The sequence below is a fragment of the Ligilactobacillus murinus genome, from assembly GCF_003288115.1.
Classification (GTDB): Bacteria; Bacillota; Bacilli; order Lactobacillales; family Lactobacillaceae; genus Ligilactobacillus; species Ligilactobacillus murinus.
The window spans coordinates 464,363-579,705 of the sequence record NZ_CP023565.1 but is presented as its reverse complement, the minus strand read 5'-3'; the positions used below and the strand labels follow the sequence as shown (position 1 = coordinate 579,705).

The following is a 115,343-nucleotide window of genomic DNA, read 5'->3' as shown; positions in this document are numbered from 1 at the left end:
TAAAGCTGTATCACTCGCTTCTGCACCAAAATTTGCTACAGAAATTGCCAAAAGTGCTGATTCGTTCGGTAAATTTATCCATTAAAGAGCCATTTGGCTCTTTTTTAGTTCAAGCCTGGCTTAGAGCTACCATATCGATTGATTATCTAAATTTATCTTTTGCTAGTTGGCACAGACCATCAACTACGATCAATATTGCTAGCAACATCATCAGTTTGATCACTCTCACCTCCTTGGCAACTTTGCATCCCAATTGATTAGATGTCGATTCTCTTGCATCCATTTACAGGCTTCAACTGCATAGATCCCATACGGGCTTCCTTTGCCTTTTGAAGGCTTCAACCATCCGCCTGGCTTACCTAGCACGATCTCATCTTTGAATCGAGAAAAGATGAACAACTTCACCCATTCACGATCTTTTCCAAAGCAACATTTCTTACGAAATTCATCGAGCGTCCAAGTTTCACCAAGGACTTGAGTATTCTGGTCACTTCTGGACTTTGATAACTCATCTTTCACGACTTTCTTGATATACTCATCAAGAAAAGCTTGCACGCTCATCTTAGCTGTTTGCATTTCTTTCATCTCCTTCAAAACTAAGCAATATCCTTCAAAAATTTGTTGATAAAATACTGCTGTCCCTTACCAGTCACTTTTGTCGTCTTGCTGATTGTCGTATGTCCATCTGAGTGCGTGATCGTCGTTTCTTTGATATTAAACAACCCCAACTCCATCGATCGTTGCGTTGGCATGTTCCAATCAGTGCCTTTTCTACTGATCAAATATCCGTTTTCTCTCATCCAAGCAAACAAGCGATTAGCACCGATATCTACACCGTTTTGTCTCAATATCTTTGCAAGTTCACTAACAAGAATCGTTGTCTTGCTGACTGATACTGCATCGGCAAATAACGCTTTGGGCTTCATTTGATCATTTTCTAGCTTGAGCTGTGTATTCTCATTCTGTAAGATTGCATATCCACGTTTAACGACCTCTCGCGGATCATTCCACTTACGTTCTAGATCAATGAAATACTTGCGGTATTTTCGACCTAAGTCTGTGTGACTCATCATGCAAAGTTGTTTTGCCATGTCTAGAGTCAAAGCGTAGTCATCTACTTTTCTGGTTGCTCCATTACCGATTTGGACATATGCACTTTGAGGTGCACATGTATAATCCTCGTTTTCATAGAAATCTTTGAAGTTTTGTTTTACCCAATCGCCAAAATGCTTTTTGAGTTTCAAACCCTTGTGTAGCTCTCTTGCACTTACTAATTGCTGATCATTTTTTACTGTTACTTTGATTAACTCATCCATTCTGCTTGACCTCTCTTTTCTTTTAAAAATTCAAATACTTCTCTCGCAATCACTGCTTGCGCATCTGACATCTCAGACAAACGGCTGATACCTAACGAGAACTTGATTGCTGAATAAATAAAACTCTGAAGCGTTGCAAAACTTCTGTTGGTTTGCTGATACTTTGTCAAGTGACAATAGTCAGCGATGTCTTTTCTTAGCTCTAACCAGCCTTTGCAATAAACTGGTTGATTAGCTCGTTGAAGTCGCTCATCAACTCGTTCATCTATCATACGTTGCAAATCTTTTTCGTTGATCGTGATAATCATCGGTTACACCTCCATCCCTGCATATGCAGCGAATTTTTTGCGCCATTCATTTGATTTAGGTCCTTTTTGACTTTCTGCAATTACAGAATATGTGTACATTCTGCTCAACCCAAAACGTCGAGCTATATCTGCTTGATTGGCCGGCTTTAATCCAGCTCTCTTGTTTCTCATTAGCTGAATCGTCATCTTCTCTTTGTAAGTTAAGTCTGACAAAATATCCACCTACCTTTTAGGTTAATTTAAGTTGACACTTTCTATCTTAATTGGTAGACTAAGAGCATAAATAAATAAGCTTACAAAATAAACTTGTTTATTTTAATAAAAGCTTGTCATCTACCGATTAAATTTTTGCTGTTCTTACTTGCATCATCAACTTACAAGAATAGTATATTGCCTTTTTTGGTAGATGTCAATAACAAAATTGCCTTTTTTGGCAAAAAAGATGAGAGGCTATTATGGAAACAGTTTTTGATAGAATTAAAAATCTTGCAGACTCTAGGGGTAAAAGCATTGTAGACGTTGAAGCAGATCTTGGACTCAGCAAAAATTATCTATATAAGTGGAAAAAATCTGCCCCTAATTCAACCAAATTAATAGAAGTGGCCGATTATTTCAATGTATCTACCGATTACTTGTTGGGCAGAAAGGAAAATCAAGATAACAAAGGCTTTGAAAAAAAATCAGATGTAGATGATAGACCCAAATTACAAAAAATTGCAAGGAAGGCAACTAAGCTCGATGACAAGCAACTTGATCAGTTAAATGATGTTATGGATGCTGTTTTTAAAGATATATTTGGCGGAGAGTCTTCTAAATAAATGGATGTTCGTTGGAAATTTGTAAAAGATAAAGCTATACAAACCCTTGAAAAATATGGAGTACAATTTTTTCCTTTTGATTTAATAAAATTTGTTTCCGGATTTCAGAATGTGAAATTATTGTCGTATGCTGACATGTCAGCTTTGCTTAATAGCAAAGGAATGAAGACGAACAGTGAATGGGTAAAAGATAATCTTGCTGATGGTTCAAATGATGCCGCCTTAATAAAAATGAGTAATAATGATGGACGTATTATTATTTACAATGATGATAATACACAAAATATAAATAGGCGTATACGATTCTCCATAGCTCACGAAATTGGACATATTATTTTAGAACCTCCCTTTGTCACATGTATTGCACGTAATGGATACGTAGAAAAACGAAATTATGGATCTTACGAAGTTGAGGCCAATACATTCGCACAATGCTTTCTACTCCCTACCCCAATGATAACTATTAACGATACTATAGAATCACTGTCTCAAAAATTCGATGTATCTAAAGAAGTGGCAAAAATCTCTCTCAGCATTTTTAAAAACCAACGTTATTGGGGGTGGCCTACAAAGAAAAAGCTAAATTTTTCTCTACTACCTAGGAAATATCAAACTTTAAAAAATAATTATGTTCCGCTATGGTTTAATGGATTTTTGGCTTACTGTAAAAAATGCTATGCTTTGTCTTTAATTAGAACAGATGGAAATTATTGCTCTCATTGCGATTCTCAAAATATTGATATTTTTCCAATAAATGAAGATTTTGTCTTAAATGAAAGGTTTGGGCGTAATATTATGATTTATGAAAACTATGAACCTGATCAAAACGGAAAACTACTTAAGTGTATCAGATGTAATAATGAACAACTTGACAACGATCAAAATTTTTGCAGTATTTGCGGAGCACCAATAAGAAATACTTGCAGTGGAATTTTATCCGAAAATGTTGTATATCCTCTCGCTCCTCCAGAATCACCTTGTGAGACTGTATTGTCTCCAAACGCTCGTTTTTGCCACATATGTGGATCTAAATCCATATTTTACTGTGCAAAAATTTTGGAAAATAAAATTGATTTGCCTGTTGATGAGGACGACTTGCCTTTCTAAAATTTACTTAACTAAACAACAGGCAACTATATTCCTTAAATAAACATAGATAATAAAACTTTTTGTCCAAACACTGACGACGTTAAAGGGGATGGTATTATTTCAGAAAAAGATTACTTAAAAGGACGATTAGATGCGCAAATTAGTTGGTACGACGAAAAAAGCGCAGCACATAAAAAATGGTTTTATGGACTTAGGGTTTTGCAACTACTGCTCACTGCCTCCATTCCTTTTCTTACTGGATTGGTTTTAACATATCCAAGTATTTTAAAATTAATATCTTTTTTTGGATTTTTATTAACAGTTTTAGAAGGAATCTTATCTCTCACAAAAGTTCATGAAAAATGGATTCAATACAGAGAGATTTGCGAACTTCTAAAAAAGGAAAAGTATATGTACTTAACAAAAACAGGAGTATATAACACTCCGGGCACAGACTGTTTTAAAACACTAGTTGAACGTTGCGAGAGTATTATTTCAAACGAAAACTTAAATTGGACCAATTTAACAAATGCAAGAAAGAAGGATGCTTAGTTATGTCTCATAAATGTTTTATCTCTTTCAAAACTGAAGATATCGCATACAAAAATTATATCCAACAAATTGATCAACTAGATGTAATAGATAAATCCTTGAACGAACCTATCAATTCAAACAATGAAGAATACATTATGCGCAAAATTAGAGAAGATCATTTAAACGATTCTACCGTTACATTAGTTCTAATTGGAACTAACAGTGCTGAAAATAATGTTTATGAAAATCAAACATTTATCAAAAGAGAACTGCAGGCTTCCCTATATGATAAACCTAATGGAATATTGGGTATAGTATTACCTAATATGTACAACTCTATTTACAAAGGTGAGCACCTCTGTAGTGCTTGTGGCAAGTATCATGAATTCGTTAATATAAATAATGATACTACTATACGGGAATTCAATTATAACTATTATATTCCTAATTCAAAGTGTTCTTGGGGTGAAAAAGATCGATATTGTGTACTAGTAAGATGGGACGACTTTATCACTAATCCAAACTTCTATATTGATTTTGCATACTCAAAAAGGAAAGATCCTATTGCAAATAAAATAAGGGTCTTTCCTACTAATCAATGATTCTATAAGTCAATTCAAAAATATCTTTCCTGACTGGCCAGCGCTCTCCCTTAGGGCCTGTTAAAATCCAATCCCCTGGATTTGCATGCATTATACCCTCTAAGGTTTTTATATCAACATGCTTTGTTGTCTGATAAGCTGTAACTGGTATATTTTTCTTTACTACTCTAATTTTTTTACACACTCCATGTTCACTCCCTCCTCGCACATGATTATATAATAAACATGAATAAATTAACAATACTTTCTTCTATTACAAGTTGAATTGTCCAAACACTGATGACGGTAAAAGCTGAAATATATTGGTTAGGAGATTATTGATTATGACAGAGGAAAAATATTTACGTGAATATATCTATATTGACACAACAGAAGTCAACTCTTTGCTAGCACAATTTCATGAAGGTCTTGAAACTGCTATCAAAAAAACTGATAACTTTAGTTCTACAGCAACCACAGGTCATAGTTTTTCCGCAGATCATAAACTCGGCGGGGGCTTTAGTGGTTTAGGCATTGCAAAAGCTGAATCTTCAGCTGGTCAGACTTCTAAAGAAAGTACTTCTAGCTCAAATACTAATAATCTTGGAACCACTACAGAATCCATTTATAGTGATTATGCAGTAGAAGTTTTAGAAAGTGAATTAGCAAACTCTGACCTACTGCAAAAAGATCTTGATTCAGCAGAACTTGGAGAGGTCATTAAGTCTACCATAAAATTAGACATATTAGATTTTGAGCACTTATCTGCAATAATAGACCCTGACTTTTTAAATCAATTTTTTCCATATACAGATGAATCTCAAAGAATTAATGAGTTAGAACAGAAAGTTAGATACTTAAAAAAGCAAAGTAAGAAAGCCAATAGTACTATTATTAGAAACCAAATAAATGAAGCTCAAGCAGAGATAAAAGAACTAAAGAAAATCAATTCTAGTTCAGAAGAAGGAATTAATTCACTGCACGCCTTATCGTCATTTGGCTCCACCGTTTTTAAAGATACTTTACTATTAAAAGGACCTACAGTTGCTGCATATGCTAAGAGTTCAAACTTTAGGATGAATAAATCGCAACTAAGCATGCTAACTAACACCAACCGTAAAGCAACTATCATTGGAATTGCAGAAAACAGGTTTAAGAGAGAAAATCCAGAAGAACTCTTCAGCACTTTCAATCCAACCGATGTTGGTAAATTAAGCTATGCTATGTCAAACATGATATTGACTAGCTTTGATTTAATAAATGATAATGCATTACTTATTAAACCCTTGGCGATTTATTTCGAATAATTTTTTTCTTAACTTTTGGCTGAGTAGCATCTAAGTACTTTGCATGTAGTTCATTATAAATTTGTTTGTCTCTACCCGTCCCTCGAGAGACTTCTTCTGATAATTTAGTATAATTTTCTAACAAATCTTTATATTTGATTTTCATAGCTTCAAGTCCCTCCTTCAACTGCATTGTACTATATGGGCATATTAGCTTGCAAATAAATCTACGTTCCAGTATACATCCCTAAAGAAAACCTTTTTAGGCTTAGTCCTGGCAACAATAGCAAAAAGGTTCTGTCACCTCCACGTACGCGAATTTTACCACGTAAAACGTGGTGTTTCGCTCCCGAGGAGGTGACAGAACCATGAACTATATCGTATTGATTTTAATTTTACTCTATTTACTTAAAGAAGGCAAGGACTAAGCCTAAAGGGGGCGCCGTCCCCCTCCGTGGCACGGCGCCCCCTTATTAAATTCAGAAAGGAGTTACAAATATGTCTACCCTACCTACGAAGTTCCTAGTATATAAAACAGATGATAGCAATGTAACTATTGACGTTATTGTAGATCAAGAAACTATTTGGGCAAGTCAAAAGTCCATCGCACAACTATTTGGAAAAAGTGTTTCCACGATCAATGAACACCTAAAACAAATCTATTCCACTGAGGAGCTTTCTCCGGAATCAACTATTCGGAAATTCCGAATAGTTCAAAATGAAGGTGGTCATGATGTAACTCGCAATATCAATTATTACAACCTTGATGTGATAATTTCTGTCGGCTATCGTGTTAACTCGATCCAAGCAACTCATTTTCGTCAATGGGCTACCCAAACGCTTAAGGAATACATGATCAAGGGATTTGTACTTGATGATGAACGACTAAAGCAAGGTGAAACGCTGTTAGGTAAAGACTATTTTGATGAACTTCTTGAACGTGTTAGATCCATCAGAGCTAGTGAGCGACGAATTTGGCAAAAGATCACTGACATTTTTGCTGAAATCAGTGTTGATTACGATAAAAATAGTCCTATCACACATAGATTCTATGCCAATGTTCAAAATAAGTTCCACTATGCTATTACTGGTCAGACCGCAGCCGAGATAATCTATCACACCGCTGATCATAATAAAGAACACATGGGACTTACGACTTGGAAAAATGCTCCAGATGGCAGGATCCTTAAATCTGACACTAAGATCGCTAAAAACTATTTAGACGAAAAGCAGATCAAACAGTTAGAAAGAAACGTTACTGGCTACTTTGATTACGTGGAAGATCTTATTGAGCGACGTAACACGTTCACAATGGAACAATTTGCTACTAGCATTGACCGTTTTTTAGAATTTAGAGAATACAGGATCCTTGAAGGACATGGCTCTATTTCTATGAAAGACGCTCAACAAAAAGCTTCAGATGAATATGATATCTTCAATAAGACACAAAAAATCACTTCTGATTTTGATAAGCAGATTAAACATATGCTAGACGATCCTAAATAGCGTGTAGTCCAAATACTGATGACTCTAAAAGCTGGAATACACACATAAAAAAGGGGATAAAATTTTGGCTACTTATAACCGCACTTTTACACACGAGGAAAAAGAGAATAAACTGAAAAAATTTAATTCAGTCTACTATAACGGAGACGCTAAAAATTGGAAAATTTCTAGATTACCTAATTGGATGGAATTTTACGGAAATTCTTTAAAAAAAGAATTAGATAACAAACTCCCTAAATATTACAGAAAGTTCAAACAAGGAACCATCGTTATGGTTGACTATGGTGTCACTGTCGGAAACGAAATGGCAGGTATGCACTTGGCTGTTGTTCTATCTTCTAATGATAACAAATATCATAAAAATATTATTACAGTTCCACTATCGTCAAAATATCACAAGGGTTATGTTGATTTAGGATACGAACCTTTACTGGGTGCCCAAAAATTATTTAAAGATAAAATATCCAATTTAAAAAAGGAGCAGAATAATATTCTAATCAATTTAACTAATTGTATTAAAAAGTATATTTCTGAAAAAACATTCCCACTATCTTCAGAAACTATTGAGTTTTTGGAGGAAAATCATATTGATTATTCTCCTGTCATTAAACACAAAAAGAATAACTACTTTAATTCTAAAGAGGTGGCAGTAATTATTCAAAAAGATAAAAATTTTATAGCTGCTATCAAAAAAATAAATTCTTGGATGACTTTTCCAGATTTATTTAAGCTCGTCTCCTACACAGACACGCTTATAGAAATTGCAGATTCATTAATAAATCTTGAAGTCGAAATCAAAAATGCTGAAAAATTACGTGATGAAATCTATAAATATAGCAATCATTCTTATGTCAACGTAAGTGAGATTCGCTCCCTAAGCAAACTCAGAGTTTCAAAATTTTCTTATCTTTCTGGAAATATTTCCATATCAAAAGATAGTTTGGCGTTAATAAAATCTAAGCTATTGGATACAATTTAATGATTGACACCTATATTATTATATGAGATGATGTAAATGAAAGTAGGAATGCCTACTGACCTATTAGGTCTTTTATATATTGCTCCGAGTGGGGAGCGAGAGCACTAACATCATCATATTGGTGTTAGTGCTCTCTTTTTATGTCCTGAAAAATTAAAGTATTCCCGTCCGAGTGGCGGGTTTTAAAAACACAATAAAAGAACATATATTCGAGAAAGGAATGATATAAATGGCAAGTATCGTCAAACGTGGTAAGAGCTATCATGTTCGAGTTTCTTGGCGTGATAAAAATGGCGTACTAAAGCAAAAATCTAAAGGTGGATTCAAAACAAAAAACGAAGCCCGTCAGTACGCAGTTGAATTAGAGCAACAATTATTTACAGGCGTTAATATCAAACAAAAGAAGATCCCCTTTTCTGAGTATTTTGCAAATTGGTATGAAGTATATAAGCAACCCACTTCAAAGCACTCAACTCAAAAACGATATGAAGTTGCAATAAGACAGATCAACGAGTACTTTCAAGACATTGCGATCCAAGACATTACTCGTCATGATTATCAAGTCTTTCTAAATCAATACGGTACGAACCGCTCAAAAAATACCGTTCGGATCATGCATGCAATGATCAAAGCTTGTGTTAGCTCAGCTATGTACGACGAGATCATCCGAAAAAACTTCACTGAAAATATCCAACTTGTATTCGACCCTGCAAGAACTAGAAGGATAGACTACCTCTCACTTGACGAACTCAAGCGATTAACTGATCTTTGCTTAAACGGGCGTCAAAAGCGCTATACGTCTCGCTATATGATCCTAACTGCGATCATGACTGGAATGCGCATTGGTGAGATCATGGCGCTTACTTGGGACGATATCGATTATCAACGTCAAACAATCACAGTCAATAAGACTTGGGACTATCAAAGTGGTGGTGGCTTTAAAGCAACGAAAAATGATTCATCTAATCGGACTGTAAACGTAACACAACAATTGCTTGATTGGTTAGCTGAACTCAAAGAAAATAATAGTAACATGGTATTTGAAAATGCACGTGGTCAGATCCCAACTTCAGCGGCTGCAAATAATACATTACGTGCGCTCTTAAAACAAGCTGAGATCAAGAAACCGTCCTTTCACTTCCATTCGTTACGTCATACACACGTTGCCTATTTGCTTAGCAAAGGAATAGATATTTTTGTTATTTCTAAGCGATTAGGCCACTCGGATCTATCTACTACGACTGATACCTACGCCTATCTTATCCATGAATATCAGCAAACACAAATAAGTGAGATCAAGAAAAATCTCGCTTTGCTGGCTGAGTAATTTGTGCAACATTTGTGCAACAACTTTTCAAATTCCTACTGTTTTTAACTGTTTTTCCAATAAAACAGAAAAGGCAAAACGCTGATATAACAACGTTTTGCCTTTTCTTAACTGGTATTAACTTCATTTAAAATGATCCGGGTGAGATTCGAACTCACGACCTACGGTTTAGAAGACCGTTGCTCTATCCAACTGAGCTACCAGACCATCGCAACGAAGTTAATTATACCGTCTTTTTATAACTAAAGTCAATCATTTTCAGATAAAATTTATAAATTTTTATCTTGTGATCTTACTCATTTTTTAATGCCTTAACTAAGCGATCCAAGAAATTGCCTTCATCAGCAACTTCATCACCTGAAGCTTCCGCAAAAGCTTTCAATGCGATCTTTTGTTGTTTATTTAGACTCTTTGGTGTTTGAACTTTCACTGTAACTCGTTCATCACCATTGCCTGTTCCATGCAATCTCGGTGCCCCTTTACCACGTAAGCGGAATGTCGTTCCCGTTTGCGTTCCAGCTGGGATCTTCAACTTAACATCTCCGTGAACAGTCTTAACTGGGATCTCAGCTCCTAAAGTAGCTTGCACAAATGTGATCGGTTGTTCTAAATAGATCTCAGAGCCATCACGTTTGAAGGTATCACTTGGCGCAACATTAAAGACGATAAAGAGATCGCCGTATGGACCACCATTTACACCTGCTTCACCTTGACCTTGTAAGCGCATTTGATTGCCATCTTCGACCCCTGCTGGCACTTTGACTTCAACTGCATGCTTCTTGCGGATATGACCAGAACCATGACATGTAGTACACTTTTCTTTGATCTCTTTTCCAGTACCACCACAGACATCGCATTCTTGTTGTGTCATAATACGCCCAAGTGGAGTTTGGCGCTCGACTTGAACAAAACCACGACCACCACAATGCGAACAAGTTACAGGTGATGTTCCTGGTTTAGCACCAGTACCGTTACATGTGTCACAATCTTCTTCACGAGTATATTCAATTTCAGTCGTCTTACCAAAAATTGCTTCTTCAAAGGTCAAGTTCATTTCATATTGCAGATCACGACCTTGACGCGGAGCTGTGTGTGAACGACTAGCACCACCGCCGCCAAAGAATGAACTGAAAATATCGTCAAAACCACCGAAACCACCTTCAAAACCGCCACCAAAGCCTTGACCAGCACCGCCAAAGCCTTGAGCTCCAGTCGAGCCAAACTGATCAAATTGAGCCTTTTTCTGCGGATCACTTAAAATCTCATAAGCATCGTTTACCTCTTTGAACTTTTCTTCTGCCCCAGCTTCATGGTTTAAGTCAGGGTGATACTTCTTTGATAGTTTGCGATAAGCGCGCTTGATCTCATCAGCAGATGCATCTTTGGAAATACCTAAGACATCATAAGGATTCTTTTCCATGTTTCTCCTCCAAATAATTGGTTATTTGCCGTGCAATTACACTTAAATTTAGATTAACATAACTGCTTAAAAATAAAAAGCCAAAGTCCACAAAGGGCCTTTGACTTTTCATTTAGCCATTGTAACGATTATTTATCGTCAGGATCGACTTCTTTAAAGTCGCCATCTACTGTGTTATCATCAGCAGCGTTGGTTTCGCTAGCGGATGCACCATCAGCTTGAGCTTGGCCTTGAGCTTGTTGTGCTTGTTGGTAAAGTTTGACTGACATGTCTTGGATGATCTTTGTCAAATCATCTTTCTTAGCTTTCATGTCTTCGACGTTATTTTCTTCTTGCGCTTTCTTCAATGCATCACGTGCATCTTCAGCTTTCTTCACTTCGTCATCAGACACTTTGCCTTTGATCTCTTCTAACGTCTTATCCGTTTGGAAGAGCAATTGATCTACTTCGTTGCGTAGATCAACTTCTTCTTTACGCTTCTTGTCAGCTTCTTCGTTTTCCTTAGCTTCCTTGACCATACGATCGATCTCTTCATCGGATAGACCAGATGAACTCTTGATCGTGATCTTTTGTTCTTTATTAGTTCCAAGATCTTTAGCAGATACATTTACGATACCGTTCTTGTCGATATCAAATGTAACTTGGATCTGAGGAACACCACGTGGAGCTGCTGGAATATCTGTTAATTGGAAACGACCTAAAGTCTTGTTATCAGCTGCCATTGGACGTTCACCTTGTAAAACGTGAATATCAACAGCTGGTTGGTTATCAGCAGCAGTTGAGAAGACTTGTGACTTAGATGTTGGGATCGTTGTATTGCGATCGATCAATTTTGTAAAGACGCCACCCATTGTTTCGATACCAAGTGACAATGGAGTAACATCAAGTAAAACAACGTCTTTAACATCACCAGTGATGACCCCACCTTGGATCGCTGCCCCTAAAGCAACAGCTTCATCAGGGTTAACAGATTCATTTGGAGTATGACCAGTTTCAGCTTTAACAGCTTCTTTAACTGCAGGGATACGGGTTGAACCACCAACTAAGATAACTTCATCGATGTCAGCGTTGGTCAAACCAGCATCTTGTAAAGCATTACGTACAGGGATCTTAGTTCTTTCGATCAAGTCATGTGTCAATTCATTGAACTTAGCACGTGTTAAAGTTGTTTCTAAGTGCAATGGACCAGCTTCACCTGCTGTGATAAATGGTAAGGAGATCTGTGCAGAAGTTACACCAGAAAGATCTTTTTTAGCCTTTTCAGCAGCATCTTTAAGACGTTGCATTGCCATCTTATCAGTTGAAAGATCAATACCATGTTCTTTCTTGAATTCTGCTACTAACCAATCGATGATCTTGTTATCAAAATCATCCCCACCAAGGTTTGTATCACCGTTTGTAGAAAGTACTTGGAAGACACCATCGCCAAGTTCAAGAATGGAAACGTCAAATGTACCACCACCAAGGTCAAAGACTAAAACTTTTTCATCTTTGTCTTGTTTGTCCAAACCATAAGCTAAAGCAGCTGCTGTTGGTTCGTTGACGATACGTTCAACTTTCAAACCAGCGATCTTACCAGCATCTTTAGTAGCTTGACGTTGTGAGTCATTGAAGTAAGCTGGAACTGTGATAACAGCTTGAGTAACTTCTTCACCTAAGTAGCTTTCAGCATATTCTTTGATGTATTGCAAGATCATTGCTGAAATTTCTTGTGGTGTGTATTCTTTACCTTCGATATCTACAGTATAACCAGCTTCACCCATGTGACGCTTGATCGAGCTGATCGTATTTGGGTTAGTGATCGCTTGACGTTTAGCTACTTCACCAACTTGAGTTTCACCATTTTTAAATGAAACAACAGATGGAGTTGTCCGGTTACCTTCTGGATTTGTAATAATTTTTGCTTCTTTACCTTCAAGAACAGCAACTGCTGAGTTAGTTGTCCCAAGGTCAATACCAATGATTTTTGACATTAAAAATTCACCCTTTTACAAAATTATTGTGCGACAACGACCATTGCTGGACGTAAGACGCGATCTTTTAACATATAGCCTTCTTGTAAGACTTGGACGATCGTTTCAGGCGTTTGTCCTTCTTCGACCGGTACTGACTTGACCGCTTGATGTTTCGTCGGATCAAATTCTTCACCCAACGAAGCGATCTTTGTCACATCATTACTTTGTAAGGCCTTGTCGAGATCTCTTGCAACGATCTCGATCCCTTGCTTGAGTTGTTTTGAACCAGCATCTTCAACTTCTGTTTGCAAGGCACGTGTTAAATTATCGACAACTGGTAAAATATCACGTGCTAGATCTTGACCTTCATAACGAAGAAGTTGCTCTTGTTCTTTTTTGAAACGCTTAGTCATGTTCGCCATTTCCGCTTCTGAACGGTAATAGCGATCTTCTAATTCATCATATTTTTTTTGCAGTTCAGCTAACTGATCAGTCAAAGCTGTGACTTCATCAACAGCTTCTTCTTTCTTTGGATCATCCACTGAATCATTTTTTACTTCAGTTTCATCCGGTGCTGTTTGCTCTGCTGCAGCATTCTTGATCTCTTCTTCTGCCACATCAACACCCCTTTTCCTATAAAATCAATTTAAAATTTTTGATAATAGTCATTTATTCTCTTAGTCAGTTCATCGCGGAAAACCGTGATCAGACCGATCATTTTTGAATATGGCATATTTGTCGGACCTAGGATCGCGATCGTTCCCTGTCCATGGTTACCATCATCAAAAGTAGCAGAGATCAAGCTGTAATTTTGTAGCAAAATGCTTGGTAGTTCATCACCCAACTTAATGGAGATCCCATCTTTAGTTGAGTCCACCAAACTGCCGATCCCTTGCGTTTGATCAACTAGAGAATATAGCGACTTTATCTGTTCAAGTGAGGCATCTTTGGAAAAATCCAAAAGATTCATCTTCCCCCCTACATAAACCTGTTCCTTAGCTGCACGGCTCAAGATATTACCAAAAACATCGATGAAACCAGCCGGTTGATGTAAATAACGATTCAAAAGGGGCAAACATTCATTAAGCCTGACGATCACCTGTCTTAGTGGCAGACCAACGACTTTATCATTGATCAGACGGATAACAGCTTCGAGTTCACTGCCACTTATCCCACTTGGCATCGTAAAAGTCTGACTCTCAACGGTACCGTCACTTGTTACTAAAATCACCATTACCTGTTGATTGCCAAGCTCTACAAGTCTAAAACCTTCTAAGCGTAGATCCTTAGCTTCAGGTTTGAGCGAAATAGCAGTATAACTTGTCAAATCGGATAAGATCTTAGCTGAAGTCGCTAGGATCTCATCGATCTTCTGAAATTCATTTCCAAAAGAGTTGCGAATATCATACAAAGCATTACGATCAAGTTTGCTAGGTTTCATCAAATTATCGACATAATATCGATACCCCTTAAGTGAAGGGATCCGCCCTGAACTTGAATGCTCCTTTGCAATATATCCTTGCTGTTCGAGAACCGCCATCTCATTACGAATGGTCGCTGAACTCACATGGACCGGTAATTGTTGTTGTAAAGTCTTCGATCCGATCGGCTGCCCCGCTTCTGTATAATTGCGGATCACAGCCTCAAGGATCAATAACTGTCGCTCAGTCAACACTACGATCACCTCTTTTAGCACTTAACACTCTGGAGTGCTAAGTCAATTATTAATATACACAACTCTTAGCAATCTGTCAAGCAGAGTGCTAATTTTCATTTTGAACATTAAGTAACGCTTCAGAATGCTGTTTATCAGCCTCTAATTGCGCGATCAATTCAGCGATACTATTAAATTTCACCATTGGACGCAAATAATTTTTCCAATAGACCGTTACTTTTTTGCCATAGACCATCGCAGAAAAATCAAAGAGGTTTACTTCTAACGTCTTAGCTAGGTCATCACCAAAAGTTTCATTATAGCCGATCGAAGCCATCCCGTGGTATCGTTTACCATCCAATCCTACTTCAACGGCATAGACCCCTACTGCTGGCAATTGTTTGGCAGGGCTCGTTTCAATATTCAACGTTGGAAAACCTATCTGTCGGCCACGCTCAAAGCCATGCACCACTTTCCCAGTCGTTTGGTACACATAACCTAAATAGTGGTCTGCAAGTTCAACTTTGCCATTTGCTAGAGCTTCTCTGATCCCAGTTGAACCAACTTTTTCATCTTCTTTTAGTAGCTCGACAGTCTGGATCTCAAATCTATTTTTAGCATATTTAGGCAGATTTTTCATATTAGCGACTGTATGAGGCCCATATGTGTAATCGCTACCGGCAGTAATACCTATTGCATTTAAACCAACGACATATTTATCGATAAATTCCTGAGGCTTTAAATAAGCAAGCTTTTCGTCAAATTTGACCACATAGGCAATATCTGCTCCAAATGTTTCAAACAATGCTAATTTTTCGGCGATCGTCGTCAAATATTGGATCTTTTGTGGGTCACGCTGCTGAAAAATAGCACTAGGATGCCGATCAAAAGTCATCACAGCTAGCTTGACACCCATTTTTTGGGCTTGCTGTTTAGCTGCCTTGATCACCGCTTGATGTCCGCGATGGACTCCATCAAAAAAACCTAGGGCTAAGACGATCTGTTCGGGATAGATCTCACTTTTAGCATATGGTTCAGCTAATTCAATAACTTTCATCTCTGTTACCTTCTTTAAGCTAGATCAAGCATTTGTTCTGAACGAAAAACGTCTTTTTTATCATCATAATAATAAAGTGCCCGTGCTTTATCGCCATACATCAACAAGATCTTTGTCGTCTTATCTTTAAAAATATTGGCTGGTAAAAAGCCACCATTTTTAACCTTTTGCCACTGTTGTTCAGTTAGGATAACTTTCGGATAGCTTTGAAAAGCATATTCAAGTGGATAAAGGTAAGTTTCTAGTTCTTCTGGAGTAGCATTAATCAGCTGTTCAAGAGTCACACTCTTCTTTAGATCAAAGCCCCCACTTTGCAAACGTGTCAGATCTGACATTACAGCTGGGACACCCAAAATTTCGCCTAGATCTAACGCCAAAGTCCGAACATAAGTCCCTTTACCACAACCGACTTCAAAATAAAGCGTCTGTTGTTTTTTAACTGCATCATATGTGCTTGGCTTAGTCTGCTTAAAATAATCGACTGTGATCATTCTTTTAGGACGTTCAACACTTTGCCCGGCACGTGCGTATTCATAGAGCCGTTTACCATTGACCTTGACTGCCGAATACATCGGCGGGATCTGAATTATCTCACCGGTCAGCTGAGCCATTGCTTGGTCGATCTGTTCTTGACTAAAAGGACGTTCGATAGCTTTTTTGGCAACAACTGCACCATCCAGATCTTCAGTTTCTGTTGCAAAACCTAAAATGATCTCGCCTTTATAAACTTTTCCCGATGCCATCAAATAATTGACTGCTTTAGTTGCTCTACCGACACAGATCGGTAAAACACCATCAACATTGGGATCAAGTGTGCCACTATGTCCAACTTTACGTGTTTTAAAAATTTTCCGGCATTTAAAAACTGCATCGTGGCTCGTCATACCACGATCTTTATTCAAAGGAAGGATCCCGTCCATTTTTTACCTCTCTTTTCTAAAAAAAGAAGCTAGAAAATTTTTCCAGCTTCTTTTTATCTACACATAATTTTTAAATCATGATCGATCAATAAGGATTACTTTCTTGCTGGTGTAGCTTACTTAAAAGCTCATCGATATGATCACCGTAACGTACTGATTCATCCCGTTCAAATTTAATTTCAGGCGTTACATAAATACGCAAGCGTTGACCCAATTCACGTCTGATCAAACCTGTTGCTTTATCTAAACCGATCTGTGTTTTCTCAGCATCAGAAGCCAAATTAGATAATGTACTGTAATAGATCGTTGCATGTTGCAAGTCACCTGTCACTTCTACGCCCGTGATCGTCACGCCTTGTACTCGAGGATCACGCACACGCTTAGTCAAAATATCATTGACTTCCCTTTGGATCTCTTGTGATAACCGACCCACACGATAATGTTGTGCCATTCAAATTCCTCCTCAAATCAAATATTAGTCTTGTGGAACTTCTTCCATTACGTAAGCTTCGATACGATCGCCTACTTTGATGTCGTTGTATTTTTCGATCATCAGACCACATTCGTAACCTTGTTTTACTTGTTTAACGTCATCTTTGAAACGCTTAAGCGAAGCAAGCTTACCTTCATAGATCACGATACCATCACGGATAACGCGGACTCCACTATCACGTTGGATATGACCATCTGTGACATAGCCCCCACCGATCGTACCTAACTTAGATACTTTATAAGTTTCACGAATTTCAACTTCACCGATGACTTTTTCTTCAAAGACTGGTTCTAGCATACCCTTCATCGCAGTTTCAACTTCATCGATCGCCTTATAGATAACGTTGTGTAAACGAATGTCGACCTTATCACTTTCAGCTTGGAGCTTAGCTTGTGGAGTCGGACGTACGTTGAAACCGATGATGATAGCATTTGAAGCTTCAGCTAAAGTAACGTCAGATTCATTGATCGCACCGACCGCTTGGTGAATAATATTTACTCGAACACCTTCAACATCGATCTTCTTAAAGCTTTGTGCTAAAGCTTCAGCTGAACCTTGCACATCGGCTTTGATGATCAGATCAACTTCTTTTAGATCCCCTTCTTTCAAGGTATCAAACAAGTTATCTAAGGTCACATGCGTTGTTTGGTTACGTTCTTTGATCAAGGCACGTTTAGCACGTTCTTCACCAGCTGCCCGCGCTGTCTTTTCGTCATCAAATGTAATGAAACGATCACCAGAATCGGGAACATCGTTTAGACCAGTGATCTCAACTGGAGTCGCTGGAGTTGCTTTCTTGATCGAACGCCCACGAGCATCAGTCATTGTCCGCACACGACCAAAGGTGTTACCCACAACGATCGGATCACCAACATGTAATGTGCCGTGTTGCACAAGTAATGAGGCAACAGAACCCTTACCTTTATCTAGCCGAGCTTCGATAACTGAACCTGCACCATGTTGTTTAGCGTTGGCTTTCAATTCGAGCATTTCAGCTTCAAGTAAGATCATATCGAGCAATTCTTCTAAGTTCTTATTGAATTTAGCTGAGATCTCAACAAAGATCGTATCGCCACCCCAGCTTTCAGGGATCAATTCATACTCTGATAATTGTTCCATGACGTGATTTGGATTAGCACCTGGTTTATCGATCTTATTGACCGCAACGATGATCGGTACATTAGCAGCCTTAGCGTGGTTGATAGCTTCGATCGTTTGTGGCATCACACCATCATCAGCAGCAACGACTAAGACAGTGATATCCGTGATATCCGCCCCGCGAGCCCGCATGTTAGTGAAGGCAGCGTGTCCTGGTGTGTCTAAGAATGTGATCGTTTTACCTGAATGACGCACTTGGTAAGCACCGATATGTTGTGTGATACCACCAGCTTCGCCAGCTGTAACATTGGTATGACGTAATTTATCCAATAACGTTGTCTTACCATGGTCAACGTGACCCATGATCGTTACAACTGGTGGGCGTGAAGTCAAATTATCTTGATTATTTTGTTCTTCTTCAAAGAATTTATCGATATCAGCTACATCAACTTCGATCTTTTCTTCTGCCTTGATCCCGTAATCAGCTGCCAAGATCTCGATCGTATCTTTATCAAGGGATTGGTTTTGGTTGACCATAACACCCATCATAAATAACTTCTTGATGATCTCAGCTGGTTCACGGTGGATCTTTTTAGCAATATCTGCCACGTTCATGCCGACCGTATAGACCAAAACTTCTGGCAATGGCTTGTTTTTACGTGGTGGAACTGCTGGTTTATTGTTCTTTTGATTGAACTTCTTATTTTTATTTTTCTTGTTCTTTTTATTGAACTTATGATTGTTATTATTCCCGCCAAAGCGATTATTTGAAAACTTGTTTTTCTTTTGGGCGTTGTTTTGGCTATTGCCTTGGGAATTATTGCCACGATGTTTTGTATTATTCGCGTTATTATTGTTGTTGTTTTTTTCCATACGCTTCCCTGAATGCCTTTCATTATTTCTTTGTGCGGATGCTTGCTTTTGATGCTTAGAATGGTTATTATTCCGCGCATTTTGGGAGTTTTTGTTTACAGCAACATTTTGTTTTTTCTCGCTGTTTTCTTTTTTAGGAGTCGCCTGCTTTTGTGAACTAGCTTTAACTGGTTTAACAAATGAAGCTTTAACTTTAGCTTCAGCAGCTTGGTCTAAAGATGACATGTGGTTGCCAACTTTAAATCCATTTTTCTTTGCAACTTCAATTACTTCTTTGTTGCTAACGTTTAATTCCTTAGCCAGTTCATAAATCCTTTTTTTACTCATGACTTCACTCTCCTTATTTTCAAGAATACACACCTACTCGATCTCTGACCGAATAAGCTCTATACTCTCCGATCAAGAAAAAAGAAGCTGGCGTATCTTCTTCCCAAAACCAGGATCGGTAACTGCGATCAAGGAACGCTTTGCGCCGATCGCAGCACTTAACTCCTGTTTTGTAAATTCTGTTGTTAATGCTACATCATAGCTCTTACACTTATCAGTAAATTTCTTTTGGGTGCTTTGCCCACAATCGTTTGCCATCAGCACGACCTTAGCCTTTCCGGAACGAATCGCTGCTAAGACCAGATCTTGGCCTGTAGTCAACTTGCCAGCTTTCCGAGCTAATCCCAATAAGTTTAGAGCTTTTCGCTGTTCGATCTTATTTTCCATTGCCAAATAACTCTGCTCGTGCAACTTGGTGATCGACATAGGCCACTAATTCATCATAAAAAGCAGGTTCGATCTTAACACCAAAAACTTTATCAAAAGTCTTTTGTTCCCGAGCTTTCTTTGCGGTAGCCACATCTAAATGAATATATGCACCCCGGCCAGCTTTTTTACCAGTTGGGTCAAGACTCACTTCATTTTCTTTATTTTTCACGACGCGTACAAGTTCTTTTTTAGGTTTCATTTCACCAGTAACGATATCTTTGCGCATTGGGATCTTGCGTTGTGCCATGTTTGTGCCCCCTATTCTTCAGTCGTTTCAATTGAAACTTCTGCTTTCTCAGCTAGCTCAGCATCGGCTTCTAAAGCAGCCATATCGGATTCGGATTTGATATCGATCTTGTATCCGGTCAAATGCGCTGCTAAACGAGCATTTTGCCCACGCTTACCGATCGCAAGTGAAAGTTGATCATCTGGCACGATCACTGTGCAAACACGTTCATTTTCAGGATCAAAGCGAACTTCAACGATATTTGCTGGGTTCAAAGCATTTGAGATATATTTAGCTGGATCTTCACTCCATTCAATGATATCCATCTTTTCACCATTCAATTCATTGACGATCGCTTGAACACGTTCACCTCGTGGACCCACACAGGTTCCGATCGGATCAACGCCTTCTTCCGCCGAGTAAACTGCCACTTTAGCCCGATCACCAGCTTCACGTGCGATCGATTTGATCTCAACGGTACCGTCAAAAATTTCAGGCACTTCATTTTCAAATAGGCGTTTCAATAGATCTGGGTGGGAACGGCTAACGTAAACTTGTGGTCCTCGATTCTTACGCCGCTTCTTACCATCTTTATTTTCAACTTCTGGCTCATTATTGTTAGCCGATGGATCAACAACTTTGTAGATGTAAACTTTGATCCGATCATGTGATTTGTAAACTTCACCTGGTACTTGGTCTTTTTTAGATAAAACAGCTTCAACATTGCCTAAATTAACATAGATATAACGGCTATCGTGACGTTCAACTTCACCAGAGACGATCTCATTTTCATACTTGCTATATTGATCATAGATCATTTGGCGTTCTTCTTCCCGCACACGTTGCATGATCACTTGTTTAGCCGTTTGAGCTGCGATCCGTCCAAAATCACGTGGTGTCACTTCAAAGCGGATCGTATCACCAACTTCATAAGCCTTGTTGATCTCTAATGCATCTTCTAAGCTAACTTCCAAGCGTGAGTCAAAGACATTGTTGACAACTTCTTTGACGGAATAGACTTTGATGTCACCTTTACGCTTGTCAAATTCAACTTCTACGTTTTGGGCCTTATCATAGTTTCGCTTGTAAGCTGAAACTAAAGCCTGTTCCAACGCATCGATCACAATCTCTTTTTTGATTCCTTTTTCTGTTTCAAGCGCATCTAATGCGTCAAGTAATTCCTTACTCATGGTTTGATTCTCCTTGTAAAAATAATCTTTTAAAATTTAATTGCGAGCCGCGCTTTAGCAATTTGCTTGCGTGGGATCGTGATTGTTTTTTTACGGGTCTTATCCATATATTCGAGTGTCAACTCATCTTTGGATAATGCTGTCATTGTTCCTTCATATACTTTCTTACCATCGAGTTGTTGGTAAAGTGAAACATTGATATATGAGTTCAAAGCACGCTCATAATCTTTTTCTTTTTTCAATGGTCGTTCTGCCCCTGGCGAAGAAACTTCCAAATAATAAGCTTGTGGAATGGGATCTGGATCACAATTATCCAACTTTTCACTAAGTTGGTCACTAACAAGGGCACATTCTTCGATGTTGATGCCCCCTTCCTTGTCGATAAAGACACGCAAATACCAACTTTTTCCTTCTTTGACAAATTCGATATCAACTAATTCAAAGTGATGATCATCCAAGATCGGTGTAACTAGCTTCGTTACTGTTTCTACAACACTCACGCATTAGCCCCCTCTAAAATAACTTGTAACTCTATTGTAACGCATTTTTTATTCCAATAAAAAGAGTGAGCATCTCTGCTCACTCTCACGAGTTATCAAAATACATAAGTAATTATAACACTAAAGCCTTGAAATTTCAAGGTCATGACTGCTAGATTTATAGAACGCTAAAAAGCAGTCGTAATCTCACTTAAAACTACGACTACTTTTTAAACTATATTCTACAACTATCCAGCATTTTTCTTAATCGATCAAATTCATTTTGATCCATACACAACTGATCAGCTAACCACCGATCAGATAAATTCAAGTCGTGGATCCTATCAAAAATTTGACGAATGTTTTTTTTACCATAGCCTATTTGAGTCCAATTGTGCCTAATAGTACTTGCTAATCGTCCAGTACAAGGTTTGGGGATCACAACTACTGGTAAAAAACCTTTTTCACGCTCATAGATATCAGCATATTCAACGATCACTCGATAACGATAATAACCATCTACAATGATATAGATCTCTTCGTCCTTATCGTAATAACAAACTATTGGTAATGTATAGCCGTCATTTTTGACACTTTCATGTAGTAATTTCATTTCTAAGGGAGCAAAGTCATTTTGTCGATAACTGCTTGGCCTTATCTGACTTACATGGATCGCCTTAGTTCCATAAACTGGACTAGTACATCTTTTCATCCGATCATCTACCTACCTTTCAATAGAAACTAAGAAAGGTCGCAAGTTTTTATTTTGCGACCTCTGAAGCTAGCTAATCAGCTAGTTTTCCTTACGTTTTTTGAAAGCGGTCAATCCAAATATACTTGTAACAGCCAGTAAGAATAAGCCTAGGATCCCTGCTTTAGTTTCAGTCTTGTCTCCTAATTGTGCCAATTCTTGTTTTTGTTTTGTATTAGTTTGAATGCTTTCTGAAGATCCTGTAGGTGTAGTTTTTTCACTTACTCCATCTTTAGTTACTTCGGTGACGTGAACGGTAACTAAAACTTCATCTGTTGAACCATCTGGATAAGTTACTACAACTATTCCTTGCTTATCTCCAGAAGTAGAAACATCGATCTTCTCTTTCCAAGAATACTTTGTTCCCTCAGGAAGATCACCTTTATTTTTGATACCTTGACTTGAATCAGGAAGTTTTCCTTGTTCTACAGTGATATCATTGCCTTCTGGATCATTTTCATCGGCATCAGATCTAACATGGATGTTCACTGTAACATCCTCACTTGAACCGTCTGGGTAAGTTACAGTGATCGTTCCTACTTTATCCCCTGGAGTTGTTGTATCAGGCTCAATTTTCCATGAATATTCGGTGTCATTAGGAAGTTCATCTTTGTTTTTGATACCCTCTGCTGCTGGTGGCAATTTTCCCTTAGACGTTTCAATATCATTAGGTAACGGGGCATATTTGTCTGCATCGGTTTGTGTTGCTTGATACTGAGCTGTATATGTCCCTGCTGCAGTGATCGTCGTTGGTAAGGCTGGACTCCATGCATCTGCACCAGACTTTTGTTCAAAGCCTTTGTTTGCCGTTACTTGTGGTAACGTCAGATCGCCCAACGCTGTTCCTTGTTTTACATCAAAGACTGTTGAACTACCTGCCGCAAAACTTCCGTTTGTCCCTGCTTCAAATACTACTCTGACATAGCCTTGGGGCGTTGGTTGACTTGGGTCTTTTGTTTGGTCGATCACTTTATCTAACACTGTCACGGTTACCGTTGTCGTATCTTTTGTCCCATCCGGATAAGTTACGATCACTGGAATATGATAATCACCAGCTTTAGTTCCATCTGGTAATTTTGATACATAATTTGGTGCTACTTCGACCACCGGTTGATCAGCACTGCCAGCTGGATAATCTGTCGTTACTTTTGCTACGACTTCATCTGTTTTTGTTGCCTCGCCATAACCTTTTTCTAACGTTCCGCCAGTTGCCGTATATTTGTCTGCATCGGTTTGTGTTGCTTGATACTGAGCTGTATATGTCCCTGCCGCTGTGATAGTCGTTGGTAAGGCTGGACTCCACGCATCTGTACCGGCCTTTTGTTCAAAGCCTTTGTTTGCCGTTACTTGTGGTAACGTCAGATCGCCCAACGCTGTTCCTTGTTTTACATCAAAGACCGTTGAACTACCTGCCGCAAAACTTCCGTTTGTCCCTGCTTCAAATACTACTCTGACATAGCCTTGGGGCGTTGGTTGACTTGGGTCTTTTGTTTGGTCGATCACTTTGTCTAATACTGTCACGGTTACCGTTGTCGTATCTTTTGTCCCATCCGGATAAGTTACGATCACTGGAATATGATAATCACCAGCTTTAGTTCCATCTGGTAATTTTGATACATAATTTGGTGCTACTTCGACCACCGGTTGATCAGCACTGCCAGCTGGATAATCTGTCGTTACTTTTGCTACGACTTCATCTGTTTTTGTTGCCTCGCCATAACCTTTTTCTAACGTTCCGCCAGTTGCCGTATATTTGTCTGCATCGGTTTGTGTTGCTTGATACTGAGCTGTATATGTCCCTGCCGCTGTGATAGTCGTTGGTAAGGCTGGACTCCACGCATCTGTACCGGCCTTTTGTTCAAAGCCTTTGTTTGCCGTTACTTGTGGTAACGTCAGATCGCCCAACGCTGTTCCTTGTTTTACATCAAAGACCGTTGAACTACCTGCCGCAAAACTTCCGTTTGTCCCTGCTTCAAATACTACTCTGACATAGCCTTGGGGCGTTGGTTGACTTGGGTCTTTTGTTTGGTCGATCACTTTGTCTAATACTGTCACGGTTACCGTTGTCGTATCTTTTGTCCCATCCGGATAAGTTACGATCACTGGAATATGATAATCACCAGCTTTAGTTCCATCTGGTAATTTTGATACATAATTTGGTGCTACTTCGACCACCGGTTGATCAGCACTGCCAGCTGGATAATCTGTCGTTACTTTTGCTACGACTTCATCTGCTTTTGTTGCCTCGCCATAACCTTTTTCTAACGTTCCGCCAGTTGCCGTATATTTGTCTGCATCGGTTGGCATTTTTGCTAAGAAACTATCAGCATCAACAGTAACTCCATTAACCACTAATTCGACGTCATAGATCGTATCAGCAGTCATATCCATTGGTACAGTAAATTCTGCAGCTTTTTTAGCATCGGCTAAACTGGCAACTTCCGTGCGGCTTATCTCCTTGCCACCTGCTTGCCAAACGATCTCAGTTACTTGACCTAGACTAAAGACCGCATTAACATCTGCTACTGCAGTTTCACCTGGAAGTGCTGTTTTAGAGGTCGTATCAAAATTAGTAATATCAATTTGATAATTTTCCAAATTAGGAACTAACGCAAAATGAGAATTGTAAACTTGCTGACCAACAACAAATGGATTAGAATGCGTATACTCACGTGGATTACCATATGCTGGCACTGGATAATTACTATAGGCAGTTTGAACTTCCCCTTTTGGATTAAGGACAAATTGATATAACCCATCTGTGTCTATATCATCGGTAAAGTGCGCTGTATACTTTCCATCGATCACAGGTGCAATAACAACTTCTTGAATATACTCTGGATGTGCTTCTAAGATCGCTAACTGCTCCTTTACTTTATCATTTGCATTATCTGCATCTTGCGTACTTTTAAGAGCAGCGACCCCTTCAGCAGTCAATGCAGCAGTGACCACTCTAAAACCGTTTTTTGCTTCGTCTGCTGTTTGATCAACAAAATTCTCCCCTGTCGATGTTGGGAAAGTGGTCCCGTTTTTAGAAGTTTCCCACCAAACAGACCCAGAAACCCGATTAGTATCTTGAGTAACTACCCCAGGATTACTATCTGGACCAGCATCGTCATAGCGCCAATTTTTGGGATCACCAACTAATTTATTTAGCGTATCAGTAGTTGGTAATTCAGCAACATAAATACTCGCCCGTTGTAAATTAGCACCTGCTAAATAAAAAGCACCAGCTGTTGTTGGAGTTGAAAAACCTGGAGTATTTCCAACAACTGGACGGAATGTTACTAATTCATTTCCATCAGCAGATACTTGCCCTGGAGCGAGCCAAATCTTTAGTCGTTGACTTGAGGTCGGAATAAAGGTGAATTTATGTTCAACACCGTTGGCATCTGTAAATGTCGGTAGATCAAAAGCATAAGTTCCATCCCCCCCGCCATTTGAAGATGCACCAGCTAAATTATGGGTTTTGGTAGAATAAACTGGACTTATCGCACCATCAGTATCGATCCATTGTAAATAGACGGTATAATCATTGAGCTTGGTTGCGCCACCTGTTCCTGGAGTATACCCTACAGCTGAAGTTGGAGCTAATTCGACCCAACCACTAACTACTTGACTTGCGTTCGTTAGTTGCCCCCCAGTTGTTACCTTTCCCGATTCGATCGCATCGATATCGATCGGTTTATTATCAGCTACATTAGTTGAAGTTGAAGTTGGAGCGGTAGCAGCTGGAGTAGTATTTGTTGTATCACTTGCTAAAACAATATTTGGTGCATCAGCTGATCTTGTTGTCACACTAGTAGCTGCTGTATCATTGTTATTTTCGTCTACTTTATCAACAGATCCAGCTGTTTTAGGTTGAATATCGTTTACTGTATTTTCTGCTGAATTTGTTGTTTCAGCACTATTGGTCACTTGGTCAGTGCTAGCTTTACTATCTGATGCCTCAGATGTAACTGAAGTATCTTCTTTAGTGACTTTATTTTCAGTAGTTGATGCGTTTTCTGAAATATCATCTACATTTTTGGTTTCTTTATCAGCCACAGGACCTAACGTATTCACTTGATCTGTTGTAGCTACATTTTCAACTTGTACATTTTCATCAGCTAATACTGTTGCTTTTGAAAGAAAATTACTTGAAATGAAAAAGCCAGCTGCAACGCTTACAGATACCACACCAATACTCAAACGCTTTATAGACCATTTCCGATAATGATCACTTTGCTTTTCTTGAATAACTTTTAAATTATTTTTCCCTACCATTACTTACCATACCTTTCTAAAAAAATTAAAACACCAAGCTTCTTATAAAATTTCATATATCACGACCTTTGATTTTTATCTACAGAGGGGTAATTGTAGATTGATTTTATTTTAACACTAAATCAAGCTATATAATAGATATTTAATTATTAATTAAAAACAAAAATTTACTAAATTAACTTTTTGATCAACAAAAAACAATAGGGATTTTAACGTTCATTGCATCCCCACAAATAAAGAATTACTATTCGTTGTTTGGTCGTTTTTATCTCTGTAAAGGTCTTTTCACCTATGTAACGGCCACATCAACCACTCAAATACCATGCTCAAGTGGGTATAGCCAGAGGCCAAGACTTCGAAGAACAGATCGATAAACCCTTATAACACAAAAAGAGGCTGTGACATAAGTCTCTATCTTTAAAGAAGACCATTCGAATTTTTTGAAAATTTTGAAAAATTCGGATGGTCTTCTTTTTGTTTTTATTATTTGGTGATATTTTTGAACTACTAGTGGACATTTTCCACATGTTCAATGCCATTAACGCTATCCCCATTTGTCGATTTACCTTTTTCTTACTTCGTACGGTAAATCGAGTAAAACCCAAATAAGCCTTCAAATTACCGAAAATAGGTTCGATCTCATACTTTCTTCTACGATAGATCTTATTTTTTTCAGTATTTGAAAGGTTTGTTTTTACTTTCCCCTTGAAATATTCCCATTGTGGATTGATATAGATCTTTCTGACGTTTCCTTTTTTGGTCAATGCATTTGGATCTTCTTTACGATCTTCATCGAATTTTTCAGCTTCATATACTTTAAAATTTCGTTTATAACCATATGTATCATGGCGATATGCATAGCGTTTAAAGTTAAAACGAACATTCTTTGGATCTATATAGTAATCATCTTCAGCGTTATAATGCCAATTCATCACTTTGCGCTCATCTGATCTCCAACGTTTGGTTTCTTCCTTTAACATCGTATTATATGGAATAAGGTAATCAAACACTCCGAATTTATCTTCGATAAATTCATAGTTAGGTTCAGATCCATAACCAGCATCAGCAACTATCGGACCTTGAATAACATCTGCATCCATCTTTTCTAAAAATGGGATCAAAGTACGCATATCAGTTGGATTAGGTGCGAGGGTGTAGTCCAAAGCAAATTGATTATTAGCAGCGACTTGGAGATTATAGCCAGGTTTGGTTTGACCATTTTTCATTGGATCTTCTTTCATACGCATAAAAGTGGCGTCATTATCAGTTTTAGAATAGCTGTTTCGCTCGCCAACGATGGCAAACTGTTCAGCATATTTAGAGTTTTTCTGTTTGCGCTCGCGTGTTTGTTTTAAGTATTTCTTGGCCGTCCGTCGTTCCTGCTTCGCAGGATTAGGGGAGATCTTCTTAGTCTCTTCGACTTTTTCATTCAAATATTCAATTCGTTGTTCCAATCGGGCACATATCTCATCAAGTTGATCAACAGTCAGATCATCAGCAAAATCAATATTGACGATCGATTCTTTGATCTCTTTCAATAACTTTTTAGCTTTTTGTCGATTTAAATCATCATAGCGAATAGTATTTTTCTTCCAAACAAACGAGTATTTATTTGCGTTAGCAAGAATCTTAGTACCATCAATAAACACAGCCTCATCAATGAGCCCATTTTTTCGCAAATATTCTCTAAATTCAGAAAACGAACTTTTTAGCATCATCTCAATAGTATCAGAGACAACAAAGCGAGCAATAGTACGATAAGTAGGTTGGGCTTCCTGAGTCAACCACATGGCAACAACGTTTTCCCGAGCAAAACGTTCGATCTTTCGACAAGAAAAAATACCATAACTATATGCCAAAAGAACTAACTTGAGTAAGACCCGAGGTTCATATTCGAAAGGACGCCCAAAGGTATAAGAGTCATCAAAATCAATAGATTCGACTAAATGGTGTATGTAGTGTGCTTGATGATTTTTTTCAGGTTCATAGAAGGTCGCCATGTTCAAACTGAGTTGATTTATGTTATAATTACTGTGCATGGGTTTATCTCCTTTCTTTTTTGAAGGGGGTAGACTATAGGGCATCAGGGGGTTCTGATGTCCTTTTTTATTTATAGTATACAAAAACGGTCGTAAATGAACAATTTTTAAAGTCCATTTACGACCGTTTTTTGGAGACTTATGTCACAGCCTCTTGAATCATTTTTGCCCATTTGTTGCCCATTTGAAAATCAGGCATCTCTTTTATTAAATTGTTCTAATCTTCAAAAACGAAGCTTATTTAGAATAAATTTTCAAATAAACTCAATTGATTTTCATCTGGTAGATCATCTAAAACATGGTTTTCGGTCATAAAATCGATGATCGTCGCAGAAACTTTACCACGTTTAGCGAGATCTTCTTTAGATAAGAAATCTTGTTCCTCACGTGCCGCCACGATCTGTTTAGCAACGTTCAAGCCCAAACCTGGCACTGCCGTAAATGGCGCGATCAAAGTATTATCTTCGATCAACCAATCACTGGCATCTGATTTATTGAGATCGACCATTTTGAATTCAAAGCCACGTTCCAACATTTCGTTGGCTAATTCAAGTACGGTCAATAGATTTTTTTCCTTTGCCGTAGCCTCATTACCCTTGTCATTGATCTCTTTCATCGCAGCTTTGACTGACTCTTTACCATGAGCCATCGAAACTAGATCAAAATCATCAGCTCTGACTGAGAAATAAGCAGCATAGTATACTAATGGATAGTACACCTTGAAATAGGCGATCCGTAAAGCCATCAACACGTAGGCCGCTGCGTGAGCTTTCGGGAACATGTATTTGATTTTCAAGCAAGCCCCGATATACCATTCTGGTACTTCAGATTCACGCATCGCTGCTTGCCACTCATCTGGGATACCACGTCCCTTACGCACATATTCCATGATCTTAAAGGCTAAGTCAGACTCAACTCCCATATGGATCAAGTCCATCATGATATCGTCACGACATCCAATAACTTCTGGCATCGTAACGGTCCCATTTTGGATCAGTTCTTCTGCGTTACCTAACCACACATCAGTCCCGTGAGAAAGCCCAGAGATCTTGACTAATTCGGCAAACGTTTTGGGATGCGTTTCTTCTAACATACCACGAACAAAGCGTGTCCCAAATTCTGGGATCCCCAAAGTCCCCGTCTTAGACTGGATCTGCTCTGGAGTGACACCCAAAATATCAGTTCCTGAAAACAGCTTCATCACACCAGGATCATCGGTCGGGATCGTTTTTGGTTCGATCCCTGAGAGATCTTGCAACATTCTGATCATCGTCGGATCATCATGCCCTAAACAGTCGAGTTTCAAGATATTATCATGGATCGAGTGGAAATCAAAGTGCGTCGTTTTCCAAGCTGCCGTCAGATCGTCAGCTGGGTACTGGATCGGAGTAAAGTCATAGATATCAAGATAATCAGGTACGACCAAGATCCCAGCTGGGTGTTGTCCGGTCGTTCGCTTGACGCCTGTAGCCCCCTTAGCCAGTCGATCGACTTCCGCGCCCCGTAAATTCTGCTCAGTATCACGTTCGTAAGCCTTGACATAACCATATGCTGTTTTATCAGCCACGGTACCGATCGTGCCAGCCCGAAAAACATTGTTCTCGCCAAACAAGACCTTCGTATAGTTATGAGCTACCGGTTGATAGTCACCTGAGAAGTTCAGATCGATATCGGGAACTTTATTCCCCTTGAAACCAAGGAACGTTTCAAACGGGATCTCTTGGCCATCTTTGACCAATTCTGTTCCACATTCTGGACATTCTTTATCAGGTAAATCATAGCCAGAACCATACTCACCTTTTTCATAAAAATGCGACCACTTACACTTTGGACAGCGGTAATGTGGTGGCAATGGGTTGACCTCGGTGATACCGGTCAGCGTTGCGACCAAACTTGAGCCCACCGACCCCCGAGAACCTACTAAATAACCATCTTTATTGGATTTAGCCACCAGCTTTTGTGAGATCAAATAAATTACCGAAAATCCATTTCCAATAACAGATTTCAATTCTTTATCAACGCGTTTTTGTACGATATCTGGTAACGGATCGCCATACCATTCATGAGCTTTGTTCAATGTCAAATTCTTGATATCATCTTCAGCCCCGGGCATTTTAGGAGTATATAATTTATCCTTGACCGGCGTGATCTCATCACACATGTCGACGATCTTATTTGGATCAGTCACTACGACTTTTTGTGCCTTTTCTTCACCTAAAAAGGCAAAATCTTCCAACATTTCGTCAGTTGTTCGAAAATGTGCATCTGGTAGATCACGTAGCTTATTAAGCGGGTTAGCCCCGCCTTGTGAATGGATCAAGATCTTACGGTAGATCGCATCTTCTTTATTCATAAAGTGCACATCCCCCGTAGCCGCGATCGGGATCTTGAGCTCTTCAGCTAATTGCACCATATTAGCAATGATCTCTTCTAAATTTTTATTATTTTTGACTAACTCTTGTTCGATCAAAGGTGCATATAGTGCTTTAGGCTGAACTTCTAAATAATCATAATATTTTGCCTTTTCTTTAGCTTGTTCATAACCTTTTTGCATCATCGCAGTAAAAACTTCCCCATCAGCACACGCTGAACCAACGATCAAGCCTTCACGATATTTATCTAGGACCGAGCGTGGTACCCGTGGAATGCGGTAAAAATACTTGACCATTGACTCTGAAGCAACTTTAAAGAGATTTTTGAGCCCTTCTTGTGTTTTAGCCAAGATCACTGCATGAAACGGATGCTGATGTTTATAAGTATCATCATCATTTTGCGTATTAAATTGATCATGATATTCGATATTTAACTTCTCTTCAGCATCTTTTAGCATTGCATAATAGATGTAGCCCGTTGCTTCCGCATCATAGATCGCCCGGTGATGGTGTTCCAAGTTAACATTTAATTTCTTAGCTAAGGTATTCAAACGAAAACCTTTCATCTCTGGATACAATAAGCGTGCCATCGGCAATGTATCCAACCAAGGTTCACCGATCAAGGGCAGTCCATGCCGAGCATAACCAGTATTCATAAAGTCCACGTCAAAGGTCGCGTTATGCCCAACAATGATACTACCCTTACAGAATTCTTGGAACATCTCAAAGACTTCTTTTTCGGACTTTGAGCCTCGGACCATATCATCAGTGATCGACGTCAATTTGATCGTCGTTTGTGAAAGAGGATGTCCGGGATCGATAAATTGTTCAAAGCGCTCGATCACTTCGCCATCTTTCATCTTGACTGCCGCTAATTCGATGACCTTATCATAACGAGCCGATAACCCTGTCGTTTCCGTATCAAAAATTACATAAGTCGCATCTTTTAATTTCACGTGTTGTTCATTATAGGCGATCGGTTGCCCGTCATCAACAACATTAGCTTCGACCCCATATAAGATCTTGACATTATTCTTCAACCCTGCACTATGCGCTTCTGGGAAAGCTTGTAGCGTACTATGATCAGTGATCGCGATCGCTTTTTGGCCCCAAGTTGCTGCTTGCTTGACATAGTCGCTGATGCTGTTTGTCGCATCCATCATACTCATATTGGAATGCACATGCAATTCAGCCCGCTTATGGTCTTTTGGTGCGGTATCTTTGCGTCCTTCATGCGCTACTTCAACGATATCATAAGCATTCATCGCTAGATCGCGCATATAGGTATCTTCTTGAACGCTCCCACGAATTTTGACCCACTTACCTACAGCTAAAGCATCAAACATCGCTTCATCTTCTTCATTGCGCGAAAACTTCTTGATCACCATTGATGAAGAATAATCCGTGACCTTGATGATGAGCAATTTGCGCTCAGAGCGTAGAGTCCTAACTTCCTTATCGAAAATATAACCTTGAACGACCACTGAACGCTCTTCTTCCGTGATCGTTGCCATCTGTCTGATCTCAGCATCATCAGCGATCTTCTTGCCAAGTTGAACTGGTCCGTCAACAGTGACTGTTTCTTTGGCTTTTTGTTGTCGTTTTTCATTTTGTTTTTGGATCGCCTCAACAGCTTGTTGGGCCAATTGTGCATCAGATCTAGCTTTTTGTTCTTTGTATTCATCGATCTTAGCCTGAGACTTTGATTCATCGATCAGCGTATTGATCGTAAATTTAGGAAAGCCATACTGGTGATATGTCCGTTCGATCGGTCCTAAAGCTTGGGTCGTCAAAAAGTTTTTGATGATCTCATTTTCAGCTAACAACATGACACGGTTATCATCTAAATACGGTACCTTACCTTGACACAATTCTTGGATCAAAGGCGAATTGACCCCGCACGTTGAAACCACATAGGCCCAATAATCACCCAGATCACGAGCATTTAACGTTTTCTCTTGGACTTTCAAGTTCAAAGTCGTTTGAGCGATCGGTTCAAAAGCGTTGGCAAGGGCGTGGTTAAAGCGCAAAAATGTTGTAAAGGGCAACACTTGCTTTAGACTGATCACAAATTCCCAGCGTTTTGAAGCTGTATGAACTTCGACTTTATCGATCGTAGCTCCAATAAAGAGCTCTTGTTCTTCTGGTAAATGTTGCCACTTGATCTGTTCAAGTAAGCGCAAAAACAATTCCTGTTTATTTGGTTCCAAATTCTGACCCCTCTCTATCAGAAATAAAAGGACTGGTGAAGTCACTTTCGCCAGTCCAATTATCTATATCTAGCCAAAAATGCCTTGATCTTCTTTGAGTAAGATCTTGATCGAATTTAATAATTCATCTGTCTTAACTTCAAGTGTTTCGCCTGTACGACGTAATTTGATCTCAACGATTCCTTCATCGGCTTTTTTACCAACTGTGATCCGAGCAGGTAGACCGATAAGATCAGCATCGGCAAATTTTACCCCTGGACGTTCTTTACGATCATCAACTAAAACTTTGTAGCCAGCATCTTCTAACATTGCTGTGATCTCAGTTGCTAGTTTAACTTGTTCTTCTTTTTTAACATTGACCGGTACCACGTGAATATCAAACGGTGCGATCGAACGTGGCCAAATGATCCCATTTTCATCGCTATTTTGTTCTACGATCGCAGATAGCAGACGAGATACCCCGATACCATAGCTACCCATGATGATCGGTACTTCACGCCCATTTTCATCTAAAACTGTCGCACCTAAACTTTCAGAATAACGTGTCCCTAATTTGAAAATATGACCGATCTCGATCCCACGAGTAAACTTAAGGACACCCTCACCATCTGGCGAAAGATCCCCTTCTTTGACGGTCCGAAGATCAACAAAATCGTCTACCCGATAATCGCGTTCGATATTAGCGTTCATGTAGTGGTAACCATTTTCGTTAGCCCCTACATTAGCATTGACCATCCCATCAACATCCAGATCAGCTACGATCTTAATGTCTTTTGCTACACCAACTGGTCCTAAAGAGCCGAAATCTGCACCTAAAAGTTCACGCGCTTTGTTATCTTCAGCTGGATCTAGGAAATCACAATCTAAGTAGTTTTTCAATTTAACTTCATTGAGTTCGTCATTACCACGCATCAAAACGATAACTGGTTTTTCATCAGCCATAAAGACCAAGGTTTTGATCATATTTTCAGGCTCAACTTCTAAGAAAGCTGAAACTTCATCGATCGTCTTTGCATCTGGTGTGGCTACTTTTGTCAATTCCTTTGGCGTTTCATGAGATTTCTTATTGATCCGCAAGTTTTTTGCCATTTCAAGGTTAGCAGCGTAATCACTTGAATCGGAATAAACGACCGTATCTTCCCCGATCGGTGCGATCGCCATAAATTCTTTAGAATCCTTACCACCCATTGCACCAGCATCAGCAATGATCCCTCTAAAATCAAGACCGACACGTTCAAAGATATGTTGGTAGGCTTTATCCATGTCACGATAGGTTTGATCTAAACTTTCCATATCTGTGTGGAATGAATAATCGTCTAACATCAAGAATTCACGCCCCCGTAATAGTCCAAAACGTGGACGACTTTCATCTCGATACTTCATTTGGATCTGATACAACGTCAAAGGTAATTTTTTGTATGTCTTGATCGCGTCTTTGATGATCTTAGTAAATGTCTCTTCATGTGTTGGTCCTAAGATAAAGTCACGTTCATGACGATCCTTTAATTTAAATAAGTTAGCTCCGTATGTCTTATAACGACCAGACTCTTCCCAAAGCTCAGCTGGCAAAACTCCTGGTACAAGCATTTCAACGGCATCGATCTTGTCCATTTCATCCCGGATGATCGTTTCGATATTATTTAAGACCCGATAAGCCAATGGTAAGTAGGCATAGACTCCGGCTGTTACTTGTTTGATATAACCAGCTCGTAACATCAACTGGTGACTGAGTGCTTCAGCATCGCTTGGCACTTCTTTTAATGTTGGAATCAACATTTTTGATTGTTTCATTCTTACTTAGACCCCTTTTATATTTAATTAGCGGAAGAAATAGCGTTGAATATCATTCCACGTAACTAGAAGCATCAAGATCATCAAAAATCCAAAACCGATCATTGTGATAATGATCTCCTTTTCTGGATCAAGTGGTTTTCTTCTGATCGCTTCGATAATATTTAATAGCAACTTGCCCCCATCCAAAGCAGGAATCGGTAACAAGTTGATGATCCCTAAGTTAACTGACAACAGTGCTGTTAGTGTCACAACACTGATCAGGCCATTTTCTTTAGCCTGTGATGTGAGTGAAAACATTGCTACTGGACCACCTAGATCATTTAGACTAAAGCCGTGTAACATTGATGCTAAGGCATTTCCTAGCTGTTTTATCACATACCAAGTTTGGGTAAAACCATAAGTCAGCTTGGCTTTGATAGAACGATCCATTTTTCCTTTAGCAATTATACCAATCTGGGCGACCTTTTGTCCATTTACGTTTTTTTGGACTGGTGTGACTTTGATATTTTGCTTTTTATCAGCTCGTTTGACTGTTAAAACAAGTTCTTTGCCATCAGCTGATCTGATATGTTGGGCCACATCGTCCCAAGTCGGTGTTTTAGCACCATCGATCGCAATGATCGTATCATTTGCTTTTAGACCTGCTTTTTGAGCAACTGAATCAGTTTGAACTTGAGCTATCGTATTAGTCGTTACAGGGACCCCTCCTTGTAAAAAGGCTACTAAGCCAAACGCTACGATCGCTAACAAGAAATTATTCAATGGCCCTGCAAAATTGGTCAACATCCGATCAACTAACGAAGCCGACTGAAAACGCACATCACGTGGTGCGATCTGCAGTTCGATCCCATCTTTACCGATGATCAAGGCATCATGATCAACTTTGAAGCGTTTGATCTCATCTTCAGTGCCGTTTTCATACCCTTCGACCCAAAGTCCATCCGTTAGATCCCAGTCAGTCAATTCGAGCGGGATCCCTTCGACTAAAGTGAGTTCTTTACTAGTATTTATCTTTTGAACGACACCATTTTCGTCAGTGATCAAACTGACTGGCATCCCTTTTTTTAGCTCTTCGGTATCATCTTCCAAACCTGCCATGCTGACATAACCACCCAGTGGTAAGATCCGCCAAGTATAGGTCGTGCCATTCTTGCGATATGCAAACAGTTTAGGTCCCATCCCGATCGCAAACTCACGGACCAAGATCCCAGCACGTTTGGCAAAATAATAGTGTCCAAATTCATGGACAAATACTAAGATCCCAAAGACGATGATAAATGTAATTATAGTTGTTATCATATTGCTCTACCGTCCTTATCCTAATCGTTTTATTTAGATCAAGCCAGCAAAATGCATCAATGGTAAAACAAATAGTAATGAATCAAAGCGGTCTAAGATCCCACCGTGACCCGGTAAGATCTTACCGGAATCCTTGACCCCATAATGACGCTTGAAGGCTGACTCGATCAGATCACCAAGTTGGCCTCCAACTGAGAAGACTAAAGTCCACAAAAGCATAGTTGAGAAACTATATGGAAACGCAGCTTGTACAAAATATAGATATGCGCCTACAATAACTACCGCACTGAGCGAACCACCGATCGAACCTTCCCAAGTTTTATTGGGACTGATATGTGGTGCTAATTTATTCTTACCGATCTTACGTCCGATCAGATAAGCACCACTGTCTGTGATCCAAACGATCAATAAGGCGTAAAGCATCATCCATAAGCTCTCTGCTCGAGCTAGCATCATAAATCTAAAACCAAGCCCCGCATATAGTCCACCTAATAATAAGACCCCTGCATCATCAAATGAAAAACGATTTTTAGAGATCACAGTGTAGACTAGCATGACTAGGGCTAGCAAATAAAAGCTGCCCCCTAAAGTATCCTGTGTCCAAAAACCAGCCCAAAAGACCGGCAATAAAATCGATAGCATCAAAAGAAAAGAAACGATCGCCTCAAATGACACGAGTAATTTCTTTTTCATGATCAAAAATTCTGACATGGCGACGATCCCCATCAATGTTACCAAGATATCAAAGGAAAGTCCCCCTAGATAAAGCAATGGTAAGAAAATGATCAAAGCGATCACCGCTGTTATAACACGCTGTTTCATCAATTGTCCTCCTTCTTATTCAGCCCACCAAAGCGTCGATCGCGTTGCTGAAACTTATAAATCGATAATTCTAGATCTTCAGCCGAAAAATCCGGCCATAAAACATCTGTAAATACTAACTCACTGTAAGCGATCTGCCACAATAAAAAGTTAGAGATCCGTTCTTCCCCACTCGTGCGGATCAGTAATTCCGGATCAGCATAAGGGAGGGTAGCCGTCATCAAAGCCTCTGAAAAAACATTTTCATCGATCTGTGATGGCTCTAATTTTCCTTGTTTAACTTGAGTTGCTACGGCTTGGACTGCAGTCGTGATCTCGGCACGCCCCCCGTAATTCAAAGCAAAATTCAAGACCATGCCGGTATTATCTTTAGTCTGCTCGATTGCATCAAAAACTGCTTTTTTTGTCGAATCAGGTAATTTATCTGTATACCCCATCACATTGACACGGACATTGTTTGCGATCAGATCCGGGACAAATGTATTAAAAAATTTTACTGGAAGATCCATTAAAAAACCGACTTCAGCTTGGGGCCTTTTCCAATTTTCCGTTGAAAAAGCATATAATGTCAACACCTTGACCCCCAGATCACTAGCTGCTTTAGTGATCGTTTTGACCGTCTCCATTCCCTGCTTGTGTCCGGCAACTCGGGGCAAGCCACGCTTTTTTGCCCATCTACCATTACCATCCATGATGATCGCAACATGAGCCGGTATCCGTTTTTGATCTAGCTTGTTTTGTGCTGCCTGCTTATTTTTAAATAAGTTAGAAAACATATCTTCACCTCTGTTAAAAGAATAACGGGACAAATTCGTCGATCCAGTAAGCGCCTGTTTCGACGAGCCCTTGCCCCGTTATTATCAGCAAAATAAAGCTTTCACCTAGCCGGCAAGCACTTCTTTTTCTTTTTCTGCTGTAATATTTTCAATATTTTTGATCGAATTATCCGTTACTTTTTGGGCAACATCTTCCAAGTCACGTAATTGATCTTCAGTCAAATCACCATTCTTTTGAGCTTTCTTCAAAGCATCCATCATTTCACGGCGAACGTTTCTAACAGCAACTTTGCCCTTTTCAGAAGTTGCTTTAACTTGTTTAGCTAATTCCTTACGCCGTTCTTCAGTCAATTGTGGGATCACTAAACGAATAGCTGACCCGTCATTCATAGGTGCGATACCTAGATCAGATGCTAAGAGCGCATGTTCGATGTCTTTTAAAGAAGACTTATCGTATGGTGTGATGAGAAGCACACGTGCTTCTGGAACGCTGATCTGAGCCATTTGATTAAGTGGTGTTGGCACCCCATAATATTCAACGTTTACTCGGTTTAACAAACTAGCATTGGCTACCCCTGCTCTGATCGTACCCAATTCACGTTGTAAAGCTTCTTCTGCTTTGGTCATTTTTTCTTGATATTGTAAAATAGTTGGATCTGTGATTTTCATAAATTTATTTACTTCCCTTCAACTGTTGTTCCGATCGTTTCACCTTGAACAACTTTCTTGATATTTCCACGCTCATTCATGTTGAAGACCACAAGTGGGATATTGTTATCCATGGATAGTGATGAAGCTGTTGTATCCATGACTTGTAATCCCTTATTGATGATCTCCATATGGGTCAGCTTATCGTATTTGACTGCATTTGCATCTTTACGTGGATCGGCTGAATAAATGCCGTCAACACCATTTTTAGCCATCAAGATCACATCAGCATTGATCTCTGACGCCCGTAAAGCTGATGTCGTATCCGTGGAGAAATATGGTGAGCCGGTACCGGCTGCAAAGATCACGATACGTCCCTTTTCCAAATGCCGCATAGCCTTACGTCGAATATATGGTTCAGCTACTTGGCGCATTTCAATTGCAGTTTGAACTCTAGTTGGTACTCCGATCGATTCTAAATTGTCTTGTAGTGCCAAAGCATTCATCACTGTCCCAAGCATTCCGATATAATCGGCTTGAGCGCGCTCCATTCCCATTTGTGCACCTGATTCGCCACGCCACATATTGCCACCACCGACAACGATCGCGATTTGAACACCCAAGTCATGCACTTCTTTGATCTCTTCGGCAACTTTACGGATCTCTGGCGGATTGATACCTTGACCAGCATCACCGGCCAATGCTTCCCCGCTCAGTTTCATCACAACTCGTTTGTATTTAATGTCAGACATTAGTTGATCCTCCTAAAACAATTTTGCTGAAATTCGTTCACGATTTAACGAAAGCCGTTTGAATAAATTTTATCATTCTATCGGGGGTTTTGCCAACTATTAATTTGTTTTTACATTTCAACAGGCTTTGTTAGGAAACCGTTAGCATTTACTTGTTGGACACAAAGCATTTTTGCTATAATGTGAATAGTTGTTAAATTTGGAGTGATGCACATGGAAAAGCCTAGAACTTCTCATGGATCTGGCCTCCCCAAACGTATTCGGGTCCTATTTGCGATCATTTTCATACTAGTTGGCATTTTAGGTTATCGCACTTATAAATATTTCGGACAACTAGAGATCCAAACTAACTATGCTGTCCTCAAAAAAGGCCCTGGTGTTGAATATGATCAAATCAGTCAACTCAAGCAAAATCAACGTGTAACTGTCTTAAAAAGTAAATATCATTGGATGTATGTTGAAACTGACGATGAAAAAAAAGGCTGGGTCGCTGATTGGATGATCAACAGTAGCTACAAATTACCAGTTACTGATCTCTCAAATGCGACGATCGTGATCGATCCTGGTCACGGTGGTTATGATTCTGGGGCGACTTCAAACACTGAGAAAAAAGAAGAAAAACAATACACTTTAGCTTATGCCAAACTATTGGCAAAAAAATTACGTAAACAAAACACAAAAGTCTATCTTACACGTAGCGATGATACTTTTGTCAGCCTAAGCAAGCGCCCTGCACTAGCAGATCAAGTCCATGCGGATGCTTTTATCAGTTTCCACTTTGACTCGTCGCCAGTCAAAAATACGGCTTCTGGTTTTACGACCTATTATTACCATAAAAATTCACTTAAATTAGCCCAGATAGTAAATAAGGAGTTCGGGGCGATCGGCTTAGAAAATCGCGGGGTCGAAGTCGGTGACTTTTTGGTCATTCGTGATATCAAAGAACCAGCGATCCTATTAGAAATGGGATACATCAATTCCGATCGTGACTTTGATCAGATAAGCTCTAAGTTTTACCGTGCGACCGTTGTAAATGACGTTTATCAAGGATTAGAAAAATATTTCGCAGCACAAAAAGATACAAATAAATAAAGTTAGGTCTTCTAAAAAGATAGCATTTGGCTATCTTTTTCTAGAAGACCTATTTATTTGATCTATCATCTTTTTTGCAAAATAAAAACGTCCCAACCCTCGTATATGAGAATTAGGACGTCTTATAAATCACTGATTATTCAGCAACTGGGTAAACACTAACTTGCTTTTTATCGCGGCCTTTACGTTCAAATTTAACGACACCAGCAACCTTAGCAAACAATGTGTTGTCGCCACCCATACCAACGTTAACACCTGGGTAAATACGTGTACCACGTTGACGGTATAAGATAGCACCACCGTTAACTGTTTGACCGTCAGCACTCTTAGCACCTAAACGCTTAGAACGTGAGTCACGACCGTTAGAAGTGGAACCACCACCCTTTTTATGAGCGAAGTATTGTAAGTTCATTAACATAGTTCGTGCACCTCCTTATTGCTTAATTTATATTCGTTTTTATATATTTTGGATAACTCTGTTCAACATCTCTCAAACCTAATTCAAGGCTCGATAAGATCAATTGAACTGCGGGATCATTTCGTCCCTCATCTGATAAAGCCACTTGCAAAAGCCCACCATTTTTCTGATCTTCAACTAGTTCAAATTTTTGTTTCAGCAACTTTTCCAACGTATTGATCGTATTGATCGCTAACACCGAAACAGCTGCACAAACAATATCCTCACCAGCTTTTGCAAAACCTGCATGACCAGTAATGTCGAAACCTTCGATCACTTTACCATTTTTAATAATATTTGCATGGATCATCTAACGTCCACCTCGCAAAAATTATGCGTTGATCGCGTCGATAACAACCTTTGTGTATGGTTGACGATGACCTTGCTTTGTATGTTGATGCTTCTTAGGCTTGTACTTGAAAGTAACAACTTTCTTAGCACGGCCTTGCTTTTCAACAGTACCTTCAACAGTAGCACCTTCAACAAAAGGTGTACCGATCTTTGTGTTTTCGCCGCCTACTAAAACAACTTTATCAAAAGTTACTTTTTCACCAGCTTCAGCAGCCAACTTTTCAACGTAGATAGCTTGACCAGCTTCTACTTTAAGTTGCTTACCACCTGTTTCAATAATTGCGTACATTAATGTGCACCTCCTTGTATTTTACTTAGACTCGCCGTAATGTAGTGGCTCAAAGAGCACTTGAACTTAAAACGTGCGGTTGCAGTTGTGGCATGCACAAATACAACGCTAATATAATATCAAATTATAAAGTTGCCGTCAATAGAAATACTACAAAAATATAACATTACTTTATTGCTCGGTACACATTGATCAGTCATGTTTAAATAGCTCTTTACTTGCTTTAGTGTCATCTTCTTGGATATTTTTAGCTACTTTCAATAAATTCTTACTAAAATCTGCTGTCTTAGTCTGATATTGCTGGATCTGCTTGAGATTTTGGGTAGCTTGTTCGCTGTTCCAGAGCCGTTCTTTAGTATATGGTGCGATCATTTCTTCGATCTCGGCATCTGATAAATGCTTTTTGAGCGCATAAGCACCTTGTGCGATCTCTTGGGCGATACTTGTGATCTCATCTTCAAGCTCTTGTTGGGTATTCTTAAAAATAGTCGCATATTCTTCACCGATATCGCGCGCTTTAATCGCTACTGCCTGTGCTAATTCTTCTTGTAACGCGATCTTTTGGCTCCCACTGGCAGTCGTTAGTCGTTGGTGTAAACTAGTTACTTTGCCTTGCCATTGACTAGCAAGTTTAGCTTCATTTACGATCGCTTGATATTCCTGTTTAAACTTAGCATACAAAGCTCCATCACCTAACAAAAGTGACAATAGTTTTCCCGAAGAAATATTAGCCCCCGTATTTTTGAGGATCAGGTCTAAATATTTATCGATCAAGTGTGAAATTTTGATCCCAGCTGCAAAAATATAGCCATGCTCATTTAAATTAGCTTCTTTTAGCGTGCCATCAGCATTGATCTGATACTGCCCAAAGTCATGACTTGAACCGTATTTAGCATCAAAATCAAACGTTGTCGTAAATGATTTTGGCAATAGATAGTGAACTTTACCGATCTCATCGACATCTTTTTTGTTCCGATTCAACATCGAAACGATATCAAAAGCATTAACGTAATATTCGATCTTGCCCTGCTCTTCTAAGGTTTGAATGTTGGCTTGTGCTTGTTTAGACATTTTATTGATGCTTTCCCGAGCATCGGGCCCTTGAAATAATACGATCTTATCCAATTTAGCGATATCTTCTTTAGGTAAGTTAGCCACGGCTTGGATCGAGACCATCGTTCCTAAAGAGTGACCGGCGACCGCCATTGTAGCGTTAGGAGCTTTCTTGCGCAATTCACTTATCTTGGCCTGCATCGCTTTATTAGCAAGCTTTGCCTGAGGGATATAGGCATTGAATAGCGTGAATGAACCGTTGTTGCTGACCCAATCATTCAAGGTATTCAGACTCATTCCATCACTGCCCCGAGTCGCAAAATATGTATGCTTAGTTGCACTATTTAACTTTGGGGTGTCCGTCACGTAGTAGGAGTTATATCCAGCCTTTTCATCGGTCAGCAGACCTTTTTGATACGTTTTTTCTTCACCAAACAAACTTTTTTCTTTTATTGTCTCAAGTTTGTCGGGTTGAAGATAGACCTTACTTGCATCTTTGCCATAAGCGTCCTTAGCATGGGGAAAAGTAAACGGAATTGAATTACCATTTCTAAGATTATTCACTTGACTAGGAGTTAATTCTTCAAATGGAAAATTTTCTTTCCTATGTGTATATGAATTTCTTACTAAATCTGCATAGATATTATTTCTATTTTCTAAATCACTCATATCTTCCCTCATCAATATATACTTTCTGTCCTAATTCCATAGTCGACAATTTTGGAAAAATTTTTTCATCAAGTTCCATGTCCAACCGAAACTCAAAATCTCTTTCTGCATTTGCATATCCGAAAATTTGAATTTTCTTTCCTCCACCCCAGGGAGTTCCATTTCCAACCACTCCTACATTTATACTATTCCAATTGTAAGTTACTTTTCTCACATCTTTAGCTTCTTTTTTAATATATTCCGTCATCTCTTTTTCATGCGCCTTCAAAAAAGCTACCTGACGCTCTTTTTGCGCTTCTTGTCTTATTTCGATCACTTTCTTTGTCCCTCCTATTCCAGCTAGTACTAAAAAGATCGCGATGAGTACTAGAACTATTCTTTTCTTCTGCATGATTTTTCTCCTATAAAACCCTTACATAAATAAAAATTTAAATAGCTAAACTACAAGATGAATACTAGCATTCTTTCTAATCGTTTTCAATATTTTTTAATTTAAGTAATAAAAACATCTTTATGCTTAGATAGCATCTATCTAAAAAAGAAGTGTGAGCTTTTGTTACAGTCTCACACTTCTTTCTTGATAGAAATATTCTGTTTTTAATAATTAAGTAGCTAAACAAGCCAAAATAATTATATATCTGTATTCTCAAGAACCGATAACGTTTTAATCACAACTTCTGAATTTAGTGATTTATACAACTTTTTATCACCAACAATGTAAAATTCTTTCTTAGCACGCGTTGCAGCAACATTCATTAAATTTGGCGTAGAGACAGCCCAGCTAGCAGCTCCAGATTCTTCAAAACTTGCACCAAGCACAAGATAAACAATTGCAGCTTCTTTTCCTTGGAATGTATGCACTGTACCGATATTCTTTTGGGGAAAACCAATAGTTTGCAAATATTGCTTCAACTGCGTCACAACATTTTTAAACGGAGAAATAACGTAAATGTTGTTCGTATCTACTTCTCCATCACTTGCCCGCCTTAAGATCTCGTTTTTCAACCAATTGGCTTGTTCTTGAACGAATTTATCATCTGATCTTCCGCTGATATCGACCCAAGCTCCTTTACCTGCTTTGGACATTGAATCGGCCAAAACCATTTGACCAGCATATGAAATTTGATTTGAAATACTAAACATTGGATCAAGGCAACGACGATGTACCCATAGTGGCATGCCTATCCACTCATCTTCTGTTTTTTGGTATCCAAAGCGACTTGCACTATCAACTAAAGTCTGTACAGATTCATCTCCATTAACGATCTGTTCCGAGGCATTATTTTTATTTGCTATTAGACTAATAAGCCCATTGCTTAGAGGAATTACTGATGGGATCTGTGCTGGATCACCAACAGCCATGACCTTCTTACTTCTCAAAATCGCTCCGACTGCTGATTGTGGAGTTGCTTGTCCTGCTTCATCAATGAATAAATTAGCAATCGAACCTGCGCCCATATTCCTGAACATACCGTGAAAACTTGCAAAGGTTGTACTTATAACAGGGATAGCAAAATTTATCCAGTCCCAAGCATATGCGATCAGATGTTTTTTATGTGGAACTGAATAGTCTGCGATCCGATTCCAAATATTCCAGCTTCCCTTCAAACTCTTACTATTTTCATGTAGAAATTGTTTTCGAACTGCTAAAGCATAGATAAATAATTTTGATTGTTCGGTTCGATACTCCTTGGTAGACCATGGAGCTGTTTGCTGTAAATCAGCATATGCTAAGGATAGGTCTAGTGGCATATAGTTTGGATCTTTTAGTTTTAATTCTAAGGAAGATATTTTCTTTTCTATCCTAGATAACTTTATTTCACTTTCTTGTTTCCAGGAGATAATTTCAGCCTGAAATCTTTCTCTATAAGTAGTACTTTTTTGCAGTTTTTCTTGTGACTCTATTAGTTGTCTTTGAACGCTCTCAGATCTAGCTTGGAGCTCTATTCTTTCTTGTAACAAAGCTGTTTTCGAACTTTTTAATTCGTTGATCTCGTTAACATAAGTCTCTACAGATCTTGGGCAAATAAATTTTTTAAGCGTAAACATTGCTGGCTTGTGTCGCTTAGTCTCATCAATTTTTGAATCTATCAACTCTATTCTGTAGTCTTTATTTACTACTTGTTCCTTAGCCACACTCACCTTTCTAGCTTGGATATCAACCAAGTTCTCTAGTTCTTCGATATTGCAGCTAAGTTGTTCATAGGTAGCTTCTTTTTCCGATAACTCTTGACGATATTCCTGTTGCTTTACCTCTAATTTCAAACGTAATTTTTCTTTTTTCTTACATGCATCAAATAAATTCTGCATTTTTTGACGCATTGCACTTACCCGTTCATATTGTTCAGTAAATTTTGAATAGACCGCTTTATCTGAGATAAAATACTCAGGTTTCAGCTCTTCAGCCATTTGTCTTATTATTTCAAGCATATTTTGACGATTCGTACTCTTGCCACCTTCAGTTGCAAACATGCCCCAGTTATCAAGATCTCCATCGTTATTACTAATATTTGAAAAATAGTCAACATTCATCGTAGCTTTCAAAAATTCATTCGACAATTGTCCTTTTTGCGGTAATTCTTTGACGATATTTTGAACAGCCCCATTATTGGAGCTTGCTACCAAGATATTCTTATCAGCAATTTCTACTGGAAGCTGCGCAATCTTGCCATTTCTAAAATAAGTATGTGTTTCAGTTAGATGTTTATCTTTCAGCTTACTTATCTCATATGCTTGACGAACTACCAATTCCGCAAAAACATCTTTGAGTAACGTCGTCTTCCCTGTCCCAGGTGGTCCATTAACACCACGGATCTTTTCAGGATCGTTAAGTGCTACATTTACGGCAATTTGTTGCATTAACGATAGACCCCATTTAGGGTTAGAAGGAAAACGTCCTAATGGATAATTTTTGGGTTCTAAGATCTCTGCAATATTTTTACCATTGAAAGTACTACTTTTGTTGTTACTATCTAAGTTGATCTGTTTTCCAGAAAATCCATCTATGTAACGATCTAAAAGCTCATAATCTTCATTCTTAGCCCATAATAGATCATCAAGATAAAATGAATGCAACAAGGGCTCCCCCTTGGTCACATTCTCATTGATCACATAATAATTTCTAGTCGACCACCTTAACTCTTGGGAGATCAACTTCATCATTCCATCTTCAAAGTCATATTCGAAAAATTCAGCTATTTGTTTTCCTAAATCAGCTTCAACTTCCAAAATATTTTCCGGTAACTTACCGTATCGATGTGCATAGCCACTCATCGTGTAAAATAACTGATCTTCTAGAAGTTTAAAACTATTTTCTGCAACAGAAAACGATAAACAATATGTAAATTTGTTTGAATTGCTATCTTCTCTATATTCTTCAGGCAAATTAAATTTTTCAGATAGATCGTTTATTAGATCATCAAACCGAAAAATATCAAAATAAATCGTAAAGCCCATATTCTTTACTTTTTCTTTAGATATCTTATTGCGATATCTAAACTCACTTAATTTAGCTTTGAAAAAATTCGTCCAATTATCGATAAGGTCCGCTCTTCGTAACTGTTTGTAATTTTTATCATCTCCTGCTTTTAAATCAATATCACCTTCTGAAAATTTTTCAATATCGATCCATGAAGCCAATACATTATTTTTATTTACTTTCCCCACTGTACATCGCCCCCTAGTAATTATTATACAAACCTATTTTAACGCCTGTGACCATTAAAAGATAGCAATTTTTCCTGTTGCTACTGTCTCACAAAATATTTTGAAAACTCCTTTTGGAATATATATACTATTACATATTCTCTCAGCACTTGAGAACATAATCACGATATTTCCATAACATCGAACTTAACAAATAACTATCCAATTCAGGGAAATTCTTGATCATCAACTTTGTCAATTCGTGATTTTGGCGATAGACACTATCTGATTTATCAATAGAGCACAAATTTTCCCAAATAATAATGGTAATTATAGACTTACATCTTTTCGCATAAAAGTGTCAACACTACGATCTTTATGATAGTCTTTCTATCATTTTCATCAGTGGTTCGAGCAAGTCCAATCTTTTTATCTCTTCTTGTGGTAATTTTTTTGCCCCCAACAATGTTCCCAATATTTGACCAGTTACTGATCCTGTTGAATCCGAATCGCCATCATGAAGTACCGCTACTCGAAGTGCTTTTTTTAAATCATTAGAGTATTTTAGAGAACAATACAACGCAATAGCTAACGTTTCTTCTGCTACCCAACCCTCACCGAGCCTTGAAATGATCTCCATATCATCAAAATCTTTCTCACTTGCCAAAATAGCCTGTTGCAACAAGTCGTCAAATACTTTTACCTCTAAAGAACCCATGAAGATCCGCTTGATATCTTGTCGCATCAAAGAAACACTATCACATAAAGTCTCACCTTCAGATATATATCTAAGTAAACTAACTAAAGCGGCTGAAGCTATATGACTCATTTGATGTCCATGAGTAAGTGCTGAATTTTCAATTGCGACCGAATATGGATCTTCCCGATCAATAAATGCTAGCGGGGCAACACGCATCAAAGCTCCACAACCTTTACTTTGATTTATCGGTTCATTTAAATCTCCCGGGATCCCACGCATTAATGTCATCAAACAAGTACGTCCTGGTTCACGACTGGCATACATCTCAGGATACTCCATCAACCAAGAAATTGGTCGATGACTCAGTTCGCTTTTTCCTTGTTTAAATTGTGTTTCAAGCCAATCTTGATAACAATTCCATGTGTTAATACGCAAATTTCCATCTAAAAGTAACGCATTAGCAGTAAAAAGTGTCATCTGAGTATCATCTGATACTATAAGTTTACCTACGATCTTATCAAAATCATGATCCTGAGACATCTGCGAAACTTTCTCAAATTCGACTGGATAGCCTAACGCATCCCCTAAAGCGCCCCCTAAAAGGCAACCCGCTAGCTGATCTATGTTTAAATTATATTTCATACGATCATCCCCTAATAATTTTTATTTTATACGATTTTATGTACCTTCTTTAAAATACTACTAAAAATATGTACAATAACAAAGCAATTTCTTGTTCGATAAAACTTTAATACTCTTTGACTATTATTTCCCATTTCCGACCAAATCTCAAACGAATTTATAGCTAGCTAATTTTTACTAGTACGACTTATATAATTATAAAAAGGTACATCCCCAAAATTTCTCAGTTCCCAAGCGTTCGTTAGTTTTTTATATATAATTGATAGATCAAGGACAATAGAATTATATATAAAAACCGCAAGATTGGATCATCAACATATCAATGTAGGCCAAACTTGCAGTTTTTAAGCATATTTATTCTAAAATCGGTAAAACATCGTTATAATTTGCATTCTGTTACACACTAATAATTATACATAGTTAACAAAAAACAGTTTCTATCAGCTACATATTAACAAACTCTACTTTTAACTTTTTACCTAATGCATTAGCTATTTTGGAAAGTGTATCGACACTAGTATTGTTTCCACGCTCGATACGTGCAATCGTTGATTGTGGCACATCAACACGTTTAGCTAACTCTCTTTGCGTTAAACCAGCATCTTCTCTAGCTTTCAATAAAGCTACTGCACTTTCAAGTCTCAAACTCTCTGCTTCAAAATTGGATCTTAACTCTGGATCTTGGAACCTCTTTTCCAAATAATCATCAAATTTAACTGTTGGCATCATTTTCCTCCTCAAATTCCTTATAAATCGCTAGCGCATGCAAAATCTCTTTTCTAGGTGTCTTCTGTGTTTTTTTACTAAATCCATGAGTAATGATATAACGACTTCCTTTCCAGTGAAAGTATAGAGCTCTTTGAATATTATTTCCCACTTCCGATCGAAGCTCAAATATGTTATCGTCTACTTTCTTTACCCATTTCATTTTTATAGCAGTCAACAAGCCATGTATCTGGACCTTATAGATAACCGCCATTAACTTCGCTTGATCTTTTTGCGGTAAATTTTCTAAAAATTCCAAAAACTCATTATGTCCATTAGGTCGCTCATAAAATTCAAATTTTGGTTTCTCCATACCCTAAAAATAGCATATATGCTATCAGAAATCAACGAAATAGTTTTATATCAGATGATCTTAGTGACCACAGTTACTGTCTCTTTCTTTCACAAAGATTTATTATTCCCTATTAAATATCAAATCTTCGAAAAAAGTTGTTCACCAACTCTCTACATCCTAGTTACCACTCTTCAAAAAATTTTCTTGCTTCTTCAGGATTTTTGATTATCCAACAAAAAACAAGTACGATAAGATACATGCATAGTAGACAAAAAAATGAATTTAGATCTATATTCTCCCAAACACCTATCAAAACTGCGACTATAAATAATTTTAACTTTTCCAAAAATACACCTTCATCTATATTAATTTTTATCGTACTTCCATTGACAATCCAGCCTGCTGCATGATCCGTTTAAATGTCTTCTTTGGAACCGTATTTCCACCGCTATGATAAGCGATCGTCACCATATGACCACCGCGCCTGTGACTAGTTTTACCTTGCCTTATAAATCCTTCCTTTTTTTATATTTCCTGAATTGTCAAATTAAGTTAGAAAAAAGCTAATTGCTCATTTGTAATATACTTCATGAATACTTCTAGTGGAGTTTTGTAGTTTAGATTTTTACGTGGAATATTATTTCTATAGCTACATATCTGGTGAACATGATCAGTGTAAAGAACACTAAGATCATTATTCTTTCCTAGTCCATCTTTTCGAAGTAGCCCATTCGTATGTTCATTTAGTGCACGTTGGTTAGGAACACCTACATCAGCAAAATAGGTACTGATATCATGCTTATTAGAAATATCTTTCCACTCAGACAACCTAAAGTGATCTTTTCTTTGATGTAACTAAGCTCATCATTAGGTAATACGATGTGTTTACGACCGGATCTAGCTTTATTAGCCCAATATTTTTCATAATATTCAGATATCAAATTCCCAGCATCTAAAAAACGATGTACTCGATAAATAGTTTCAGCACTATGTTTTAAGGTTTTAGCTACAATATAGGCTTTAACACCTCGATTCCAAAATTTTTGTACGAAGGACAGTTCACTTATGATAAGATGATTATAGGTCATTTGTGATAGACTTTTGTTTGTCTTTACTCAAAAGTCTATCACAAATGGCCTTCTATTTTTCTAACTTAATTTTACAAACTACGATTGCTAAAAAATCTGTATACATATATACCTATATGAAATTAACCATTAAAGAGATAGTTAATTACACCCACAGGAAAACAATAAATAGTAACTAAAAAGAGCAGCGAACGAATTCACTGCCCTTAAGTACCCTTAGCAAAGCAACACCACTATTGATATATACGTCAATAGCACTATATCAGCCATCAAAAAGTACTTTTGCCTCTTCAGGATGTTTCAACAGCCAACATAAAATAAACATATTAAAGTATGACATTGAAAATGCTATCGTCAGAACTAGATTCACATTGAGCCAAACACCTATCAAAGTTGAAATTACCACTAATCCAACCTGTGATCTTGATTTTTTCAAACTTACACCCCCACATACTTTATTATTCACCCTTCTTGATTTCGTCAGCCATTGCATAAAATGCTTTACGAAATTCAATGCGATATTTTATCCATGTTAATTTTGCGATTTCAGGTTGTGCAATTTCCTTATAATCAGAACGTGCATCATTCATGATCGCAGTCAATTCACCTTGCTTATCCATATCTTCTTGACCAAGACGATGCTTATCGATAAGTTGCTCAAGTTCTTTTGGCTTAATACTATTATCAAGCCCCCAGATTCGGATAAAGCCTGTCACTAATTTTAGATTACTATCCTTTTGCGCACGCTCCATCGCTTCATTCATCTTTTCAACATCACGTGGGGCAGGATACTCATCAAATGTAAATGTCTTGTTAAAAATCTTTTCAACAAAATCCGTAACCTTGGCTTTTTCCTTATCATTATCAGACTTAGCAATCTCTTGCTTGATCGCTTTTTTTGTTTCTTTAGCTTCTTCAATTTCATCTGCATGAATTTCATCTGCCATCTTAGCGATCAGATCGATCAAATAATCATAATTGATCGTCACATCATGGATATGGACCATTTTTAAGTCTATCTGCGACACATCAATATCATCTCGCTCAGCACGTCGAGCTTTTAATTCTCCCGCAATAACAGTTGTCAATAGAACTTCTTGTTCTTCAGTAATACCGATTCGATCATAAAATTCTTCTGGATCATCATAAGCCGAAACTGGATTTCCTTCATCATCGGTAGTATATTGCTTCAACTGGCTGAGCAGGCGATTGTATTCTTTTAGCTTTTCAAAAGTTTCATCTTGATCTTTTTCGCTTGGTGGTACCTGAACAAATTCATCCGTTAATTCTGATAACCCACTTACGACTCCACGCATTTGAGCTTGAACTTCACTAAAAGGCCTAGAAATAATATTTGATTGTTCATTTTCCGCCTTTAGATCTTCTAAGGACTGTTGTTCAGCCGCAGAAGCACGATTAGAATAGAGAGCAAAAGCCTCATTCATTGCGTATTCATTTTGCTTAGGCCAACGGTAATTTACAACATTGCCCCAGGGCTTATCAACTAAATCATGCATTCGATTAGTCCGTGAATAAGCTTGGATCAAATTTCCACCTTTAAGAGTTCGGTCAATATATAGAGTGTTCATTTCAGGTGCATCGAATCCCGTCAATAGTTGATCGACTACAATAACTAAATCTAGATATTTCCTATCATCAGCAGTTTTATTCAACCTACGAGCTAGATCTTCGGTATATTGTTTTACACTTGTCATATCAAATGAAGTCCTAAACATTTGATTGTATGCAATGATGGCTCGATGCAAATTCTCGTTTGTCTTCAATTGGTGGATTCCATTAGACGTATCTGCTGAAAAACTGATTGCAACTTTCAATCTATCTTCAGGTGCCTTAGTTTGATTTATTTCCGCAAACTTATCAAAATATTCCATTGCCCGTGGTGTACTTGCCTTATTGCCACCCACATGCACCGTAAATAGCGCATTATATTTCCCATTATTAGAACGTTCCTTCCAGTGCTTAAAAATATCTTCAACAACTAATTCAACATGTTCTTTGCTATAATCGTATACACTACTACGAAGATTATCATCAATATCCTCCTCGCTTGGATCTTCTGGGGCTTTGATCGTCTCCCGAAATTCAACGTTAAACCCTAAAACATTTCTATCTGCAATTGCTTCTTTAATCGTATAAGCATGCAAAATGTCGCCAAAGATCAAACGAGTTTCTGGGAACTTTGGTGTCCCTGTGTAGCCTACCCAAGCGGAATTAGGGATCGCCTTTCGAATAGATTCCAACATCCCGTTACTATCCTTACCATCACCAGTTGAACGATGCGCTTCATCAACAATAAACAAAACATTCTCATTCAATGGTTTAAATTTATCTCGTGCAACATAGCGTGCCATCTTTTGAATACTTGTTACAATAATATTTTTATCACTTTTTCTAGTAAGTTTTCGATGCAAATCAGATACATTGGCAGTATCACTGACCACACCGGTTTTCCCTTCAAAACCAGCTATAGGATCATAAGCACGGTAAGCATCAGCTGTTTGATTGGTCAAAGCGATCCGATCAACTAAAAAAATAACTTTGCTAACATTTGACAAGCGACTTGCTAGCCAAGCTGTTTTAAAACTAGTGATCGTCTTACCTGAACCAGTAGTATGCCAAATGTAACCCAATCTTCCATCACCATATCTAAAATCATATTTGCGTACTTTATCAAGTACACGTTTAGTAGCATATACTTGATATGGGCGCATCACTTTGATACTTTCCTTATTTTTAGTACCATCTAACACCATATATCGCGTCGCCATATCATGAGCCATTGGAATTGAAAGTACCTTATCAGCAAATGTTTTCCAAGAACGTACAGGCCTAGCATCCACTTCATCTTGCCAACTAAACGCAAAAGCTCGATTGAACTTATCGAGTGTGGTATTTGCCATGTATTTTATGTCGTAAGGGGTCATAGCAATCAAAATCTGTAAAGTTGAAAAAATATTGCTATATTGTTTTTCAGCGATATACTGCTCCATCTGATTCAAAGCTTCGGCTGTATTATGAAGTACTTTCTTTAATTCAATTTGAATAATTGGTAGGCCATTAATCAATAAAGTAACATCGAAGCGACGATTAGGTTTGCCGTCAATCACTTTTGGTCGTTCAATCTGATTGACTATCTGATAAACTGTATTGCCCCCACCAACTTGAGCCTGATCAAAAACAGTTAAAAACACATGGCTTCCATCATCTAAATCAACTTCGATCTCTGAAACACCATTGACGCCATAAAGAAATTGTCCTGCTTCATATGGGGACTTTATCTCAGAAATAACTTTTTTAACTTGATTGAACTCTGTCACTGACAAATGTGCAGAATTTAGACGCGCACGGTTATTTTGCTCCAAAATATGTTTAAAATTATTCCAAAGTTGATTAGTTGTTTTAATCTCACTCCTATATTCCCATTGTTTGACCCCACCAATTTTAGTTAAATAATCAATAACTTCTCGTTCAAATTGTAATTCTGATTTACTTTTCATCTTTTTTCTCCTTTATTATGCTTTCCTCTAGAATCCGCTCAGTAAACTCCCCAACTAGTTTGCCGTATGTATTTAGCTTAGCTTGAAGTTTCAATGTCTCAATATATGCTCTACCTATTTTGGCTTGTTTTCCTAGGGAAATTACAGGAATCTCTAACTTTTTCAAAGATTTGATAGGAATCCGTAAAATAGGACCATTCCCTTGTAGTTCACGCTCTTTTTGACGTTTGATATCACGATAAGAATTGAAAAGATAGATGAAATATCTTTTATCCAAACGATCATCACAGAACTCAACTTTTGTAAAATTCAACGACGGTACTTTACCTGCATTAGCTTCACCGACCATTGTGGCCAATTGCATTGAATTACTAATAACAACATCTCCCTTTTGAAGTGCTAATCCAGCAGGAATATTCTCAATTATCTCTTCCTCGACAAAACCATGTTTGTGATTATAATCGCGTTCAAATGCAGCCTGATCATAGTAATTGATCTCATCAGTTCCATATTGCTTCCTTGCACGTGTGGGATTAATACCAGGAACAAATCTCACAAATTCGCTTATTTTTCGTTTTTCCAAAACTTCACCCCCATGAAATATTTAAATATTCTATATAATCACTTTATAATTATATAATATCAAAATCTTTTTGCTCTGTCTAACTGATTTTTTTAAATAAAAAAATATTTCATCTAGAATGAGTGTCCTTATAAATATTCGTAACCACTTCAATCTATCCTATTATTGCTGATTTTCCTTCTACGCTGATGAAGGGCGATGAGGGAATCGAAACGCATTAGTATTGATCCAACATATTTTTGCTCATTTTTCCCAGGAACAGTTACTTTTAGGGTACTTAATGATTTTGAATTTATATGTCTCACAGTCGTGCCAGTTACTAATGGTAAGATTTGATTTTTATTTCGATTTATTTGATAAGACATAAATGTTGACAATATATCTTTATTTAATTTTGCAATTAAAACATCCCCGCCTGCTTTGACATTAGATTGTAATACTGTAGATGTTCGGGCCAATCCATCAGGTGTAACATCGGACATAGGGAACAATAAATTATTTTCAGGGATCTTCGTTCCTATGTCATTCATTGTCCAATGTATAACTTCTTTTTGAACAGAATTAAATTTGTATAAGTCTGCATAATGAATTACCGGAACTCCTATTCCTTGAATGTTTAGAGCATCCTTAGAAAGCCCCGATCCTTTACTCCATTCAACAATCTCCCCCAACTTTCGCTGTTCCCAAGCGTTTGTTATATTTTACAATAAATATTTACTCAGTTAATTACTCTCCACTCTTGAGCACACGCCAAAAAATCGCTATATTATCGACAATTAGTATCAATAATATAGCGATTTTTGGATATTTATTACTAACTTTAAATTAATAATAGTAATAAATTCAAGCTATTTTACCAGAAATTATTATGATAATTTATTCGCTTCTAGCTATAGCTCTAAATAATGTAGTCACTAGCCATAATATAGTTCATATAATTTTAAATAGAAATTACATCCTACAAATAAAACATAGCAGTATATCAATAAAATCATATAAATATATCGGTAATTACATACGCTAATTTAGATTTTCTAGCTAAAATAGCTTAGCCTATCACACTAACTACTGAATTTCTCATTACGCTGATGAAGGGTAATTAACGAATCTAGGTGCTTGAAGAAGGTACCAATTTTTTCTTGTTCTCTAATAGCAGGTAAAAGTATATTGGTATTCAATATATTCTTATTATACAGACGCTTAATCGTACTACCCTCTAGTCCATCCCATTTAACAATTGTGTAAAATTGTTTTAAAAATTGATTATTAATTTTGCCATCATGTTTAAACCAAACAATATTACTATCTTGAAAATATTCATCTTCCCCTGTATATACAACAATTTTACCTATACTTCCAGATGCTGAAAGTAATATATCACCTTTATTAGGATAAGGATATTTTCTTTTGTATTCTTCAAAAAGTTTCCTTGATATAAATGTATCTGCTTTTCCACCGAAAGTGCCGATTTTAAAAAATGGGATCTCTCCATTATCAGATGTTTGATGCTTAAAAACTCGCTTGTTCATTGCAACAGAACCTATATCCCCCAACTTTCGCAGTTCCCAAGCGTTTGTCCTGATAAGCAAAAGTAGTAATTACCTACGATTTTTCAAAGTATAGTTCCTATTTCTTGAATTTTGCTAAAAATTCTTGGAATTCCTTATCTACTTCAGGGGTTGTTCCCACCAATTCATCTAATAGACTGTATAACTCATTAGTTGTTTTTTCAATATCAGAACGAGTCTCATTAATGTTTGTCACGATTTCAGAAAGTGGGATAACTTCCTCTTCTTCAAAAGTATCAACATACCGTGGAATATTTAAATTAAAGTCATTTTCTTCAATCTCTTCGATACTTGCAACATGCGCATACTTATCAACATCTTCACGCTTTCGATAAGTTTCAACGATTTTTTCGATGTTTTCGCTGGTTAATTTATTTTGATTTTTATCCTTTTCAAACTCATTTGATGCATCAATAAATAAAATATCCTTATTGTCACCACGTGATTCACGACCTTTAAACACTAGAACACATGTTGGGATACTTGTTCCATAGAACAAGTTAGCTGGTAGACCGATAACTGCATCGAGTAAATTTTCCTTAATAATATTTTTACGAATCTTGCCTTCCGCAGCTCCTCTAAATAGCACACCATGAGGTAATACAATAGCCATTGTTCCAGTCTTTTCTAGGTGATATAGGCCATGTAAAACGAAAGCATAATCAGCTTTTGAAGCTGGTGCGATCCCAAACCCCTTAAAGCGTGTATCTTTTTCACGATCTACATTTTTAATATCCCATTTTTGTGAGTAAGGAGGATTAGCTACCACTGCATCAAATTTCACAGGAACCTGAACACCGTCTTTTTCATCAAACGGCCAATCAGCATCAAGTGTATCAGCACGTTTCAAATTCATATTTCGATAATTGACACCGTGCATCATCAAATTCATCCGAGCTAAGTTGTAAGTTGTTGTATTCAATTCTTGACCATAAAAATCAACAGAGCCCTCTGCATCACCATTGGGTAATTCTTTTTGTACGGTTAATAGTAATGATCCCGAACCCATAGTTGGATCATAAACATGAAATTGATCATCCGATTCTTTTGAATTCAGTGTTACTATTTTTGATAAAACTTGACTTACTTCATGCGGAGTGTAAAATTCCCCACCTTTTTTACCCGCATTAGCCGCAAATTGGCCAATCAAATATTCGTATACGTCACCTAAAATATCATGTCCAGAGTCATCTTTAAAATTAAATTCATTAATCATCAAGACAATATCATTCAAGGCTTTAGCACGTTCATTTGTGGATGAACCTAAACGAGTATCACCTAAATTAACATCTGAAAACACATTTGCAAAATCATCCTCAGCTGCGGCATTACGCTTAGCATTTGCATTGAATGAATCAAACATATCTTGGAAATCACTGGCTTTGATCTTATGATTTTCAATCTTAGAAACCATCTTATCCCAAACATACTCTGGGTCGATCGCATAACCGATTCCCTTAGAAATATCCTGAAGATACTCTTCTTTTTCTTTGGGGTCAGTCACTTCATAAAATTCTTCCAAATAGTTGTCAGCCAAATATTCATCTTGATTTTCTGATAGATAACGATAGAACATAAAAGGCAAAATATAGTTCTTATACTCACTTGCATCCATTGTTCCACGTAACTTATTAGCCATTTCCCATAGCTTTGACGTAACGTCACTTGCATTACTCATATTCAATTCTCTCCTTTTTTATACAAACATCTGTTGAAGCATCGTTTTTTTCAATGTTTTAAGTAATTCTAACTCACGCTGATGAAGGGTAATCAACTCGTCTAAGTGCTTGAAAAAGCTACCGATCTTTTGTTGTTCCACATCACATATAGGTAGCCAAAAATGGTAGTCACTTATTTGACTAAGCGATATGTGTTTGATAGCATTTCCAACAGCTAAAACATTCATTTTATTAACAAATTTTTGATTATCAAGGACTGCATAAACGAAATCGAATTGCTTTGATTGAACTCGTCCAACGCGTTGTGCCAAAACAGCTTTGCTATTTGTATATTTTCCAACTTTTCCAATATTAACCCCGTCCATAGTAACTAAAATATTTTGGCCTATAAGTACATACTTGTTCAAAATCTTATCATCACTAATATTTATCCTGTCTCCAGCTACTTTATTACTAAATTTGCTATCTGATATCTCTTTATTAGTTACAACCAAAAATTCCCCGCTTTTATCAAATTCGGAGCTTTTAAACGCTTTACCTGTACTAATATCAGAAATCCTCCCTAACTTCCGCAGTTCCCAAGCGTCCGTAAAGCCAAAAAAACGTAATTCTGGGTATTTTTCACCATTTTTTGGAAATATTTTTGACAACATTGTTTTCTTCAAAGTTTTATATTCATCTAGCATACGCTGATGAAGGGCGATGAGGGAATCGAAACGCATTAGTATTGATCCAACATATTTTTGCTCATTTTTCCCAGGAACAGTTACTTTTAGGGTACTTAATGATTTTGAATTTATATGTCTCACAGTCGTGCCAGTTACTAATGGTAAGATTTGATTTTTATTTCGATTTATTTGATAAGACATAAATGTTGACAATATATCTTTATTTAATTTTGCAATTAAAACATCCCCGCCTGCTTTGACATTAGATTGTAATACTGTAGATGTTCGGGCCAATCCATCAGGTGTAACATCGGACATAGGGAACAATAAATTATTTTCAGGGATCTTCGTTCCTATGTCATTCATTGTCCAATGTATAACTTCTTTTTGAACAGAATTAAATTTGTATAAGTCTGCATAATGAATTACCGGAACTCCTATTCCTTGAATGTTTAGAGCATCCTTAGAAAGCCCCGATCCTTTACTCCATTCAACAATCTCCCCCAACTTTCGCTGTTCCCAAGCGTTTGCATTATCACCCGTAAATTCCCTAAACCTAAGCTTGGGAATATTTTTCTTTTCTTCAGCCATAATCATTCTCCTTATTAGGTATTCGATTTATTTTATTACTCTGAGCTGTAATTCACACTATCGTAAAAAAACATAACAATAACTTTGTATAAAAATTCAAAACAAGTCATCTATCACTAAAATCGATCTTTATGCAAGGTTTTCATAGCCAAATTTATCCCTCTAAAAAAAGTTTAACTAAATTGCGCAACCAGCGAAATAAAGTTAAACTAAATAGTTTTTTATGTACCATAACCATAATAGATAAATATTGATAAATGTTATGTAATTAACACGGATATTTAGTCACTCTAGCTACTTCTTAAAAATAACTACCACTAGTAGTATACCATGTTTTTTTAGAAAATATGCCTAAAATAGAAGAATTATACTTACGCTTGGGAACTGCGAAAGTTGGGATTACTAGCAAGTTTCACAAAGGGAAACGGATATTCAAAAAAAGATTTAGTTCAAGATTCAAATCAAACTCCAATTATTTTATACGGTAGCCTATATACAAACTATAAAACGAATATAGAAAAAGTAGATACCTTTGCTAGGGTTAAGGATAAAACAATATACAGCTCAGGGAATGATGTAGTAGTTCCAGCTTCAGGTGAAAGTGCTGAAGATATTTCTAGGGCATCTGCAATACTGAAAAAAGGAATAATATTAGGAGGAGATTTAAATATCATCCATCCATTACCTGACCTTAATGCTATCTTTTTAGCCATAACTATATCAAATGGAACACAAAAAAGAGAATTATCCAGGAGAGCCCAAGGAAAATCAGTTGTTCATCTTAGAAATCAGGATTTAAAACAAGTGAATCTATTATATCCAAATTTAGAGGAGCAGCAAAAGATTGGTAGCTTTTTCAAGCATTTAGACGAGTTGATTACCCTTCATCAGTGTAGGTATACTAACTAAAATTTACTCATCATCCCCTATAAATCCTTATTTCATGCGGATTCTCCCCAACTACGTAAACCATCCTCATGTAGAAAAATATTAGTTACTTAGCCCAGATAGCGAGCGCATAACCAAATCAACATCTTTGTTCTCTAATTCTGCAATAATATGCAAGTATGTTTTTTGTGTCGTAGTCATACTTGCATGCCCTAATCTTCGTGCTACGCTGGCAATTGATACTCCTGCAAATAATAATAACGATGCATGTGTATGTCGTAAACCATGGATCGTGATCACTGGAATACCTACATTCTTACAATGTCGCTCTAAGCGCTTATTAGGTGTCGAATTCCAGACTTTGCCCTTTACAAAAATCGGATCATCTTCTGGTAACCCTTTCAACAATTCTGTAAACTGAATGACCGTCTGCCAATCGATCTGGATTTTGCGATTAGACGTAAAGTTCTTAGTTGGCATAAATCCAGTGTCATTTTTATAATCCCATGTCTTATTTACACGTACAGTTTGATGTAAAAAATCAAAATCTGCTGGCGTTAATGCTAACGCCTCTGAAAAACGCATCCCCGTTTTAGCGATCAGTAAGATCATCCAATCCCAATTGATAGTCGGACCTAAGTCTAGATCACTTAGCAGTTTGTGAACTTCAAATTGATTTAAAAATTTTTGCTTCTTTTCACGTGGTGTTTTTCCCTTAATGATCGCTTTTCGCGTTGGATCACGATTGATCCAGCCTTCATCAACTGCATCTAGAATTGCAGCTTTTAGTTGATGATGAAAATCCATTGTTGTTTGGCGTTCATGATATTTTGCATAATCGTTTAACAATTGCTGATAAGTTGTCCGGTTCAACTGGCATACTTCTAAATTAGGGATCAATTTAACTAGCCATTGCTGAGTCATTTTGTATTTTTGCATCGTTACATGGCGAATTGCACCTTCCTTATAAATATTGATCCAACATGCGTAATATTCGTGAAATAGCTCGTGTTTCGTATTTTTATTATTTTCCATTTTTTGTTCCCCCATAATTTTATAACCATGAGGATGGCTTACGTTGTTGGAGAGCAATCTTAGTTTACTATGATTATTTAATTGATTAAACACAAAAAAAGCACTATAGCATCAATTAGATGATACAGTACTATAAATTTCTTAGCTCCATTTTAAGATTTCATATTCCACACCGACTTGTTGCGCGATCGTATTGATCTTCTCGCGCAAAGCTTTACGAGAAAGATTATTATATAAGCAGATCCCATTACTCAGTCGAACAGCATTAGGATATCCATTATAATTTCCTATTTCGCTCCCAAAAATCAAACTGTACGTTGGACATCCTTCAACTACCATTTTCTTTATAATCGCTTCATAGCCAGGATTTTCTATGATCGCTTCGGCAAATTTAGTATATAATTTCCGCGCTGATTTCGCAGTTATCACCTTATTTTCAAAAGTCAACTTAAATGGGTGGTTCTCATTATATGTATAGTTTTCTTCCTTTTCCGTACCGAACAGATCAATATTAGCAATGTCATTTAAGATTTCAAATGCAATATTATATAACTGATCAGATTTTGCCTTTTGTAACTTATCAATATATGACTTGTTTCCTTTAGTTGAATTTGTCAACTCATAGCTTGACTTTTCTTTAAAATCCTTGATCAGCCTACGCTCGAGATAATCTGTATCAGCTTTTGACATTTTACCATCCGCCCGTCCAAAAAACAGCACAGATTCGACCCAGTCATTTGCTTTATTTTGAAAGTGTTGCGTTAAACGTTGCTCGATTTTTTGTCCTGCAACTTGTCCGACATAACGCTTATTACCACCAATTAAAACATAGATCGCTGGATACGTTGCAAAATCTTGTTCTTTTAAATACAACAAGTCACTACGACTCATTGAAACTAAAATTGCTGGCTCGCGTTCAAAATATACAATACTATCTTTTCTATTATCTGACGCAGTTTGTAAAATTAAGTTAGAAAAATAAAAAGCCATTTGTGATAGACTTTTGAGTACCAACAAACAAAAGTAAAGGAAAATCACAAATGACCTATAATCATCTTACCATAAGCGAACTGTCCTTCATACAAAATTTTTGGAATCAAGGTGTTAAAGCCTATATTGTAGCTAAAACCTTAAAACGTAGTGCTGAAACTATTTATCGAGTATATCGTTTTTTAGATGCTGGGAATTCGATCTCTGAATACTATGAAAACTATCGGGCTAATAAATCTAAATCCGGCCGTAAACTCATCGTATTACCTAATGATGAGCTTGAGTACATCAAGGAAAAAGTTAGTCTAGGTTGGACTCCTGATACGATCATCGGACGTAATGAAAAACATATCAGTTGCTCAATGCGTACGCTTTATCGCATCTTCAAGCGTTCTAACGTTTTAGATGTGACCTCGCTCCCAATGAAAGGAAAAAGACATCCAAATGGTTACGTTGAACGCCGTGGAAAAGCTGGACGACTAGGTCGGGCTCTTTCAGAGCGGCATCAGGACTATCCCAACTACCATAATGAATTTGGACATCTTGAAGCTGATACGATCCAAGGTAAAAAACATCGTGGTGCAGTAATGACATTAGTTGAACGAAAGTCTAAGGCTGTCATCATTTTGAATACACGCCATAAGACGGATAAAGCTATCTTTGAGAAACTTGATGCTTTACTTTCTGTTACTCCTAAAGGACTCTTTAAATCGATCACTTTTGATAATGGTAAGGAATTTTCTAAGTGGAAAGATATCGCTAATAAGCATGATATCAGTACCTACTTTGCCGATGTAGGTGCTCCTAACCAACGTGCACTAAATGAACATACGAATGGATTACTTAGGAAAGACGGACTAGGAAAAGATATGAATCTCAGTGATCTCCCCACTGACTATGTCCAACAAGTAGCTAGCTATAGAAACAATATTCCACGTAAAAGTTTAAACTACAAAACCCCACTAGAAGTATTCATGAAGTACATTACAAATGAGCATGTAGTTTTTTTCTAACTTAATTTGACAATTCAGGTGAAAAAATAAAAATCTGTTTCACTAAAATCAACTCTCCAAAGTAATACAACCTAGTTAAACGTTAGCATAGCATTTTATCAAAAAAACAGCAATATTGACAATACTTTTACCAACATTGATTCTATACCAAGAGTTGACATCTTACTATAATTCATTGCTTTTAATACTTCAGATCGTTTATTTTTCTTAGTATCATTATCAATGCATATCGTCAAAATTTTCCTATGTTTCAATTATCTATATCATTTTCTTCTATTCGATCAAATAAAAAAATAGTCACTCAATTTGAGCGACTAAAATAAGTCTGAATGCGATCCAGTATTGATCAACGATAGTGTCATAATGTCATCTTCTACAAGATATATCAGCAACCAATCGGGTTTAATATGACATTCATAATATCCAATAAACTCACCAGTTAATTGATGATTATGATACTTTTCTGCAAGAGTTTTCCCTTGCCTTAACGCATCGATAATATCATTTAGCAATGACATATCATACCCTCGTTTTTTCATTAACTTATAGCTTTTTTTAAATTTATTTGTAAATTTGACTTTATACACCACTATTCCTCCAAAGCTTTCAACAAGTCTTCCATGTTTGAATAGCTGGGAACATTATGGTCATGTGAAATTCGTTTAGCTTCAACCATTGCAGCCATTGTTTCTTTATTATACTTCGGTAGTTCTACTGGAAAGGGTATGCCACCTCGTAAAATGCATTGACGTAAAAACATATTAACTGCAGAAGACATATCCATTCCTAACTCAGAAAAAAGAGCATTCGCTTCCTTTTTTACTGTTTGATCGATCCTAATTTGTGTTGGACTTGTCGCCATAGTAAGTCACTCCTTTCACAATCATAATAATACAAAAGGTATACATTGTAAAGCAAATTGATTGATGATAGTGGGTGGAATATCTAAAAAATAGTCCCGATTCCATATCGCAATTAGTCTTTAACGAATTTAACTTTTCTATACATATCAAAGAGCTAGTATTGTAAGTGTATCAATCCTTTTTCGAACAGCTTTACATAAATACTTTAGCTCACATAGATTCGCCTTTAAACTTCTTTGAAATTTTAAATTCCGCAACGAAAATAGATACTACTGATATTATCGATCTTAGGCGCCAATCACTCTATCGTGAACGCTTTATTCGAATAAAATCAATTAAAGCGAAGAAAAGTAGCGTTACTATGACCATACAAATATATCTCTTTGTATTAAAATCAATCCCCAAAAGCTGTATTATACCAGCAAAAATAAAAGCAAAGACCAAGGCAACTATGGCTTTTTCTACAATCTCCAAATATTTCTTCATAAACTATCCCCGAGTTCAAGTGCCAATTCTTTTATTCAGTACCTCGTATTTTCCATTTTTCCAACCCTTTAAATACCAGAACAACACTCCCGATCACTAACAAACTAACTAAAATATTGACGACTAGGTTCACTTCAGCAGAAGGCATCAACTTTGCAATAAATAAACTATAAAAATACTGCGTAACAAAAATAGCAACTACAATAGCAATATTCATTTTATCTTTCATGTTCAAGACCCCCTTGCGATCGCAAAAAACAGTAACCGTTTACACTTTAATTATACACTATACATCAGTGACTTTGATACAGCTTTCCTCCAAATGATAATTTCCACTCAGGATCATAAAAGCAGGCATCACTTGGATACACTATCTTTTGCAACCCAAACTCTTGCAACAACGCATCCCCCTTAGTGATCACTTGCTGATATTTCTCCAAACTGATAGTGCCTTGCTGCAATTGTAAACCCCAAAATCCCGTGTGGATATACATGTGGCATTCATGACAGATTGAGACATATCCGGTCAATGTTTGGATCAAATTAACAAAATCATATTCATATTGCTCATGTAATTCAAGCCAGTCCCCAGCAGTATGACTGACATATCGTTGACAGATCATGCAGTGATGATCAGCTAACAAACGATATTGTTTTTTCAGCTTATTCCATTCAAATTCTCCCATGATCGTCCGCAGATTCACATAATGCAATGCCGGTGGAACTGGTGGTTGCGTCAAAACTGTGACCATATCGATAGCTAATTTTTTATTTGTTTGTCTTCCTGACATCTGCTCATCTCCTCATACGCTTGGTCACTTTCTCAGTGTAGCTCATATCTCATTTACTGTTTATTCTACGATCTGATAACCTGCTTTAGCCAAGACATCTAATGCTGAGCGATATTCTTTTGCCTTAGTCAAGATGTAATCCGTATTGTAAGTTGAGATCGCAAAGATACCGATTTTATTTTCTGCTAACAAAGTCGAGATCTTAGCCAAGATCCCGATCAGTGAAAAATCTAACACACCTTGGATCCGGAAAGCTTTCCAAGCATCATCACGTTCCAAGACGTTTGGAGGTACATCTTTAGTCAAACAAACTAGTGAGTTTTCTTCGTCTGTTTTTCCCGTAAAACAGTATTCCTTACTTAAGTCGACTTGTGAATAATCTTTTACTTTGCAAACTGAAAAATCATGTGCGATAACTTTTAATTCCATATTCGTCTCCGCTTCTTACACTTATTATAGCTGTAAGTATAGCAAGTGAATATACGTTGTGCAATATTTTGTTAAGCGTTAGTTGTATACAAAAAACATCATGCTATCAAGCGATAACATGATGTTTAGACTCTTAACTATTTATCGATCTCAGGTGCGTTACCTAGTTCAGCACTTACCATCCAGATCTTCTTTTCGATATCAGTCTTAAATCCGATAAAGATATCTTGTGTGCTGTGATCTTGTTCTTGATCACTGACTTCGATACCTTTTTGATACAAAGCTTCAAGATAGCGATAACCTTCTAGCAATTTAGCTAGATGTTCTGCCATCGTCTTGTCATAGCTACCAGGTTCATCTTTGATCCCTGTATGCTCGGCCATTTCACGAAGCGTTGAATATGGTGCTCCATCAAGAATGATCAAGCGTTCCGAGATCACATCGAGTTGGTCATTGATCTCATCCATGAATTCATCCATCAATGGGTGTAACTTCAAAAAGTTGGTGCCACGCATATACCAATGTGTTTGATGAATGATCATTGACATTTGGCTCAAATCTGCAACAAGTTGGTTCAAAACTTTCTTTGTTTCTCCATACTTCATGTAAAATTCCTCCCAAGACAAAATAAATTAGAATGTTTCTACATTATTTACTATAACATTAATTTATCAGAAATTCTAAAATTTGAACTGGGTACTTTTACACCTTATGATAACTGCGATTTTTATTACTTCTCTGTGCCACTAAAAGACCCAAGCTTACAAATTTAGCTAAATGCTTGCGAGCTGTTGCTACTGATTTTTGGATCAGTTTAGCAGTTACTGTAGTATTTATATTTTCATGCTCCAAGGAACAGTTTATTGCTCATTTTACGAGCGATAAAATCCTATCCTCAGGCAACATTGATCATAGAACTATTTTACTTTGTCAGTAATTTATCAGAAATTTGAACTGGAGAATAAAATAACTAGGATCAAGTAGCCTTCACCAAGATATTTTGCCTAAAGAAAGCCACTATTCCATAGATCTGACCTTACTTTCGATGAAATTGACCTCTTCTTGATCTAGTCCATATTTTTCATATAATTGTTGATCGATCTTTGAAATACTCAGCGACCAATCTATATCTGAATTTTTGGTAAAGTCTTGAAGTGGTACAAAGCCATACGTTGTAGTACTATGCTGAGTAGTTTTTAAAATTCCCACCAATGCTCTAAAAAATTTGGTATAAAAATATTTTTTAAATGCGTTTGCTTCATATTCCGAATCAAACGGCCCGAACACTAAGAACGTTTCGGTCGAAATTTGACCAGGTCTCCCTATAAGTAACTCTGATACGCATTCGCCAAATTCTCCTGAACCATAGGCGTACGGTCCAAATACTTTCCACTTATAAATATTTTCTCTACCATCAGGAATGGGATAGTCTACAGGAATATATTTATATATTCGTTTATTCTTTATCAATCCTAATATCTCAATATCATCTTTATTTTGTTTTTCCTCGTATATCTCTGGTAAATTAAATTTTTGAGGATCATTAAAAAAGTTCGTTGCTAGGCCATAAGGTTTTCGAACCGAAGTGATCTTTCCGATATTTTCTTCCTTTAAGTTTGCTACTTTCGAGACCTTTTCAAAAATACTTACCAATTCACCATAAGGAATAAATACGCCTGAACCAGCCGAATTTAAATAACTCTTAAACTCGTATCGCTGTTTGTCATGATCGATAACACTGATATCGGCAGGCCCGATATATTCTTTGTCATAAGTCAAATACAAGACTCCACCTTTTATATCGGTATTTGGAAATAACATACTTGCATTTTTAAATACAGACATGGATCTGATATGTTGATCTTGTAACATATCTCGCCTAAAATCACTTAAGCCTTTTCCTGCCCCATTGAGCCATCTTGCCGGAAAAATAAGATTCACTTTTTTTAGTGCCACTTCTCTTGCTAAATAAAAGAAATGGTTATATATCGGGCTTGCAGATGCATTAGCTGCTCCATCATCGCGTTTTCCATTGTCATTTTCTTGATAAGGCGGATTTCCAATAACTATATCAAATTTCATCTTTACTTCCTCCAAATAATTCATCACATTTTTCAGCTAAACTACCGCTAGCTTTATTGCAAGCAAATGAAGTCGTATCTAGTAAAACGATATGTGAATCATCGATCTTACCAACTTCATCATAAAAACCAAAGATATAATTGTGAGCTATCCGATAAATAATCTCCGTTGGAGCAAAACCATAAACTTGTTTTTCTAAGATATGCTTGATCCGCTTGTTTTGATCTGGTATTACATCTGCCAACCCAATATATAAGCGTTTGACGATCTCAGTAATATATGACCCAGATTTCATATATAGATCCGCAAATGTTTTATCAGGATCACTAAAAATGTTTGGATCGTCTTTTTGCAATTCATCTACCATCAGTTTGACTGTCTCTTTTGGCGTAAAGATCTGATTAGTCTTTTGTGGGGGAATATAGCTAAAGATATCTTCCTTTAAATTTTCATCAAAGTAGTTAGCTAACTCCTTTCTCTTAGCTAAAAAAGCTTGGATCGACTCATCAAACACGATTTCGTCAAAAAAACGATACTTATCCCGTAATACCCTAAATTGTTCAAGTGAGATCCCTGTTACTTCCTTGAATACTGTATCTGAAATATTTTTATCAAAGTTAGCCAATGTGGTATTCTCTGTCCCATAAGCCATCAAAAATGAAGGGATCGTTCTAGCAAAACCGCGCAAACGTGAGCGCACATCGTCTTCTACTTGCTGTTTATCTTTTTTTTGCATCTTTTGCATGATCTTCTCAGTAGAATTTAGCGTATACTTTTGTAAAGTCTCTTTAACTTGTGTAACAACTTCGCTTTCTACTTTTTGAATTTTTTGTTGTAACTGCTCTTCGATCTTTTGCAAGGCTTTGCTATCCAGCTGTGCCTCAGCTTTGCGTAATTCAAATTCTTTTTTCACCTTATTTTTTCTGATATTATTTTTTATTTGGATCTCTTCTACCTCACGCGCCACTGCTTTAGCTCCTAAGTTTGTGATCCTCTCTGCTTGTTTAGTCGTTAATCCCTTTTCTTTTGCTAGAGCTTTGGTTGCTTCTAATGTACGCTTTTTAAATATCTGACTAGCTAACATTTGGAGTTTGGCACTTTCCGAATTCTCGATCTCTTCTTCCATTTCTTTATATACCTTTTCTCCAAAATGTGCTTTATTTTCACCAATGACTATCTCCGGACGGATCTTTACTGCTCCATTTTCATCCAACTCAATTTCTTTTGTGTCGACTTTTACACGATTATTTTGAGGAACATTTTTATTTTTAGGTAGTGGATTTAGGTCTTCTAAGATCTCTTTAGCCTCTGGGGAAGAAAAAATACCCGATATATTTTTAAACAAGAAATTGGACATAAAGCCCCTTTTTACAACTTCTTTTGCTTTTAGTACTTTAGGCATCGTCAGCACCTGTTTTGCATCGAGTTCTGTCATCTTACCTGTACTATCTTCGGCGATCACAGGAAAAAAATTCAATAATTGTCTGATCTTCCTTTGGCGTTTATCAACATCTAAAATCTCAGATGATTTATTAGATAAGTTGTTAGCAAATTCATCATAGATCATCAACGTACGTTCTGGTGAAAAATCAAAGACATAAGCATTTTCTTTGCGCTTGGACAAACCATTTTCTTCGTAACGCCACGCATTTTGTGCCCTAAAAGCGGCTTGCATATAAAGACTAGGTGATCTCATATTTGAAAGCATCAATACAGCAGTCCACTCTGGGACAGTTATCCCAGTTGTTAATTGTCCAACTGATAACGTGATCGTTTTACTATTTTTACGAATAGCTTCTTTTACTCTAGCTAAAGAATTCTCATTTACCTTTTGATCGTCTGTCACTTTACCATCACCAGCTGCCAGAACGACCTTATAATCTTTAAATACTTCATGCTTTTTTAGTAGTTTCATTAAAGCTTTAGCACTCGCTACCCGATCCAAGATCCAAAATGTGTGCTTTAACTCGGTCCGCAATTCAGGCGTTGAAAATGGATACTTTTCGTTTTTTGTTAGAGTATCTAACCATTTCAGCACTTGTTTTTTATAGACAAGATCTCCATTGTCTTTAGTTGCAAAGAACTCATTTAAATCAAAAGCATAATCCATATTTTTACCATCTATTTGTGCCCCTTGCTCAATTTCTTCTGTGATCATCGGGCTCATTTGATATGAAAAAAGATTCAGCCGAGGCAGATCTGAATATGGATTATTTTGCTCAACATCTTGCCAGTTTGCTTTTGCTTTTTGTTCATCGGCATATGTCCAATTGTAGATCTGATCGTCTTTAAACTTTCCAGATGCGAGTGCCTTAAAAGGAGTCCCTGACAAATACAACGTGAATTTGCGCTTGATATTATCAAAAACAATATCCGTTTTTAATGTATCGACTCCTTCATGACTTTCATCTATCACTAACATATCCCAGTTTAAATCTGCGATCCAATCAAACTTTTCATAGGCGCCCCCAAAACTTTTAGCTCCCTTTAGATCCTGAAGGGAAACAAATGTTATCTGTGCTCCTTTTTCATTATCTAAGCTAGCAAGATAGTCAGCTCTGCTCATAATTGCTCGATTTTTTAAACTACTTGAATTGGAAATAAATTTATAATTCGTCTGCCAGGCAATAAATCTTTCAAAATCGTCAAACCATGACGTTGCTATCGCTGGTCGATTGGTCACTACTAAAACAGTTTTTGCTTCTAATCGCTGCGCTAGATCATACGTGGTCAATGTCTTCCCAAATCTTGGTTTAGCATTCCACAAAAATTCTCCTTGTGGATGCTCTTTTGCATATTTTAATGTCTTTTCAACGGCTCTTTTTTGCTCAGACCTGAGAGTGTATGTTAATTCTTCTTTTGCTTGTTCAAGGTCCAGATTGATGTAATCTTTGTAATCTTCCCAAGATCTAGTAGGGGTCCCGTTGTAATAAAACCATTCATGTCCAGTTTGCTTTCTTATATGCTTATATTTTTCTAAATATGCATGAAATTGACGGTCTTTGAACCACTTATCTTTTTGATTGAATTTTGCAGGAGCTGACCAAAGTTTTTGATATTCCACATCAGCTGTCTTGGTCTGTTCTTGTATCCTCGCATCTACGTTTTTCTTTTCAGTGTATCCGATTTTTATCCAGCCTCGTTTACGCTCGATCTCAGGTAAAATATACGCATAAATTTGTGGATAGATCGTCTTTGTCGTTTTAATTTTTGTCTTGTCCATCTTATTCACCGATCCCTTTATCAAAAAATTCCATTTTATTTTTTTCCCAATCCATAACTTTTACCCTGATGCCTTTTCTAATGATCCATTGTGTTGGCTCTGGATCATCAAATAATGATAGCTGACCACTGTGAATTTTTTCTTTCTTTTCAGAAAGTGGAATAATATATTTCAGACCATCCATTTGAAAGATGTTATAGCTGATAATGACTGCTATCTTCTCAAGAGATTTTTCATCAGGATAAACTTGCCACTTAAATACATAATTTTCGATATATGTATACAGTAAATTTTCACGAGCAAGTAGCAATGAATCACCATTCCACTCAAAGCCATAAATCGTTTTATATGCCAATTCAACAGCATTTTGCCAAGCTAAAAATCCAGCTATCTTTTCATTTACCATCTTCAGTTTTCGATCTAAGATACCTACTCGTTTAGATACTTCAATAAATTTTCCTGTTTTCATATCATATCTAGTAGTGATATAAGGCGCTTCACCACAAGCTATTTCTAACCACTTTATTTTTATATGACTATCTAGATCATCTCGCTGAGCAGTACTTACTTCATCGATCTGTTGTTTGATCACCCAAGTAGGTGTAAAAACTTCAGCCTTTTGCTTTGTCCTAGCTTTTTGAATATCTTTTGATTTAAATGCTCTTGATTTAATAACGTCTTTCATTTTTCCCGTTATTAGACTCGATTTTATCTGAGAAGTTTGAGAATATGCTTTACCTTTACTTCGATAATTACTATTTGCCCAAATAATATTTTGATGATATCTAGTAGTTGATCTAGTTCTATCTAGTAATAAAATATCTAAGATCTTCGGGAATTTTTCTCGTATACTATTTCTCTCATAAAAATCATCCACTTAAGTTCCTCCATCACTTTTAGATCATCAACTAATTCTTATTACAGGCGTCATTTTCAACTTTTGACGCCTAATAATTCACTCCACATTATACATAATAAAGCTAGTCAAAATCAATTTTATCTAGGATATTTTCGCGGGTAGTTTGATCAATCCCTAGATAGTGTAAGGTTGATTGTTGACTACTATGATTTAATAATTGCATGACCAAGCCAATATCAAAATTAGTTTGGTGGTAAACAAAGTAAGCACCAGTTTTACGCATTGTATGTGTACCTAGATAATCGATCCCTAAAAGATCTCCAGTTTTAGCCATGATCTTATAGTATTGTTTACGTGTCAAATGCTTAGTTGGATCAGTAAAAGATGGGAAAAGCCAGATTGATTCGATCTGTTGAGCTTTTAGCCAAAGGCGATAGTTTTTAAGATCTTGTTTTACCGGCTTTAAATAAATGGTATTTGGCTTATTAGTTTTCTGGTCATAGATGTGAGTTCTCATCTTTACTTGTCCATTTTTGTTATAGACATCTGAATATTTTAGTGATAAAACATCACTTACTCGTAATAATTTAGCCTTGCCTACTTGAAAAATAGTATAGTTACGACGCCCTGCTCGAAAATGTTCAAGTAGGGTTTTTTTTACTTGAGAAAGTACAACTTTATTTTTGATCGGTTGTACAGTATAGAATTTGTGTTCCATAGATCAAGTCTCCTTTAATTCATAGGATTTAGATAGTTATCATATCACTTTTAGAAACATAAGTTGAAAATGACGCCTTTTTTAAAAAAAGCCGTAGCTAGATCAGCTACGGCAATAGAGATATTTCAATTTTTCTTTTACTTTCCAACTATTTCACACATAGTTTATCGTAAAGTGCTACCACTTCATTTTGAGTCATCCCCGTTAATTTAGGCATTAAATCAATGATCTGTTCTTTAGTATAGCCCTCGTTTAACATATTTTTAACGATCTTTTCACGTTCTTCTTCAAGAGCCTTTTTCTTGGCGTATTCTTCACGTGCGACTATCTCTTGCTCAAGTTCCATGTAACCTAACCTCTTTTCACTATCTCGCTTTAATTCTGCGATATACTCATCGAGTTTTTGCGTAAAACTATCCGTTGCAACCGAAGTATCAACATATCGTAAAAAAGCCGCTAAGCCTTGCGATATTCCCGAAAGATCTGGCGCTTTAGCATTTAAAATAATATTATGCTCACCTGTATCTATCAATTTACCATTTTCACTTAAAATGACCCTAGTCGTATAAACAGGTAATTTTGCACCACCATAATCAAAATTACATACAAAGATCACATACGTATCAACTTTATCACTATATGACTGCCCCGCAAGTAGAGCATGTCGGACTAAATTACTCTGATAATATGCGATCCGTTTACCTAGATCATGTTTATCGATCACTTGCATCTCGATATCATACATTTTTCCTTGTTCATCTTCTGCATAGACATCAAAGCGTACTCCGTGAAAAGCCGTACTTTCCTTTTGCGTATACTCACCTTTGACATCATGGACACTTATGATCTGCAATTTAGGCAAGATCAGTTGTAACAACTGCAAACAAACATCTTGGTGTTCTGAAACGATCCAAGAAAATACTACGCTATCTTTAAGACTAGCCCGTTCCCATTTTCTTACCAATTCTTTTTTTGTGCTCAAAGCCACCCATCCCCTTTGAGCTTATTTTGGACCTGCATCACAAAATACTCAAATCAAATGCTCAGTTTCTAGGCACAAATTTAAATTTGGTCCACGGTTTGACAAAATCTAACAGTATCAACTCTTCTGGGGGGATCTTGCCAACTAAATTCTTGCGTGGATCACTGTGCGGTTCTAAAACGATCTGGAGCTCATTTTTATACTTTCCAAAGTCATCATGCCGATCACTACATCGCCTCTTTGAAATTCCTTGGTATTATCATGAGCTGGGTTAGTCTGCTCAGCGTATTTTACGCGCACCATCGTCGAACGGATCGCACTGGCTGTAATATCGCCTCGCCGGAAATTTTTCGGGTAGGCTACGATCTTTTTTCAAGCTTCGTTGCTTGCGGTACAAACACGATCCCTAGACTCAATTTATAGCGATCAATCGCTGCTAGTGATCTTAGTTCTTCATCTGAAGCATAGGCATTACCAATGATCACCGTATCGATCAACCCAGTCGCAAACAGATGTCGTGCCTGCAGGTCAAGCGGTAGCTGCCGATGCATTTCAAGCGTAGGTAAGCCATCATTGACATCCCACGGTCCACCTTTAGCACTTTGACTTGTTACAAAAGCCGCCGTTTTGATGCCATGGCGCTTAAAACGTTGACTGCAACTGATAAAGAAATCATACGGCAAGGCTGAACCTTCTTGCGGATAGAAGTTATGACACCCATAAATAAAGGGTGCATTAGCTTCATATGACAAGATATTTTCCAAATACACTACATTGTTGCTCATATTCAACTCGATCGCTAGACCTTCGGGATTATAACTCAACATGACTTCTTTACTGCCATCAAAGCCTTCATCTAATCTGATCCCATCAGCCCCTAATTTGGTCAACTCATTGAGATAACGACTGACATTAGCCCGATCGATCTGTAATTTATCTGCCAATTCTTTTGCAGTAAATTTATTATGGTTTTTAGTTAATATCTCTAATATTTCTTCTTTTCTCGATCTCAAAAATACACCTCCCATTGGTCTAGATCAATTATATTGTAACCATTTTCTTTTTAGATTACTAGCAAATAGCCTTACCCAAAAAGTCATAAGCATCTCGGCTACTACTTTAAAATTATTTAAGTAATATATTTTTTATTTTATTACATTGTACTAATTTATCTAAATATCTTGTTCTTTAGGGGCCGATCTAGGTGAGTGTAATGATACGCTTTTGGTATAATATCCGTACTAAAAAATAGCGAACAACTGTCGAAAAGAGCTTTTTGGTCTGTTCTACTCATATTTGCAATGGTTGAAATTCTATGCATACTATGCGTAAAAAAACACTCCCCACATTTCTGCAGGAAGTGTTGTATGGGTCATCCCTATCAGTTGACGGACACCCTCTTATTATTTACGAGAGGCTAAACTTGGACACATGCTATTCAAACATTCGCTTAGCAGCCCGCATCAAGACCCGGGGATCTTTGTCATAGCGTGGTGTCTTGACCAATTTGCTCATCGGCACACCGGCAAAGTGGAAAGCAGCGATCTCACCAGAACGAACAGCACTTTGTTCGGTAAAGACCATCTGATATGGTTGTTCCACAAATTCACCGGTAAAGGCTAAGTTCGTCGAATGTTCTGGGATGACTTCTGGGCGATCGCTCTTAGCCCGGTTATTGAACAAAGCAGAAGCATATGGCATATAAACTGGGATACAATTGATCACGCTATCCATGATCGCTGCTTCTTTTTCTTTGATATTGACCGGTCCGGGATCGACTTTAGAAAGTTGCCCGATCAATTCTTGTAACATCTCTTTACCAGTCATCTTGATATATTGTTTATCGACAAATTCACCCCGCCGTCTTGGGTAAAGGAAATAACCCCATAAGACGGTCTCATTTGGTTTTTGCGTCGTAAAGTGCGGTTGGTGGTGAACAACGATTGACATATTGACATCTTCATGGCCTAGTGGTGTGATCGGCTCTGTTGATAGAAATGAATTGAGCGCATTCCCTGGTAATTGGGTCGTTATCCGTGTGATCTCATTTAACAACAGATGATCTTTGGTCGTCAAAGTAAAGCTGACCCATTCTGAAGCGTTCCGATCAGCAAAGAATTTATCTGGATTACCCAAATTATAGAAATGTTGGGTCGCTTGCTTCCACAGTGAGGAAGCAGCCCCATAGTCCATATTTTCCGGTGCAGGTGTATTAAAGTCACCCAGGCTAGCCGAGTCTGTGATCGAACCATTCGTAAAGAAGACAGCAGTATCAGAAGCGATCGCAACATGCTTCTTTTCGTTTGTCGCAGTATCTAAGATCTCTAAACCAGTAACGGTGATCTCATCTTGCATCGACGTCTCTTTGAAATCAAAAGCTTCGACCCGACTATTCATCACAAACTTGCATCCTTGACCTTCGAGGTATTTGATCAAAGGTAACATGATACTTTCAAATTGATTGTAGCGTGTCCGATTGACCCCAACTAAATGTTCGATCTGAGTAAATTCATAGATCATTTGGTGCATATAGCGCCGTAATTCTTGCGCTGATGATTCAACGCGAAAGGCAAATGTCGTCTCCCACATGTACCAGAAATTAGTTTGGAACATATGTGAATCATCTTTAAAGTATTCAGCTATCGAAACATTGTCCAATTCTTCTTCCTTATCATCAGGTAACATGATCAAGCGGGTCAATAACATGCGGTCTAAATTATTCAGTCCTAGTTTGTGACCATCAATGATCCCTTTACCACCTTGCATCAGCCGTGCTTTATCAAATGTCCGGTGTTTGCTATCAAAATCACGCGTATCTTCAGCCGCTGTCATACCTGGCTCAGTTACTGAAGGGATCCGATCTAATAGATCCATCAGATCAACATAAGTCCGATAATTCAACATCCGTCCACCACGTGCAACGTAGCCCTTGGTGTTTTCCATTGGATGGTTCTTGTTCCAATACTGTTCAGCTGCAACTGAAGCGGCAGCACCATCATTTGCTCCATGTAGATCAAGGGCATAAAAAGTGATGTCTTCGCCACGCCAATGACCTTCTTGGATCAAATAAACGGCGGCAGCCATATTAGCGATACCAGCACCGATCATTACTGCTTTATTCTTTAACATAACATATCACCCCATCTATCAAAATTCACCTCCATTATAGTTCTCTTACAGTAAAAATACAGATAAAAACACTCAAAAAAGCGACAAAATCCTCATTTCGTCGCAAATAACCACTTAGTTCAAAAAAAATTAATTTTTACCAAATTCCACCAAAATATCACCTAAAAGCTGAGTTCCATCCCCAAAATCCTGGAGTCGAATATGCTCATTGGGGCTGTGCACCTGGCTTCCGGCATAAGAGACCCCTAAGATCACGATCGGTAGGTCCAATTCATTACTAAAGACCTCAGCAGGACCACCACCGGCTGAATTAGGTAGATATTTAGTTTGTTTACCGTAGTAGTCTTTGGCCTTAGCAAGGACTAATTGGATAAAGGGATCACTCATCGGTGAACGATGCCCATTTTCACCTAGACGATACCTGACTTTTAGATCTTCAAAGCCATTTTTATCTAAATGTTCTTGGATCAACTGTGCGATCTTTTTTGGATCTTGTGAAGGCGTTAACCGACAATCCAATTTCGCCGAAGCCATATGCGGGATCACCGTTTTGACGCCTTTACCTTGATAACCAGCAGTCAAACCATTGATCGTCATCGTTGGTTCATTGACTAACGCTAATTTATGCTCGGCTTTGAGGGTCCGTCTCAAACCAGCCCGACTGATCGCCACATCTAAGTCAAAATCATAGGCAAAAACGGCTTCTTCTTCCGCCTTGCTCAACGGTTGGACATCATCATAAAAACCTTCGACTAAAACTTTGCCGGTATCATCACGTAAAGTAGCTAAGCCACGAACTAAACGCCAAGCAGCATTTTCTGCATATGAAGCTAACGATGAATGCAAGTCGATATCAGCTGTCGTCGTTTCGACATCAAAGACCGTGATCCCCCGCATACCACCGACGATCTGATAATTGTCGACGTAGTTTTTGCCACCACCTTCCCAGATACAAGCATCTGCGGCTAATTTTTCTCTATTTTCCTGAACGATCTGCGCGACATGCGGACTGCCGATCTCTTCTTCACCTTCGACAAAAAATTTAACATTAACAGGTAGCCCACCATTTTCTTTAAAATACTTCACTAAAACTAAGCGTGAAATGAGTTCCCCTTTATTATCTGAAGCACCTCTGGCATATAATTTACCCTCCCTGATCGTCGGTTCAAATGGATCACTTTCCCATTTTTCCAAAGGCTCTGGTGGCTGAACATCGTAATGTTGATAAAACAAGACCGTCTTCGTTGGATCATTGCCCTTAAACTCTGCAAATACTGCTGGAGCAGACTCAAAGCTTCCTAACTTTTCTACCCTAGTTGCCCCAAGCTCGTTGAAAAGCTCGACTAATAATTCTGCTGTCTCAGGAAGCGCCTCTTTTTGTGCCGAGATCGAAGGCAGGCGCAACAGATCATAATAATCAGTAAGATGTTTTAATGCAAATTCACGTAGATTTTCTGTCATGATGATCACTTCCTCAAAATATATCTTCATTTTTTTCTAAAGTATATTTAATATATTTAAGGTTGTCAATCAAAAAAGATACTGTAAAACAGCACTTTCAACTAACTTTGCCTCACAAAGCGTTAATCGGGGAAGTAATAATTAATTTTATAATATATTTATTATACTAAAGACTACTTTCCGTTAGTTGTAACCATTGACATCACAACAATTGCGCCGTATAGTTGAGTAAATGATACTTATTATAGAAAGGTGATGTTTATGCAGATCTCGAGTCGCTTTACGATTGCAATGCACATCTTGACCTATATTGCTACCGCTGATCAAAAAGAAAGAGTAACTAGTGAGGTTTTAGCCAAAAGTATTCAAGTCAATCCTGTGATCATTCGCAATATTTTATCGCAGCTCAAAAAAGCCGAGCTTGTCATGGTCAAACGCGGACAAGGTGGAGCAACGATCACCAAACCATACGAGCAACTCAGTTTATTTGATGTGTATCAAGCAGTCGATAGCGTTAAAAATGGGACTTTATTTAGCTTCCATGATTCACCCAATCCTGCTTGTCCTGTAGGTAAAAATATCCATAATATCTTAGATGACAAATTGCTTCGTGTCCAACAAGCAATGGAAAATGAATTAAAAGCGATCACCTTAGCTCAAGTTTTGAATGATGCAAAAAAATATCTTCCTGATATCTAACTATTGCTGATCATAGTAACTTTTTAGTAGGTGTTCATATGGAAAAAGCAGTAACAATGAATTTTATCCCTCCAAAGCTGGACAAGTTTTTTGGATCGAGCCTGGCCAAGAAACTACCTACATTGCCGATAAAAACACACCTTGGTCTTATATTTGGATCGGGTTTGCAGAAGTTTCGCTGATCAGCTGATGCAACAACTTCCTATTTATCTAAATTGAACACAAGAAAGCGCCCCGCCGAAAAATCGAGCGAGGCGCTTAATTTAACTATTCATATTTTTTGCCAGTAATTTCCTCCATATTGTTCTTTCGTGATAAATTTTATCTTCACAAATTTCTTGCTGGCTAACCCTAGTTTACATACATTTATACATTTTCTGCCTTTCAAAGCAGTCAAATGCGTTTCATACTGTCCCATTTGAATTGATAAAAATTTTCTCCATACAAAAAGCCAGTAAACACTTTATTCAAGCACTAACTGACCCTTTAAAATCATTATTCTGATGTTTCAAGAACTGCTTTAGTCAACAAAGCTGAAAAATTAAGTCCTAACTTCTTGCCTCTCTCATCTACCCAAGCTGGAATAGATAACGTTTTTTTAACAAGCTTATCCTTTTCAAAATATTTAGCAACATCTACTGCTACTAATGTTACAAAGCTATTTTTATCATGCTCAATAGCATTTACAGGTGATGGATCATTAAATTTCTTACCGTTTTGAATAAATTCAGCTAACATGATACCTAGTGCTTCACTGGCCATCTCTAATCCAAAAGGTATGTCATCTTCATTTATCCCAGTATATACACCGTCCAAATCAGGGAACTCAATAAAGTATCCCCCTTCTTCTTCTTGCTTAAAAATAGCAGGATATGCCATGACTAAACTTTTAGACAATTCAATCACTCCTTGAAAACAAAATAAGGCACAGGACAAAACCTGCACCTCTGCTAAACCTTAACGCTTAAGTTCAGCGTCTTTCAAGATACGTTGCTCAAGTCCCTTGCGCAGGTCTTTATTATCATGAACTGGAACAATAATTTGTTTACTATCTTTTTCCATCACATGGTGAGAACCAGTAACTCGTATTTCTTTCCAGCCATTCTTTTTAAGAAGTTTGAGCATATCTTTACCTGTAAGTGGCATGTATACCTACCCCCTTACATCTAATATAATATACGTATCAATACGTAAAGTCAATGTTACTGTCTAAAACTTATAATTTCGAGTTAAGCTTGCTTACGCTGGTTGTTCATAGCTGATGTCTTGAATGAAAGCACCGTTGCCAAGGAAAATATCGATATTTGCTGGTTGTTAACTGATCGACCGTTCTTTAACGTCTGCGATCGCAAAAAGACAAAATAAAAAGTACTCAACTTGCGCTGAATGCTAACATAACTACTTAACTTTGATAATATGTGGCTCGATAGCCTTTCTGACATTTTCTCGCTCTTCGGGAGTAAGCTTGGGCCAATATAGTTCCTCTGGGTCATCAAAATGGAAACAGGCATCTTCTCCATATTCATCTGCCATTCGAGAGACAAAAGCTTTTAGCTCAAGCTGTTCATCCCCTGTCAAGTTATGCCAATTCGTCAAAGCATTATTCCCATAAGAAAATTCTACGTCACCTGCGAATATTTTGTATCTTTTAGCCATTCAAGCATACCTCGATTCATAATATTTTTAGTCGAACCTGCTAATAAATCACATGTTCTGAAGCGGGAGCTAATGGTTCCCCATCCTCATCAAGTAAAATTTTATTTTCTTTAATTGCTGTTTCTAACTCAGCAATTGCGGCTTCCACCTCTTCAGGATACTGTTCAATGTGAAGAGGATCCCAAAAGCAAACACCTTCTAAAGAATGGTCGAATTTCTTTTCATATTTTGGTTTTAGAACATTGGTAAAATATGCCATTCTTTTCAACACCACACTTACATCCCTTATTTCCATAACTTTTCACCCTTTCAAGATCAAACCGATAATCAAGTTTAAATACTCCGAATCATCAGTTATCTTTTTATAAACGTAATCTCCATTTGCTTTTCTCTTGTATGGTACTCCCCCACCTGGCTCAAATATACTTTCCAATCCCATGGTAAGCACTTCAGTTGCATTACTATAATATTTACCAATGTATGGGCTAATAAAATCATCTTTTTTACAACTTCATTATTCCCATTCAATATGTTTTTCTTTCAAAAATCCTTATTATATCAAGCTTTCTTTACTCTCTTACTCGGTTTGGCAAACATCTGGCAAACAGGTTACTTATTAATTTTAAATGCCTGATTACCGTTAAAACTTGCATGTTTTTTATCTGAAAATTTAACGTTTATATTACCAGTCATTAGTTTAGTTAAACCATCATCATTTCTATTCCATAAGTGGCTGTAGTGTTTTAACGTAATATCTGGTCCCGAATGTCCTAACCGTCTAGATACAGTCAACACATCCGCATTGAACTCATTGATTAAGTATGAAACATGGCTATGTCTTAAACCTTTGGCTTCAATTTCCGGTATCTCAGCTAGTCTAGCGTATCTTTTAACAATTTTATTAACTGTCGATCGACTAGTTGGCGTGTCATCATAGGAAACAACAAAATTCTTAACACCATGCTCCCTTTGAATTTTCTTCCAGTTTCTTAGAAAGTTGAGCGTATCAGAATCTAACGAAATAACTCGTTTTCCGCTAGCTGTTTTAGTATAAGGCTTAATAGTGTAGTCCTGCTTGTTTCTATATTCCAAGGTATGATGTAATTCTTACCTAGCATTTTTCAAATCAATATCAGACTACTTCAAGGCTAGTGCCTCCCCTACCCGAACACCTGTCATAAAATAAAACCAAATCATCATAAAACAGAAGTATTCATGATAATCATCAATGCAGAACTGCGAAATTACTTTTTCAAATTGTTTCTTATTCCAGTAAGCAACTACCGCCTTACCTTTAGGAATTGATTTTGTTTTCATTGAAACATTTATGTCTAAAATTCCCACCGATACAGCGTATTCTAACGATTGACGAAATGAGATGTAAACCATACTACAATAGCTTGGTCATACACAAACCAGTCATCTTTATCAATAGGTTCTGGCTTAATTAAGGCTTGCACACCTGTACTACTATTAGATACACGCTTAGTATAATCAATTACTATATCTTTCCACGGAACTGAATCAAATCTATTAGTTCCTCGTTTCTTTAAATAATTTTTCTTGATAGAACCCTTAACTTGGGCTAACGCCTAGTCAACAACCGACAATTTAAAACTATTATTTTATTGAGAATCAAGCCTATTGTATGGTACTATCGCATTTATTCGCAAATTTCCAAGCCAATCTTTAGACGTCATAAACTCATTTAAAGACCTCAAACTAGGAAGCCACTTAGACAATTCAGAAAATCTAAGGAATTTATCCCTAGACATTACTTTCTTTAATCATAGCTAGACATAATTTATAAAATAATCACAATAAAACCGCAAGAAATTAATGCTTTCTAACATAATTTCTTGCGGTTTATTACTTTTGAAACGTTTTTCCAGATTCTTTACTACTTCATTCTATTATTTCTAGCTTAGGTAGACTATTGACTAAATCAACAGTTTGAACAGAAACATTAATAATCCTTAACAGAAGATTGAAAATATACTTAGGGTCCTCGCTAAAGTCATTTGGATTATCTGTGATACCTGACTTCTTATCTGTTTTGATTTGGTATTGGTCCATAATCCATTCAATGGCTGACCGTCCATTAACTACATACTCGTACGCTTTTTCCGGAATATTCCTAATCGTAATATCTGTATTAAAGATAACTGTAGAACGGTCATTTTCTAGCTTGCCAGTTTCAGAATTTCTAATCTTAGCAAACTTCATCTTCTTGACTTCATAACTTGGATTACTCTTGCTTTCAATGGAAACACCCTTAAATACAGGAACTTCTTCATAGTTAAGATGTAAGTCCATTAATTCTTTACCAACTTTTACATACTTACATTTATTCTTTAACCGTGGTATCCTAGCAACTTCCTTTGTAAGATTATTTAGATACTTTTCTTTATATTCACTAGAATTTAAAACTGCATATAGATAGGGAATAACTTCATCACTATTTAGCCCTAATTTTTCTATAACAGCATTGTTTATGTTATTTATTTGAAATAGACTGCTGTCCGAATGTTTATTAACATAGAAAGCTTGTCCCGATGACATTGCACCTTTATCAATCATCATCGTTGTATAAATAGTCGAAAAGTAATTACTTCCCATACCTGTAGTATATAGTACCTCATTTGGCCCAGCAAAAATCTTATCAAAGTTTCTAGTACGTTGAATCATTTGTTTATCATACCAAATCCACTTTTTCGTAAATGGTCTGTATAGATATTCCACAATATCACCTGAATTTAGCGTTATAACTTGCTTTTTGTGTGCTTTTTTTAATAAATTATCATCCCATTTTATGAAACTTGGATCGTTATTTACAATATTTTTCACATTTTCATTACTTTTTAAAAGATCTAGCCGTTTTAGCTCTGAGTTATAATTTTTTACCATACGTTTAGTATTCTGCTCTACACTATCCTTTGAAAAGCCTACAATCCAAGCATCTCTACCTGTTGTAATTCCAGTGGTTTTATCTATGAAGATTGAGTTACCAGTTTTTGAGTATAAAGAACTATATTTAGAATAATTAGGATCTCGTTGATTAATCCAGTCATTATTATCGTCAGGGGTAACTTTAGCCCAATTAATTCCTTCAACTGAACCAAATTCGCTAATTATCTTCAACTTATCCTTTTGACTTAAATAATCTCCAATATCATGATAATGAATTTCATGACTATCTGAACCGTCTTTAACTAAGATACTGATTGCAATTGGGGCACGGCTTCCTGACCCGAAAATCTTACCGCCTTCCTTACGTGATTGCTCACCTGAAGTACGTTGATTCCCCCGCAAATTAAAAATATAAAGGTGGTTAAATTCTTTGTAAAATATTTCTCGCAACCCATCTGCACTACTTGAGTCAATATATCCACCATTTGTAACAAATCCAATAATACCTTTTTGACTAATCCTATCAGAAGCCCATCGAAAAGCCTTTATATAACTATCATACAACGAATTCTTATTAACTGCGTTAGTTCTGTCTACATATGTTTCCTTGAGACGTTTTTCTAACTTTAAATAGTGTTTATTTGCATTCATGTCATTAGCACTGTTTTGCCCGGCTGAATATGGTGGATTACCTATTATAGCTGTTATCGGTTTCTCCTGTTGCTTCTTCAACCTCTCATTATTTTCACCAAGTAACTCATCTGCAAATGAATTTTCACGTTCGGTACTTTCAAATGTATCTGTCAAAACAATTCCTTCAAACGGTTGGTACCCACGTTCAGGACCGTTTACTTCATCAAAAACTGCTTCAATATTAATTGACGCAATGTAGTAACTCAACAATACAATCTCATTAGCATGTAATTCGTGGTTGTATTTATGGAGAATATCTTCAAATGTAATTTCTCCCCTATCCATTTGCTCTTTCAAGTATTGAAGAGTTCTTGTCATAAATGTACCCGTCCCAGTAAATGGGTCTAAAACATGTACATTCTTACTTGCAAGACGCTTGCCAAAGTATTTATTTAAAGCATAGTCAACGGACTTAACAATAAAGTCAACTACTTCAACCGGAGTAAACACAATTCCCAACTGTTCAGTAGTGTCCTTGAACCCAGTTCTAAAGAATTTATCATAAAGTGTAATGATAATCTTTTGTTTGGCTTCGGCATTATCAATCCCTGAGGCACGTAATTTAACAGATTCATAGAATGGTGCTAATTCTTTTTGTTCTTTATCAAAACCGTACTTAGAAAATTCGTTAACGACATCATTCATAGCATGAGATACTGGATTGTCCTTAACAAAACTGTACCCCTCAAATAACGCTTCAAAGATAGGTTGCGTAATCAGGTGTTGAGCCAACATTTCAATCGCCTGCTTCTTATCAACTGATGAATTGATATTGTGCTTTAGACTGGTTAAGAAGGCATCAAAGGCTTGCTTGGATCCGGCTTGACTATCAATCAAATCATTAATTTTAGTAATGTGTCGCTTAGCAATTTCAGCAACATCCTTGGACCAATCTTCAAGATAACGACGGTCCCCAACCTTTTTAACAATTCGTCCGTAAAACGCTTGTTCTAAACCAGACATTTCATCTAAATTCAATTCAAGCTGTACTGGTTGTTTACCTTCGCCATTTTCGATTGCCTTACCATTATCTTCGGTAACAGCTTCCTCAGGAGAGGAATTAGTACCAATGACATTAATTCTGCCACTCTTATTTTTGTTGAGTTCAAGTTTGTTAATTTCAGCTTCAAAACGTTCATCAGTTGACCGTAAAGCATTCAAAACTTGCCAAACTTCTTTGTACTTATCATTATTATCAAGAACACTTGCGGGGTCTGAGTTAGTATCAATCACAACAGGTAAAATAATGTAGCCATATTCCTTACCCTCAAATTTACGCATAATTCGCCCTACCGCTTGGACAATGTCAACCTGTGATTTCTTAGGCGCTAAGAAAATAACTGCGTCCAAGTTAGGTACATCAATACCTTCTGTTAAGAAACGCACATTGGATAATACACGCGCTTCATTATCTTCCATATCACTAGCAAGCCAATCAAGTTGTGTTTTCTTTTGAAGGGCATTTAGCCCACCGTCAACGTGGTGAACATCAACAGAGAAACTATCTTCCGCCTGCGCTCCAAGATAATCATTAATTACATAGTTAAACTCTTCGGCAATTTGTTTCGAGTGTGCAATCGTATCAGTAAAGGCAATCGCCCGCTTCATTGGTGCGCCGGTAATTTCTCCAGTAATACCATTTCTTTTAACCATGGCATTCCATACACCAATAATCTTACCAATGTCATTTGTATTAAGTTCGCTAGTATTAGAAGCCATTACCGACTGCATATTCTTATTAATGTAATTTTCACTAACTGCAAGAACTGACACTTTATAATCTGTCAGATAACCTCGTGAAACAGCATCCCCAAAACCTAAACGGAATATCTCTGTGCCATACTTTGCTTCATCGTCCATGGATGAAATAACCATACTGTTATCATCAGCTTTTTTTTTAGCTTCTGGACCATAGACCTTTGGTGTAGCTGTTTGATAAAGGCGTAATTTACCTTTCACAATGCTATTATCATGAACTTTTGTAAATACACTAGCGTCTCCCATTTGACTTGCTCCAGTAGTCCGGTGTGCTTCATCAGCAACGATTAAATCAAATTCAGGATAACCCTGCTTTTGTGCCTTAGATATAACGTCAATAGATTGGTAAGTTGAAAATACCACCGTCATGTTTTTTTCTGATTGTTTTTGAACATTAGCATAATTTGCCATTAACTCATCTACATTAGTTGTGGCAGGAAAACCAACGTCTTTAGCACTTAAATCATCTTCACCAGTTTTCTTCTTGGTTGCTTTTTTATCAGAAACTACAGAGAAAGATACCATGGAAATATCATCTGACTTGTCGGAGTTCCAATTAAATAACGTTTGTGAAAGTAATTGAATACTTGGCACTAGGTACAAAACGTTAAAGTTATTATTTCCTGTTTCATTCATTAAGGCTTCTGCGATTTTTAAACTTGTAAAAGTCTTACCAGTACCGGGAGCCATAACAAGCTTTCCACGAGTGTTTTCCTTAAAGTATGCTAAAGATTTCTGAATTGCTTCTTTTTGATAATCACGTAACTCTTTAGGCTTACGACCTAGGTTTTTGTCTTGAGAGTCAAAGTCAAATAATTGCCAATCAAAGTTTGCATTTTGAAGTTGTGATAACCCAATGATTGAAATATCCTTTGACAACTCTTCAGTTGCCTTCTTAGCATTTTTATTCCAATCATCAGTTGATGAAATTATCATCCCATCAGCATAGTAATCTTTTCCACTTTCAGCAATAAAGGAATTAATGGTATCTTTACCTACCTTGCCTTTGTAATACTTAGCTTGAACCGCTGTAAGCTTTCCCGTGATACGGTCTTTAGCAACAATATCAACGCCGGTGTCTTGCTTAGAAATGTTATACTCCGCAGGGACTTCATTTAACATCCAAACATCACTATATTTATTCTTAAATGCAGGCTCATTTTTTAAATACGCAACTGCAAGCTTTTCAAAGGCCGTACCTCTATCCCTTTGATTCGTTATGTAGTTATCAATTTGATTAACCAACTCATTAAATGTACTCATATCTTACTCCTAACAATTATTTACTCCATTTATCAGTATCTTCCTTAATTTTGGAAGGTTAGCATACATATTTCATTATATCCCATACCTATATATACTAAAAAGGTCCAATTGAAGTGAACCCCCTAAGTTGGACAAAGGAATCTAACTTAGGGGGTTTTACTATGACTAAATTTTCTTTTGAGGATAAGTTGCGGGCTGTAAATATGTATCTAAGAGGATATGGAAGTAACACAGTAGCTAAAGTTTATAAAGTGAAGAATCACTCAAATATCCTTATGTGGGTCAAACGATATCAAAAATATGGTATTGATGGGTTAAAAGTTCGCTACCCTAAATACGATTACGATGGAAATTTTAAGCTCAACGTTTTAAACTGGAGAAAAAGGCATAAGGCTTCCTATCCGGAAACGGCACTTCAGTTTGATATAAGTAATCCTGGGACGATCGCGACTTGGCAACGTAAATTGGATACTAAAGGTGTTGATGCCTTATTTACTAGAAGAGGACGGGCTAAACACATGACGACCAACAATAATAAACAAGCAGAAAAATCAGAATTATCTGAATTAGAACGTTTACGAGCTGAGAATCGTGCTTTACGGGTTGAAAATGAATACTTAAAAAAACTCGATGCCTTGGTTCAGAAGCGCGGACATCGCAAGAAAAATATCAAATCATCCAAGAACTAAGGCAAAAATTTAAATATACATTGGATGAAATACTACCTTACACTAGTCTTAAACGTAGTACATTTTACTATCAAGCCCAACGAATAAACAGGCGAAAAAATAAAGATGAGGAGCTATTAAAGCTTATAAAGGAGGTCAAATCAAAGCACCCGTGTTTTGGTTATCGTACAGTAACACTGAAATTACGATCTCAAGGCATAAAAGTAAATCATAAGCGTGTTAGTCGCATCATGCGAGAAAATGATCTATCAGCGCATATGTATAATAAACAAAGGCGAAAATATAATTCTGCCCTTGGACCACAAGGTAAGAAAGCTAAGAACTTATTACATCGACGTTTTGATACACATTTACCATTTCAAAAAATGGTGACCGACGTAAGTGAATTTAGGTATGGAAATAAGACACAAGAAGAACGTGTCTATCTTTCACCTATCAAAGATCTATGTACAGATGAAATAGTAAGCTATAGTATCAGTAAGCATCCAACAACAGACTTCGTGGTAAAACCGTTGGATGCATTGATAAAACTTAGACCTAAATTAAACTATCGTATGACTCTCCATAGCGATCAAGGTGTCCAATATCAGAGTGTCCAATGGCGAAAGAAGCTAAAAGAAAATAGGATCTTTCAAAGCATGTCTCGTAGGGCAACGTGCTTAGATAATGCACCCATGGAAAGTTTTTTCCACACAATGAAAGTAGAGCTATATCACAATAAAGAATATACAACACAAGAAGAGTTGGTCAAAGCAATGATCAGCTGGATCAGCTATTACAATAACGAACGGATAAAGGTCAAACTAAAAGGCAAGACACCGGTAGAATACCGACATCTTGCCTTAAGAAATATAGTCTAAATAGAGTGTCCAACTTTATGGGTTCACTTCAAATTGAATTTCTTCATATTGAGTCTTTTTGGCAAACATTTGGCAAACAACCATGTTATTTTACCTTATTTTAAGTAGGACGTCCTTCATCAAAAGTCCGAAATATAGGCTTTTCCCCACCAAGTTATATTATCTCTTTATTCCTGTAGAATAGATGGTGAGATAACCATCTTTGTAATTTTCATGATTAATATCCCATACTGTTCCTTTTTTGATAGCATTCACCGTTTGCGCTGAATGCTAACATAACTACTTAACTTTGATAATATGTGGCTCGATAGCCTTTCTGACATTTTCCCGCTCTTCGGGAGTAAGCTTGGGCCAGTATAGTTCTTCTGGGTCGTCAAAATAAAAACAAGCATCTTCTCGATTTGGATTATCTTCCATTCGTGAAACAAACTCACTTAATTCATTTTGTTCTTCACCTGTAAGATTATGCCAATTAGTTAGTTCCTTTCCAGTGTAAGAAAATTCTACGTCACCGGCGAATATTTTGTATTTTTTAACCATTCAAGCATACCTCGATTCATTATATTTTTAGTCGAATCTGCATCAATCATATCATACCCCGCAATAATCGCCAAAATATCATAACTACATACACATGATCTAGGCATGATAAAAGCGCCCACTCACAAGCAAAGCTTCCAAGCACACGCATCTGGTCATCCATATACAGTTTTATTTTTTAACGACCGTTCTTTAACGTCTGCGATCGCAAAAAGACAAAATAAAAAGCATCCAACTTACGCTGAATGCTAAATTAATTCAATAAATTATCATATTTTTAGGAACTCTCAATTTTTCATCTATCTCTTCCTCTTCTTCAAAGATGTCTTTATTTTCTTTGATTGCTGTCTCTAACTCAGTAATTGCCGCTTCCACCTCTTCAGGATACTGTTCAATGTGAAGAGGATCCCAAAAGCACACACCTTCCAAAGAATGATTGAATCGCTTCTCATATTTTGGTTTTAGAACATTGGTAAAATATGACATTCTTTCCCATACCCTATCTATATCTTCTTTTTTCATAACCTTCATCCCTTCAAAAGCAGGCCGAGAATCAAGTTTAAATACTCTGGATCATCAGTTATCTTTTTATAAACTTTATCTCCATTCTTGTTACGTTTTTGAACTTGTCCCATACCTGGTTCAAATATACTTTCTAATCCCATAGTAAAGACTTCTGCAGCATTATCATAATATTTACCAATATCAAGTAATCTAGTTGGTTTCTCACCTTTTGTTCGTTGATCTACCCATTCTTTTTCGATACGTACTAGATTCTTGTTAAAAAACTCTACCATGTGCCCAATTTCATGATACGGTGTTGTTTTTCTCACACCAGTGGCTGTAATAGTCAGATACCCATCTCGATAATTATCGTATTTTGTATCATATTCTCTCCCATTTACTTTTGCTGCACCTTCACTAAAGAAGCCTCTTTTTGGATGTTTTCTAGCAAGCATTTGCCTACCAGAACCAATCAACATATCAGACCACTCTTTAGGGTAATACGAAAAAGCTTCTTCTAATTGCTGTCGGATATCCCTATTAGAGCCTTTAGCCCATCTGTTATTAGGTACAACACCGCCCATTTCACGATGATTAGCAAACATTTCTTTCAGTTTTTCCTTGTTGCCGATATTTCCAGCTACGTCATAGCGATAGTTAAATGCCTTACCCAACTTGATTATATCATCAGGTGTTGCTGTTTTTAAATTAATATCTTTCATCAAATCATCTATATATTGCTTACTCAACATTAATTCATTATTATCACTATCTTCTTTATCCTTACCACCGAACAACAACTTTTTCAAGATGTTATCAGTCTTAACACTAGAGTTTCGTTCTTCAACCGGCATGATCGAACACAAGCAATTAGGATGAAACGGGTACATGTTATGCCCGATAACAGCTCGATCATGACGATACGGCCCACCAGAAGCAGCCCGCCGACAAATACGACATGCACTACTCTCAAAGCTTATATCGTACCATTCGATCCCACTTTTATACAGTTTTATTTTTTAACGATCGTTCTTTAACGTCTGCGATCGCAAAAAGACAAAATAAAAAGCACTCAACTTGCGCTGAATGCTAAAATCTAATTTTATCAAAGATATCTTTGGGAACTTGTTCAAGTTTTTTTTCAACTTTGATTGCATGTTGAAGTTCTAAAATACAATTTTCCAAAGTTTCATCAGAGTTTACAGGTAATATTGGATCTAGCATGAATTCGATACAACGATCTAAACTGCCTTCACCAAACTTCTCTCTGTATTTTTTTATAATAAGAGTTACTTGTTTACACAATACATCTTTTTTTTCACTAGATCCACTCAAAAATAATCACCCTTTCAAAATCAAACCGATAATCAGATTCAAATATTCTGAATCATCAACTATGCTTTTTTCTGTATATTTATGATTTTTTATGTCCCATTTCTTTCGATATGGTTCAGATGACTCAAAGAGTCCTTTGAATACCCATAATAAATACTTCAGCTGCGTCATCGTAATATTTACCAATATATGGATCTATAAAATTATCTTTTTTCACAACTTCATATGGTCCATAAGGAAGATTGGGAAATATATCAAGCAATCTTGTTGGTTTCTCATCTTTTGTTCGTTGATCTACCCATTCTTTTTCGATACGTACTAGATTTTTATTAAAAAACTCAACCATATGGCCAATTTCATGATACGGTGTCGTTTTTCTTACACCAGTAGAAACTATCGTCAAATATCCATCTAAATAGTTATCGTATTTGACATCATATTCTCTTCCACTTGCTTTCGCTGCACCTTCACTGAAGAAACCTCTTTTTGGATGTTTTCTAGCAAGCATTTGCCTGCCAGAACCATTTAACGTATCAGCCCAATCTTTAGGATAATATGAAAATGCTTCTTCTAACTGTTTTCGGATAGCTTTGTTAGATCCTTTAGCCCACCTGTTATTAGGTACGACACCACCCATTTCACGGTGATTGGCAAACATCTCTTTCAATTTTTCCTTGTTCCCGATATTATCAGACATATTATAGCGATAGTTAAATGCTTTACCCAACTTGATTATATCATCAGGTGTTGCCGTTTTTAAATCAATACCTTTCATCAAATCGTCTATATATTTCTTACTCAACCTTAATTCATTATTATCACTATCTTCTTTATCCTTACCACCGAACAACAACTTTTTCAAGATGTTATCAGTCTTAACACTAGAGTTTCGTTCTTCAGCCGGCATGATCGAACATAAGCAATTAGGGTGAAACGGATACATGTTATATCCTACAACAGCTCGATCAAGACGATACGGCCCACCAGAAGCAGCTCGCCGACAAATACGACATGCACTACTCTCAAAGCTTATATCGTACCACTCGATCCCACTTTTATACAGTTTTATTTTTTAACGATCGTTCTTTAACGTCTGCGATCGCAAAAAGACAAAATAAAAAGCATCCAACTTACAGCGCTGAATGCTAAAATCAATCAATAAATCACATTGCTTTCAGGAACTCGTAATTTTTCACCTATTTCTTCATTATCTTCTTCAAGAAAATCTCGATTATCTGCGATTGCTTTTTCCAGCTTAGAAATCGCAGTTTCTACTTCCTCAGGATATTCTTCAATATTGAATGGATCCCAAAAATAAATATTTTCTAAAGAAGTGTTGAATTTCTTTTCATACTCTGGCACTAGGATATCCGTGAAGTATGACATTCTTTTCAACACCGCACTCACATCCCTTATTTCCATAACTTTTCACCCTTTCAAAATCAAGCCGAGAATCAAATTTAAATACTCTAAATCATCAGTTATCTTTTTATAAACGTACTCTCCATTTATTTTTCTCTTGTATGGTGCTCCCCCATTTGGTTCAAATATACTTTCCAATCCCATGGTAAGCACTTCAGTTGCATTACTATAATATTTACCAATATATGGACTAATAAAATCATCTTTTTTTACAACTTCATTATTCCTGTAGAATAGATGGTGAGATAACCATCTTTGTAATTTTCATAATTAATATCCCATACTGTTCTTTTTTTGATAGCATTCACCGTTTGCGCTGAATGCTAACATAACTACTTGACTTTGATAATGTGGGGCTCGATAGCCTTTCTGACATTTTCCCGCTCTTCGGGAGTAAGCTTTGGCCAGTATAGTTCCTCTGGGTCGTCAAAATGGAAACAGGCATCTTCTCCATATTCATCTGCCATTCGTGCAACAAAATCAATCAATTCGCTTCTTTCATCTAAAGTATGATTGCGCCAATCAGTTAATTCTTTGCTTGTATACGAAAATTCAACGTCACCTACGAATATTTTGTATTTTTTAACCATTCAAGCATACCTCGATTCATGATATTTTTAGTCGAACCTGCGTCAATCATATCATACCCCGCAGCAATCGCCAAAATAACTACATACACACGAGCTAGGCATAATAAAAGCGCCCACCCACAAGCAAAGCTTCCAAGCACGCGCACCTAGTCATCCATATACAGTTTTATTTTTTAACGACCGTTCTTTAACGTCTGCGATCGCAAAAAGACAAAATAAAAAGCACTCAACTTGCGCTGAATGCTAAACATCAATAAATTAGCCCTTTCATATGAGGCCCTAGTGGTTCTCCATCTTCATCAAGTAAAATTTTATTTTCTTTAATTGCTGTTTCTACCCTAGTGATTGCAGCTTCCACTTCTTCTGGATACTGTTCAATATAGAGAGGATCCCAAAAATGAACTCCTTCTAAAGAATGATTGAATTGCTTCTCGTATTTAGGTATTAGAACGTCAGAAAAATATTCCAGCATTTTCCATACTTCATAATCTGTGTACACTTTTTTCATAGCACTCATCCCTTCAAAATTAAGCCAATGATTAGATTTAAGTACTCTGGATCATCAACTATACTTTTCTTAAGATATTTATTATTTTCTTTATCCCATTTATTCACATATAGTTCAGATGTCTCAAAAATCCCTTGAATACCCATAGTAAATACTTCAGCTGCATTATCATAGTATTTGCCGATATAAGGATCAACAAAATCATCCTTTTTTACAACTTCACTAGGATCATATTTTATTTTGGGAAATATATCAAGTAATCTAGTTGGTTTCTCACCTTTTGTTCGTTGATCTACCCATTCTTTTTCGATACGGACTAGATCTTTGTTAAAAAGATCAATGCTAATAGCATCTGTTTTCGGCGGAACTGATCAACATTTTTTTGCGCAAGCGTAAATAATTTTTGATAACGTGCGATCACAGCTGAAAACATCTCAAATAATCGAACTTCTTTGGCATCAGTTCTTTCCAAGAGCAAAGAGCTCAAATAATTTAATTTACGTGCTTGTTCACTCCGAGTCACCATCGTTTCAAACGCCTCTTGTTGGATCCGATAAGCAACTAATATTTGGGGGATCAAAACAGCTACGAGCAACAAAGCTAACCAGATATTATATTTGCCTAATAAAAGTAACATCCCCCACAATATTATACTTTCACGTAAGATCGAAACTCCAAAGACGATCAAGTTGACTGGGCGCCAGCTAGCACCTTCATTTAGAACTTCTAGATCATCAAAAAAATCACTATCGTCAAATAATTCCAATGAGTGTAACTGTTGCGACTTGCGCATCATCGATAATTTGATAAAGCCGGTCAATTTATCCGTCAACATTCCTTGAAAATTAGTCCCAACAACTGGTAAAACTTGGCTGATCAAAGTTGCAAATGCTCATAATACAAAGAAGTACATATACGGTCGCTGTTCGTTCAATAGATCTACTAATTGTTGACCAGCTCGTACTGCCAACACAGGCGCCAAAGCTTCTAATGGTGTCAAAATAACCACAGTTAACGCAACCAATAAAGTTGCTTTGAAAAACATCTTATACGTTTGAAATAATAATCTAAAATAACTAACTACCTTTTGCATATTACGATCCCCATTTCAATGTTTTCCACCAACACTTAAATAAATGCTACCACTTCTTTTTTGTCTCTGCATAAAAATGGCTAAATCGACAAAATATTGGGGCAAGTTCACTTAATTAACCTGAACACTTATTTGTTTTGGCTAATATGACAAAATATAGGTAAAAATCTTTGATACTTTGAAGTAAGAAGAATAAGATAGACATTAGAGGTGAACGACATGAAATTTAAAAATGGACTCGTACTTAGTCTTACTTGCTTAAGTATCGGACTTGTCGGATCATTTACATCCCAACCAAAACTCCAAACGATACAGGCTGCTACGACCAATAATACAAAAAATTTCAAGCAGATCAAATTGGGGATGAATAAGCGCCAAGTGATCGATATTTTAGGTAAACCAGTACATGATAAATATGAAGATAATATCTGGACGTATCCAGTAAAAGACACCTCTAGTGTATCCTTAGTCTTCAAAAAAGATACTTTAGAAAATGTCAGCGATAAGTCTGTGATCAGTGCCAAAAATAGCGTCATAAAAAAGCTACGACTAAAACAAAACGCCAAAATATCAATACTGCTTTTAAGGATTATTTCAAACAAGCTGCACAATACGCTAGAGCCGGACAGACAGAATTTGCCTGGAGCACGATGATCAAAAAAGTGACGTTTGACGGTGATGATGAATTGAAAGTGACCGCTGTAAATGGTTTTAATGCTACACCAAACCATGAAAAAGACGTGATCGCTAAAAAAGTTGCTGAACTAGGAAAGTCATTTTTGCATCGCTATGATCAAAAAGATATCGAACTAGAATTTTACGAAAATGGTCACAAGATCGGGAGCTCTCAAGATGAACAACTGACTCTATACAAATGGCACGACCAACACCAATAAAATATAGAAAAAGCGAGCGACCCTAGATCTGATCACTCGCTTTTTCTATATTGCTAAGTTGATTATATTAATCTTCTTTACGGCTGTAAGTTTCAATGTCGTGTAAGATAAGGTTTCTAAATTCATCTTGGGTCATTGTTTCAGTCTTTTCACTGCCGTATTTACGAACAGTCACTGTACCGTCAGCCACTTCTTGGTCACCAACAACTAAAGTATATGGCGTCTTCATCACTTGAGCTTGACGGATCTTGTAACCCATCTTTTCGTTACGATCATCGATACTTACACGGATCTGATGTGCTCCCAATTTTGAGCTCAATTGACGTGCATAATCCATGTGAAGCTCATTCTTGACTGGAATGATCTCAACTTGCTTTGGAGCTAACCATGTTGGGAAAGCACCCTTGTACATTTCTGTCAAGTAAGCTGTGAAACGTTCCATCGTTGATACGATACCACGGTGGATCATAACTGGACGGTGTTCTTCACCATCAGCCCCAGTATATTTGAGATCGAAACGTTCAGGTAACAAGAAGTCCAATTGGATCGTGGAAAGTGTTTCTTCTCCACCAAGAGCAGTCTTAGTTTGAACGTCTAATTTAGGACCGTAGAAAGCAGCTTCACCTTCAGCTTCAAAGTAATCCAAGCCAAGATCATCCATAGCTGCTTTTAACATCCGTTGAGATTTTTCCCACATTTCATCATCATCGTAGTACTTATGTGTGTTTTCAGGATCACGGTAGCTCAAACGGAAACGGTAGTCCTTGATGTCAAAGTCATGGTAAACATCGACCATCAATTGAAGTGTCCGCTTGAATTCTTCTTCGATCTGATCTGGAGCTACGAAAGTATGACCATCATTTAATGTCATTTCACGTACCCGCGAAAGACCTGTCAAAGCACCTGATTTTTCATACCGGTGCATCATCCCTAGTTCAGCGATCCGTAATGGAAGATCACGGTATGAACGAATATGGTGGTTGTAAACTTGAATATGAGATGGGCAGTTCATCGGACGCAATTCAAGTAATTCGCCATCACCCATGTCCATTGGTGGGAACATATCTTCGCGGTAGTGATCCCAGTGACCAGACTGTTTGTAAAGATCAACATTAGCTAGAATTGGTGTGTAAACATGTTCGTAGCCACGAGCAACTTCTTTATCGATGATATAACGTTCGATCGTACGACGGATCGTAGCCCCATTTGGCATCCAGTATGGTAGACCGGCACCGACTTTAGGATCAACAAAGAAAAGATCTAAATTGTTACCGATCACACGGTGGTCACGTTCACGTGCTTCTTTTCGACGTTGTAATTCAGCATCAAGGTCTTTTTGCTTGTAAAAAGCTGTCCCATAGATACGTTGTAACATTGGGTTGCTTGAAGCACCTTTCCAGTAAGCCCCAGCCACTGAAAGTAATTGGAACACTTTGATCGCACCAGTTGAAGCCAATTGTGGTCCAAATGAGAAGTCATTGAAATCACCCAATTTATGAGCTACGACTTTACCAGCGTTATCAGCAGCGATCTCTTTGACTAATTCAGTTTGGTATTGATCACCATCAACTAATTGCAAAGCTTCTTCTTCTGTATATTCAACACGTTCGATCGGTAAGTTTTGCTTGATGATCGCTTGCATCTTTTGTTCGATCTTTTCAAAATCAGCTTCAGCCACTTGACCAGCTGCATTATCTGTATCAAAGAAGAAACCATGGTCTAAGGCCTCACCTTGACCAAACTTCATTTCTGGATAAAGGCTATGCAAAGCACTAGCTAAAACATTAGCTGCTGTTTGCCATAACACGTTCATTCCTTCATCAGAATCTTTCGTGATGATCTTGATCTCACCATCTTCGTTTAAAGGTTCGTTGTAATCCACTAATTTACCGTTAAATTCACCTGCAACAGACTTCTTAGCTAAGCTGATGCTGATAGATTTTGCGATATCTTGTGTTGTTGTTCCAGCTACAAATTGTTTTACAGCACCATCTGGAAACTTAACATTGATCTCTGACATTATATGATCCTCCTTATTTTTTGCCAAGACATAAAAGAGCCCCTAGTGCTCCATTGAACACTAGGGGCGTCTTTAACGCGGTTCCACCCAATTTCAAGGTCAGTTGACCCTCTCTTGATCGTCGATAACGGAAACGAGCCGTCCTACCTTTGCAGTAGGCTATCGTGATAAAAGTGGTAAGCTCCTCTTTAAGAGACTTGCAGTCAAAGGTCTCTTTCCCTGAATTGATTTGCCGTTTGTCTTTTACTTAATGTAATTCCTATTTAAGCACGAAACCTCTTTAATTTCAAGTCATTATTCCGGATTTCGGCGATTTTTTCCTACAACATGATATTCATCGGCCAAAAATTTGATCCGTTCCATAATGCGCTTGGCCTTCAAAGGCTCGGCTTCCCCCCGATTGTTGACCGTCAAATACTGCTGTTCTAACTGTGTCAACGAGAGATTCGAGCTAAAAAAGGTCGGTAACTCTTCTTGCATCCGATATTGTAAGATGACCCCTAAAACATCATCTCTTAGCCAGCTACTCAAAGAATCAGCCCCGATATCATCGATCATCAAGACCTGTGCTTTTTTTAAACTATCGATATACTCTGTCGTTTGATTTTTACTGATCGAACTTTTGATCTCAACAGCAAACGATGGAAAATGCACCAAAGTCGTTTGATAGCCCCTTTTAGCTAGATCGTTAGCGATCGCTGCTAAAAGATAGGTCTTACCCACACCAAAACTGCCTTCTAAATACAGACCCTTGTGAAATTCTTTTGGTTTTTTAGAGTAACTATTGACAAAATCCAAAGCTGCTTTTAAAGCTTCCATGCGTTCATCACTGCGCTCATAATCTTTTAACTGCGCTTTACGAACACTACGCGGTAGATTGATCGTCTTAACACGCGCTTCCAAAGCTTTTTGCTCGCGCCTAGCTTTGAGCTCAGCTGTAGGAACGTACACGACTTCGATCCGGTGATTGCTGATCGCAAGTGTCGGTAGATAGCCTGGTGCAAAAGTCTGTTTACCTTGAGCTATCTGCTTTTTTAAAGTCACAAACTCATACAATTTACTCGCACTTTTCATCACATCTGCCTGTGTCAAAGTTTGACTGTTTTCAGCCAAAAAAGTCCGCACCTCGGTATCCTGCAAGATCTCGGTGATCAGCTTTTGATAGCGCTCGTTCCAATTATTTCTTTGCATCTGCTCAGTCAAATTCTTGCCTAGATCTTCCATTTTAGCCACCGCCTTCCTATTCACTTTGTTCTAGCTGTGCCAATAATTCGTCTATCTGAGCATTTAGTACCTGTTTATCCGCTTTAGTTGGTTTAGCTTTAGGTTCTTTTTCATCTTTTGCCCAGTCCGGCAAGGTTTCTTTTTGTACGATCTGCTGTTTTCGCCCATAATATTTTTTTGGTTGTTTCTTTTCACGAGCTTTCTGGTTAGCCTCACGCATGTAGACCATTGCTTCTTCTGGGGTCTTGATCTTCTTTTCGGCTAACTTAGCGGCAGCTTTAGTAAAACGATTAGCCACTTTATCTTCTAACATCGTGTTATTTTGAGCGATCAAATAATAGTGCAACAAGACATTGATCACCGCATTGGGTAAAACTTGTTTTTCAACTAGAGTTTTGACCGTATATCGCTCTAAATTCGTCACAAAACTATTCTTTTGCCGTTTGAGTTCTTCGATGAATTCAAGCGGCAGATATTGTTTTGAAACAGCGATCAGCGCTAAATCAGTTTGCGTCAATTCCGCACTCACCGCTGGATCGATCGGTGCGGTCGCTTTAGCTTCTTTCGGTGTTAGCTCTTTGAATTGCCGATCAAATTGCTGAGTGGCTAATTTCTTGACAAGTTCAAGATCGACTTTATCGTCCTTGACATTTAGTGCCTGTTCGAGCAATTTGACTAGTTCTAGTTCATTTAGACCATATAATAAAGCGATCGACTTTAAGGTCTCAAGTGAACGGCTGATCTCAGTTGCCGGCACAAAAGATTGGGCTAAAAGCTCTTTTAAATATTCTATATCTAGATCGATTTCGACTGAATCAACGAGATTTTTAGCCGGTTTAGCTGTTACTTTTACCTGTGAATTTTTGAGTAATGTATCCTTTTTCACAGTAAAGACATCTAGAAGCGACTTGGTGACCTCTTTAGCATTAGCATATGTGAAAGCTGGTTTGACAAATTCTTGTTTCAACTCATCATATTGGATCTGCCCTAATGAATCGGCTAAAAGCATACTCAAGAGGTCATCTTTAAAGAAATCTTCGGCACTCAAAGGGGCTTGTAACTCATAGATAAACACTTGACCAAGTTCATCTTTTTGAACGAATGTCTTCAATAGTCCAAGTGCTTCTAATCTGATCCGGGCTTCGTAAAAGTCACGTAAACCTAAACTCAAAATATCCAATAGCTCTTTATGCATCCGGCGCGCTAACAAGTCTGGTGTTTGAGCTACTTTAGCCGCTAATAATGAATAAATACCGTAAGCATTGACCCCCATCAACGGCTGGTAGAGCTTTAAAATGACTTTGAACTCTGTCGAGCCGATATGGGCTTTAGTATTGACAACGTAACCATCCTTAGGCGACATCTGCCTTAAACCTTCACTCATCGCCTAACATCCCCCAACTACTTATTTTTTTCGTTATCACGTGCCATCAAGTCTTGCAATTCCTTTGCAAAAGATGCCATATCTTTAAACTCACGATAGACGCTAGCAAATCTGATATAGGCGATATCATCGACATTAGCTAAGATCTCCATCACATATTCACCGATCAATTGACTGGAAACTTCATTACCTCCGACTGCACGGATCTTTGTTTCAACTTGATCGACGATATTTTGGATCTCATCCATTGCAACAGGCCGTTTTTCAGCTGCTCGCATAACACCACGCAAGACTTTTTCACGATTAAATTCTTCTCTGGCACCATTTTTCTTAATAACTAATAGTGGCGCTGCTTCTACTCTTTCAAATGTAGTAAAACGGAAACCACAATTTTCACATTCCCGCCGGCGCCGAATAGCATGTCCATTGTCGGCGGGACGGCTATCCACTACACGTGATCCATTTTGATGACAATTTGGACACTTCATGATCTTTACCTCACTGCCTAATCCTCGATTAAATTATTTATCTTTAGCCATTTTATCACTTGCGCTTGCGTTTCTTCAACTGTTCCCGAACTATCTACTGTAATTGTAGCCAAATTCCGCCTTTTTTCAGCAGACATTTGACTAGCGATCCGCTCAAGTGCCGCCTTTTCACTCAAATGATCGCGTTTCATGATCCGCTTTAGTTGCACTGCTTTAGGAACTTCAACATTGATAACTGCATCACAATGATCTGCATAACCATTTTCGAATAATAAGGCGGCATCGATCACAACTACTTTATGCCCCTGTTGCTCAGCCAAGGCCAACTGTTTTTCATATTCAGCTTTGATCAAGGGCTGCATGATCTGGTCTAATTGGGCTAATTTCTTAGGATCACTAAAGACGAGCTTACCAAGCTTAGCCCGATCTAAAGTCTGATCAGCTTGGATGATCTGAGGTCCAAATGTTTTTTGCAATTCAGCCAGACCAGGCGTCGTTGGTTCAACGACTTTTCGGGCGATCACATCAGCATCAAGGATCTTAAAATCTAATGTTTGCAAAAAATTACTGATCGTCGTTTTGCCCATTCCGATCCCACCAGTCAAGCCTAAAATATATGTCATTTTACCACCTGCTGACACTGCGGACAAAAATGCGTGCCTCGTTGTCCTACCACGATCTTTTGGATCTTTGTACCACAACGTTTGCACGGCTCACCGGTTTGACCGTAGACATCTAGTTCAAATTGAAAGGCGCCCGTTTTTTGGAAAGCATCCGTGTAACTTCTGATCGTTGTTCCACCAGCTTCGATCGCCTTAGCTAATTCAGTAATGATGTTATCATGCAATGTCGTTGCTTGCTCTAAGGTCAATTTTTGACATATAGTCTGCGGATGGATCTTACTTTGCCACAACACCTCATCAACATAGATATTACCTAACCCCGTGACCAAAGTCTGGTCAAGTAAGGCGGTCTTGATATTTTTCTTCTTTTTTTGTAGTTTTTGATAAAAATCAGCAACTTTAAAAGTTTCAGCTACTGGCTCAGGTCCTAATTTGGCTAAACCTAGTAGATCTTCTTCACTGCCCGTTTGAACTAATTGCATCCGCCCAAATTTACGAACATCGTTATAGCGCAACTGCCGACCATCAGTTAGATAAAAGATGACATGTGTATGCTTGTCGACTGGATCAGTCGCTTCTTTGACATAAAACTTACCTTCCATGCGCAAATGGGATACAACGGTAAGACCATTTGAAAACCTAAAGAGCAAATATTTACCCCGCCGTTGGATATTTTCAAGTGTTTGGTCTTTTAATTTAGCTCTAAAATCGTCAGCATCACCAACGATCATCTTAGGATATAAAACTTCGACGCGCGCGATCTTTTGACCTAGAACTAATTTTTGCAAGCCGCGCCGGACTGTCTCTACTTCTGGTAACTCTGGCATTTTTTCACCTCATCTTATACTATTTAGTCTCAAACCACGTCTTACCACTAGCACTTTCGACCTTTAATGGGACCGAAAGTTCAACGGCCGAATCCATGATCTTTGGTACTAACTCTTTTAGTTTAGAGATCTCTGCTTTAGGTGCTTCAAAGATCAACTCATCGTGTACTTGTAACAACATCTTGGCTTCTAAGCCTGCATCTTTTAAAGCTTGTTGCATATTGATCATTGCAACTTTGATGATATCAGCTGCACTGCCTTGGATCGGAGTATTCATCGCAGTCCGTTCTGCAAATGAGCGCAAGTTGTAATTTTTGCTCTTGATATCTGGAAGGTACCGCCGACGATGGAAAAGTGTTTCAACGTAGCCTTTTTGGCGCGCACTTTCAATGATATCTTGCATGTATTCATGTACTCCAGGAAATGAGGCCAGATACGTCTCCATAAACTCTTTTGCCTGCTTACGGGTACTCCCGATACTTTGTGCCAAACCAAAATCACTGATCCCATAAACGATCCCAAAGTTGACCGCTTTAGCTTGGCGACGCATGTTAGCTGTAACTTGGCTTGGATCATCTAATCCAAAGATACGCATCGCAGTATTAGCGTGAATATCAAAATCATCTTTAAAAGCTTGTTGCATGTGCGGATCTTTTGAAATATGGGCTAAGACCCGTAACTCGATCTGCGAATAATCAGAAGCAAAGATCTCCCAATCCGGATGACTTGGTACAAATGCTTGCCGGATCTTACGTCCTTCTTCTAAACGAACAGGGATATTTTGCAAGTTAGGATCAACTGATGATAGACGCCCAGTTGCCGTTAAAGTTTGTGTATAACGTGTGTGGACCTTACCATCAGCTGCGATAACTTTTAATAAGCCTTCAACATAGGTCGATTGTAATTTAGCTAATTGACGGTAAGCTAAAATATTATCGATGATCGGTGACATCCCACGTAATTTTTCTAAGACATCTACAGCCGTTGAGTAGCCTGTTTTAGTCTTTTTAACAACTGGCAATTTTAATTTTTCAAACAAGATCACCCCAAGTTGCTTAGGTGAATTGATATTGAATTTCTCACCAGCTTCGTTATATATTTGTTGTTCTAACTCACTCAAACGTTCCTTAAACTCACTTTGCATGATATCTAAACGTTCACGATCGACTTTGATCCCAGTGATCTCCATTTGCGCTAAGACTAAAGAAAGTGGACGTTCGATCTCAAAATAAAGATCTTCTTGCTCATTTTCAGCTAGTTCTTTCATCAACTTATCTTCTAGCTCTGAGATAGCTTTGAGTTTATGCGCTAAGTGCTCAAAATATATCGCATCATCAACTGGAACTTTGCGCTTAGACCCTTTTCCATAGACTTCTTCATCGGTCAAAACATCGAAGTAGTCATGACGCTTGGCTAAATTTCCCAGATCATTGCTGTTATCGCTGGTATTTAGCAGATATGAGACTAAAAGTAAATCAAAATTGATATTTTTTAGTTCAATACCTATACGCTTTAAGGCTACATAGGTCTGTTTACCATCAAATACATCAACTTGGATCGCTGGATCTTCCAGTAATTGCTTTAGTTTGGGTAATTTTAAGAGCTCAACATCTCTAGTTGCATAATAGCGGTCATCGATCTTAAGCCCAAAGCCCCAAAAGTCAGCCGTATGGTAATTATCATCACTTAGTTCAAGATAAAAGCTGATATCTGAAGCTTTATCATAAACTAACTTTTCGACCTTAGCTTCATCTAAAGCCTCGACCTCTAATTTGCTCAAAGTAGGTCCTGCACTGACATCATCGGCTGAACTAGTTTGTAATTGAGCGATGAAACTCTTAAAATCCATCTCTTCAAAGAATTTGAGCAGATCTTCTTTTTTAGCTCCTGGCCAAGTTGTCTCAGTTAAAGTGAGGGCTACTGGAGCATCTTTTCTGATCGTCGCAAGATCTTTACATTGAAATGCGAGCTCTCTATCATTGGTCAAGTTTTCTTTTAACTTGGACTTTTTCATCGCTTCAATGTTTTCATAGATCCCTTCGATCGTGTCGTATTGTTTTAAAAGTTTGATCGCAGTCTTTTCACCGACTTTAGTTACCCCTGGATAGTTATCTGAGCTGTCACCCGTCAAGCCCTTCATATCAACGATCTGTGCTGGTTGTAAGCCATATTTTTCGACCACATGAGCTGGTGTATATTCTTCGATCTCTGTTACCCCTTTGATCGTTACGGCAACGGTCGTCTTATCAGTCGTCAACTGCGTCAGATCACGATCACCCGTTACGATCGTGACTTGATACCCTGCTTTTTCTGCTTTGGCTGCCATCGTTCCGATAATATCATCAGCTTCATATTCTGGTAATTCATAGTGTTTGATCCCATAAGCATCGAGTAGTTCTTTAATATGGGGAAATTGTTCTGACAGTTCAGTCGGGGTTTTTGAACGTCCTCCCTTGTAATCGGCATAGGCTTTCGTTCTAAAAGTCACTTTCCCCGCATCAAAAGCGACTAAAACATTGCTTGGGGAAACATCACCCAAGATCTTATCTAACATCAGCTTAAAACCATAGATCGCATTGGTATGCAGACCATCATGGTTAACAAAGCGTTCTAATTGATTGTGGAGGGCAAAAAAGGCTCTAAAGGCCACGCTATTGCCATCCACTAATAACATTTTTTTATCTTCTGCCATATCGACCCGTCCTCTTATCTAGTTTCTTTTATTTTAACAAATTTTGCGTAAAATTGAACTATCCCAAACTTGATCTTTGGTCGGCATGAGCTATATCTTTATTTCGAGACTAGAGCTTATAGTTTACATTATGAGAAGTTTGCGGATGGGACTGTGAATCCACTCCTCACCACCCTTGATTTCCCAGATAATTGGTTACCAATCAAATTATCTCAGATTCTTAGAGTCTCTTCTGGTAAAAGTTTAAAAAGAACACAACTTACGGAAGACGGCAACGTGCCGGTATACGGTGCTCACGGAATAATGGGTTCTTATTCTGAGGGATTTATTGAAAAAGGCACATTACTTATTGGACGTGTTGGTTTTTATGCGGGATCAATTATGCGAACTAAAGAATTTTCATGGGTTACCGATAATTCACTTATAGTTTCGAGTTCTTCAGTTGTTAATTCAAATTTTTTAGAGTTGTCACTTAAGCATTTGAATTTAGGTTCATTAACAAGCCAAACTGCCCAACCGGTAATATCTGGCCAAAAAATATACAGTCAAATTATTTTTCTGCCGCCAGTAAACGAACAGACGAAAATTGTTGATTCATATAATGAATTAATTTCAAAAGTTAACACTATAGAAAAAGAACAAGAACAATTAAAGCAATTAGCAACACAGCTCAAACAAAAAGTGCTTGATGTGGCTATGCAAGGAAAGCTAGTGCCACAAGATCCAAACGACGAACCAGCGTCTGTGTTACTTGAAAAAATCAGAGCTGAAAAACAGAGATTGTACGAAGAAGGTAAGATCAAAAAGAAAGATTTAGTTGAAACAGAGCTCGTAAAAGATGGTGATAACGCCTATTATGGGAAGTTACCAAAAACATGGATAAAATCCAAGTTATTCTCCGTTGCTAATGTAATTATGGGACAATCTCCTAAAGGGAATAATGTAACAAGCGAATTTAGCTTGAATGCGGTTGAATTTCATCAAGGGAAAAGTGACTTTGGAGAAAAATTCTTAAATCCCTCCGGCAAGTACACCAGCCAGATAACAAAAGAAATAGAAATCCCTTCAATCGTTATGTCAGTTCGAGCCCCAGTTGGAGATGTAAATTTAACTAGAAAAACAATCGTGATAGGACGCGGTCTCGCTGCAATTCAGCCGTATGGATACAGTTTAGAATATTTGTACCATTTTTTGCTGACACAAAAATCAATTTTAGAACAGCAAGCGACAGGTACTACATTTAAAGCAATTGGTGGGGAAGTATTGAGGAATTTGCCAATAGCTTTACCTGCTGAAAAGGAACAAATACGCATAGTTAATTTAATTAACTCAGTTTTTGAAGTTGAGAGTCAATTAATGAAATAGTTTGACAAATTTGTCTTTGTTCGCTTATCGGTGGCAAAGGAATTTCCGATTTTAATAAAACATTTCGTGAAATTCCCGGAATCATGCTCTGAGCTTGTTGCTTCAGTTGTTCAATAGAATTTTTTAAGACTAGAAATACGTATTGTGTATCAATGGCTAATGGATGTATTGCCATAATTTGTCTTGCAATATGAGCTTTCTCAAGTTTTAAAATGGCTAATTCACCAATCGTCCCTTTTACAGTGATTAGTAAATCATTTTTTTGTGCGATAACCTGAGGAAATTTTGTATACCCATCAGTGGTAATTTGTCCATTATGAAAATTACTTGCTCCTGTGATATATGGTGTAGAATTTTGTGAGTTATTGTCATATTTATCCGATGATAAATCCCTTTCAGATAATAATATGCAACTTTTCTCCACGGTGGTCAGTAGCCAAGACTTCGGCAAGTTCCCATAATAGGAGTCTGAAGAATAACAATGATTATAAAAATTACCGCCGTTTCTGTAAAGAACGGCGTTTTTTGCGTACATTATATATAGATATACAGTGCTTTTAAATTTATATCAAAGGGGCAAAAATATGGAAAATTCAGTAAAAGATTTCGAATTGCACTTAAAACAACAGGGACTGTCAACAAATAGCATTGATTCATACTTATATGCTGTAAAGTATTTTCTTGAAAATTACGATTTGGAGCTTGAAGGGGTTCTGGAATATAAAGGATATTTGTTAGAACGCTTTAAGCCTAAAACAGTAAATTTACGTATTCAAGGGCTTAATAAGTTTTTGAAATTTTCAGGTAATGATGATCTTTGTTTGAAAGCAATCAAAATTCAGCAAAAAAATTATTTAGAGGATGTTATCAGTTATGCCGATTATCTGTTCTTAAAGCGGAAGTTAAAAAAAGATGGGAATATGAAGTGGTACTTCGTTGTTTGGTTCTTAGGTGCAACAGGTGCTCGAGTGAGTGAACTAGTCAAAATCAAGACTGAACATATTGATATTGGATATTTTGATATTTATTCAAAAGGTGGCAAGATTCGGCGATTATATATTCCTAAGCGATTAAAGAACGAAACAAGTATCTGGATAGAAAATGAAAACAGAACATCGGGCTATTTATTCCTAAACAAATATGGCGAGCAGATCACACCACGCGGTATTGCTCAACAGCTTAAAAATTATGCTAATAAATATGGCTTAGATACAAAAATCGTCTACCCTCATTCGTTTCGTCATATGTATGCTAAACGATTTTTGGAGAAATTTAATGATATTTCCCTATTAGCAGATTTAATGGGGCACGAAAGTATTGAAACTACTCGTATTTACCTAAGACGAACATCAACAGAACAACAGAATATTGTTAATAAAATAGTGACTTGGTAACATTTTATGAGTTCTCACTGTAGGCTTACAGCATATAGTGAGGATTTTTTAATAAAAAAGGGAATCAGAAGCATCTGATTCCCTTAGATGCACACCGAAGTGATACACCCCAATTAGATATGTTGATTTTAGCATTATTATTCAGGATTTTCAAGTTCTAGATATAAAAGAATAAATACCTTCAATTTTCTTATTAGAATCCATCCCGAGTAATGATCCATAAGTTGAACGAGGTATACTTTTAAAAAGTCTCTCTTTCGCACTCTCGAATTGACGAACATATGCTTTGATCTCCGTTTTGGAGTACCCATATTTTTTTAAGACAAATATAAGTAAAATCAGATAATCAATAATTTTATCAAACGTGATATCTTCAATGTTAGTCTCCAACATTAAAAATTGTTTAAGCCCCCTTGCGATGCCATCATGATTAAAATTTGCATCAAAAATAGCAGAATTATGCATTGTTGCATTTCTCAAATCTGTTAATGTAAAAACGATATTTTGCAACATACGTCCATTCTGGTTAAACGATGCGCTTTGTAACCCATTAGCCTCCGATACTTTAAGTCTCCATTCCTTACTTAAACGACTTATAAAGTGTCCGAATTGTCCAAAGGTTATTAATTCAAAGAAAACCCACAAAGGTATTGGTTTACTGTTATGAACAAAATGGCTTAGTGCATCATTTTTTCCATAATTATATCCAATCGTCTGATCCATGACTGATCTAAAATCAAGTCTTCCTTTTATGCCATCTCTAAACTTTCTAATCTCCTTCTTATCATTACTATTTCTGTCATAATCTAAATAATCAGTTAGTTTCGTCTTATAAATAGACTCTATATCTGAATTTTGTCGGGTAACTACAGCATCAATTGTTCGATTCTTCATACTAGTTTCTACTAGGATAATCATTGGATAAAAAATTCGTTTTATCTCAAAGTCAAAAGAATAGATAGCCGTGATTTGTGAAAAATCATCAAAATTCTGTATATTTTTGGTAGATTTTATAAAACGGTATCTCTTATATCCATGATAGTATCCCATATTCATTAATGATTTTTTATTCTTTCCACCATTTATTGAAACATTGTGATCATTTCGAATATGTCTCATCAAAGCATCAATCGATTTTCCTTTTTCCAAATGTTGTTCTCCCCTCAGCTTTTTTACTGATGTTATTTTATCACACTTAATATTAGCTATAACATCAAAAATACTGTTCTTACCGAGACAGCGGGAATTTTTATAATTATTATTATTCTTCTGACGCCTATTATCAGAACTTGCCGAAAGGATGGGGTAAAACACTCTTTGGTAATATTGTCTACTTGCTGTCTGGACGTGATTTATCAGTAGCTAAGTATTCTGATTCTGTACAAAAAGGGATACCATATATTACAGGAGCTAGTAATTTTTGTGATGGAATCATTACAACATCAAGATTTACTGAATTTCCAACAGTTATATCTGAAAAAAAAGATATTTTAATAACAGTTAAAGGTACAGTGGGCGAGCTTGCAGTTAATCCATATTATAAAGCTCATATTGCTCGACAAATTATGGCTATTAGACCTTATTTAGTTAATAATGAATTCCTAAAGATTTATTTAGAGACAAAAATTGATAATATGAAGTTACAATCACAGAGTATGATTCCCGGAATATCTCGTGAAGTACTCCTAAAATTATTAATTGCATTGCCCCCAAAAACAGAACAATTAAGAATTACAAATCTAATTAAGAAATTATTTCAAGAATTCGAAGAAATAACATGACTTTGGTATTAATTTCTTGTTGTTCTCGAATTGTTGGAAGAGGTATGGGAAGTACATCAATTTTCTTAGAATTTAGAGTTTTACCTTTAATTGCAGATATAGTTTCACCTGAATTACTTATTATCGGAAGGACAAGATATAAATAATTTCTAAGCACATTATTGTTATCCCAGTAAGGAAAAATAGATATTATTGCTTCATTATGCACAGAATTTTTGCCTAACAAATTTGTTTTTCCTATGCTCAATTTAAAACTCATGATAAGAGTACCTTTTGGAGAAACAATTCCCTTAAATACTTCCTCTACTGCTTTATTTGTTATTTTTCGGGTTGTTCTTCCGATATACTTATCTTTTCCCATATCAGCAATTGAAATCCAAGGAAAGCCTTCGTGATTAGTCCAGTAGTTTTTGTTTTTCGTATTTGGTGTTTTTCCGATCCTATAGTTAACGATGTTTTTTAGTGGTACTATTTCCCAACTATCAGGCAAGTTCTGATAATAGGCGTTATCACCATCTTTTACAATCTCTGTTTCAACTAGATCTTTCTTTTTGATCTTACCTTCTTCATACAATCTCTGTTTTTCAGCCCTAATTTTTTCAAGTAGCACAGACGCTGGTTCGTCGTTTGGATCTTGTGGCACTAGCTTTCCTTGCATAGCAATATCAAGCACTTTTTGTTTTAGTTGGGAAGCAAGTTGTTGCAAAGCATTCTGATCAGAATCAATACATTCAACTAATGAAAGATAGTCTGATAGGACAGATACAATCTGTTTCTGTTCAGAACTAGGAGGTATTGGAATCAAAATCTCCTTCAGCTTCTTTAAGGATAAAAATTTTTGATTTCCTCCAGAAGCACATTTTCTTAATCTTTTCTCAGAGTATTGTAAATAGTCACGGATGAATTTAGAATTTTGCTCAATCGTTAATCTTTTGAATAGCGCAACGTTTTTTATAGAATATTCAAATTCAACTTTCGGAGCTACAACTGGTTTTCCAATAGTTCCTATCATAGCCATCAAAATATCACCAGCTTCAACTCGAGAGCGCTGATTAAACTTTTGACTATCTTCATCAGAGATGTAGTTAACATTCTTGAAGTCTATTTTTCCATCACCTAGATTCTTACTCGTGACAAACGGAATTCCAGAATCGAAATATTTTGGTGTGTCATGTGTCCCATCTCTTACATCCATATAAGAGCCTAATTTTGCCCATTCCCATCCATCAGGTAGTTCATATGGAACATCTAATTTCTTCACAGTCCCATCAGCAAACTTCTCATAATGTAAACCATCATCACCTTTAAAAATCTCGGTTTCGTTCTTATCACGCTTGATTTTCTTTTGTTTAATGAGTTCTTCTTTTTCTGCTTTGATCCGCTTTAGAAGTTCGCTTGCTGGCTCATCATTTGGATCTTGTGGAACTAATTTCCCCCGCATCGCCAAATCTAAGATCTTTTCTCTAAGCACTTTTGTATCGATCATTCTTTTACATCCCCCAATAATTCTTGAAGTTGTGCTACAGCATTTGAAATATTGTTAGATTTTTTCTGCATCAATTCAAGGATCTCTGAAATCGTGTAATCAGGTGTATCACTTTCTGCTTCCATCCAATTAACGTCAAGACTTGTGTTATCTCGCGCTTTGATCTGCTCGATCGTATACTTACGCCAACGACCATTTGGAGTATCTTCACTCCATGTTTCCTTTCGATTTTCCATATCATCACGTTTATAACATTCGATAAATTCCGCAAAATCTTTAACATTTAATGGATTACGTTTTCCAAATTTACGCATATTATTACGCATATCAAAGAACCAAATATCCTTCGTATTATCCTTTTCTGTCGTGCCACGAGTAAAGAATAACACATTAGTTTGGACCCCTTGAGCATAAAAAATACCAGTTGGAAGTCGCAAGATCGTATGCAAGTTACACTTATCCATTAAATCTTTTCTGATAGACTCACCTACACCACTATCAAACAAGACATTATCCGGAACAACGACCGCAGCACGTGCTTTACCATCAGTTTTTAAAGAATTATAGATAGTTTGTAAAAAGTTCAACTGCTTATTACTTGTTTCATAAGTCAAGTCATCACGAGTAGCACGCTCGCCCCCTTTTTTAGTTCCAAATGGTGGATTAGTTAAGACAAGATCAAAATCTTTCATCCATTTACCATTTGCTGACAATGAATCTCCTTGATCTAGTCGACCTTCAATATCATGCAGCAAAGCATTCATCAATGCTAGTTTATGTGTATTAGGAACAAGTTCCATCCCGCTCAAAGCTTCTTTTTTCTGAAATTCAACTTCCTCAGGTGAAAGATCAAAAAAGTCATCGTACTTTTCCTTTAAATAATGATCAGCTGCTATCATAAATCCAAAAGTACCTGCAGCGGGATCGTTAAGGCGTTCACCTTTCTTAGGATCCATTAGTTGGACCATCACATCGATCAACACTCGTGGGGTAAAGTATTGACCAGCACCTGATTTGGTTTCATTCGCATTTTTTTCAAGCAATCCTTCATACAGATCACCTAACCCTTCATGTTTAGCAGAATACCAATCTAAAGTATCGATATCCTTGATGATCTTCTCTAGATTTTTAGGTTCATCAATACTCGTTGAAGCATCAGCATAGATCATATTGAGACGCTTATCTTTAGCAACATCAGGATCTCCTAGATCTTGCAAAAGTTTTTTATAGAATTTCTTCAGCTCTAATCCTTCTTTTGAAACTAAATTATCCCAACGATAATCTTTTGGAATGACGGACTCAGTTTCTTGCTCTTTCATCATTTTCAAAAATAAAATATACGTTAATTCTGTCACATAGTTTTGGTAACTGATCCCATCATCCCGAAGCACATCAGCCATTTTCCACAATTTCTGTACAATTTCATTATTTGTCACGTTACAATTCTCCTCGTTACTCTGCTTAAGCAATATATAGTTGCTCATTTAATAATTGAATGATGTTGTCTACATTCTCTCCAATCTGTTTTAATGCAAATTTATAACCACCTTGTTGTTTCCAAACTTCCGTAGTATTAAAGTACTGTTCTGCCGTTGGGGCTAGTACAGGTTCCTTAAGTAATTGTTTCTCGATTTTTTCTAACCACCGCATCTGTCTAGGATTCCAATCTTCCACACCATAAACTTTTTGCATAGCCCTTTTAATACGGGTCTCATGATCAACTAACTCCGTACCGAGTGCTGCCTGCCGAATAAAGCTGATGATATCAGCTGCAATGTATTCTTTCTTTTCTTGACGCCAAGCATCCTGTAAAGCCTTTTCTTCAAATTTATTTTCTTTCAAGCGCAACCTGATCTCACGTAAATCTTGATAAGTCAGATCTTTTGGACGTGTCACAACTACTTGCAAAGCAGGGATCAAGTTCATATTTTCCCTAATGAACTTATTAAATTCATTTAAATAGTCACCCGGTTTAGTATTACCTGCACCATATCCTCTAGCTACTTCAAGGAGCCTATCTTCATGTATTGAGATAACTACTGGATCTTTAGACGTATACCAAGAAGCAACACGTTGAATATTTTCAGTCTGAGCTTCTAATTCAGCTTTATTCATACTTTTTAAGCTTTGGATCCATAAAGTTAAGTCTTTGATACTTCCCCTACTTAGACTAGTTATCTCTGCCTCGTCTTCTGCTTTAAGTCTCTGTTTTTTACGATGTAACTTGGCAACCAGTTCTTCTTTAAAGAAGGCAAATTCAGCATTATCTTCCGCTTCTAGTGCCTTTTCAAGGATCTCTTGTATCGTCTGTTTTGGATTTTTGACAACAGGCTGCATATCTGTAATATTTTGTAGATAATCATACAAGTGGACAGCATCAAAAATTCTAAATGAATCTTTGCCGATTTTTGGACATAAACGAGTTGCACGACCTAACATTTGATCATATAGGATACGTGATCGAACTCGTCGCATAAAGACCAAATTTTCGATTTCAGGAACATCAATTCCCGTTGTCAATAAATCAACTGTAACAACAATATTTGGATATTTTTCATTTTTAAACCGTTTGATCTCTTGCTCTGGATGCCTGATATAACCTGTTATTTTTTCAATAGCATCATCATCAACAGGAATATCATTTGTAGCATATGCTTCTTTTAATAGTCGAACTATCAAGTCTGCATGTTGATCATTTACTGCAAAGATTAGTGTTTTACCTGGTTCATTAGGATCAATATATGACGTCAATCCATCGAGAATAGCACGGTTAAAGTTTTCCGTGATAACTTTTTTATTGAATTGATCTACTTCAAACTCAAGCTCATCATCAAGATGAATTTTATCGATCTTTTTATATTTATCATCCCACGCATCAACCTCTGTATTGGCAGCAAATTTGATTCCATTCTTTGCTAATTCCGTTTCAAATTCATAAGGTGGCTCATGATCAACTAAGTATCCATCAACGACAGCATCAGTATATGAATAAGTATATATTGGTGCACCGAATATCTCTGTCGTATGTGAAGCAGGTGTTGCAGTTAATCCAAGAACTGTAGCGTCAAAATAATCTATGACTCTGCGATATTGACTAACATAATCTTTTTGCTCTTGATAAAACTGCTCCTCCTCACTCATATCCTTATCTTCTGTGTATCCACGATGCGCCTCATCAACGATAATAAAATCATACGTACCTACAGACGGTCTTTCATTAGTATCTTCTTTAAAGAATAAGCGACGCACCATTCCCTGAACGGTTGCGATATGGATCTTAGTATCTTGTTCTGGCAAAATATCGCCAATTTCTTTAACATCATAGATATCCGCCAGCGATATATTATCAACTTTGTTATCCTTCAACGCATCTGCTGCTTGGATCCCTAAACTTTTTCTATCGACTAAAAACAATATTCGTCGAGCACGCTTCGTTTTGATCAAACGATACATCAAGGCCAAAGCTATGCGAGTTTTTCCTGTCCCAGTTGCTAACGCAAGCAACATGCGTCTTTTTTTCTCTGCAAGGCCCTTTTCAACGGCTTCAATCGCCGCAATTTGATACTTTCGTTCGACAAATTCAGGATAAGGTTCTTCTTTTAATTCTTTTTCGGCTTTTTTTTCATCAACAACTAGCTTTTGCAGCAGATCTTGTGGACTATGCCAACTTTCCAAAGCATATGATGCCTTTTGCGGTGTCCGAGCATCCCAGAACCAGACCCCCGACTGTTCAGCCAGTTGTTTCAAATATGGACGCCCATTTGTAGCATAAATAAATGGGACTTTATATCCATCATTTACTTCATCAAAAGTATACTCCAAAGCTGAAGCCACTTCTTTAGCATATTCTTTTGATTGAACTATATCACCAGCAACAGACTGATTATATTTTTTGGCTTCAATAATACCGACAAGTTTAAGTCCGATAAATAATGCGTAATCAGCCCGATGTCCGTTTTTAGTTGGAAACTCTGCAATTGCCTTATTTTTACCTTTCTCTGGGCGAGCACCATTACACCAATCAAGTTCTTTTGTATCAGCTTCCCAACCTGCATCCCGTAGTTGTTCATCAATGAACATTATTCTCGTTTGCTTTTCAGTTAAATCATTATTACGCAAAAACTTCCTTGAACGTTGTCTACGATCAGATTTTAATTTATTAAATGATGCCTCGCTTTCATCCTTCTGAGACCGTGCTATTTTTTCTAATTGAGCTTGGAATTCTTGCTTCTCAGATTCAGCTAATTCGATTTGTGCTTTGAGTTTGGCGATCTCTTCAGCGTTAAATTTGTCGATATCCTTAGGTTCAATAAATTCAGTCGTTTTAAAGTTCAAATCTCCATAGACTTCCATAAACCAATTTGATAAATAATGAGACAAACGAAGCATGTTCATTGCCTCTCTCTCATCATCATAACCATCATGTACAGCTTTATTGCCAACT

General features: G+C 37.2%; 108 protein-coding genes, 1 tRNA gene, 3 pseudogenes and 1 other annotated feature (2 of these 113 running past the window's edge). Of the genes and pseudogenes, 21 read left to right on the top strand and 91 right to left on the bottom strand.

Going from position 1 to position 115,343, the window contains the following annotated elements:
- A protein-coding gene (locus tag CPS94_RS02860) for a hypothetical protein (protein WP_112195244.1) crosses the window boundary here: on the top strand, positions 1-85 show its 3' portion. The gene continues 125 nt to the left of window position 1, outside the view; the window shows 85 of its 210 coding nt (coding positions 126-210); its start codon lies off the left edge, out of view; its stop codon occupies positions 83-85.
- A gap of 140 nt (positions 86-225) precedes the next feature.
- Here the strand turns inward: CPS94_RS02860 and CPS94_RS02855 are convergent, their stop codons facing one another.
- From CPS94_RS02855 to CPS94_RS02840, 4 genes are read right to left on the bottom strand one after another with little or no spacing between them, the layout of a single operon-like run.
- Positions 226-576: a DUF771 domain-containing protein gene (locus CPS94_RS02855; RefSeq protein WP_162626400.1), complete on the bottom strand. Its 351-nt coding sequence runs from the start codon at positions 574-576 to the stop codon at positions 226-228.
- A gap of 20 nt (positions 577-596) precedes the next feature.
- Positions 597-1,316: a phage antirepressor KilAC domain-containing protein gene (locus tag CPS94_RS02850; protein WP_112195248.1), complete on the bottom strand. Its 720-nt coding sequence runs from the start codon at positions 1,314-1,316 to the stop codon at positions 597-599.
- Positions 1,304-1,624: a hypothetical protein gene (locus CPS94_RS02845; RefSeq protein WP_112195250.1), complete on the bottom strand. Its 321-nt coding sequence runs from the start codon at positions 1,622-1,624 to the stop codon at positions 1,304-1,306. Before CPS94_RS02845 ends, CPS94_RS02850 begins: the two co-directional genes overlap by 13 nt.
- Positions 1,625-1,627: 3 nt before the next feature.
- Positions 1,628-1,795, bottom strand: coding sequence for an XRE family transcriptional regulator (locus tag CPS94_RS02840; protein ID WP_153551268.1), 168 nt, complete (start codon positions 1,793-1,795; stop codon positions 1,628-1,630).
- Positions 1,796-2,079: 284 nt separating this feature from the next.
- On the opposite strand from CPS94_RS02840, the gene CPS94_RS02835 reads away from it, so the two are divergent.
- Genes CPS94_RS02835 through CPS94_RS02820 form a run of 4 tightly spaced genes read left to right on the top strand, consistent with a single transcriptional unit; the run spans position 2,080 to position 4,667 of the window.
- Entirely contained in the window at positions 2,080-2,442 is a 363-nt protein-coding gene (locus CPS94_RS02835) for a helix-turn-helix domain-containing protein (protein ID WP_112195254.1), read from the top strand.
- Positions 2,443-3,549 carry an ImmA/IrrE family metallo-endopeptidase gene (locus CPS94_RS02830; RefSeq protein ID WP_112195256.1) on the top strand — a complete coding sequence of 369 codons (1,107 nt, stop codon included), beginning with the start codon at positions 2,443-2,445 and terminating at the stop codon, positions 3,547-3,549.
- 39 nt (positions 3,550-3,588) lie between these two features.
- The gene (locus CPS94_RS02825; RefSeq protein WP_331250497.1) at positions 3,589-4,083 is read left to right on the top strand and encodes a DUF4231 domain-containing protein; all 495 of its coding nucleotides are present in this window, start codon (positions 3,589-3,591) and stop codon (positions 4,081-4,083) included.
- A gap of 2 nt (positions 4,084-4,085) precedes the next feature.
- Positions 4,086-4,667, top strand: a complete 582-nt coding sequence (locus tag CPS94_RS02820) for a TIR domain-containing protein (protein ID WP_112195260.1) — start codon at positions 4,086-4,088, stop codon at positions 4,665-4,667.
- On the opposite strand, the gene CPS94_RS02815 is transcribed toward CPS94_RS02820, so the two are convergent.
- Entirely contained in the window at positions 4,657-4,851 is a 195-nt protein-coding gene (locus CPS94_RS02815; protein WP_112195262.1) for a hypothetical protein, read from the bottom strand. The genes CPS94_RS02820 and CPS94_RS02815 overlap by 11 nt on opposite strands.
- Before the next feature lie 139 nt (positions 4,852-4,990).
- Here CPS94_RS02815 and CPS94_RS02810 point away from each other — a divergent pair, with 139 nt between their 5' ends.
- Complete coding sequence (locus tag CPS94_RS02810; protein ID WP_112195264.1) at positions 4,991-5,953, top strand: DUF6414 family protein; 963 nt, start codon at positions 4,991-4,993, stop codon at positions 5,951-5,953.
- Here CPS94_RS02810 and CPS94_RS11295 read toward each other — a convergent pair.
- Positions 5,925-6,098: a hypothetical protein gene (locus tag CPS94_RS11295; protein WP_162626399.1), complete on the bottom strand. Its 174-nt coding sequence runs from the start codon at positions 6,096-6,098 to the stop codon at positions 5,925-5,927. The two genes, CPS94_RS02810 and CPS94_RS11295, sit on opposite strands and share 29 nt — an antisense overlap.
- Positions 6,099-6,430: 332 nt before the next feature.
- Between CPS94_RS11295 and CPS94_RS02805 the strand changes: the two genes are divergently transcribed.
- The 3 genes from CPS94_RS02805 (at position 6,431) to CPS94_RS02795 (ending at position 9,744) form a co-directional block, all read left to right on the top strand.
- Positions 6,431-7,438: a virulence RhuM family protein gene (locus CPS94_RS02805; RefSeq protein ID WP_112195266.1), complete on the top strand. Its 1,008-nt coding sequence runs from the start codon at positions 6,431-6,433 to the stop codon at positions 7,436-7,438.
- A gap of 64 nt (positions 7,439-7,502) precedes the next feature.
- Positions 7,503-8,417 (top strand): type II toxin-antitoxin system PemK/MazF family toxin, encoded by a 915-nt coding sequence (locus tag CPS94_RS02800; RefSeq protein WP_112195268.1) that lies wholly within the window; start codon positions 7,503-7,505, stop codon positions 8,415-8,417.
- A 229-nt stretch (positions 8,418-8,646) separates the two neighbouring features.
- The gene (locus tag CPS94_RS02795; RefSeq protein WP_112195270.1) at positions 8,647-9,744 is read left to right on the top strand and encodes a site-specific integrase; all 1,098 of its coding nucleotides are present in this window, start codon (positions 8,647-8,649) and stop codon (positions 9,742-9,744) included.
- 133 nt (positions 9,745-9,877) lie between these two features.
- On the opposite strand, the gene CPS94_RS02790 is transcribed toward CPS94_RS02795, so the two are convergent.
- The 23 genes from CPS94_RS02790 to pyrH form a co-directional block, all read right to left on the bottom strand.
- Positions 9,878-9,951: transfer RNA gene (locus CPS94_RS02790), tRNA-Arg, on the bottom strand.
- An 85-nt stretch (positions 9,952-10,036) separates the two neighbouring features.
- Entirely contained in the window at positions 10,037-11,164 is a 1,128-nt protein-coding gene (gene dnaJ / locus CPS94_RS02785; protein WP_112195273.1) for a molecular chaperone DnaJ, read from the bottom strand.
- Positions 11,165-11,292: 128 nt separating this feature from the next.
- On the bottom strand, positions 11,293-13,137 hold the full coding sequence (gene dnaK, locus CPS94_RS02780) for a molecular chaperone DnaK (protein WP_112195275.1): 1,845 nt from the start codon (positions 13,135-13,137) through the stop codon (positions 11,293-11,295).
- A 23-nt stretch (positions 13,138-13,160) separates the two neighbouring features.
- A complete protein-coding gene (gene grpE, locus CPS94_RS02775; protein ID WP_056960075.1) occupies positions 13,161-13,736 on the bottom strand; it encodes a nucleotide exchange factor GrpE in 576 nt (191 codons plus the stop codon).
- A gap of 29 nt (positions 13,737-13,765) precedes the next feature.
- Positions 13,766-14,794 (bottom strand): heat-inducible transcriptional repressor HrcA, encoded by a 1,029-nt coding sequence (gene hrcA, locus CPS94_RS02770; RefSeq protein ID WP_112195277.1) that lies wholly within the window; start codon positions 14,792-14,794, stop codon positions 13,766-13,768.
- A gap of 88 nt (positions 14,795-14,882) precedes the next feature.
- On the bottom strand, positions 14,883-15,830 hold the full coding sequence (gene ribF / locus CPS94_RS02765) for a riboflavin biosynthesis protein RibF (protein ID WP_112195279.1): 948 nt from the start codon (positions 15,828-15,830) through the stop codon (positions 14,883-14,885).
- A 14-nt stretch (positions 15,831-15,844) separates the two neighbouring features.
- Entirely contained in the window at positions 15,845-16,750 is a 906-nt protein-coding gene (gene truB, locus CPS94_RS02760) for a tRNA pseudouridine(55) synthase TruB (protein WP_112195281.1), read from the bottom strand.
- An 85-nt stretch (positions 16,751-16,835) separates the two neighbouring features.
- Complete coding sequence (gene rbfA, locus CPS94_RS02755; protein WP_004047989.1) at positions 16,836-17,201, bottom strand: 30S ribosome-binding factor RbfA; 366 nt, start codon at positions 17,199-17,201, stop codon at positions 16,836-16,838.
- Between the two features lie 24 nt (positions 17,202-17,225).
- Entirely contained in the window at positions 17,226-19,541 is a 2,316-nt protein-coding gene (gene infB, locus CPS94_RS02750; RefSeq protein ID WP_112195283.1) for a translation initiation factor IF-2, read from the bottom strand.
- A 72-nt stretch (positions 19,542-19,613) separates the two neighbouring features.
- Complete coding sequence (locus CPS94_RS02745; protein ID WP_004047992.1) at positions 19,614-19,928, bottom strand: L7Ae/L30e/S12e/Gadd45 family ribosomal protein; 315 nt, start codon at positions 19,926-19,928, stop codon at positions 19,614-19,616.
- The gene (gene rnpM, locus CPS94_RS02740; protein ID WP_010689155.1) at positions 19,918-20,217 is read right to left on the bottom strand and encodes an RNase P modulator RnpM; all 300 of its coding nucleotides are present in this window, start codon (positions 20,215-20,217) and stop codon (positions 19,918-19,920) included. The genes CPS94_RS02745 and rnpM overlap by 11 nt, the downstream gene beginning before the upstream one ends.
- 11 nt (positions 20,218-20,228) lie before the next feature.
- A complete protein-coding gene (gene nusA, locus CPS94_RS02735) occupies positions 20,229-21,386 on the bottom strand; it encodes a transcription termination factor NusA (RefSeq protein WP_112195285.1) in 1,158 nt (385 codons plus the stop codon).
- Between the two features lie 29 nt (positions 21,387-21,415).
- Complete coding sequence (gene rimP / locus CPS94_RS02730) at positions 21,416-21,886, bottom strand: ribosome maturation factor RimP (RefSeq protein WP_004047998.1); 471 nt, start codon at positions 21,884-21,886, stop codon at positions 21,416-21,418.
- 214 nt (positions 21,887-22,100) lie between these two features.
- A complete protein-coding gene (locus tag CPS94_RS02725) occupies positions 22,101-22,577 on the bottom strand; it encodes a ParB N-terminal domain-containing protein (RefSeq protein ID WP_112195287.1) in 477 nt (158 codons plus the stop codon).
- An 81-nt stretch (positions 22,578-22,658) separates the two neighbouring features.
- Positions 22,659-26,882 carry a Rib/alpha-like domain-containing protein gene (locus tag CPS94_RS02720; RefSeq protein WP_112286363.1) on the bottom strand — a complete coding sequence of 1,408 codons (4,224 nt, stop codon included), beginning with the start codon at positions 26,880-26,882 and terminating at the stop codon, positions 22,659-22,661.
- A gap of 326 nt (positions 26,883-27,208) precedes the next feature.
- Positions 27,209-28,921 (bottom strand): IS1182 family transposase, encoded by a 1,713-nt coding sequence (locus tag CPS94_RS02715; protein WP_112195291.1) that lies wholly within the window; start codon positions 28,919-28,921, stop codon positions 27,209-27,211.
- Positions 28,922-29,162: 241 nt separating this feature from the next.
- Positions 29,163-33,503, bottom strand: a complete 4,341-nt coding sequence (locus tag CPS94_RS02710) for a PolC-type DNA polymerase III (RefSeq protein ID WP_112195293.1) — start codon at positions 33,501-33,503, stop codon at positions 29,163-29,165.
- A 69-nt stretch (positions 33,504-33,572) separates the two neighbouring features.
- The gene (locus CPS94_RS02705) at positions 33,573-35,294 is read right to left on the bottom strand and encodes a proline--tRNA ligase (RefSeq protein WP_112195295.1); all 1,722 of its coding nucleotides are present in this window, start codon (positions 35,292-35,294) and stop codon (positions 33,573-33,575) included.
- Positions 35,295-35,321: 27 nt separating this feature from the next.
- Positions 35,322-36,596: an RIP metalloprotease RseP gene (gene rseP, locus CPS94_RS02700; protein WP_112195297.1), complete on the bottom strand. Its 1,275-nt coding sequence runs from the start codon at positions 36,594-36,596 to the stop codon at positions 35,322-35,324.
- Positions 36,597-36,629: 33 nt separating this feature from the next.
- A complete protein-coding gene (locus CPS94_RS02695) occupies positions 36,630-37,418 on the bottom strand; it encodes a phosphatidate cytidylyltransferase (RefSeq protein ID WP_112195299.1) in 789 nt (262 codons plus the stop codon).
- Positions 37,418-38,194, bottom strand: coding sequence for an isoprenyl transferase (locus CPS94_RS02690; RefSeq protein WP_112195301.1), 777 nt, complete (start codon positions 38,192-38,194; stop codon positions 37,418-37,420). The genes CPS94_RS02695 and CPS94_RS02690 overlap by 1 nt, the downstream gene beginning before the upstream one ends.
- Positions 38,195-38,299: 105 nt before the next feature.
- On the bottom strand, positions 38,300-38,863 hold the full coding sequence (gene frr, locus CPS94_RS02685; RefSeq protein ID WP_004048012.1) for a ribosome recycling factor: 564 nt from the start codon (positions 38,861-38,863) through the stop codon (positions 38,300-38,302).
- Between the two features lie 8 nt (positions 38,864-38,871).
- The gene (gene pyrH, locus CPS94_RS02680) at positions 38,872-39,594 is read right to left on the bottom strand and encodes a UMP kinase (RefSeq protein ID WP_004048013.1); all 723 of its coding nucleotides are present in this window, start codon (positions 39,592-39,594) and stop codon (positions 38,872-38,874) included.
- Between the two features lie 213 nt (positions 39,595-39,807).
- On the opposite strand from pyrH, the gene CPS94_RS02675 reads away from it, so the two are divergent.
- On the top strand, positions 39,808-40,686 hold the full coding sequence (locus CPS94_RS02675; protein ID WP_112195303.1) for an N-acetylmuramoyl-L-alanine amidase: 879 nt from the start codon (positions 39,808-39,810) through the stop codon (positions 40,684-40,686).
- A 136-nt stretch (positions 40,687-40,822) separates the two neighbouring features.
- On the opposite strand, the gene rpmA is transcribed toward CPS94_RS02675, so the two are convergent.
- The 17 genes and pseudogenes from rpmA to CPS94_RS02595 form a co-directional block, all read right to left on the bottom strand.
- Positions 40,823-41,104: a 50S ribosomal protein L27 gene (gene rpmA / locus CPS94_RS02670; protein WP_004048016.1), complete on the bottom strand. Its 282-nt coding sequence runs from the start codon at positions 41,102-41,104 to the stop codon at positions 40,823-40,825.
- 22 nt (positions 41,105-41,126) lie between these two features.
- Complete coding sequence (locus CPS94_RS02665; RefSeq protein WP_112195305.1) at positions 41,127-41,453, bottom strand: ribosomal-processing cysteine protease Prp; 327 nt, start codon at positions 41,451-41,453, stop codon at positions 41,127-41,129.
- A gap of 21 nt (positions 41,454-41,474) precedes the next feature.
- Positions 41,475-41,783, bottom strand: a complete 309-nt coding sequence (gene rplU, locus CPS94_RS02660; RefSeq protein WP_056960100.1) for a 50S ribosomal protein L21 — start codon at positions 41,781-41,783, stop codon at positions 41,475-41,477.
- Between the two features lie 17 nt (positions 41,784-41,800).
- Positions 41,801-41,874, bottom strand: a sequence feature (ribosomal protein L21 leader region).
- Between the two features lie 101 nt (positions 41,875-41,975).
- Positions 41,976-43,505 carry a T6SS effector phospholipase Tle3 domain-containing protein gene (locus CPS94_RS02655; protein WP_112286362.1) on the bottom strand — a complete coding sequence of 510 codons (1,530 nt, stop codon included), beginning with the start codon at positions 43,503-43,505 and terminating at the stop codon, positions 41,976-41,978.
- Complete coding sequence (locus CPS94_RS02650; RefSeq protein WP_004048022.1) at positions 43,498-43,896, bottom strand: hypothetical protein; 399 nt, start codon at positions 43,894-43,896, stop codon at positions 43,498-43,500. Before CPS94_RS02650 ends, CPS94_RS02655 begins: the two co-directional genes overlap by 8 nt.
- 239 nt (positions 43,897-44,135) lie before the next feature.
- A complete protein-coding gene (locus CPS94_RS02645) occupies positions 44,136-47,171 on the bottom strand; it encodes an AAA domain-containing protein (protein WP_112286361.1) in 3,036 nt (1,011 codons plus the stop codon).
- A gap of 355 nt (positions 47,172-47,526) precedes the next feature.
- A complete protein-coding gene (locus tag CPS94_RS02640) occupies positions 47,527-48,492 on the bottom strand; it encodes an ADP-ribosylglycohydrolase family protein (protein WP_112195314.1) in 966 nt (321 codons plus the stop codon).
- 444 nt (positions 48,493-48,936) lie between these two features.
- Positions 48,937-49,218: a helix-turn-helix domain-containing protein gene (locus CPS94_RS02635; protein WP_004048025.1), complete on the bottom strand. Its 282-nt coding sequence runs from the start codon at positions 49,216-49,218 to the stop codon at positions 48,937-48,939.
- The gene (locus tag CPS94_RS02630) at positions 49,205-49,570 is read right to left on the bottom strand and encodes a type II toxin-antitoxin system RelE/ParE family toxin (protein ID WP_004048026.1); all 366 of its coding nucleotides are present in this window, start codon (positions 49,568-49,570) and stop codon (positions 49,205-49,207) included. Before CPS94_RS02630 ends, CPS94_RS02635 begins: the two co-directional genes overlap by 14 nt.
- Before the next feature lie 534 nt (positions 49,571-50,104).
- A pseudogene (locus CPS94_RS02625) lies at positions 50,105-50,640 on the bottom strand (transposase).
- Positions 50,641-50,902: 262 nt separating this feature from the next.
- The gene (locus CPS94_RS11290; protein ID WP_162626398.1) at positions 50,903-51,076 is read right to left on the bottom strand and encodes a hypothetical protein; all 174 of its coding nucleotides are present in this window, start codon (positions 51,074-51,076) and stop codon (positions 50,903-50,905) included.
- Positions 51,077-51,098: 22 nt separating this feature from the next.
- Entirely contained in the window at positions 51,099-54,158 is a 3,060-nt protein-coding gene (locus CPS94_RS02620) for a type I restriction endonuclease subunit R (protein WP_112195316.1), read from the bottom strand.
- The gene (locus CPS94_RS02615; RefSeq protein ID WP_076150286.1) at positions 54,148-54,741 is read right to left on the bottom strand and encodes a restriction endonuclease subunit S domain-containing protein; all 594 of its coding nucleotides are present in this window, start codon (positions 54,739-54,741) and stop codon (positions 54,148-54,150) included. The genes CPS94_RS02620 and CPS94_RS02615 overlap by 11 nt, the downstream gene beginning before the upstream one ends.
- A 149-nt stretch (positions 54,742-54,890) precedes the next feature.
- On the bottom strand, positions 54,891-55,412 hold the full coding sequence (locus CPS94_RS02610) for a restriction endonuclease subunit S (RefSeq protein WP_162626397.1): 522 nt from the start codon (positions 55,410-55,412) through the stop codon (positions 54,891-54,893).
- Positions 55,413-55,823: 411 nt separating this feature from the next.
- A pseudogene (locus CPS94_RS02605) lies at positions 55,824-56,330 on the bottom strand (restriction endonuclease subunit S); the annotation flags it as partial.
- 37 nt (positions 56,331-56,367) lie between these two features.
- Positions 56,368-57,987, bottom strand: coding sequence for a type I restriction-modification system subunit M (locus CPS94_RS02600; RefSeq protein WP_076150067.1), 1,620 nt, complete (start codon positions 57,985-57,987; stop codon positions 56,368-56,370).
- Between the two features lie 18 nt (positions 57,988-58,005).
- Positions 58,006-59,247: a restriction endonuclease subunit S gene (locus CPS94_RS02595; RefSeq protein ID WP_162626396.1), complete on the bottom strand. Its 1,242-nt coding sequence runs from the start codon at positions 59,245-59,247 to the stop codon at positions 58,006-58,008.
- Between the two features lie 393 nt (positions 59,248-59,640).
- Between CPS94_RS02595 and CPS94_RS02590 the strand changes: the two genes are divergently transcribed.
- Positions 59,641-60,156: a restriction endonuclease subunit S gene (locus CPS94_RS02590; protein ID WP_112195324.1), complete on the top strand. Its 516-nt coding sequence runs from the start codon at positions 59,641-59,643 to the stop codon at positions 60,154-60,156.
- Positions 60,157-60,237: 81 nt separating this feature from the next.
- Here the strand turns inward: CPS94_RS02590 and CPS94_RS02585 are convergent, their stop codons facing one another.
- Both CPS94_RS02585 and CPS94_RS02580 read right to left on the bottom strand, forming a co-directional pair.
- Positions 60,238-61,170, bottom strand: a complete 933-nt coding sequence (locus CPS94_RS02585) for a site-specific integrase (protein WP_112195326.1) — start codon at positions 61,168-61,170, stop codon at positions 60,238-60,240.
- A gap of 141 nt (positions 61,171-61,311) precedes the next feature.
- Positions 61,312-62,160: a GIY-YIG nuclease family protein gene (locus CPS94_RS02580; RefSeq protein WP_112286358.1), complete on the bottom strand. Its 849-nt coding sequence runs from the start codon at positions 62,158-62,160 to the stop codon at positions 61,312-61,314.
- 50 nt (positions 62,161-62,210) lie between these two features.
- On the opposite strand from CPS94_RS02580, the gene CPS94_RS02575 reads away from it, so the two are divergent.
- Positions 62,211-63,173, top strand: a complete 963-nt coding sequence (locus CPS94_RS02575; RefSeq protein ID WP_004048827.1) for an IS30 family transposase — start codon at positions 62,211-62,213, stop codon at positions 63,171-63,173.
- A 314-nt stretch (positions 63,174-63,487) separates the two neighbouring features.
- On the opposite strand, the gene CPS94_RS02570 is transcribed toward CPS94_RS02575, so the two are convergent.
- From CPS94_RS02570 to CPS94_RS02495, 15 genes and pseudogenes are all read right to left on the bottom strand, one after another.
- Positions 63,488-63,760: a type II toxin-antitoxin system YafQ family toxin gene (locus tag CPS94_RS02570; RefSeq protein WP_112195329.1), complete on the bottom strand. Its 273-nt coding sequence runs from the start codon at positions 63,758-63,760 to the stop codon at positions 63,488-63,490.
- A gap of 2 nt (positions 63,761-63,762) precedes the next feature.
- Positions 63,763-64,035, bottom strand: coding sequence for a type II toxin-antitoxin system RelB/DinJ family antitoxin (locus CPS94_RS02565; protein WP_112195331.1), 273 nt, complete (start codon positions 64,033-64,035; stop codon positions 63,763-63,765).
- Between the two features lie 304 nt (positions 64,036-64,339).
- Positions 64,340-64,522, bottom strand: a complete 183-nt coding sequence (locus tag CPS94_RS02560; protein ID WP_112195334.1) for a hypothetical protein — start codon at positions 64,520-64,522, stop codon at positions 64,340-64,342.
- 31 nt (positions 64,523-64,553) lie between these two features.
- On the bottom strand, positions 64,554-64,751 hold the full coding sequence (locus tag CPS94_RS02555; RefSeq protein ID WP_004048043.1) for a hypothetical protein: 198 nt from the start codon (positions 64,749-64,751) through the stop codon (positions 64,554-64,556).
- Positions 64,752-64,815: 64 nt separating this feature from the next.
- On the bottom strand, positions 64,816-65,313 hold the full coding sequence (locus CPS94_RS02550; protein WP_112195336.1) for a hypothetical protein: 498 nt from the start codon (positions 65,311-65,313) through the stop codon (positions 64,816-64,818).
- Positions 65,314-65,373: 60 nt separating this feature from the next.
- On the bottom strand, positions 65,374-65,742 hold the full coding sequence (locus CPS94_RS02545; protein ID WP_004048045.1) for an ACT domain-containing protein: 369 nt from the start codon (positions 65,740-65,742) through the stop codon (positions 65,374-65,376).
- 137 nt (positions 65,743-65,879) lie between these two features.
- Entirely contained in the window at positions 65,880-66,347 is a 468-nt protein-coding gene (locus CPS94_RS02540) for a Dps family protein (protein WP_004048046.1), read from the bottom strand.
- Positions 66,348-66,759: 412 nt separating this feature from the next.
- Positions 66,760-67,824, bottom strand: coding sequence for an Eco57I restriction-modification methylase domain-containing protein (locus tag CPS94_RS02530; RefSeq protein WP_162626395.1), 1,065 nt, complete (start codon positions 67,822-67,824; stop codon positions 66,760-66,762).
- On the bottom strand, positions 67,814-71,047 hold the full coding sequence (locus CPS94_RS02525; RefSeq protein WP_112195340.1) for a DEAD/DEAH box helicase family protein: 3,234 nt from the start codon (positions 71,045-71,047) through the stop codon (positions 67,814-67,816). The genes CPS94_RS02530 and CPS94_RS02525 overlap by 11 nt, the downstream gene beginning before the upstream one ends.
- A 1-nt stretch (position 71,048) precedes the next feature.
- Positions 71,049-71,924 carry a restriction endonuclease gene (locus CPS94_RS02520; RefSeq protein ID WP_112195342.1) on the bottom strand — a complete coding sequence of 292 codons (876 nt, stop codon included), beginning with the start codon at positions 71,922-71,924 and terminating at the stop codon, positions 71,049-71,051.
- 103 nt (positions 71,925-72,027) lie between these two features.
- Positions 72,028-72,624, bottom strand: coding sequence for a tyrosine-type recombinase/integrase (locus CPS94_RS02515; protein ID WP_112195345.1), 597 nt, complete (start codon positions 72,622-72,624; stop codon positions 72,028-72,030).
- 148 nt (positions 72,625-72,772) lie between these two features.
- Positions 72,773-73,612, bottom strand: coding sequence for an Rpn family recombination-promoting nuclease/putative transposase (locus CPS94_RS02510; protein WP_112195347.1), 840 nt, complete (start codon positions 73,610-73,612; stop codon positions 72,773-72,775).
- A 55-nt stretch (positions 73,613-73,667) separates the two neighbouring features.
- Positions 73,668-74,550, bottom strand: a pseudogene (locus CPS94_RS02505) (DUF871 domain-containing protein); the annotation flags it as partial.
- Between the two features lie 490 nt (positions 74,551-75,040).
- Positions 75,041-76,735, bottom strand: a complete 1,695-nt coding sequence (locus CPS94_RS02500) for an oleate hydratase (RefSeq protein ID WP_112195349.1) — start codon at positions 76,733-76,735, stop codon at positions 75,041-75,043.
- A 129-nt stretch (positions 76,736-76,864) separates the two neighbouring features.
- Positions 76,865-78,196, bottom strand: a complete 1,332-nt coding sequence (locus CPS94_RS02495) for a M20/M25/M40 family metallo-hydrolase (RefSeq protein WP_112195351.1) — start codon at positions 78,194-78,196, stop codon at positions 76,865-76,867.
- Between the two features lie 261 nt (positions 78,197-78,457).
- On the opposite strand from CPS94_RS02495, the gene CPS94_RS02490 reads away from it, so the two are divergent.
- Positions 78,458-78,895, top strand: a complete 438-nt coding sequence (locus CPS94_RS02490; protein ID WP_112195353.1) for an Rrf2 family transcriptional regulator — start codon at positions 78,458-78,460, stop codon at positions 78,893-78,895.
- Positions 78,896-78,989: 94 nt separating this feature from the next.
- Positions 78,990-79,085: a cupin domain-containing protein gene (locus CPS94_RS11785; protein ID WP_238145397.1), complete on the top strand. Its 96-nt coding sequence runs from the start codon at positions 78,990-78,992 to the stop codon at positions 79,083-79,085.
- Positions 79,086-79,390: 305 nt separating this feature from the next.
- Here CPS94_RS11785 and CPS94_RS02480 read toward each other — a convergent pair whose 3' ends face one another.
- From CPS94_RS02480 to CPS94_RS02450, 6 genes are all read right to left on the bottom strand, one after another.
- Positions 79,391-79,801: a type II toxin-antitoxin system HicB family antitoxin gene (locus CPS94_RS02480; protein ID WP_331250496.1), complete on the bottom strand. Its 411-nt coding sequence runs from the start codon at positions 79,799-79,801 to the stop codon at positions 79,391-79,393.
- Positions 79,802-79,852: 51 nt separating this feature from the next.
- On the bottom strand, positions 79,853-80,041 hold the full coding sequence (locus CPS94_RS02475; RefSeq protein ID WP_076150269.1) for a type II toxin-antitoxin system HicA family toxin: 189 nt from the start codon (positions 80,039-80,041) through the stop codon (positions 79,853-79,855).
- A 252-nt stretch (positions 80,042-80,293) separates the two neighbouring features.
- On the bottom strand, positions 80,294-80,551 hold the full coding sequence (locus tag CPS94_RS02470) for a hypothetical protein (RefSeq protein WP_112195356.1): 258 nt from the start codon (positions 80,549-80,551) through the stop codon (positions 80,294-80,296).
- Positions 80,552-80,591: 40 nt separating this feature from the next.
- Positions 80,592-80,846, bottom strand: coding sequence for a hypothetical protein (locus CPS94_RS02465; RefSeq protein ID WP_112195358.1), 255 nt, complete (start codon positions 80,844-80,846; stop codon positions 80,592-80,594).
- Between the two features lie 314 nt (positions 80,847-81,160).
- Positions 81,161-81,643, bottom strand: a complete 483-nt coding sequence (locus CPS94_RS02460) for a tyrosine-type recombinase/integrase (protein WP_112195360.1) — start codon at positions 81,641-81,643, stop codon at positions 81,161-81,163.
- Between the two features lie 813 nt (positions 81,644-82,456).
- Positions 82,457-87,175 (bottom strand): type ISP restriction/modification enzyme, encoded by a 4,719-nt coding sequence (locus CPS94_RS02450; RefSeq protein ID WP_112286356.1) that lies wholly within the window; start codon positions 87,173-87,175, stop codon positions 82,457-82,459.
- A 164-nt stretch (positions 87,176-87,339) separates the two neighbouring features.
- On the opposite strand from CPS94_RS02450, the gene CPS94_RS02445 reads away from it, so the two are divergent.
- Positions 87,340-87,867, top strand: coding sequence for a helix-turn-helix domain-containing protein (locus CPS94_RS02445; RefSeq protein WP_004047940.1), 528 nt, complete (start codon positions 87,340-87,342; stop codon positions 87,865-87,867).
- Complete coding sequence (locus CPS94_RS02440) at positions 87,792-88,727, top strand: IS3 family transposase (protein WP_112193146.1); 936 nt, start codon at positions 87,792-87,794, stop codon at positions 88,725-88,727. Before CPS94_RS02445 ends, CPS94_RS02440 begins: the two co-directional genes overlap by 76 nt.
- A 279-nt stretch (positions 88,728-89,006) precedes the next feature.
- Here CPS94_RS02440 and CPS94_RS02435 read toward each other — a convergent pair whose 3' ends face one another.
- From CPS94_RS02435 to CPS94_RS11540, 10 genes are all read right to left on the bottom strand, one after another.
- Positions 89,007-89,267 (bottom strand): hypothetical protein, encoded by a 261-nt coding sequence (locus tag CPS94_RS02435; RefSeq protein ID WP_112195366.1) that lies wholly within the window; start codon positions 89,265-89,267, stop codon positions 89,007-89,009.
- A gap of 258 nt (positions 89,268-89,525) precedes the next feature.
- Positions 89,526-89,789: a hypothetical protein gene (locus CPS94_RS02430; RefSeq protein ID WP_112195368.1), complete on the bottom strand. Its 264-nt coding sequence runs from the start codon at positions 89,787-89,789 to the stop codon at positions 89,526-89,528.
- A 5-nt stretch (positions 89,790-89,794) separates the two neighbouring features.
- Complete coding sequence (locus CPS94_RS02425) at positions 89,795-90,625, bottom strand: hypothetical protein (protein ID WP_112286355.1); 831 nt, start codon at positions 90,623-90,625, stop codon at positions 89,795-89,797.
- A 235-nt stretch (positions 90,626-90,860) separates the two neighbouring features.
- On the bottom strand, positions 90,861-91,106 hold the full coding sequence (locus CPS94_RS02420) for a hypothetical protein (protein ID WP_112195372.1): 246 nt from the start codon (positions 91,104-91,106) through the stop codon (positions 90,861-90,863).
- Positions 91,107-91,230: 124 nt separating this feature from the next.
- Entirely contained in the window at positions 91,231-92,013 is a 783-nt protein-coding gene (locus tag CPS94_RS02415; RefSeq protein ID WP_162626394.1) for a hypothetical protein, read from the bottom strand.
- 248 nt (positions 92,014-92,261) lie between these two features.
- A complete protein-coding gene (locus tag CPS94_RS02410) occupies positions 92,262-92,528 on the bottom strand; it encodes a hypothetical protein (protein ID WP_112195376.1) in 267 nt (88 codons plus the stop codon).
- A gap of 332 nt (positions 92,529-92,860) precedes the next feature.
- Positions 92,861-93,118: a hypothetical protein gene (locus CPS94_RS02405; RefSeq protein ID WP_112195377.1), complete on the bottom strand. Its 258-nt coding sequence runs from the start codon at positions 93,116-93,118 to the stop codon at positions 92,861-92,863.
- Between the two features lie 250 nt (positions 93,119-93,368).
- A complete protein-coding gene (locus tag CPS94_RS02400; protein WP_112286354.1) occupies positions 93,369-93,626 on the bottom strand; it encodes a hypothetical protein in 258 nt (85 codons plus the stop codon).
- A 316-nt stretch (positions 93,627-93,942) separates the two neighbouring features.
- On the bottom strand, positions 93,943-94,506 hold the full coding sequence (locus tag CPS94_RS02395) for a hypothetical protein (RefSeq protein WP_238145376.1): 564 nt from the start codon (positions 94,504-94,506) through the stop codon (positions 93,943-93,945).
- A gap of 12 nt (positions 94,507-94,518) precedes the next feature.
- Positions 94,519-94,719, bottom strand: coding sequence for a hypothetical protein (locus tag CPS94_RS11540; RefSeq protein ID WP_238145375.1), 201 nt, complete (start codon positions 94,717-94,719; stop codon positions 94,519-94,521).
- A 219-nt stretch (positions 94,720-94,938) separates the two neighbouring features.
- On the opposite strand from CPS94_RS11540, the gene bamE reads away from it, so the two are divergent.
- A complete protein-coding gene (bamE, locus tag CPS94_RS11535) occupies positions 94,939-95,373 on the top strand; it encodes an outer membrane protein assembly factor BamE domain-containing protein (RefSeq protein WP_238145374.1) in 435 nt (144 codons plus the stop codon).
- Positions 95,370-95,615, top strand: coding sequence for a hypothetical protein (locus tag CPS94_RS11530; protein WP_238145373.1), 246 nt, complete (start codon positions 95,370-95,372; stop codon positions 95,613-95,615). Before bamE ends, CPS94_RS11530 begins: the two co-directional genes overlap by 4 nt.
- Before the next feature lie 67 nt (positions 95,616-95,682).
- On the opposite strand, the gene thrS is transcribed toward CPS94_RS11530, so the two are convergent.
- The 7 genes from thrS to polA form a co-directional block, all read right to left on the bottom strand.
- Positions 95,683-97,635 carry a threonine--tRNA ligase gene (thrS, locus tag CPS94_RS02385; RefSeq protein WP_112195381.1) on the bottom strand — a complete coding sequence of 651 codons (1,953 nt, stop codon included), beginning with the start codon at positions 97,633-97,635 and terminating at the stop codon, positions 95,683-95,685.
- A 294-nt stretch (positions 97,636-97,929) separates the two neighbouring features.
- On the bottom strand, positions 97,930-98,859 hold the full coding sequence (gene dnaI, locus CPS94_RS02380) for a primosomal protein DnaI (protein ID WP_076150261.1): 930 nt from the start codon (positions 98,857-98,859) through the stop codon (positions 97,930-97,932).
- A gap of 16 nt (positions 98,860-98,875) precedes the next feature.
- Complete coding sequence (locus CPS94_RS02375) at positions 98,876-100,243, bottom strand: replication initiation and membrane attachment family protein (protein WP_112195383.1); 1,368 nt, start codon at positions 100,241-100,243, stop codon at positions 98,876-98,878.
- Positions 100,244-100,260: 17 nt separating this feature from the next.
- Positions 100,261-100,731, bottom strand: a complete 471-nt coding sequence (nrdR, locus tag CPS94_RS02370) for a transcriptional regulator NrdR (RefSeq protein WP_004048072.1) — start codon at positions 100,729-100,731, stop codon at positions 100,261-100,263.
- Between the two features lie 17 nt (positions 100,732-100,748).
- Complete coding sequence (gene coaE, locus CPS94_RS02365; protein WP_089135892.1) at positions 100,749-101,354, bottom strand: dephospho-CoA kinase; 606 nt, start codon at positions 101,352-101,354, stop codon at positions 100,749-100,751.
- Positions 101,351-102,181, bottom strand: a complete 831-nt coding sequence (mutM, locus tag CPS94_RS02360; RefSeq protein ID WP_004048076.1) for a DNA-formamidopyrimidine glycosylase — start codon at positions 102,179-102,181, stop codon at positions 101,351-101,353. The genes coaE and mutM overlap by 4 nt, the downstream gene beginning before the upstream one ends.
- A 19-nt stretch (positions 102,182-102,200) precedes the next feature.
- On the bottom strand, positions 102,201-104,873 hold the full coding sequence (polA, locus tag CPS94_RS02355; RefSeq protein WP_004048078.1) for a DNA polymerase I: 2,673 nt from the start codon (positions 104,871-104,873) through the stop codon (positions 102,201-102,203).
- Between the two features lie 153 nt (positions 104,874-105,026).
- Between polA and CPS94_RS02350 the strand changes: the two genes are divergently transcribed.
- Complete coding sequence (locus tag CPS94_RS02350) at positions 105,027-106,238, top strand: restriction endonuclease subunit S (RefSeq protein WP_162626393.1); 1,212 nt, start codon at positions 105,027-105,029, stop codon at positions 106,236-106,238.
- Here CPS94_RS02350 and CPS94_RS02345 read toward each other — a convergent pair.
- Positions 106,198-106,773: a restriction endonuclease subunit S gene (locus CPS94_RS02345; protein WP_112195389.1), complete on the bottom strand. Its 576-nt coding sequence runs from the start codon at positions 106,771-106,773 to the stop codon at positions 106,198-106,200. The genes CPS94_RS02350 and CPS94_RS02345 overlap by 41 nt on opposite strands.
- Positions 106,774-106,822: 49 nt before the next feature.
- On the opposite strand from CPS94_RS02345, the gene CPS94_RS02340 reads away from it, so the two are divergent.
- Complete coding sequence (locus CPS94_RS02340; RefSeq protein ID WP_004048084.1) at positions 106,823-107,632, top strand: tyrosine-type recombinase/integrase; 810 nt, start codon at positions 106,823-106,825, stop codon at positions 107,630-107,632.
- A gap of 150 nt (positions 107,633-107,782) precedes the next feature.
- On the opposite strand, the gene CPS94_RS02335 is transcribed toward CPS94_RS02340, so the two are convergent.
- On the bottom strand, positions 107,783-108,781 hold the full coding sequence (locus tag CPS94_RS02335) for an Abi family protein (protein ID WP_004048082.1): 999 nt from the start codon (positions 108,779-108,781) through the stop codon (positions 107,783-107,785).
- Between the two features lie 140 nt (positions 108,782-108,921).
- Between CPS94_RS02335 and CPS94_RS02330 the strand changes: the two genes are divergently transcribed.
- A complete protein-coding gene (locus tag CPS94_RS02330) occupies positions 108,922-109,413 on the top strand; it encodes a restriction endonuclease subunit S (protein WP_112195387.1) in 492 nt (163 codons plus the stop codon).
- On the opposite strand, the gene CPS94_RS02325 is transcribed toward CPS94_RS02330, so the two are convergent.
- The 3 genes in view from CPS94_RS02325 to hsdR are tightly spaced (at most 25 nt apart) and all read right to left on the bottom strand, a layout consistent with a single transcriptional unit that may run on beyond the window.
- Positions 109,376-110,899: a restriction endonuclease subunit S gene (locus CPS94_RS02325; RefSeq protein WP_112286352.1), complete on the bottom strand. Its 1,524-nt coding sequence runs from the start codon at positions 110,897-110,899 to the stop codon at positions 109,376-109,378. The genes CPS94_RS02330 and CPS94_RS02325 overlap by 38 nt on opposite strands.
- On the bottom strand, positions 110,896-112,335 hold the full coding sequence (locus CPS94_RS02320; protein ID WP_004048088.1) for a class I SAM-dependent DNA methyltransferase: 1,440 nt from the start codon (positions 112,333-112,335) through the stop codon (positions 110,896-110,898). The genes CPS94_RS02325 and CPS94_RS02320 overlap by 4 nt, the downstream gene beginning before the upstream one ends.
- Positions 112,336-112,360: 25 nt before the next feature.
- Positions 112,361-115,343 carry the 3' portion of a type I restriction-modification system endonuclease gene (gene hsdR / locus CPS94_RS02315; RefSeq protein ID WP_112195393.1) on the bottom strand. It continues 260 nt past the right edge of the window, so only the last 2,983 of its 3,243 coding nucleotides appear in the window; the start codon falls outside the window, past its right edge; the stop codon is at positions 112,361-112,363.

Bases quoted from the DNA above. Each gene is read 5' to 3' on its own strand.
- CPS94_RS02855 (WP_162626400.1), bottom strand. From the start codon at position 576: ATGCAAACAGCTAAGATGAGCGTGCAAGCTTTTCTTGATGAGTATATC.
- CPS94_RS02850 (WP_112195248.1), bottom strand. From the start codon at position 1,316: ATGGATGAGTTAATCAAAGTAACAGTAAAAAATGATCAGCAATTAGTA.
- CPS94_RS02845 (WP_112195250.1), bottom strand. From the start codon at position 1,624: ATGATTATCACGATCAACGAAAAAGATTTGCAACGTATGATAGATGAA.
- CPS94_RS02840 (WP_153551268.1), bottom strand. From the start codon at position 1,795: ATGAGAAACAAGAGAGCTGGATTAAAGCCGGCCAATCAAGCAGATATA.
- CPS94_RS02835 (WP_112195254.1), top strand. From the start codon at position 2,080: ATGGAAACAGTTTTTGATAGAATTAAAAATCTTGCAGACTCTAGGGGT.
- CPS94_RS02830 (WP_112195256.1), top strand. From the start codon at position 2,443: ATGGATGTTCGTTGGAAATTTGTAAAAGATAAAGCTATACAAACCCTT.
- CPS94_RS02820 (WP_112195260.1), top strand. From the start codon at position 4,086: ATGTCTCATAAATGTTTTATCTCTTTCAAAACTGAAGATATCGCATAC.
- CPS94_RS02810 (WP_112195264.1), top strand. From the start codon at position 4,991: ATGACAGAGGAAAAATATTTACGTGAATATATCTATATTGACACAACA.
- CPS94_RS11295 (WP_162626399.1), bottom strand. From the start codon at position 6,098: ATGAAAATCAAATATAAAGATTTGTTAGAAAATTATACTAAATTATCA.
- CPS94_RS02805 (WP_112195266.1), top strand. From the start codon at position 6,431: ATGTCTACCCTACCTACGAAGTTCCTAGTATATAAAACAGATGATAGC.
- CPS94_RS02795 (WP_112195270.1), top strand. From the start codon at position 8,647: ATGGCAAGTATCGTCAAACGTGGTAAGAGCTATCATGTTCGAGTTTCT.
- dnaJ (WP_112195273.1), bottom strand. From the start codon at position 11,164: ATGGAAAAGAATCCTTATGATGTCTTAGGTATTTCCAAAGATGCATCT.
- dnaK (WP_112195275.1), bottom strand. From the start codon at position 13,137: ATGTCAAAAATCATTGGTATTGACCTTGGGACAACTAACTCAGCAGTT.
- ribF (WP_112195279.1), bottom strand. From the start codon at position 15,830: ATGAAAGTTATTGAATTAGCTGAACCATATGCTAAAAGTGAGATCTAT.
- truB (WP_112195281.1), bottom strand. From the start codon at position 16,750: ATGGACGGGATCCTTCCTTTGAATAAAGATCGTGGTATGACGAGCCAC.
- rbfA (WP_004047989.1), bottom strand. From the start codon at position 17,201: ATGGCACAACATTATCGTGTGGGTCGGTTATCACAAGAGATCCAAAGG.
- infB (WP_112195283.1), bottom strand. From the start codon at position 19,541: ATGAGTAAAAAAAGGATTTATGAACTGGCTAAGGAATTAAACGTTAGC.
- CPS94_RS02745 (WP_004047992.1), bottom strand. From the start codon at position 19,928: ATGGAAAATAAGATCGAACAGCGAAAAGCTCTAAACTTATTGGGATTA.
- rnpM (WP_010689155.1), bottom strand. From the start codon at position 20,217: ATGGCACAACGCAAGATCCCAATGCGCAAAGATATCGTTACTGGTGAA.
- nusA (WP_112195285.1), bottom strand. From the start codon at position 21,386: ATGAGTAAGGAATTACTTGACGCATTAGATGCGCTTGAAACAGAAAAA.
- CPS94_RS02725 (WP_112195287.1), bottom strand. From the start codon at position 22,577: ATGAAAAGATGTACTAGTCCAGTTTATGGAACTAAGGCGATCCATGTA.
- CPS94_RS02720 (WP_112286363.1), bottom strand. From the start codon at position 26,882: ATGGTAGGGAAAAATAATTTAAAAGTTATTCAAGAAAAGCAAAGTGAT.
- CPS94_RS02715 (WP_112195291.1), bottom strand. From the start codon at position 28,921: ATGCACAGTAATTATAACATAAATCAACTCAGTTTGAACATGGCGACC.
- CPS94_RS02705 (WP_112195295.1), bottom strand. From the start codon at position 35,294: ATGAAACAATCAAAAATGTTGATTCCAACATTAAAAGAAGTGCCAAGC.
- rseP (WP_112195297.1), bottom strand. From the start codon at position 36,596: ATGATAACAACTATAATTACATTTATCATCGTCTTTGGGATCTTAGTA.
- CPS94_RS02695 (WP_112195299.1), bottom strand. From the start codon at position 37,418: ATGAAACAGCGTGTTATAACAGCGGTGATCGCTTTGATCATTTTCTTA.
- CPS94_RS02690 (WP_112195301.1), bottom strand. From the start codon at position 38,194: ATGTTTTCTAACTTATTTAAAAATAAGCAGGCAGCACAAAACAAGCTA.
- frr (WP_004048012.1), bottom strand. From the start codon at position 38,863: ATGAAAATCACAGATCCAACTATTTTACAATATCAAGAAAAAATGACC.
- pyrH (WP_004048013.1), bottom strand. From the start codon at position 39,594: ATGTCTGACATTAAATACAAACGAGTTGTGATGAAACTGAGCGGGGAA.
- CPS94_RS02675 (WP_112195303.1), top strand. From the start codon at position 39,808: ATGGAAAAGCCTAGAACTTCTCATGGATCTGGCCTCCCCAAACGTATT.
- rpmA (WP_004048016.1), bottom strand. From the start codon at position 41,104: ATGTTAATGAACTTACAATACTTCGCTCATAAAAAGGGTGGTGGTTCC.
- CPS94_RS02665 (WP_112195305.1), bottom strand. From the start codon at position 41,453: ATGATCCATGCAAATATTATTAAAAATGGTAAAGTGATCGAAGGTTTC.
- rplU (WP_056960100.1), bottom strand. From the start codon at position 41,783: ATGTACGCAATTATTGAAACAGGTGGTAAGCAACTTAAAGTAGAAGCT.
- CPS94_RS02655 (WP_112286362.1), bottom strand. From the start codon at position 43,505: ATGAGTGATTTAGAAAATAGAAATAATATCTATGCAGATTTAGTAAGA.
- CPS94_RS02650 (WP_004048022.1), bottom strand. From the start codon at position 43,896: ATGCAGAAGAAAAGAATAGTTCTAGTACTCATCGCGATCTTTTTAGTA.
- CPS94_RS02640 (WP_112195314.1), bottom strand. From the start codon at position 48,492: ATGAAATATAATTTAAACATAGATCAGCTAGCGGGTTGCCTTTTAGGG.
- CPS94_RS02635 (WP_004048025.1), bottom strand. From the start codon at position 49,218: ATGCCAACAGTTAAATTTGATGATTATTTGGAAAAGAGGTTCCAAGAT.
- CPS94_RS02630 (WP_004048026.1), bottom strand. From the start codon at position 49,570: ATGGAGAAACCAAAATTTGAATTTTATGAGCGACCTAATGGACATAAT.
- CPS94_RS02620 (WP_112195316.1), bottom strand. From the start codon at position 54,158: ATGAAAAGTAAATCAGAATTACAATTTGAACGAGAAGTTATTGATTAT.
- CPS94_RS02600 (WP_076150067.1), bottom strand. From the start codon at position 57,987: ATGAGTAATGCAAGTGACGTTACGTCAAAGCTATGGGAAATGGCTAAT.
- CPS94_RS02595 (WP_162626396.1), bottom strand. From the start codon at position 59,247: ATGGCTGAAGAAAAGAAAAATATTCCCAAGCTTAGGTTTAGGGAATTT.
- CPS94_RS02585 (WP_112195326.1), bottom strand. From the start codon at position 61,170: ATGGAAAATAATAAAAATACGAAACACGAGCTATTTCACGAATATTAC.
- CPS94_RS02580 (WP_112286358.1), bottom strand. From the start codon at position 62,160: ATGGCTTTTTATTTTTCTAACTTAATTTTACAAACTGCGTCAGATAAT.
- CPS94_RS02575 (WP_004048827.1), top strand. From the start codon at position 62,211: ATGACCTATAATCATCTTACCATAAGCGAACTGTCCTTCATACAAAAT.
- CPS94_RS02565 (WP_112195331.1), bottom strand. From the start codon at position 64,035: ATGGCGACAAGTCCAACACAAATTAGGATCGATCAAACAGTAAAAAAG.
- CPS94_RS02560 (WP_112195334.1), bottom strand. From the start codon at position 64,522: ATGAAGAAATATTTGGAGATTGTAGAAAAAGCCATAGTTGCCTTGGTC.
- CPS94_RS02555 (WP_004048043.1), bottom strand. From the start codon at position 64,751: ATGAAAGATAAAATGAATATTGCTATTGTAGTTGCTATTTTTGTTACG.
- CPS94_RS02550 (WP_112195336.1), bottom strand. From the start codon at position 65,313: ATGTCAGGAAGACAAACAAATAAAAAATTAGCTATCGATATGGTCACA.
- CPS94_RS02545 (WP_004048045.1), bottom strand. From the start codon at position 65,742: ATGGAATTAAAAGTTATCGCACATGATTTTTCAGTTTGCAAAGTAAAA.
- CPS94_RS02540 (WP_004048046.1), bottom strand. From the start codon at position 66,347: ATGAAGTATGGAGAAACAAAGAAAGTTTTGAACCAACTTGTTGCAGAT.
- CPS94_RS02530 (WP_162626395.1), bottom strand. From the start codon at position 67,824: ATGAAATTTGATATAGTTATTGGAAATCCGCCTTATCAAGAAAATGAC.
- CPS94_RS02525 (WP_112195340.1), bottom strand. From the start codon at position 71,047: ATGGACAAGACAAAAATTAAAACGACAAAGACGATCTATCCACAAATT.
- CPS94_RS02515 (WP_112195345.1), bottom strand. From the start codon at position 72,624: ATGGAACACAAATTCTATACTGTACAACCGATCAAAAATAAAGTTGTA.
- CPS94_RS02500 (WP_112195349.1), bottom strand. From the start codon at position 76,735: ATGTTAAAGAATAAAGCAGTAATGATCGGTGCTGGTATCGCTAATATG.
- CPS94_RS02495 (WP_112195351.1), bottom strand. From the start codon at position 78,196: ATGACAGAAAATCTACGTGAATTTGCATTAAAACATCTTACTGATTAT.
- CPS94_RS02490 (WP_112195353.1), top strand. From the start codon at position 78,458: ATGCAGATCTCGAGTCGCTTTACGATTGCAATGCACATCTTGACCTAT.
- CPS94_RS02475 (WP_076150269.1), bottom strand. From the start codon at position 80,041: ATGCCACTTACAGGTAAAGATATGCTCAAACTTCTTAAAAAGAATGGC.
- CPS94_RS02470 (WP_112195356.1), bottom strand. From the start codon at position 80,551: ATGGCTAAAAGATACAAAATATTCGCAGGTGACGTAGAATTTTCTTAT.
- CPS94_RS02465 (WP_112195358.1), bottom strand. From the start codon at position 80,846: ATGGAAATAAGGGATGTAAGTGTGGTGTTGAAAAGAATGGCATATTTT.
- CPS94_RS02450 (WP_112286356.1), bottom strand. From the start codon at position 87,175: ATGAGTACATTTAATGAGTTGGTTAATCAAATTGATAACTACATAACG.
- CPS94_RS02445 (WP_004047940.1), top strand. From the start codon at position 87,340: ATGACTAAATTTTCTTTTGAGGATAAGTTGCGGGCTGTAAATATGTAT.
- CPS94_RS02435 (WP_112195366.1), bottom strand. From the start codon at position 89,267: ATGGTTAAAAAATACAAAATATTCGCCGGTGACGTAGAATTTTCTTAC.
- CPS94_RS02430 (WP_112195368.1), bottom strand. From the start codon at position 89,789: ATGAAAAAAGAAGATATAGATAGGGTATGGGAAAGAATGTCATATTTT.
- CPS94_RS02425 (WP_112286355.1), bottom strand. From the start codon at position 90,625: ATGCCGGTTGAAGAACGAAACTCTAGTGTTAAGACTGATAACATCTTG.
- CPS94_RS02415 (WP_162626394.1), bottom strand. From the start codon at position 92,013: ATGCCGGCTGAAGAACGAAACTCTAGTGTTAAGACTGATAACATCTTG.
- CPS94_RS02410 (WP_112195376.1), bottom strand. From the start codon at position 92,528: ATGGAAATAAGGGATGTGAGTGCGGTGTTGAAAAGAATGTCATACTTC.
- CPS94_RS02405 (WP_112195377.1), bottom strand. From the start codon at position 93,118: ATGGTTAAAAAATACAAAATATTCGTAGGTGACGTTGAATTTTCGTAT.
- CPS94_RS02400 (WP_112286354.1), bottom strand. From the start codon at position 93,626: ATGAAAAAAGTGTACACAGATTATGAAGTATGGAAAATGCTGGAATAT.
- CPS94_RS11540 (WP_238145375.1), bottom strand. From the start codon at position 94,719: ATGCAAAAGGTAGTTAGTTATTTTAGATTATTATTTCAAACGTATAAG.
- bamE (WP_238145374.1), top strand. From the start codon at position 94,939: ATGAAATTTAAAAATGGACTCGTACTTAGTCTTACTTGCTTAAGTATC.
- CPS94_RS11530 (WP_238145373.1), top strand. From the start codon at position 95,370: ATGATCAAAAAAGTGACGTTTGACGGTGATGATGAATTGAAAGTGACC.
- thrS (WP_112195381.1), bottom strand. From the start codon at position 97,635: ATGTCAGAGATCAATGTTAAGTTTCCAGATGGTGCTGTAAAACAATTT.
- dnaI (WP_076150261.1), bottom strand. From the start codon at position 98,859: ATGGAAGATCTAGGCAAGAATTTGACTGAGCAGATGCAAAGAAATAAT.
- CPS94_RS02375 (WP_112195383.1), bottom strand. From the start codon at position 100,243: ATGAGTGAAGGTTTAAGGCAGATGTCGCCTAAGGATGGTTACGTTGTC.
- nrdR (WP_004048072.1), bottom strand. From the start codon at position 100,731: ATGAAGTGTCCAAATTGTCATCAAAATGGATCACGTGTAGTGGATAGC.
- coaE (WP_089135892.1), bottom strand. From the start codon at position 101,354: ATGACATATATTTTAGGCTTGACTGGTGGGATCGGAATGGGCAAAACG.
- mutM (WP_004048076.1), bottom strand. From the start codon at position 102,181: ATGCCAGAGTTACCAGAAGTAGAGACAGTCCGGCGCGGCTTGCAAAAA.
- polA (WP_004048078.1), bottom strand. From the start codon at position 104,873: ATGGCAGAAGATAAAAAAATGTTATTAGTGGATGGCAATAGCGTGGCC.
- CPS94_RS02345 (WP_112195389.1), bottom strand. From the start codon at position 106,773: ATGTACGCAAAAAACGCCGTTCTTTACAGAAACGGCGGTAATTTTTAT.
- CPS94_RS02340 (WP_004048084.1), top strand. From the start codon at position 106,823: ATGGAAAATTCAGTAAAAGATTTCGAATTGCACTTAAAACAACAGGGA.
- CPS94_RS02325 (WP_112286352.1), bottom strand. From the start codon at position 110,899: ATGATCGATACAAAAGTGCTTAGAGAAAAGATCTTAGATTTGGCGATG.